Below are 106,250 nucleotides of genomic sequence, written 5' to 3' on the forward strand. Positions count from 1 at the left end.
CAGCTAAAGCCTGGGTCTCACATTACCCGATTGGAGTGCTTATTATCCATACAATCAATTTAAGAGGGATTCATAATGCTTGGCATTTTGATTCTACTTAAAACTTAGTATTGATGGCGCAATGCTTTAGGTTGGGTGGAGGCGTTGTTCACCCCCTTAATTGGGCTGATTCTTAGAGGTTCCCGTTTATGCGAGAGAATAGAGAAGAAAACTTGGTTTCAGAAATGTTCTCAAAGCAAGGCTATACAGTTGTGAAGGAACCAGATGGTAATATTCCTCCTGACATAGTACTGGATGGCACTATTGCTGTAGAAGTCACGAGGTTGAGTAAAATTCTTGAGGTCAATGGGCTAAAGAGATCAATTGATAACGACTCTTCTTCTATAATTGCAAAGCTAAAGAAAGTCATAAATTCATGTGATGATTATAGTAATTACAAATACTCTGTTCATGCGATATTAAAACGCCCATTTGGCGATGTTAAAAATATCGTTAAAAGTATCAAATCTGAACTCCAGTGTATTCAAGACAATGGGTTAGCTAAAGATGGTCATAGAGTAGTTATATCTGAGTCGGTTACAATAAAAATATATGAGCGTAACCTTCAAGGTGGCAAAGGCTTTTTGCTTACGGGTATAAATGATTTAGACGCAGGCTACCAAGATAGCAGCGTAATATCGGATAGTGTGTTTTTTTGTTTAGAGTCAAAAGTTAAGAAAGTTGAACCCTATGTAAATCGTTATTCAGAATGGTGGCTTGTTCTTTCGGATACAATTACTTATGACTCAATATCAGAGTATAAAAAACATCTAGAAACTAATTTATGTAAATCCGTTTTTAGTAAGATTCTTTTTGTTAATAGCCTTACGGGGGCGTTGATTTTAGAAATATAACAATGTAATAAATATGATGCGTTACACTCGGTGGTTTTGGTATGGCGTTCAGTGTACTTTGCCGGTTTAGTGGGGCACAACTTATTGCGGGCGTTAGCTTTTAAGGAGAAATATTTAGCTATGGATTTAGATTTTTTAATTGCACTTTCTGGAGCAGTTGCTGGGGTAACTAGTATTATTAGCAATTTCAGAAAGCCCACAAAGAAAGAGCAGCTTGATGAACTAGAAAAAGAAATAGATGAAAATATTGAGAACTTATCTGAACAAATTCCTAGAAGCGAAGTAGAAGAATTCAAAGAAAAAGTACACAAAGCTAGTCTTAGGAGCAGAGAAAAAGGGTTTGTAGATAAGAATTTCCTGATTTATTTTGCACCAGGAGTTATCGCAATATCACTCTTTGCTTTGTATATCTACCTTATTGCGACGAATGACAGTTCTTATCAAGCTCCAGAGTCATTGATGACTTTGCTTAAACTGATTACTGGTTTTTTGTTTGGGTCATTAGCAGCAAAACAAAACTAACAAGAATTTAAGAGTGATTCACAACGCTCGGCGCTCTCACTTTAAGCAAGTTTAGTGTTTATAGCACAATAGCTTAAGTAAGGTGGTAACGTTGTTCACGCCTTAACTTGGTATTGATGCTTTCGATAAATGGAGGTTTTATGGCACAGAAAACAGATCAACATTTAGTTCCAGCTTGCTATTTAAGGTCGTTTTTAGCTGACATATCAGACTTACAAAAGAATAACCCGAAAATGAAAGCTGGAGTTTTTGTTAACTCAAAAACTCTAGATTCAGGGTGGAAGATGAGAGGTGTAAATCATACTATATTTACGGCGAATAAATATTACAATCTTCCGGAAGACGACGAAAATGAGCCGATAATTGAAAATTTCTTATCTATGGTAGAAAGCTCATATCGTAAGTATCTTACGAAAGTAGAGAATCGAGAGTTGACTAATGATGTAATCTCCTTTCTCTCATATTTTGTGACGCTACAACATATAAGGGTAGATCGTTTCATTCGCTCTATGCAAGGGACTTGGGATGACATTGCTAAATATTGTGATGTCATTACTGGTGAAAATAGCTATAAAAAGTTACTTGCTGATGTAGTTAAAAGACAAATACCAACAATAGACTTGGGTGGCATCGCTCATCCAAACTCTAGAATCGTTTATAATAATACCAAATTTAAGTTTGTTACATCAGACAACCCTGTAATTAGAAAAGATGTAAATAAAAACGATCTAAGTCGTATTTTCCCAAAGGAGCTTATTCGATGTGATGTACCAGAGTCATATGAATCAGTTCTCTTCTTTTTTCCGTTGACGCCAAGTATTGCTTATATTTCGTGTGATTTAATTATTTCTGAAAATTTGGTTGATTTTTCAGAGCGCCATTTGGAAAAGATATTTTATTTGAATTACTATTCAATATTAAATGCTGATGACAAGGTTTACTCATCTATAGCTGAGCCAATGAAAGGGGAAGTTGAACTATCTAAGCACCTTAAGGGGCTAAAGTCCAAATGGCAGTATATTAAAGTTTACACTGAACTATATAGATTAAGGCTAGATGGTGAGTTAATAGAAAGTGATGGGAACATTTTGTGCTTCAAATGCGACCATACTAATGAGTTATCCAAACTTACTAAAGGTGATAAGGTCTCTTTAGTCGAGGTAATCAGTAATGGTAAAAGTATAGTTGGTAAGCGGTATTGCTCGATAATGGAAATCGACAGTGTTTCTGGTTTGGTTTCTTTTAAATCAGACTTCAAGCTACGCATATAACAAGCGTTTAAGGTTTCAAGGTACTATTTCTAATCTGAACGAATCGGTTTAGAGCAGTGCACCTAAAACGTTTATGTCCAAAAACGAGTTGAACTAAGCCGCTCTTCGACTATGACGACTACCAGCGAACTCTGTTTAAAGTCCGTTAATTTTAGCAAACCTTCATAATCACTGGTTCGAATCACTGGCGCGAATCACTGAGTTGATTTTTCATATACGCCAGAAACGAAAAATGTCGCATCCATGCGACATTTCTCTTTTGGCGGCCAAACCAGTTTTGCTATATCCATTCTAGATTTCAATCCATTAGGAGATTATTCAGAATGTAATTATAAGACGCTGTTAATGTTGATTAGTTCCCGTTACGCCGCATTTTTTTTCGATTTATTTTCTAAGTCGAATGACGCTGCGATTAACTTCTTGGTGTAGTCATTTTTCGGGTTGTTGAAAATATCTTCTGCAGACCCTTCTTCCATCACTTCGCCCTTCTGCATCACCAGTACGCGATCCGACAGTGCTTTCACTACCGAGAGATCGTGGCTGATGAACAGGAAGCCGATATTGTGCTTGGCTTGAATGTCTTTCAGCAGGTCAATCACGGTCAGTTGTACTGAGCGATCGAGTGCTGAAGTCGGTTCATCCAGCAAAATGAAAGAGGGCTCTAGAATCAGTGCGCGAGCAATCGCGATACGTTGTCTTTGCCCGCCAGAGAACTCATGTGGATAACGGTTTATTGAATTCGGCTCTAAGCGAACTTCAATCAATGCTTTGCGCGCTCTTTCTAAACGTTCTTGCTTGGATAGATGAGGTTGATGCACCGTTAAGCCTTCGGTGATGATTTCCCCAACTGTCATGCGTGGTGATAAAGAACCATAAGGATCTTGGAACACCATTTGGACATCTTTCTTGAGCTTGTGACGCTCTTTATCATTTAATAAGCTAACGTCTTGGCCTTTGTAAACAATACGTCCGGTACTCGGCAGCAAGCCGATTAATGCACGTCCAAGGGTTGATTTACCTGAACCAGATTCACCAACAATGCCTAGCGTTTCGCCTTGCTTAAGATTCAACGAAATGCCTTTTACGGCTTCGAAGTACTGGCTTTTACTCTTGATAAAGTGTGATTTCACCAAGAACTGAACTCGGATGTCGTCAGCACACAATAGTTCTGGGGCTGTCGCCTCAACAGGAACCTTAGCGCCTTTCGGAATCGAGTTAATGAGCATTCTTGTGTAATCATGTTTAGGACTATCGAACAAAGATTGAGTCATCCCTTCTTCTACGAGCTCACCTTTACACATCACTAGCACGCGGTCTGCAAAGTGTTTTACCACACCTAAGTCATGGGTGATGAACAAAATTGCCATTCCCATCTTGCCTTGGATCTCTTTGATAAGAGCAAGCACTTCAGCTTGAACCGTTACATCTAATGCAGTTGTAGGCTCGTCAGCAATCAGGATATCCGGTTCATTAATCAGCGCCATTGCGATCATGATGCGCTGCAACTGACCGCCTGAAAACTCATGCGGATACTTGTTGTAAGCTTGTTCTGGCATTGGTAAATGCACAAGATTGAAGAGCTCTAGCACACGCTGTTTTGCTTTTGATTTCGATACATTGCGGTGACACATAATGGCTTCTGCCACTTGTGTGCCCACGCGAAGGTATGGGTTGAGAGAGGTCATCGGTTCCTGAAAGATCATGCCGATTCTGTCGCCACGAATCGACTGCATTTCACGCTCTGATTTTTCGAGAACAGACTCGCCTTCAAACTCAATTTGAGACTGCGGATCAATAATGGCGTTGTCTGGAAGTAGACGCATCAGTGCGTTGGAAGAGACAGATTTACCAGAACCTGATTCACCAACAATGGCCAAGGTTTCGCTGGATTTAAGGGTAAAGTTAACCTTTTTCACCGCATCAACGATTCCATCGTTGGTTTTGAAGCTAACGGAGAGGTTATTGACTTTAAGAAGAGCCCGGTCCGACATGATATATCCTTATCAATTTAAGACATTAGGTGAAGATTGAACTTCTGACGTTGTTTTAAGTTGCCCAAAATGGTGATGAGCACGTTGAATTTGTTCTAGTTCGAGCATCCAATGCGAACTGCGCTGAGCGCTGCAAAAAGCGATCAGGTGATTGAGCAAACCTTCGCTCTGCTTTTCCAATAATCCAAAGGTACGTTGAATCAGCTCAGTGTTCTCCAGAGAGATAAATTGCATCAGAGCGTAAGATTGATTCAAGGTATCGAAGGCTTGTTGGTGCTGACCTAATCGGTTGAGTATCTCTGATTGAGCGACGCTCGCGTCTCTTAACCCGGCAAGCAAGCAGGCAAATTGGCAAGGCTTGATATCGCTTTGGTATGCTGCATCTTGGATGTGGTGAGGAAGTGAGGTTAGAACATCACCATATAGGCGCTGTGCTTCAGGCCAGTGACCTTGTTCCATTAACTGTTCAGCTTTTAGGTAGTGCATCCAGCATCGTTCAATTTCCATATCCACATCCTCAATTTATAATATCAGAAAATGTTAATGATATTTATTATCAATTGCAAATTAAAATCATTCACATGTTAAGTTGGTGAATTAAATGACGAGCTATTCCTAAAAATGGCTTAAATTGTGTGTTATTTGTTCAGTTGAACAGCTGTGTAGCGTAAGTCACTAAATTTGTAGGAAATTACATCTACACTGATTTTATCTACACCCAAGTAATGAAGGACTAAGGAGGCGGCGATGGCGATGCAAAGACTCAATACAGAACAGCTGTATCAGGTAGCGGATTTAGATAAGCTACCATGTAAGTCGACCAAAGAACTGGCTCCAATTGACGAAATCGTCGGGCAGGAACGGGCACAAAAAGCCGTTGAGTTCGCGATGTCAATCAAGGAAAAGGGTTACAACATTTATGCGATAGGGCGAAATGGTCTGGGTAAACGCACCATGATCTTGCGCTATCTGAACCGTCACCCTCAAGAAGTGCAGGAGCTTTTTGATTGGTGTTATATCGCGAACTTTGAAGATATTCGTACACCTAAGGTACTGAAATTACCTCGTGGCGTTGGCAGCAGCTTAAAGCAAGATATTGAAAAGCTAATGCGTAAATTGCTGAAAGGTATGCCTCTAGCGTTTGATAACGAGATGTACTTTAGCCGTGCTGATAGGCTTAAAAACCAATTAGCAGCTAAGCAACAAGCCGCGTTAGAAAGCATTAGCCAAGAAGCGAAAGACAAGGGCATTAACCTGACGATCACCACTCAGGGTGATTACCAGTTTGTGGCCATGAATGGGGATGATCTTCATACCGAAGAGAGCTTCGATCTGCTTTCGCCAGAAGAGCAAGACCAGTTCGATAAAACCATTGATGGATTGGAAGTCGGTCTACGAACCATTTCTCGTGAGTTGACGGAACTTGAAGAAACGTACACTGAGAAAATTCAAAAACTGAATGATGATACGGCGCGAGACGTGATCACGCACTTCATCAAGCAATTGAAGAAGGATTACAGCCAATATCCAGACATCAAAAAGTACCTAACGGCACTGCGTAAAGACATTGTCGACAACGCTGACATCTTCTTAGAAGAGAGCACTGAGCAAGCCGAAGTTGCAACCGCTTCTTTGGATAAGAAAATGCCGCGTCGCTACAAGGTTAACGTGATTGTGAGCCAAAAGGAGGAGACTCTGCCGATCGTGGTGGAAGAGAATCCAAATTATCACTCTCTGTTTGGCTATGTAGAAACGGCAACGTTCAAGGGCACTGTCTTTACAGACTTCTCATTGATTCGTGCAGGTAGCTTACACAGAGCTAACGGTGGCGTATTGCTGATGGATGCGGTGAAGGTACTTGAGCAGCCGTACGTTTGGGAAGGCTTGAAACGAGCGCTGCGTTCACGTCAATTGAGCTTCACTTCATTAGAGAAAGAGGTGACCTTAACGGGCGCGGTATCGCTTGATCCAGAGCCGATTCCATTGGACGTCAAGATCATCCTGTTTGGCGACTACCGAACTTACCAACTGCTGCAACACTACGATGCAGAGTTTGGTGAATTGTTCCGTGTGACGGCCGATTTTGAAGATGAGATGAAGCGTACTCCCGATTCTGAAATGCACTACGCGCGCTTTATTTCGAGTATCGTGCACGACAACAACATGCTGCATTGTGACCGTAAAGCGATCGCTCGCATCATTGAGCACAGCTCTCGTCAGGCGGGTGACCAAGGTAAATTGTCTCTGCACTCGGCACACATTGCTAATCTGCTTCGTGAGTCAAACTACGTGGCGAGAGGTTCAAAGTCGAACCTGATTCGAGCAACACACGTCGACCAAGCGTTATCTAACCAACAGATGCGTGTCGGACGACTGCAAGACAGTGTGATGGAAACCTTCACTAACGGCACAACGCTAATCCATGTTGATGGTCAAGCGGTTGGGCAAGTGAATGCGCTGTCTGTACTCAGCACGACGGATCATATGTTTGGTGCGCCGAACCGAATCACGGCAACCACCGCTTACGGTGATGGTGAAGTGATTGATATTGAAAGAAACGTAGACCTAGGTGGCAGCATTCACTCAAAAGGCGTGATGATCTTGTCGGCTTACCTTTCTTCCGTATTTGGCAAGACAGCCAAAGTCCCGCTCACCACTAACATCACCTTCGAACAATCGTATGGTGGCGTCGATGGTGACAGTGCGAGTATGGCTGAGTTCTGTGCGGTGGTGTCAGCGTTTTCTAAGCAGCCAAACCGTCAAGACATCGCGATTACAGGCTCGATGAACCAGTTTGGTGAGTCTCAGCCTATTGGTGGTGTGAACGAGAAAATTGAAGGTTTCTTTGATGTGTGTGAAATCAAAGGGCGTTCAAACGAACAAGGGGTGATCATCCCGCGTTCAAATGTTCACAACCTGATGCTGCGTAGCGATATCGTGAAAGCGGTTGAAAAGGGCGAGTTTAATATCTGGGCGATTGACCATGTAACAGAGGCGATTGAACTGTTCACAGGCAAAGCCGCAGGTGAGGCGAGTGATGAGGGTAGTTATCCAATTGATACTATATTTGGTATCGCCCAAGCTAAACTGAACGCACTGCGCAAATAGTTTGAATATCTAGATACAAACTATTTGCTAAATAGATAGCTAAACAAATAAACAAACAGCCAAAACGCAAAAGCCATCGATTCTAGAGTCGATGGCTTTTTTGTTGGTTGAGGTTTAGTTTGCCAGTGAGCTATTTGTATTTGGTCAGCTTATGGTATTCGGTAAAAGTTGCGTGTTAAATGGTGTTAACCGTTTCGCAAGCAGAGCTTGGTGCCATCGAACTTCAGTTTTGCCAATAAGTGTTTGGCGTTAGCTCTGCCAATATCATCAAATTCGACACCGTATCGAGCGTAGTGCGTCGATTTCTGTAAATTACAGACGATGCCTCGCAATGGCGGAATCAGTGGGCCATTGTAGTTCTCAGGGGTTATCTCAATAGACACGCGATCGGCAATCTGAATCGCACGAGAGGTTGGTGAGGTAACGAAACGACAACCACTTTTCGATAAGTCTCTTATCTCACAGTTTGCTCGCTGGTCGTTGAAGATGATTCTTGAAGCCAGATTCACTTCATAGCGTGTTTCTTTACGCAGCTGAGTCACTTGCATCGTGCTTGGTGTTGAAAGTACAAGAATAGGGAAGGGTTCACCAATCTTATGGTGAATTTGGCTTCTAAAGTGGATAAGCGCGCCTTCACCTCGTAGAGAATACGCACGAGCGGTCATCCAAAAACCTTCTTGAAAGAAAAAGTTCAGATCTTCATTGGATACCTCGGGAACCTCAACCACAATACAGTTATCACTGTGCGTTCCGATAAACCTGGTGGTGGCGAGAAACTTCGTGCCAACGGGAGTCGAGACATTTAATGTCAGCTCACTGCCGTGCTCAATCATGGCCAGTGCATCAGTGCTATTGATAGTGGAAACGGTGCGATTACGAGGGTCTTGAAGTGCCTGATTATGCTCCAAAGGCTTCTTCAGGGGTGCGTTCATTATATGTTCTCCATGCGCCAACATGCGTCTGTTAGATATTGATAACTTGCTAACAAGGGGTTGTTACGTGCTAGATTTAGTAGGTGTACTAACGCAATTTATAGAGTGCTTTTAATTGGTTTGAATTTTATTTATAACCACACGCTATAATAATATTTTCTTTGATTGTAAGTACTTAGTTTTATTTATATGCACTTGCGTTAGTCTATTACAAGGAATTCATACTTCAAACTTTAATTGTTTGTCGTATCCATTATTTGCAGGAGTTGAGAATGCAGGCAGTTAAATGGGATCAAGATGTGAACCAGATCACGGTAGAGTTAGAACCCAACCAGTTCGCGGTCGTTAAGTATAAAAAGGATGGCGATGTACTACATATCACGTCGACACGCATTCCTGATGAACTGCAAGGCAAGGGCTTTGGGAAGGTGATGATGGAGTCGGTATTGCCTGAAATTGAACAAGCGGGCTTCAAAATTGTGCCGGTTTGTAGCTATGTGGTTCACTACATGAATAGGCAGCCACAGTGGTCACACCTTCTATCCGATAAAGCATAACAACGAGTAATATGTCTCAATCAATATCGTCGAATAATCGAGCTCAACCTGAAGCGGGTTCAAGTCAAAATCAGCCAGAGCTTTATCAACAAGAGTTTTATCAAAATGAGCTTTATCAAAAAATAGCGACCTCGCTGGGTTGTCATGAAGGGTTTGATGTCCAAGTGATTCAACGCCTATGGGGTGGATATGGCGAGTTAGTTCGCTTAGTCTTTTCTCAAGAAAGCAGTGCGGAACTCAAGAGTGTGATTGTTAAACATGTCGCGTTGCCAGATAAAGCTGAACACCCAAAGGGTTGGAATACCAAACTCTCTCACCAACGAAAGGTACACTCTTACCAAGTGGAAACAGCTTGGTATCAGTCATTCACCCAACAATGGGACGAGCGCTGCCCTGTACCTGTTGGGCTGCAATGTGAACTAGAAGAGAATGAGTGGCTGATAGTGATGCAAGACTTAGCGGATATTGGCTTCCCGTTGATCTCTCAGTTTGATGTGCTTGCTGCTTCTGACTATCAGGCATCTAGTTACACAAGAGAAGAGCAAAAACAACGTAATGCTTGCCTTAAATGGCTTGCTAACTTTCACGCAAAGCACATCAATATCAATCAAGAGCAGTTGTCATCATTGTGGCAAGTCGGTACTTATTGGCATCTAGATACACGCCCTGATGAACTCAATGCCTTGGCTGATTTACCATTGAAGAACCAAGCCAAGCACATCGACCGTTTATTAAAAGAATGTCCATATCAAACCTTAGTCCATGGCGATGCCAAGCTCGCCAATTTTTGTTTTGATTCTGAAAGCGAGCGCGCGGCTGCGGTCGATTTCCAATATGTGGGTCACGGTTGTGCGATGAAAGACGTCGCCTTGTTCATGAGTAGCGCGGTGAGGCCGCAAGATTGCGCAGAGCTTGAATCAGAAATCCTGGATGCTTACTTCCAGCACTTGAAAGAAGCATTAGCGCACTATCAACCACACCTTTCGTTCGATGATGTTGAAAAAGCATGGCGACCAATGTTTTACGTGGCGTGGGCCGATTTCCAACGCTTCGTAAAAGGCTGGAGCCCGGAGCATTGGAAGATTAACCCGTATACTGAGCAGTTGACCTTACGAGTGCTTACTCAATTAGACGAACAGGAGTCCGTCAATGTTCGATAGAACTGCGAGCTGGAAAACGCCGCAAAACTTTTTATTACTGATTTCGATTGTTGTCCCTATCGCGTTTTCGAGCTGGATGGCACTGCTTAATAACTTCGTGATTGAAAAAGCGAACTTTGATGGTGCGGATATTGGTTTACTGCAAAGTGTTCGTGAAATACCTGGTTTCTTAGCGTTTACCGTAGTGTTTGTGCTGGCCTTCATACGTGAACAACGCTTTATGTTGATATCGCTAGCGATGCTCACTGTAGGCACCGCGATTACGGGTCTGTTCCCTTCACTCACTGGTCTGTTGCTGACTACGATTTTGATGTCGACGGGCTTCCACTATTTTGAAACGCTGAAGCAGTCTTTGTCACTACAATGGTTGAGTAAAGAAGAAGCACCAGAGATGTTAGGTAAGATGATCTCCGTTGGCGCGTTGGCATCTTTAATCACTTATGGCTCTATTTGGGTGATGTTAGAGCAACTCAAACTCGACTTTGCTTGGGTGTATGGCATCACTGGCGGAATTGGTTTTGTTTTAGTTTTGGTGATGACTTTTGGCTTCCCTGAGTTTCAAACCAAGACGCCACAGAATAAGAAGTTGGTACTGCGGAAGCGTTACTGGCTCTACTACGCGCTAACGTTTATGAGCGGTGCGAGAAGACAAATCTTCACCGTGTTTGCAGGCTTTCTGATGGTAGAGAAATTCGGTTACTCGGCAGCTGACATAACGCTATTGTTCTTAATCAACTACCTATTTAACTTCTTGTTCGCAAAACGTATTGGTCGATTTATTGGTGTGGTGGGTGAGCGTAAGGCGCTGATTTTCGAGTATGTCGGTTTGATTGGTGTATTTGTCGGTTATGGCTTAGTGCAAAACGCAGAGTGGGCGGCAGCACTTTACGTGGTCGATCATTTGTTCTTTGCATTGGCACTAGCGATCAAAACTTACTTTCAGAAAATTGCAGATCCGGCTGACATGGCATCAACCGCTGGTGTCTCTTTCACCATCAATCATATTGCAGCGGTCGTTATTCCAGTGGTGTTTGGTGTGATTTGGTTGTCTTCTCCTGCAACGGTTTTCTATATTGGTGCAGTGATGGCCGTGGTTTCTCTAGCGCTATCTTTAAACATTCCGAAGAAACCTGAAGAGGGCAACGAAGTGCGAATGTTTAGCTGGCGCTAATGTTGGTCTCGATATTATGAAATAAGCAAAAAGCTCCAATAGTGATATTGGAGCTTTTTGTTTATGTGGGATATGTATATCTAATCCGCAAAATAGGCTTCACGCGGATCAGTTTCTTACGGTTTTTAATTCGGTACGCAGCTTGAAGATTCCCTTTGGTGCTTTGGTTAGCAGGATGCCGCAAAGTAGAGGAATCATCATTACAAGTGATTGTTCAGATAGAACCTCACCATTGATGTAACAAGAGATCAGTAGTGCAACCACAGGGAAAATTAGGAAGCAGATAGATGCTTGGAAAGGTGTCGAAACCTGACCTAATTTAAAGTAAGCAACAATGCCGCCAACACTCGCCACAAAGCCTAGGTAAACCACAGCAGAGATTGAATTCCAAGTGAAAGATTCAATATTCACGTTTTCACCTATAGCTGAAACAGCGAACAAGAATAGAGCTGCAATTAGGCTCGGTACGGCGTTGTAGGTTAGTACTTCAATGCCTTTGCAGTGCTTTTGAACCAGCACATACATCACTGCGTGAATCGCAACAGCAAGGCCTAAGCAAACCGTGCCAATTAGGTAGTCATCGCCACCCATCTGCATTTCATTACCAAGGATTAGACATAGGCTCACAACAGCAGCGATCAACCCGAATATCTGGTGCTTCGCTAGTCGTAGACCTAAGAATAAGCCAGACATCAACATCACAGCCACAGGCATGTTGGCGAAGATGATCGACGCTAAACCTGAAGAGATGTATTGCTCGCCATAGATCATCAACGTAAACGGAATCGCGAAATACATCAACGCAACAATAAGCAGCCATTGGCGCTTACCTTTAGGGAACAGCAGTGGTTGGTTGAAGACTTTCGCCAATACTGCAAGCAGAGGTGCTGCAAGTAAAAAGCGCAACGCAGTAGCAAAAATAGGTGGGATAGAATGCAATGCTACTTCCATCGCGAACCAAGTGGTTCCCCAAATTAAGCAAACAGAGACAAAAAGCAAAATAGTTAGCGACTTCGAATTCATGGTGACTACTCATTAATAATTATTTTAAATCATAGGCTTGTAGCGCCTTAATGACGTGGCACAGTATAGAAAGGTAGTCGGAGAAAAGTTTTGTCTTTTCATCTCTAATTTGAGTTTTTTGTGGAAATTAAATCTCTAGTATGATTATTTTATAGAAAATAAATTCGCTTTAGATAGTTAAAGTAAAGTCATTGTTCTTTGTGAGGTTTAATTTAACTTAAGGAATGGTCAACTCAACGAGTATGGCTGTTGGGTTATTGCTGTTAGCGTAGCAACAAAAAACGCGCCCTTAATGAGGCGCGTTTTTGAGCAATACGTTTAAGAGGCTGCGTCTACTGCGTAACAGGCTTAACTTGTTTGGGTTGTCTTACCGCAAGGATAAGTTGTGGTAGCAGTGACATCACTATCATGCCGGTCATTAGTGAGTATTGTACTGCAGTGAATGATTCACCCATCAACACCATGCCTGTCACGATGCCCGCAACTGGGTTTGCAATACCGCCGAAGGTGAAATCAACCACCGACATACGTTGTAGCAACCACACATACATGCCGTAACCCAGCGCTGTGTTTAGCCCAATAACCCATACGAGTCCCATAGCATTACGAGTATCGAAATGAGTCACGGCATTAACATAAGGCTGCGGATCGATGAATGCATGAACGCCAGACGCGACAGACAAAATCGTACCGCCCAGAATCAGTTGCCATGTTAATACCTTCCACCAGTGCATGCGGTTACCCAGTGACTTGGTAATGCTGCTGCCGATGACAATACACATTATTGCGGCAAACATTGCGCCTAAACCGATTGGGTTCAGAGCAATTTGGCTTGGGTTAAACAGTATCCACGCTAAGGTGATCAAGCCAATACCCGAAAGGGCTTGAATCAGATGCGGGCGCTGTTTTTTCACTACCCAGTGGAAGATCATCGCGAACACCGGCACGGAGATCATGCCCACGCCAGAGATTGCCGAAGGCAGCGTTAGCGCCATCACGAAGATCAGGCCAAAGAAGGTCGCAATATTGATAAGACCCAATGTGAAAATGATTTGCCACTCGCCTTTTTTAGGCAGTGTTGGTTTTACTGCTAGCAATAACAAACCAGCAGGTAACGCACGCAAAGCACCCAATAATAATGGTGGCCACTCCTGTAGCGTAAATTGCGTCACTGCATAGGTTGTTCCCCAAAAGAACGCGGGGATCATTGCTAATAATATGTTCATTTAAAATATCTTTACGTTAAGATAACTATTGTGTGAACTGTATACTGAGAACTAGTGGTTGTAAAGTATCTTTATGTTAAACTAGTTTGAAGTAATCAGACTAACAACGGAGCGAGATTGCAAATGGATGCTATCGACCGCGTAGTAGAGCAATGGGCAAAGGAAAAGCCCGAACTAGATACTGAGCCTATGGCAATGATGGGTCGGATTATGCGTATTGCCAAGTATATGGAGACGCAAGTTGCCGAACTTCATAAAAAATACGACATGAAGCTGGGTGAGTTTGATGTGCTGGCGACGTTGCGACGTTCTGGGAAGCCTTACCGACTGACGCCATCTGAACTGATTGGATCCATGATGCTGACATCTGGCGCGATGACCAATCGCCTTGATAAGCTAGAAGCCAAAGGGCTGATCAGTCGTGAACACAGCAAAGAAGACAGACGCAGCGTGAGTGTCCAGTTAACTAAAGATGGTCTTATTCTGATTGACCAAATGATGACTGAACATGTCGAAATGCAGAAAAAACTGGTTAAATCATTGTCTGCGAGTCAGAAGAAGAACACCAACCAACTTCTGAAAACATGGTTGAGCGCGTACGAGTAGTTTTTCTGATCTTCCTTTAGATTCAATAAAAAACCGAAGCTTAATCGCTTCGGTTTTTTTGTGCTTGTTTAAGAACTTCAAGTACAGCGAATTGGCGAGTTAAGCTTGCAGCATCTCGTCACTGAACAGTTCTGCACAACCAATGCCGTTGATGGCGCAACTTTCGTCGATGTCTGAGATGTCACCGCTGACCCCAATCGCACCAAGTACCGTTTTATCCTTATCTCGAATCAGTAGGCCCCCTGGCACTGGCACCATGTTTCCGTGTGCGAGTACGTTTACGGCGGAGATAAATGCTGGTCGATTATCAGCATCTTGGGCGAGTTTTCTAGAGGAACAACCCAGTGCGAGTGCTCCCCACGCTTTAGCAATCGCGATGTCTGGTCGCATCATGCTAGAGCCGTCTTGACGTTGCAGAGAAATCAGCTTGCCACCGCTGTCTAAGACGGCGACCGTCAAAGGTTCTGTGTGGATCTTGTTTCCTGCTTTTAAGGTGCCATCAATGATGGTTAACGCTTGTTGTAGAGTCAAACTTCCCATGTTATCTCCTAGTTTTTCAAGGGGCCGTGTACCAAGCTAAGTCAGCCAATCATTACGCTTGTTGTGAATATCATTGACTGATTCAGCTCGGTACAAGAGTCCTAACTGGACTCTTGTAATAGCCCATAGCTGGGTAAAGTTAGGAAGGCAGCGAACTCTTCGGCTGTAGAAAGTTGATAGAAAAGATCAGCTGTCTCTTCAAATCGACCTGCTGCATAGCGCGAGTCTCCGACTTCATGTTTTATCGTGTCTAGCTCTTGGTAAAGCCAAGAGTGGAATAGTGATTTGGTAAAGGTTTGGCCGTCATCAAGCGTGACGCCGTGGTGGATCCATTGCCAAATATTGGCTCTTGAGATCTCTGCGGTGGCGGCATCTTCCATAAGGCCGTAGATAGGTACACAGCCGTAGCCTTGAATCCAAGCTTCGATGTAATACAGCGCAATACGGATATTCTTGCGCACGCCGGCTTCGTCGCGGCTGCCTTCACAAGGTTTTAGCAACGAGTCTGCATTGATCACATGCTCCGGGCTTTGAAAATCCATTTGGTTTACTTTGCCATCTAAGTGCTTATCAAAGATCGACATTGCCAAATCAACCAGTGCAGGGTGCGCGACCCATGTGCCGTCGTGTCCGTTCTGAGATTCTCTTTGCTTATCTTCGATAACCTTGGCGGTTACACGCGCCATTTCTTGCGGATCTTTCGCTGGAATAAAGGCCGACATACCACCCATCGCCAGTGCGCCACGAGCGTGACAAGTACGCACCAACAGTTGGCTATAGGCATTTAGAAACTCTTGATCCATGCCGATCCCGTGGCGGTCAGGCAGGATGCGGTCTTTATGGTTTTTCAGCGTTTTGATGTAGCTGAAGATGTAATCCCAACGGCCACAGTTCATTGCCACGATATGATCACGCATTGCGTACAAGATCTCTTCCATTTGGAATACGGCTGGAAGCGTCTCAATCAAAACCGTCGCACGAATGGTGCCTTTGGGTACGTGGAAATAGTTTTCGGTGAAGCTGAAAATATCGTCCCACCACTGTGCTTCTTCCATGCTCTCAAGCTTGGGAATGTAGTAGTAAACCCCTAAACCTTGTTGTGCTCGTGATTGATAGTTATGGAAAAAGTACAAGGCGAAGTCCATCAAGCAACCGCCGATAGGCTGATTGTTGAATTGGATGGATTGCTCAGGAAGGTGGATCCCTCGTGGGCGTGCGATCAGCAGTGCAGGATCGTCGTTTAATTGGTAACGCTTCTGCTTCTTCTCATCGAAGTAGCTAATGGTGCCAAGGTTGGCGTCTCTTAGGTTGATTTGCCCTTCGACCATATTGGCCCAAGTAGGAGAAGACGCATCTTCAAAGCAGCACATGAAGACTTTCGCGCCTGAGTTTAGCGCGTTGATCACCATCTTTCTTTCGATAGGCCCGGTGATCTCTACGCGGCGATCCAGTAATTCTGGCGGCGGTGTTGCCACTTTCCACTCTTTATTCTGACGAATGGAAATGGTGTCTTTTCTGAAATTGGGTAGCTCACCCTCGTCATATTGAGCTTGTTTTGTGTCGCGGTCACTTAGCAGGGCATGACGGCGATCTCCAAACTTATTGACGAGAGCTTCTAAGAATTTTAATGCATCTTTAGACAAGATCTCTTTGTACTCGGAGTTGTCCATATTCCCGAGTACCTGCATACACTGTACTTCTTCTCTCTCTTTTACGTCATTCATCATTGTTGTCTCCTTTGAACAATACGATGTCACTTTGTATACAAAATGCTCTTTTTAAGGATATTTATATTGTAGAAATTGTAAACAAGCAAACGGTATTTAACATTTATTTATCATTTGGTCTTTTTGTAATTTATTTTTACGTAAAGATATTTTATGTAAAGCAATGAATTGTAAGCTTTTCAGGATGAGTGCGTACTTAATGTGATGGGTTGATGTAACAAAATTGTTTCATTTTGGGGTTGATAAATAGCTAGGATGGTTCATAGTACACAAAAGTTAGTTTAATTGTATACAATCTGAACTGGAGGTTCGAATGGCAATTATGAAAGCGATTGAAGCAGCGGTAGAGGTGCTTAAACGTGAAGGTGTAGACATCGCATTTGGTGTTCCCGGCGCAGCAATTAACCCTATGTATGCGGCTATGAAAAAGCTCGGAGGAATCGACCACGTCTTAGCTCGACATGTAGAGGGTGCCTCACATATGGCTGAAGGCTACACACGTACTAATCAGGATAATATTGGTGTGTGTATTGGTACTTCTGGCCCCGCAGGAACGGACATGATCACAGGTCTTTATTCTGCTTCCGCTGACTCGATCCCTATCCTATGTATCACTGGTCAGGCTCCGCGTGCTCGCCTTCATAAAGAAGACTTTCAAGCGGTCGACATCGAATCGATTGCCAAGCCAGTCACTAAGTGGGCGACTACGGTTCTTGAACCGGCTCAAGTGCCACGCGCGTTCCAAAAAGCCTTTCATTTAATGCGTTCGAGCCGTCCGGGTCCAATCCTGATTGATCTACCGATTGATGTTCAGCTGGCTGAAATTGAGTTTGATATCGATACCTATGAACCGCTAGAACCTTATAAGCCACAAGCGACACGCGCGCAGGTTGAGAAAGCATTAACCATGATGTCTCAATCTGAAAAACCGCTGATTGTATCTGGTGGTGGCGTGATTAACGCTGGCGCGTCTGAATTGTTGCAACAGTTTGCCGAGATCACTGGTGTTCCTGTGATTCCAACCTTAATGGGTTGGGGCTCGATTCCGGATGATCATGAGTTAATGGCGGGTATGGTAGGGCTACAAACTTCTCACCGTTACGGTAACGAAACCATGCTCAACTCTGATTTTGTGTTTGGTGTTGGTAACCGCTGGGCTAACCGTCATACCGGTTCTGTCGATGTTTATACCGAAGGCCGCAAGTTCGTACACGTCGACATTGAACCGACGCAAATTGGCCGCGTGTTCTGCCCAGATTTAGGCATAGTCTCTGATGCCAAGGCAGCGCTAGAGCTAATGGTTGAAGTGGCACAAGAGTGGCGTGACGCTGGCAAACTGCCGAACCGAAATGCATGGGCAAGTGAGTGTCAGGAACGCAAGTCGACCATGCTGCGTAAAACCAATTTCGATGAAGCGCCAATGAAACCGATGCGTGTTTATGAAGAGATGAACAAGGCATTTGGTCGTGACACTTGTTATGTGAGCACCATTGGTTTGTCGCAAATTGCTGCCGCTCAGTTCCTACATGTTTATAAGCCGCGTAATTGGATCAACTGTGGTCAAGCTGGCCCATTGGGTTGGACAACACCAGCCGCATTAGGTGTACGAGCAGCCGATCCAAATCGCGATATTGTCGCTATCTCTGGAGATTACGATTTCCAATTCATGATTGAAGAACTGGCAGTCGGCGCGCAATTCAATCTGCCATACATTCATGTGTTGGTGAACAACTCGTATTTAGGCTTGATTCGCCAAGCGCAACGTCAATTTGATATCGATTACTGTGTACAACTGGCGTTCGATAACCAGAATGCGCCAGAGCTTGAAGGCTACGGTGTTGACCATGTAGCCGTTGTTGAAGGCTTAGGTTGTAAGGCGATTCGAGTTCGTGAACCAGAGCAAATTGCGGCAGCGTTTGAGCAAGCCAAAGAGCTGATGAACAAGCACAAGGTGCCAGTGGTCGTTGAGCTGATTCTTGAGCGAGTAACCAACATTGCGATGGGCGTAGAGATCAATGCCATCAACGAATTTGAGCCACTTGCCGAAAGCCGCGGCGATGCCCCAACAGCGTTAGCGTACAAGTAATCATTAAGTCATGTGTATACGTAGAGCTGAGGTTTAGCTCTACGGAAAGTCTCCAAGAAATCGGAGCCTTACTAAGCAACCGTAGCTCCATCAAATAACCGTTGCTTCACTAAACAGTCATAGTTTCACCAAATAAAGAATAAGGACAGAGTCATGGCAAAATTTGCAGCAAACTTGTCAATGTTATTCACGGAAGTTGATTTTATGGATCGCTTTGAAGCTGCCGCAGAAGCGGGCTTTCAAGGTGTCGAATACCTTTTCCCATATGCCTTTGATGCGGATGAGATTAAACAAAAGCTCGAGGCTAATAACCTAGAGCAAGTGCTATTTAACTTGCCTGCGGGTGATTGGGACGCTGGCGACCGTGGTATCGCGGTCGACCCTGCACGAGTTGAAGAGTTTCAAGCGGGTGTACCTAAAGCCATCGCTTACGCAAAAGCGCTCGGCTGTACTCAAGTGAATTGCTTAGCCGGGATTGTTCCGCAAGGTGTGACCCAGCAAGATGCGCAATCGGCGTTTGTGATTAACCTGCATTACGCGGCAAACGCGCTAGCAGCAGAAGGCATTAGCTTAGTGATAGAGGCGATCAATACCCGTGATATTCCGGGCTTCTTCTTGAACACGACTGAGCAAGCCAAAGCGATCATCAAAGAGGTAGGGAGCGATAACCTTTCTATCCAATACGATATTTATCACATGCAGATTATGGAAGGCGATCTTACGCCGACCATGCAGCAGAACATTGGTCAAATCGCACACGTTCAACTGGCTGACAATCCAGGTCGACACGAACCGGGGACTGGAGAAATCAATTACCCATTCGTGCTCAATTATCTTGATGAGCTTGGTTATCAAGGCTGGGTTGGCTGCGAATACAAGCCAAAAACAACGACGACAGAAGGCCTTGGTTGGCTACACCAGTACCGTTAATTGCGTCTGGTAACCCTCAAACGTTAAGGAGAACAACATGTCTAAAATTGCATTTATCGGAACTGGCATCATGGGTAAACCTATGGCGAGTAACCTTCAAAAAGCAGGTCACGATTTGATTCTGTCGGATCACTTTAATGCAGCACCTGCCGACCTTGTGGCAGCGGGCGCAACGGTCTGTCATTCACCAGCGGAAGCGGCTGAAGCAGCAGATATCATTATCCTAATGGTGCCGAATACACCACAAGTTGAAGATGTCCTGTTTGGTGACAACGGCGTCGAGAAAGGCCTAACGGCGGGTGGCGCAACGGGGAAACTGGTTATCGACATGAGTTCGATCTCGCCAATCGCGACCAAAGCAATCGCAGCGCGAATCAACGAAGGCGGGGCGTCATACCTTGATGCACCGGTATCAGGTGGCGAAGTAGGCGCTATTAATGCAGCGCTGACTATCATGGTTGGTGGTGAGCAAGACGCCTTTGACAAAGCACGTCCGCTATTTGAAATCATGGGTAAGAATATTACGCTGGTGGGCGACAACGGTGCGGGTCAAACCTGTAAGGTGGCGAACCAGATCATTGTTGCTCTGAATATCGAAGCCGTGTCTGAGGCGTTAGTCTTTGCTTCGAAAGCAGGCGCTGATCCAGCGCGAGTACGTCAGGCTTTATTAGGTGGCTTTGCTAACTCTAAGATATTGGAAGTGCACGGTGAGCGTATGGTTGAAGGCACATTCGACCCTGGCTTTAGAATCTCACTTCACCAAAAAGACTTAAATCTTGCGCTAACGGGCGCACAGGAGCTAGGGGTTGCGCTACCGAACACGGCAAATGCACAAGAGCTGTTTGGCGAGTGTGCCGAAATGGGCGGTGAAGGTTGGGACCACTCTGCGCTTATTCAAGCGATTGAGAAACGTTCTGATCACTCGATTCGTTAATCTAGTTAACGGTTTGTCCGTTTAGTGGTTAGTCAATCAACCGATTATCCGTTAATTAATTAGGGCTGCTATCGATTCGTAGCCCAACAGTTTCAAACAGTTTGTTTATAAATCGCGTAGTTTCGTCTCCTTTTATACGCGTTCCTGATACGAGGCAGAGGTTGAAGTTGTTCCTTTCCAACTTGATCTTAGCAGGCACCCTTTGGCCTTGTATCGGGGTTCTTTTTTTCTCCGTCAACTAAGGAGTGGCTGATGGACATTGATGCTAAGCAGTTTCTACAAACCCTTTTCTCAAGTGCTGTTAATCAGGCGCTACCTAAAAATCACATCGAACCTTTTCTTCCTCAAGACATTTTTTATCGCTCTGCTAATCAAGCCGGGCGTACTGTGGTGATAGGAGCAGGAAAAGCAGCCGCGTCGATGGCCGCAGAGCTTGAAGCGGTTTGGCAGGCAAAGAAACAACAAGATCTTGCACTGCGTGATCTTGAAGGCTTAGTCGTGACCCGCTACGAACACACCGCACCTTGCGAACACATTGAGGTGATTGAAGCAGCGCACCCCGTGCCAGATGCGATGGGCTTAGAAGTAAGCCAACGTATGCTGCAATTAGTGAGTGGCTTGAGCGCCGACGACACGGTGATTTGCCTACTGTCGGGGGGCGGTTCCGCTTTGCTAAGTCTGCCCGGGGGCGACATCAGCTTGGCAGAGAAGCAACAAATCAATAAGGCGTTGCTCAAATCAGGCGCCGCCATTGATGAGATGAATTGTGTTCGCAAACATCTATCTTCAATAAAAGGCGGTCGACTCGCCAAAGCGGCCTATCCTGCAAGGGTAGTGTCACTGGCGATTTCTGATGTGCCGGGTGATGATATTAGTGTGATTGCCTCTGGCCCAACCGTACCCGACACCACTACGCGTTTTGATGCGATGGCAATTTTAGAACGTTACCGAATAGAAACACCACGCTCGGCATTTGAATGGTTAAATAATCCAGAGTCAGAAACCGTTAAGCCAGATGACGTCTGCTGGAAGAATGCCGAGCACCATATTATCGCGACTCCGATGTCGGCATTGGAATCCGCTGCTGCAGAAGCTGAAGGCTTGGGTATTCCTGCTTATGTGTTGAGTGATTGTATAGAGGGAGAAGCGCGAGATGTTGCGAAAGTTCACGCTGCGTTGGCTAAGCAAGTGGCCAATCACAAGCACCCATTTGCGACGCCTTGCGTGATACTTTCTGGTGGCGAAACCACAGTAACCGTTAAAGGCAATGGTCGTGGTGGGCGTAACTGTGAGTTCTTATTGAGCTTGTATAATGAGCTTAAAGGCCAAGACAACATATTTGCATTGGCCGCCGATACCGACGGGATTGATGGCGTGGAGGACAATGCGGGTGCGTGGATTACCCCACAAACATGGCAACAAGGTTCGAGCTTGTCGCTTAAAGCGCAAGACTACCTCGATGCCAACAACAGCTACGATTTCTTCAAGCAAGTCGATGTGCTTCTTACCACGGGACCAACGCTGACTAATGTGAATGACTTCCGCGCAATATTGATTCTTTAACTTGAACAGTTCAAAAACACGGTATGGAATGGTCGCTTCTTAACAAATAGAGCGGCCATTTTATTGTTATCAATGCGGTGACCTTGAGTTCTGAGATTATCTTCTGGACTAATGAAGCACGTTGATTACTATGATTTTAGTAACGAGCTGTAAAGGATGCAATATGTCTAGGATCAGACAAAAGAATCAAGATTTAATCATCGAAGTCGCGTGTGAACAATTCGCCACTCATGGTTATGCTGCAACAAAAATGGCCGATATCGCGAAAGCGGCCGACATTCCCAAGCCTAACGTATTCTATTATTTCAGCTCAAAAGATAAGCTCTACAACGCTGTGCTTGAAACCGTCACTCAGCCTTTACTAGAAGCGTCTCGTCCGATTGAAGAGCTCAGCGATCCTGTTGAAGCCTTGTCTCAATATATTCAAACCAAGCTGATCATTTCTCGCGATCATCCACATGCCTCTAAGGTATTTGCCAATGAAGTGATGTCTGGCGCTAAAGTATTGCCGAAAGAGATTGGTGACGAGCTGTATAAGCAATCCCAGATGATTCTTGATAAGTTCTCGACATGGTCGGCGCAGGGCCTAATGGACGATGTTCCCGCTCATCACCTGATGTTTACCATCTGGGCGGCAACTCAAACCTACGCCGATTTTGGCTGGCAGATTTGCAGCGTGATGCAGAAGGACCAACTCGATGATAAAGACTATGCCGATGCCGCTGAGTTCATCACTCAGCTAGTGATTAAAGGCTGTGGTGTGAAAGGGAGCACTTGAAAGCTGGAGAGTCTTGCTGAGAGTTGCTTTAAGCTTGCTCTTCAGGAAATTGAAATGCCTTATCGTAGAATAAGGCATTTTTTACGCTTGTATTTTAGCTGTATGAGGCTTAGCCAACTAACAAGAAGAAGAGAGCTGTTGCGACAATACCTATCAATGCGTAGGGGAATTGAGTGGTTGCGTGTTGCATTGAGGTACACCCGGAACCTTGAGCTGACAATACCGTTGAGTCACTAAAGAAACATGAGTGACTGCCCGCTGCTGATGCCGAAAGCAGAGCCGCAATAGTTAAATGTAGAGGTACGCCAAGTTGTTCGCCTAGAGGCAATACGATTGGCATAGCAACTGCAAAAGTTCCCCAAGAAGATGCGGTAGCAAACACCAATGCACCGGTGATCATAAAGATAATTGCTGGGAAGTAAGACGCCGATAGATAAGGGCTTACTGTCTCGATGACATATTGTGTCACTCCTAGAGAATCATTCACAGACTTCAGCATGAATCCACCAATCACCGTTGCCAATGGCAGCAGCATAACTTTGATTCCGTCGTAGACAGCTTCAAACATATCATTCATTGAGATTAGACGTTGAACACCATAGAAGCAGATAGTAAAGATAATTGCGACAAATACGCCTGCTAATAGATCAATACCGAAGTACCAGCTTGCACCAACTAACACCACCATAGGCAATAGGAAGTTGATTAATCCCATCGTTGGGTTGGTGTGCGCTGTAATATCTGCGCCAAAGTCGATGTCTGTTGCACCGTCAGGACGTACTTGACCTTTCTTCGCTCGTTCCTCAGCCTGCTTCATTGCGCCTAAATCCGGCATCTTTTCTAACGCAACGAGAAGGACGATTATCAGCGTAACCCAGCCATAAGCCATGTATGGAATCGCTTCAATATATGCTTTGATACCCTCACCAGCTTCAGCCACTCCATTCGCTTCAAGCAGTGAGCTAAAGAAAATAGCCCATGTTGATATTGGCACCAGAATACAAATCGGCGCAGCGGTGGAATCGACTAGATAAGATAGTTTTTCACGGGAGATGTTGTATCCGTCAGTAATCTTCTTCATCGATGATGAGATAGCGATCGCGTTCAGATAGTCATCAATAAAGATCATGATGCCGAGGAAAAAGGTCATCAGCATAGATTGTTTACGGCTCTTAACCTTTGTGACCAACATATCTGAAAAGCTTAAAATACTGCCGCCTTTTTCGAGAATTGCGATTAATCCCCCCATCAGTCCGCAAACTAGAACGATCCATGCAATGGTTTCGTTCATCATTACATCCATCGATATGCCGACAATTTGCTCAACGGCTTGCGCAGGATTGAGTAGTAGTACACCAGCGATGGTACCACTAAAAAGCGCCTCTACGGTGCGGTGTGTAGTTAGGGCGAATACCAAAACAAGTGCGGTAGGGAGAAGGCTCATCCATCCATAGGCCTCTCCTTCTTGGTGGTTCAATCCAATTGATGTGAAGAAAATGAAAGTCGCGACAACCAATAGAGATACCATGATGTGTTGACTGTTGATCTTCAGCGGCGCGTCCAACGCCTTAGTTTGCGTAGTCATACGTGTAGTTCCTTTGTTTATGCTGAGTGCAACATCCAGTCGATTTCTAATGGAGTGATGGCGCGTTCAAACTCCGCCAGTTCACTTCGTTTACAAGCTAAATATAGATCGACAAACTCTTTAGAGATGTACGGGGTCAGCTCACTGCGTTCTAGCTGATCGAGAGCTTCAGACATACGCAGAGGTAAGTCTATTGCATCATCACTGAGGGAGTTAGGACATTGGTCTTTGGTATAGTTTTCACTCGCTAATACTGCGGATAGTACTACTGCAGCGAGAATGTAAGGGTTAACGTCAGCTCCCGCAATGCGGTGTTCAATTCGGCGATTGTTGCTGTCGCTGATAGGAACACGCAGTGCGACACCACGATGGTTCTCGCCCCAGTCTGCTTTCGTTGGCACGTAAGCTCCTGGAACAAAGCGGCGGTAAGAGTTAACGTTAGGGCAAATCAAGGCCATGGAATCGGATGTTTGAGCAAGCATCGCGGCCATGGTTTGATAAAAGAGATTACTGGGTTCACCATCTTGTTGGCTGAAGTGGTTATTGTCGTTGGAATCCACCAAGCTAAGGTGGATGTGCATACCGTTACCAGCTTGCTCACTAAATGGCTTAGCCATGAAGGTAGCATCGAAATCATGTTGATTAGCAATTTGACGAATTAGGCGTTTGACGATGATGATTTCATCACACACTCGTAGTACATCTTTAGAGTGGTTGAAGTTAATTTCGAATTGTCCTGGGGCGGATTCAGATAGTGCCCCCGAAGTATTTAACCCTTGTTCTTGAGCGACTTTGTTAAGATCGGCCAAAAAGTCTGCGTAATCATCCAAACCATCTAAGTCATAGACTTCGGTATCTTTTTCTCGTGATTTTTTGTTTGGGTTGATGGCTGTTTGTAGTGCTCCCATCTCACCCCGCTTCCTGTCTATTAAGTAAAACTCTAGCTCTAAGGCAACACATGGATGTTGATCTTTGGTGTGTAACTTTTCGAGAATTTCACTGACGATATTACGAATAAAGAGCGGGTTTGGGGTGTGGGCTGACTCATCCATCATACTCAACATTATTTGGCCCACTTGCTCTTTAGCGGTAGGCATCAATGTATCCGCAATTGGGAAACACATGTTGTCTGGTTCTCCCAATTCTTCACCTAACCCTGCTGTTTCAACCACATTACCTTTGGTATCTAAAGTAATTGTCGAGAGGGGAAGAGCTACTCCTTTATGCAGCTTGTGTAGTGCACTTACTGGGATGCGCTTGCCTCTTGGTGTGGCATTGATGTCGGTAAAAATCAGATCAACAAACTCGATGTTGGGCCATTTTTGTCGAAAATTTTTAACTTCCTGTAGATACGATTCCATTGTGTTCTCCAACTAGCCTCTATTTGGTAAATTAAAAGTAATAAAAAAGAAACAAGTCAATTGTACTAATTAGACTAAAGTCTAGTTTTAAAGGTTATTTCCTTTTAATACATAAGCTTGCGTTGATTACTTTGAAATTTACAATTTTATTGAAAGATGTTTCTGTTAACTATTTTGTAACAGTTGATTGTGTTTTGCTCAATATAATGTCCAAAATTAGTCGTTTTTTTGACCAAAAAGGTTGGTTTGGTCACGCTTTGGTCATAATATCGAACATCGGTGTTGATAATTTTGTACATGATTTGTAGTGTAAGTGTTAAATAAATCGAGCACGGAAGTAACATGTCTAGAACAAGCAAACCCATTATTGGAATTGTTAGTTGCGCTAAAGAATTGGGTGGCTATCAAATACAGGCAGTGAATAATTTTTACCTCACGGCTGTGAAAGACTTTGGTGGGTTGCCACTGATATTGGCTCCGGATATGGCAAGTGAAGACGTTGAGCGTCTTCTTAACATCTGCGACGGTTTTTTATTTCCGGGGAGTCACTCAAATGTGGCACCACATCATTACAACGGCACTCATGAAGAGTCTAAGAAAGATGAAGCTCGAGATGAGCTTTCCTTTACTTTGATTCGTCAAGCGATAGACAAAGACATTCCGTGTTTTGGTGTTTGCCGTGGATTTCAAGAGATGAATGTTGCTCTGGGAGGCTCACTGAACCCAGCAGTTCATGATTCAGGTTTCAACGACCATAGAGAGAGTGAGGTCGAAGACTTTGAGGAAAAGTACGCTCCATCACACGCGGTGTTGGTGCAAAAACAAAGTTTGTTTGAGAAATGGCTGACTGAAAATCATTGGGAAAACACTATCTTTTTTGAGGTTAATACTCTTCATAACCAAGGGGTTGACCAATTAGCTCCCCAACTGACTGTGGAAGCTAAAGCACCGGATGGTTTAGTGGAAGCGTTTAGTCTTCCAGGGCAAAAATTCTTTGTTGGCGTGCAGTGGCACCCAGAATGGAAAGCAAAAACGAATCATTTCTCTCAAATTTTGTTTAAAGAATTTATGATGGCGGCCTCTCTATAAGTTAGGAGCCACCTACATGGACAACCAAGAGATTGGTAAAAATATTGTTCGATTAAGAAAAGAACATGGATTGTCACAACGAGAATTAGCCGAACGAGCAGGTATTACACATAGCGCGATCTCTTCGATTGAGAATGCGAAGGTAAGCCCTTCAGTAAGTTCGTTGCAAAAAATAGTGAATGTTTTTTCTTTATCTCTTTCGGAGTTTTTCACACTTGAACAACCCAAAAGCGATGAAGTGAAGGTTGTCGTTGCACCTGAAGAGTTGGTTGAAATGGGCAGTGAGTCGGTTTCAATGAAATTGGTAACCAACGGCAGCAAAGAACAGGTAATTGGATTTTTGATTGAAGAGTATGCCCCCCACGGCACAACGGGTGCGGCGGAAATTAAACATGAAGGCGAAGAGATCGGCACTATTTTAGAGGGCGAAATCACTCTGGAATACAAAGAGCAATCTTTTGTCCTTAAACAAGGTGAATCGTACATTATTGATACGACGCAGCCGCACAAGTTCACAAATCACACAGACAAGGCTTGTCGAATGATAAGCGCGCATACGCCAACCACATTCTAAGTGGGCCTTGCCTTGTTGTGATAACAAGGAGAGCGTATGAAAACCCAAGAACAATGGATTGAACTGAGAAACAATCTAAACATCGAAAATCGTGCCTTTATTAATGGCGAATATAGCGCAGCTATCAGTGGAGAAACTCTAGATGTTGTTAACCCGGCTACCGACGAGACACTGACCCAGATAGCTCGTTGCCAAGAAGAAGATGTTGAGCTTGCGGTAACATGTGCTCGTCAAGCTTTCCTTTCTGGTGAATGGAGCAACAGCGCTCCGTCATATCGCAAAGCGGTACTCAGCCAATTTGCAACGCTGATTGACCAACATCGTGAAGAACTTGCGTTGCTGGAAACCCTAGATACGGGTAAGCCAATCAGCCATAGCTTTTCAACCGATATCCCTGGTGCTGCAAGTGCACTGCGTTGGTATGCAGAAGCCATCGATAAAGTGTATGGGGAAGTCGCGCCAACGGAACAAGATGTACACGCCTTTGTTTCTCATCAAGCTATCGGTGTTGTTGCAGCGGTAGTTCCATGGAACTTTCCATTATGGTTAGCTTGCTGGAAACTTGGCCCTGCATTAGCAGCAGGTAATAGCGTTATTCTTAAACCCTCTGAAAAATCTTCTCTCACTGCTATTTATATTGGTCAACTCGCCAATCAAGCAGGCTTACCACGTGGCGTTTTTCAAGTCGTTACAGGCTTTGGCCATGAAGCCGGTGATGCTTTAGCGAAACACCATGACGTCGACTGTATTGCATTTACGGGTTCCACTCGTATTGCTGGTCAATTAATGGTTCGTTCTGGTGAAACCAATCTTAAGCGTGTGTTTGCTGAGGCTGGTGGTAAGAATGCCAATATCGTATTTGAAGACTGCGAAGACCTCGATCGTGCAGCCGCAGAAACCGCTGGTGGTTGCTTCTATAACCAAGGCGAAGTCTGTGTCGCTGCAACTCGTTTATTAGTGCACGAAAGCATCAAAGATCGCTTTGTTGATAAAGTCATTTCTGCGGCTCAATCCTTTATGCCGAAAGACCCAATGGACACCTCATCTTCGATGGGAGCGCTCATCGATCAAGGTCACAAATCAAAAGTGCTTGAATATATAGAGCTTGGCCAAGCGGAAGGTGCAGTTCTTCGTTGCGGGGGTGATGTTGAAGGCAAAGGTGCATTTGTTGAGCCGACCATTCTTGATAACGTTGACAATAAAATGCGTGTCGCCCAGGAAGAGATCTTTGGTCCTGTACTTTGTGTTATCTCATTTAAAGATGAAGCTGAAGCCGTCGCAATCGCCAATGACTCAAAATACGGTTTAGGTGCGGCGCTTTGGAGCAATAACATTAACCGCGTACACCGTGTAGCTAAACAGCTTCAGGCAGGTTCTGTTTGGGTGAACAACTACAACGAAGGTGATATGACCGTCCCTTTTGGTGGGTTCAAAATGAGTGGTAACGGCCGTGATAAATCACTGCACGCCATCGAAAAATTCACAGAAACCAAAACCACTTGGATTCGCCTTCACCCTTAGCCTGCTGATGATTAATAAAGGAATATCACTATGAATAAGCATACGGATTCGTTTTACGCCCACTCTATCCCGAACATGCCAGAGTTCCCACAACTGCAAGACAACATTGAGTGTGATGTGTGTGTGGTTGGGGCTGGGTTTTCAGGTTTATCTTCGGCTCTTCATTTAGCCGAGAAAGGTTTTAAGGTAGTGGTACTAGAGAGTGCCAAAGTTGGTTTTGGAGCAACTGGTCGTAATGGTGGACAGATCGTCAATAGCTACAGCCGAGATGTTGATGTAATAGAAAGCCGTTACGACCAACCCCAGGCTAAAGCCCTGTGTGACATGATTTTCGAAGGCGGAGATGTCATTCGTGGCCTAATCGAAAAATACGATATTGAGTGTGACCACAAACGCGGTGGCCTATTTACCGCGCTAAACAAAAAGCAGTTAATAGGTTTAGAGCATCATAAGAAAAACTGGGAGCGATATGGTAATGACCAGCTCACCATGTTGGATGCTAGCCAAGTAGAAGAGGCGGTTGGTACTCAAGCTTACACCGGTGGCTTGCTTGATATGCGAGGTGGGCACATTCATCCGCTTAAACTCGCATTGGGGGAAGCCGCAGCATTTGTTTCTCTTGGTGGCCAAATTTTTGAACAATCAGCGGTAACGTCCATTGAAAAAGGTGCGAATCCTGTTGCAAGAACAGCGAGCGGTAGCGTGAAGAGTAAATACTTGGTGTTAGCTGGCAACGCCTACTTAGGTGGGTTGGCTCCGAATATCAGTAACAAAGCCATCCCATGTGGAACTCAAGTCGTGGCGACAGAGCCGCTTACCGATGAGCAACTAAAACAGGTTTTACCAAGTGACTACTGCGTTGAAGACTGTAATTACTTACTGGACTATTTCCGATTGAGTGCCGACAAACGCTTGTTGTTTGGGGGCGGGGTGGTTTATGGCGCTCGTGACCCTCAAGACATTGAGTCTCTGATTCGTCCTAAGTTAGAAGGTATTTTCCCTCAACTTAAAGGTATCAAGATTGATTACACATGGACTGGTAACTTCTTACTTACCTACTCACGTATGCCGCAGTTCGGCGCATTCGACGACAATATTTATTATTTGCAAGGCTACAGTGGTCATGGAGTTACCTGTACTCACTTGGCTGGCAAGTTATTGGCAGAAGCCTTAACAGGGCATGCCGAACGATTTGATGCCTTCGCACAACTCAAGCACTACGCCTTCCCTGGTGGACGTCACTTCCAAATACCATTCACAGCAGTTGGCGCAGCGTATTACAACCTAAGAGATAAACTGGCTATCTAACCGGACGATAAGGAACATCCAATGAGTAGAGTAGTAAAATTCGCGGCCCTGCAACTGACAAAAAGCTGGGATCTGGAAGATAACCTAAATAAAGCTAAGCAAGCGATTCGTGAAGCTGCGAGTAACGGTGCCAATGTGGTTTTGCCGCAGGAATTGTTCGCTGCTCCTTATTTTTGTAAGAAGCAAGAAGCTAAGTATTTTGAGTTGGCTGAGGAAGTAGACAATTGTCTGTTGATAACAGAGATGAGTGCATTGGCAAAAGAACTCGGGGTCGTGATTCCAGTTAGTTATTTTGAAAAAGCGGGCAATACCTTCTTTAACTCATTAGTGATGATTGATGCCGATGGCACTGTGCTAGATAACTACCGCAAATCACACATCCCGGATGGTCCGGGTTATAGCGAAAAATACTATTTTAGTCCTGGAGATACTGGTTTCAAAGTATGGCAAACCCAGTTTGGTAAGTTCGGCGCTGGTATTTGCTGGGATCAATGGTTTCCCGAGCTTGCTCGTAGCTTAGCGTTACATGGTGCAGAAGCCATTTTTTACCCAACCGCTATTGGCAGCGAACCACAAGATCCAACTTTAGATTCTCGTGATCACTGGCAACGCACTATGCAAGGCCATTCCGCTGCAAACTTGGTTCCTGTGATTGCGTCTAATCGCGTAGGCACAGAATGTGATGATGGCATTGAAACCACATTCTACGGTTCTTCTTTTATTACCGATCATACTGGTGGCAAGTTGGCAGAAGCGCCACGTGATGAGGAAGCTATCATTTACGCGGAGATTGATTTAGCCGCAACGGCTCAAGCGCGTCACTCGTGGGGGCTGTTCCGTGACCGCCGCCCAGATCTATATGGCTCTGTGGGCAAACTAGCAGTTTAAAGGGGCAGACTATGCAGTTATCGACAACACCACTGCAAGATGGGTTCTACTTTCCAGCTGAGTTTCATCCTATTGAAGAAGTTTGGTTGGCTTGGCCAGAAAGACGAGACAATTGGCGTGATAACGCCCTTCCTGCCCAGCAAACATTCGCTAGCATTGCGAATGCAATAGCAGAAGTGACTAAGGTTTGTGTCGCCGTGAGTGCGAAGCAATTTGATAAGGCGAGAACATTGCTTCATTCAGATATTCGGCTTGTTGAAATCCCATTCAATGATGCGTGGATGCGTGATATTGGGCCCACAGTGTTGGTGAATCAAGACGGCGAGCGTCGTGGAATCAACTGGCAGTTTAACGCTTGGGGTGGTGACTATAATGGCCTCTATGAAAACTGGCAGCAGGACGACCTAGTGGCTAGCTCAGTATGTGACATTATCGGAATTGATCACTACAACGCCCCATTCGTTTTAGAGGGGGGCTCAATTCATACTGATGGCGAAGGTACGCTCTATACAACAGAAGAGTGTTTGCTTAGTCCGGGACGCAACCCTGAGTTGAATCAACAACAGATAGAAACACATCTCAAAGAATATCTAGGTATTGAAAAGGTCATTTGGCTGCCTAAAGGACTATTCGATGATGAAACTGACGGACATGTTGATAATTTGATGCATGTAATTGCCCCGGGGAAAGTGGTATTGAGTTGGACAGATGATCCATCAGACCCACAATTCGCATTATCTCGTCAGGCGGAACAAGTGTTAAAAGATCAATCTGATGCTAAAGGTCGAGAGATTGAAATCATCCGTTTACCGTTGCCAGGGCCTTTGCACTATAGCGAAGCAGAAGCAAGCGGAATTGATAAAAGTGATGGAATGACACGTGATGCAGGGGAAAGGTTAAGTGCTTCTTATGCCAACTTTCTTATCGCGAATGGTTATGTGTTTTTGCCATTGCTCGATGATAGAACTGACGAGCAGGCAATAAAAATATTGCGGCAAGCGATGCCTGAACATCAAGTCGTTGGTATACCAACGCGTGAGGTTTTGCTGGGTGGAGGTAACATCCACTGCATTACTCAGCAGATCCCTGCTTAGGAAAACCATTATTAAAACAATGAACTATTGGTTTTCTGCTTGGTAGGGTAACTATCAGTAGACGCCAAGGTAAAGCTGTCAAAAGGAATCCCCATGCAACAAATTACAAATCAATCATTGCTGTCGTTTATGGTGCTAAATCAAGACCAAGGTATTGCTGTAAGTAACCCCGCGACGGGTGAAATACTTGGTTATGCACCAGTGTCGTCTGAACATGACATTTTAGATGGGGTCGAGCGTGCAAGCTTCGCGCAAAAAGAGTGGGCTTTGCTGCCAGCCAAAACCCGTTCTGGTTTACTACAAAAATGGTATCAGTTGTTACTTGATAACAAGGAAGATCTCGGTCGCCTGATGACGTTAGAGCAAGGCAAGCCATGGGCAGAAGCACAAGGTGAGGTGTTGTACGGCGCAAGCTTTATCGAGTGGTTTGCTGAAGAAGCGAAGCGTACCTATGGTGAGACAATTCCAGCGCCAAGTAGCGACAAACGCCTTGTAACTATGAAACAACCTATTGGAGTAGCTTGTGCGATTACTCCGTGGAATTTTCCTATTGCAATGATAACTCGTAAGGCAGGTCCAGCACTTGCGGCTGGCTGTAGTTTTATTGTGAAGCCGTCTGAATCCACACCTTTATCTGCTTTTGCTGTAGCTGAGCTAGCATATCAAGCGGGTATTCCTCGTGATGTACTGCAAGTGGTATTGGGCGCGAATTCTCGTCAAGTTGGCGGTATTTTTACCTCACATCCTCTGATTCGTAAGCTCTCTTTCACGGGCTCTACGCAAGTTGGAAGAGTGCTGATGCAGCAAAGTGCAAACGACATCAAGCGAACGTCAATGGAGCTCGGTGGAAATGCACCATTTATCGTATTTGATGATGCAGATATTGATGCGGCTGTGCTTGGTGCAATGGCGTCTAAGTTTCGTAATGCCGGTCAAACTTGCGTCTGCGCTAACCGTTTTTATGTACATAACAAGGTGTACGATGAGTTTGTTGAAAAATTCGATGCAGCAGTGCAGCAGCTTAAAGTAGGCAATGGTCTAGAAGAGGGTGTAAATGTTGGTCCGGTAATCAGCGAATCAGCAAAACAAGGTATTCAGTCCCTCATTGACGGCGCAATCGAACAGGGCGCGAAACCAGTTACTGAGCCGAAAACTCTTGATGGTCTATTCATGCAACCTGTCGTTCTCAAAAACGTTACGCATGATATGGATATTATCTCGCAAGAGATCTTTGGCCCCGTCGCTCCTGTGATCAAATTTGATGATGACCAACAGCTTATCGAAATGGCTAACGACACTATCTATGGCTTAGCGTCTTACTTCTATAGCCAAAATATCCACCGTGTATGGAAGATAGCAGAAGCACTGGAGTACGGCATGGTAGGAATTAACGAAGGCATGATCTCTACCGAGGTAGCCCCTTTCGGTGGAGTTAAGCAGTCCGGTATCGGGCGTGAAGGGGCAAAACAAGGTATCGATGAATACATGAGCATCAAATATCTCTGCTTTGGCGGCAACTAATCAAAGGACATGACAATGACAAATCAACAACTACATCAAAGAAGAAGCGAAGTTATCGCTCAAGGCATGGGCGCACTGTACCCACTTTATGTCGAAAAAGCAGAGAATGCTCACGTGTGGGATGTGGATGGAAATAAATATATCGACTTTGCTGCTGGTATCGCGGTAACGAATACAGGGCATGCAAATAAGCGTATCAACGAAGCGGTAAAGGCTCAACTGGATAACTTTTCACACACTTGTGCTATGGTGACGCCTTATGCCTCCTTTGTTGAACTGGCAGAAAAGCTCACAGAACTCGCCCCCGGTGACAGTGATAAAAAAGCGATTTTCCTGACAACAGGAGCTGAAGCGGTTGAGAATGCTGTGAAAGTAGCGAGAGCTCATACTGGCCGCAGTGGTGTGATTGCTTTTAAAGGTGGCTTCCACGGCCGTACTAATATGACCATGGGGCTAACTGGTAAAGTCGCGCCTTACAAAGCGGGCTTTGGCCCATTTCCAAATGAAATATTTCATGCACCTTACCCAAATGCTTTTCATGGCGTAAGCACAGAACAAAGCCTGCAAGCGCTCGATGATTTGTTTGCGTGTGATATTGAGCCATCACGCGTGGCGGCGATAATCTTTGAGCCTGTGCAAGGTGAAGGCGGTTTCTATCAAGCCCCCGCGGAGTTTGCTCAAGGCCTGCGTGAGTTGTGTGACAAATACGGCATTATGCTTATCGCGGATGAAATTCAAACGGGCTTTGCGCGCACGGGTAAAATGTTTGCCACTGAATATCTGGGCATTGAACCCGACATGATAACAATGGCAAAAGGTATTGCGGGTGGTTTCCCTATCTCAGCAGTAGTGGGAAAAGCCGGTGTTATGGATTCGGCACTACCAGGTGGCTTAGGTGGTACTTACGCTGGCTCTCCGTTGGGGTGTGTGGCTGGTTTAGAAGTCCTAAAAATTATCGAAGAAGAGCAATTGTGTGCTAAAGCAATGGGCATTGGTGAGGTTGTGAATGCCCGTATGAGCAAGCTACAGGAATCGGTTCCAGCTATTGGTGAAATACGTACCACTGGAGCGATGATGGCTATTGAGTTTACTGATCCAGAGTCAGGCAAGCCATTGCAGGACTTAACTAAAGCGGTGATAGCGAAAGCACAAGAAAATGGTCTTATTCTGCTTTCGTGTGGTGTAAAAGCGAATGTAATTCGTCTGCTTCCACCATTAACTATTGAATCTGAAGTACTCAGCGAAGGCTTAGATAAGCTTGAGAAAATTATTCTGGAAGTTGTTTAGGATTTGAGTTAAGACATTGTATTTTAATATAAAGGTCATTGTAGATATTCTTTTCGTGCTTATAATGTCCCTTCCTGAAATGTATTTACACATTGAGGACGGGGCTGTGAATGAATAAGTAAGGCCGACATCACGTCGGCCTTTTTTCGCTTTTCTAGTTAGAGAGTATTTAATTATTCATCGCCAGTTTACCTAGCTTCATTGCAGCTGCATGGTGGCGGTGCATTAGTTGTTCCATGTCTACGCCAATCACAGCGCCATTGTTCACTCGCCACTTACCTGCAACCATCACTTTATCCGCTTGTTGAGCACCACAAAGTAGTAATGCGGCCAGTGGGTCGTGGCTGCCAGAAAAACGAATATCATCGAGCTTGAACATCGCGATATCGGATTGTTTGCCAACCTCTAGTGTACCAATGTCGGTTCTGCCCATTGCCGCGGCAGAACCGGATGTCGCCCAGCGCAATGCATCAAAGTGTGAAACGTTGGCGGAACCATATTGCAGGCGTTGTAGATACATCGCCATGCGCACTTCGGCAATCATATTAGAGCCGTCGTTTGAGGCCGAACCATCCACACCTAGCCCGACTTTTACGCCTGCTGCTTCAAGGTCGTTGTTCTTACAAATACCGGAAGCCAACATCATATTGGAAGTAGGGCAGTGGCTGATGCCAATGCCTGCTTTGTCCAATCGTTTGATCTCTTCTGGGTTGAAGTGAATACCATGAGCAAGCCAAGTGCGTTCGTTGAGCCAGCCGACATCTTCTAGGTAATCGACAGGGCGTAGACCGAACTTCTCGATACAGAAGTCCTCTTCATCGAGCGTTTCGCATAGGTGAGTGTGCATCATCACGTTCTCACGCTCACTGATCTTGGCGGTCTCTTTCATCAGGTCGGTGGTGACTGAGAACGGCGAACAAGGCGCGAGTGCGATTTGAATCATCGCCCCTTCATCGCGCTGGTGGTAATCGCGGATCAAGCGTTGGCTGTCATCGATAATGGTTTGTTCGGTTTGAATGGTGTGTCGTGGAGGTAGCCCACCTTCATCTTCCCCAAGGCTCATGGAGCCGCGCGTAAATATCGCTCTTACACCTAGTTTCTCTGCGGCCTCAACTTGTAAATCGATGGCGTGCTCTAGCCCGTTTGGCAGCAAGTAATGATGGTCTGACGCTGTGGTACAGCCCGACATCATCAACTCAACCAGAGCTAACTCTGTGGCAAGGCTCATCATCTCCGAATCGAGGTTGGCCCAAACTGGGTAGAGGCTTTGTAGCCAATGGAAGAGTTCTTTATTGAGTGCGCCGGGGTAGGCTCGCGTTAGGGTTTGATAGAAGTGGTGGTGCGCATTGATAAGCCCAGGAGTCACAACATGACGAGAGGCGTCGACGCTGTAATCTACGGGTAAGGTCGGCTCTTTGTGTTTGCCAACCAGTTCAATGATTTTATTACCTTTTATGACGATTCCGCCTTCTGCATCAGCCTGCGAGCCAGTGTAGATTGCGAGAGGATTCTTAATCCAGATGGTTTCCATTCATAGTAGTCCTTAGCCATCTCAGCCTTTTCAGGGAAGAGGGTCTTTATTTGGTATTTGTTGTTGAAAGATAAATTCAAATCAAGGGCGATGAGACATTCACTGTTATCGTTACGCCCGTGATTCTACGGAAATCGGTTTTACGCTCGTTAGCGATTTATCTAGTTCGTTTTTGGCTCAGGGTTATCTGATGCCGTTTGAACGTCAGTTTCTGTTGTTGCTTGTTGAATCTCTAGCTGTTCGTTTGAGTGTAGCTCTTCTTCTGCTTGTTCTTTCATTTCTAGCTCAACTTGCGCTTGGCTTTCGGCTAACGCTTCTTGTTCTTCTGCGCGTGAAGATTTAGGCAATACAAGGTTAAGAACAACCGTCATGATGGTGCCAGTCGTAATGCCAGAGTGAAGGAAATTGGCCAAATCGTGTGGCAAATGTTGAAGCAATCTTGGTTCGAAGGTGACGGCTAAGCCAGACGCTAAACCTACACAGATTACTAAGGCATTTCGCTTGGTGTCTGCGGCCTTGATCAACATGCGGATACCCGCGTAAGCAATCATCCCGAACATCACAAAGCCCACACCACCCAAAACAGGTTTCGGAATCGTGACGGCAATAGCGGCTAATTTCGGGAATAAACCGCCTAAAATCAGCAAACCACCTGTTGCTGCCACTACATAGCGACTTGCCACACCTGTGATACCCACAATACCGACGTTTTGGCTGAATGATGCTAGTGGCATTGCAGTGAGGATGGAAGAAAGTGTGCTACCAAGACCATCGCCTAGCAGTCCACGTTTTAGATCTTTACCGCTGACTTGGGTTTGGCAGTTGTTGCCAAGCGCCATGAAGTCACCGGTTGCTTCAGCGATAACCACGATGTACACCAAGCTCATGCTGATGATGGCACTAGCAGAAAACGTAAAGCCATACTTAAATGGTTCTGGGCCACCGACCCAAGCAGCAGAGCTGATCTGCTCAAGATCGACCATGCCGAGTGACAGCGCCACAATGTAACCACCTGCTAGGCCAATCACGATAGCGGAGGCCGCAACCGCGCCTTTACAGTAAACCGATACGCCAATCACTATCCCCAAAGAGACCAGTGCGAGAAACAGCTTTGGCAGCGTGGCGAATTGTTCTGTGTTGGCAGGAGAGTCTCCGACCCAGTTCATGGCAACCGGTAAAATGGTTAAGCCGATTAAGGTAACCACTACACCACTTACCACGGTTGGGAACAGTTTCCGAACCTTGTCCATATAGAAGCTGGCACCAATCACCACGAATGAGCCGATAAGTGCTGAGCCCATGATAGCGGCGACACCACCTTCGTTACCGATGGAAATAGCCACACCTAAAAAGGCAAAGCTTGAGCCCATTACAACAGGCAGTCGAATACCAACAGGGCCAAAACCGAGACATTGCGCGACAGTCACAATACCAGAAGCCAATAGCGCCGCATTGATCAGTGAAACGATCTCTGTGTTAGGTAGGCCGATAGAAGCACCGACAATAAGCGGGACAGCGACGATGCCACCAATCGAGGCGAGCATGTGTTGTAAAGCAAGTAGAAGGGTTAGCCCATGGGGCGGTCTTTCATTAAGGGTGTACAGAAGTTTCATTTGATATTCCTCTGCCTGCGTTTCCGTTTACAGGCGATTGGCGGTCAAATAATGACTTCTACAAACTGCGTAGGGTCATAAAAAAGTGCACTGAATCGGTAGGGTTTCTGCTCTCTCGTCATCAATGCAATTAGCTTTCTTAAAAATCATGTTGTTGCTTGGCTTGCGAACCAGCCAAGCAACGTTGTGAGCAATCAAGAAATGACTGCTCAGGAGCTTTAGGGTTAACCGATGAACACTAGCTTGGCGATGAAGATAGCCGCTAGGAAGTACATCGAGATAGACACATCTTTGGTTTTACCTGTCGCCAACTTAAGCACTGTGTAGGTAATGAAACCCAATGCGATACCGTTCGCGATAGAGAAGGTCAGTGGCATCATTAGTGCGGTAATCGCGGCTGGAGCACCGTTAGTGAAGTCTTTCCAATCGACGTGCTGCATGCTGCTCATCATCACGAATGCGACGTAAATAAGAGCACCAGACGTTGCGTAAGCTGGGATCATGCCAGCAAGTGGAGATAGGAAAATCGCAGCTAAGAACAACACCCCAACCACAATCGCAGATAGGCCAGTTCGTGCGCCTGCTGCAACGCCCGCTGCACTTTCTACGTAACTGGTTACTGGCGGACAACCCACACACGCACCTGCCACACTTGAGATACTGTCGGCTTTCAGCGCTCTGCTCAGGCCTTCAATTTTTCCCGTTTCAGGGTTAGTTAGGTTTGCACGCTCAGCCACGCCCATCAAAGTACCCGCGGTATCGAACATGTTTACAAAAAGGAAAGCCAAGATAACGCTGATCATTGAAACATCGAGAGCGCCCATAATGTCCATTTTTAGGAACGTAGGCGCTAAGCTTGGTGGAGCCGCGAAGAAGCCGTTGTAATGTACTAAGCCAAGCATCATGCCTACCAGAGTCACACTCAAAATACCGATTAACACCGCACCAAATACTTTACGCTCACTAAGAACCGCGATGATAAGAAACGCGATAGCAGCTAATAGTGCTTCAGGTTTGGTGAAGTCACCTAATGAAACCAAAGTTGCTGGGTTTTCGACGACAATACCTGCTGTCTTTAAGCCAATTAGACCTAAGAACAAACCAACGCCCGCAGTCATGGAGTAACGTAAACTCACAGGGATACTTTCAATGATCCATTGGCGGACTTTGTAGAAACTCATCCCGACAAACAAGATACCTGAGATAAACACCGCACCCAGTGCCACTTCCCAGCTGTAGCCCATTTCGCTTACTACAGTGAACGAGAAGAAGGCATTCAAGCCCATGCCCGGTGCAAGGCCGACAGGCCAGTTCGCAAATAACCCCATTAACAAACAACCGATAGCTGCACCAATACAGGTTGCGACGAATACCGCTCCTGCATCCATACCCGATGCGGCCATAATTTGTGGGTTAACGAAGATGATATAAGCCATGGTTGCGAAGGTGGTGACACCGCCGACCAACTCATTTTTCACACTGCTTCCGTGTGCCTTAATTTTAAAGAGTTTCTCTAAAATTCCGTTATTCGCATCTTGGTTGAGTATTTCTGTTTTACTCTCACTCATGTCAGCAAGTCCTTTTATGTTGTGATCCATTTATTGAATACAGCGAGATTTCAATATTAAGTTTTAAGGTTTTTTCCTAGCCGCTATTTCTTTAGCTATCAGTTGATTAGTCATCAACTCTCTAACTAATAACGTTATTAGTATTTTTATATGAGCGTGTTTAATGAGCGCGCATCATTTTAGATGCACACACTAATCTGCTTAATATTTGTCGGTGAGCCTAGTTAGAAGTTCTAGGTCATGAGACTAACTGCCCCGGTAGGTTGAGAAACTGTAAGGGGAGACGAGAAGAGGAACGTGATAATGCGCTTCTGGATCATCTAAGCCGAAACGAATAACCACATCGTCTAGGAAAGGCACACCATCCAATTCCACACCTTTGCTTTTGTAGTAATCCGCAACGTAAAACACCAATTGATATTTCCCCGGTCGGAAATCATTCCCTGCCAGAATCGGCGCATCGGTTCGGCCATCGGAGTTAGTGATTACCGTCGCCAACTTTTCTGTTGAGTCTTCATTGACCTTATAAAGCTCTACCTTGATCTCTGCACCCGGTAAGCCGTGAGTCGTGTCTAATACGTGTGTTGTTAATCTTCCCATAGTCCTTTAATAGCGCTTTTGGCGCTCCTCTGTTCCGTGGTTTATCTGTCTGTTTCGACCTTGCAAAGAATGCAACTGGTCACTTTGTTATCACTAACTATGTACGAACTGTACACAATTAGTAAAGCGAATTGTTGGGAAAATGTTAACCACTGTGTCGTTTTTTCTGACTTTATAGATCTTGATTATCGTTTTTTGGTGAGTTTTGGTTTTATTAAGTTGTTGTTTTTAATTGGTAATAGTGCGAAAATTTAACTTGAATAACAAAATCTTTACATTGAGATAAATAATTGTATACAATAAATGTACAGGGATAAGGTTGCTCTGTTTATCGAGAATCCATTTGGTTGAATCATTTGGTGACTTACTTAAAGAGCGGCTAAGCCAACCACTTATGTTAGGAGTACTTGGATGAATAAGGATTATTCAAGAAATTTGATCGGTTACGGAGTTAACCCTCCAAACCCTCAATGGCCAGGTAATGCGCGCGTCGCGGTTTCTTTTGTATTGAACTATGAAGAGGGCGGTGAGCGTTGTTTGTTACATGGAGACGACGAGTCTGAAGCCTTTCTCTCAGAGATCCCGTCAGCACAGCCGATCAAAGGCGAACGTCACATGAGCATGGAATCCATCTATGAATATGGTAGCCGTGCGGGTGTGTGGCGTGTTCTTCGCTTGTTCGATGAATATGAAATCCCACTGACCGTATTTGCTGTCGCAATGGCGATTGAGCGTCACCCAGACGTTGCCAAAGCTATGGTCGAAGCGGGCCACGAAATTTGTAGCCACGGTTATCGCTGGATCGACTATCAATACATTGATGAGTCAGAAGAGCGCGACCACATGACTAAAGCGATTGAGATTATCCAACAAGTGACGGGTCAACGACCACAAGGTTGGTATACCGGTCGAACGGGGCCAAATACGCGTCGCTTGGTAGCAGAAGAGGGCGGCTTCCTTTACGACTCCGATGCCTATGATGATGACCTGCCTTATTGGCACACCGAAACCGGTGATCCACAACTGGTGATCCCTTACACACTCGATGTAAACGATATGCGCTTTTCAACAGCGCAAGGCTTCAACTCTGGTGAGCAGTTCTTCCAGTATTTAAAAGACACTTTTGACACCCTTTATATGGAAGGCGAAACCGCACCGAAAATGATGTCGGTAGGACTGCATTGTCGTCTTATTGGTCGTCCCGGTCGTATTGCTGCATTAAGACGTTTCTTAGATTACGTAAAACAGCATGACAGCGTGTGGCTATGTCGTCGAATCGATATCGCCAACCACTGGCACCAACATCACCCATACAACGAACAACAAAATTAGAACGAACAGCAAGGAGGCTTAACGTGACTGAATTTCGATCTTGCCAACCAACAACCATGAACCGCGATACCTTTGTCGCGCACTTTGCTGATGTGTACGAACACAGCCCATGGGTTGCTGAAGCGGTTTATGACCAAGGTTTGAATGCCGAAGATGATCATATCGAGAATCTTCATCTAAAAATGGCATCAACCTTGTTAAATGCCGACCAAGGCAAACAGTTGGCTTTGATCAATGCTCACCCAGATTTAGCGGGCAGAGCAGCAGTAAACGGCGAACTCACCGAGTCGTCGACCAAAGAACAAGCGGGGGCGGGCATCGACCAGTGCAGCGCCGAAGAATTTGAAAAATTCACTTCTTACAACAACAGCTACAAAAGTCGCTTCAATTTCCCTTTTATCATGGCGGTGAAGGGAGCCAATCGTTACCAAATTCTTGAGTCGTTCGAGATGCGATTAGGAAATGATAGTGAAACTGAGTTTGCTACGGCGATTCAAGAGATCAACAAGATCGCGATGTTTCGTCTCTGGGATATGTAAGTTAACGGAGTTAACAGCTATCTCAGCCCAGTCTTAGTGCGTTAAAGGTTTGATTTGTAAAAACATAAGCCACTAAGTTCTCATTTTATTATTACTTGATTAATTTCATAGGATTACACGGACATGACCCATAAATTTGAACAGTACATAAACCTTGCAGACGAAAAACTCGGCGCAGAAGCTATCTTCGCAACCGACGATTTTTTCGCAGATAAAAGCCGTCTACTCAGCCACGCAGCGCCAGAGTGGAAAGACGACTTATACGACGATAACGGCAAGTGGATGGACGGTTGGGAAAGCAGACGTAAACGTGGTGAAGGTTACGACTACTGTGTCGTTCGCCTTGGCCTAGCTGGCACCATTGCTGGCGTTGATATTGATACCTCATTCTTCACAGGTAACTTCCCACCTTCGGCATCAATTGACGCGTGTTATTCACCACAAGGTGAGCCAACAGACGCAACAGAGTGGCAAGAAATTCTGCCTTCAATGGCACTACAAGGTGATCATCATCATCTTGAAGCGATCGAAAGTGACCAAGTATTTACGCACCTACGTTTGAACATCTACCCAGATGGCGGTGTTGCACGTTTACGTGTTTATGGCCGACCAAGTGTAGATTGGGACGCAATTGATTCTCAGCAACAAGTCGACCTAGCATCGGTTGAACACGGTGGCCGAGCACTCGCATGTAGTGACGAACACTACGGAAACAAAGCCAACATCTTAGGTCCTGGCCGCGGTGAAAACATGGGTGATGGCTGGGAAACAGCGCGTCGTCGTACACCGGGTAACGACTGGGTTATCGTGGCACTAGGTCACCCAGGTAACATCGAACGCATCGTCGTTGATACGGCCCACTTCAAAGGTAACTACCCTGACAGCTGTTCAATTCAAGCCGCTTACGTGAAAGGTGGTACCGACGACCAAGTAGAAACACAAAGCCTATTCTGGCGTGAACTGTTGCCAGCACAAAAGCTGCAAGCGCACGAAATTCACGAATTCATTTCTGAGGTAAACGACCTTGGTGCGATTACCCACGTACGTGCAAACATATTCCCAGATGGTGGTATCAGCCGTTTGCGTCTGTTTGGTACGAAAGCGAAATAGGTAAGGAAATCAGATATGAGTAATGGAATACGTCGTTTATCCATCGAACCGTTAACCAAGCAGGCTTTTGCAGAGTTTGGCGATGTTATCGAGTCCGATAATAGTGATTTCTTCATGATCAACAGTGGATCAACACGTCGCTACCACAAGCTAGCGACAACGGATGTGCAAGACCAAGACGGAGAAGCCATCATCAGCATCTTCCAAGCCACACCGTTGAGCTACCCACTGACCATCAAAATGTTAGAGCGTCATCCACTTGGCTCTCAGGCATTCATTCCATTACTTGGTCAACCCTATTTAATTGTTGTTGCGCCAAAAGGTGACGATCCAACATTAGCCAATAGCCGAGCTTTCTTGAGCAACGGCCGTCAAGGAGTGAACTATCACAAAGGGGTGTGGCATCACCCAGTTCTCGCCCTCACCGATCAAGACCAGTTCTTGATCGTCGATAGAGGCGGCGAAGGGCATAACTGTGACGAAGTTTATTTCGACAGCGACCGAGTGGCATTGCATTTGGACGACTTGCCAACGGACGACAATAAGGAAGAGCAACGCTTAGCTAAAGCGTTGTGATACAGGAGTTTATTATGGATCCGCATATTACAGAATGGTTGAATTTAGCAATACGCTGGGCTCACATGATTGTTGGTGTTGCGTGGATAGGCGCATCATTTTACTTTGTTTGGTTAGAGAACAACCTTAACCGAGTAAACCCAAAAACGGGCCTTTCAGGCGACTTATGGGCAATTCACGGCGGTGGTATTTATCACCTAGAGAAGTACAAACTTGCGCCACCAGAGATGCCAGAGCATCTGCACTGGTTCAAATGGGAAGCTTACTTCACGTGGATCACCGGTGTGTGTCTACTGGGTGTGGTTTACTACCTAAACGCTGAGATTTACCTGATTGCACCGGGCTCAGGCCTTGATTCAACAACGGCAATCGCGATTGGTATTGGTTCATTCGTTGCCGGTTGGTTTATCTACGACTTACTGTGTGACTCACCATTAGGTAAAACACCCGTACTGCTTGGCGTTGTGCTGTTTGTATTGCTCGTTGCTGCGACCTATGGTCTAACCCAAGTGTTCAGTGGTCGTGGTGCTTACATCCACGTTGGTGCGATCATTGGTACCATCATGGTGGGTAACGTATTCCGCGTTATCATGCCTGCACAGCGTAACTTGGTGAAAGCGATTGAAGAGAATCGCGAACCGGATCCGGCACTGCCAGCGAAAGGTCTACTGCGTTCTCGTCACAACAATTACATGACACTGCCAGTGCTGTTCATCATGATCAGTAACCACTTCCCAAGCACTTATGGCTCGGAATACAACTGGCTGATTCTTGCAGGTCTAGCGATTTTCAGTATCTTGGTGCGCCACTACTTCAACACACGTCATGGTAGCCAAAAGTTTGCATGGACTGTACCTGTAGCGGCATTGGGTATGATCACGCTTGCGTTTGTTACCTCACCTTACGCGAAAAAGCAGATGACTCCGGTTGTGCAAGCACCTGTGGTTCAAGAAGTGCAAGTAAGCGCGACGGAATCGGCGACAGAAGAGGCTGTTTCGAACAGCACAGCTTCAACTACGGCTAGTTCTCAAGTTGCACCAGCGGATCACGCAATGCAAACTGCTAGCGCAGGCGTCAGCTTTGAAACTATCAACAAAGTCATTCAAGAGCGCTGTTCTGTGTGTCACTCATCAACTCCTAGCCATGCTGCTTTTGCTGCTGCACCTGGTGGTGTGATGTTTGATACTCCAGAAGAGATCAAAGCCAACGTACCAAGGATTGTTGCTCAAACCGTAACAACCAAGGTGATGCCGCTCGGTAACATGACTCAAATGACCGACGAAGAACGCGCACTCATCGGCACTTGGGTAGAGCAAGGCGCTACGCTTCAATAATGATGTGAATCCTTTGCCTAAGAGCATGAGTCTTAGGTGAGGCTTGGGGAGAGTTTGGTTTCGGGCACGCACCAAACTCATCCCACCCTGTTTCCCCGGTTCCTATAACCGGGGCTTTTTGTTGTTTTTGGACAAAGGCATATTAGAAACTTTATTAGTATGCATCCTTAATAGTTTTATGAACCCACCGACGTGAGTTCGATATTTGCGTTACATGACATATTTAGTTGCATATAAATTGTTGTTGGTCATGAAATTTAGGCTGTATGTTTGGTATGTGTATGTTCTGAAAGGAAAGCTTGTTGAAATTCAAAGCTTTTGATTGCGAATATTCAAAAAGAACTAGTTAGATACCCAAGTATAAATTTCATAAAAAATAAGGAAATATAGTAATGAAATCAGTTTTTTCGTTCGACTCAATGTTAACTCCTAAGTTAGTTACTGGCCTATATTGGTTGTTGTTGCTAATCGCTGTAGTTTCAGGACTAGCAACCATGTTTGGAGGATATGGAGGCGTAACATTTGAGAAGTTTATTCTTGGTGCGTTTACGATATTAGGCGGCGCTATAGGTGCGAGAATTTGGTGTGAATTGATGATAGTTATCTTCAAAATTAATGAAAACCTGCAGTCTCTAAAGGACTTAAAAGGCGAGACTGAAGCCTAGTATTCAGATGCGTGACAGCTAACACTTCGATGTTAGCTGTTCTAACATGCCGAAGCTGCAATTCACTATGTTGCGCCTGTTGGTGAGAAAGAAGACTCTGTGAATCATTGCATGTCGATAGTAAGTACTTACGTTTAAACTGATTCATTGCGTGCGCAGTCCTGTATAAGGTTCTTGATATGAATCTCTACCCATGGCATTTTTAGTCCAAATTGACTTTACTTAGGACAAAAAATGGAAGACTTGATAGTCGCGTATTTTAGGGCATTGAGCTCATTCTTTAGGTATCTGTTTCAGTCGATCTTGATTGAGTTCATTGGTTACGGAGCTGGCTGGATAGTCTGTAAAGTATTCACACTAGGGCGCTTTCCCCCATTGATTCCAACCGACAAAGAGCGAACCAGAATCTCTTATATCGGAGCTATTAGTATCGTGTTGCTTCTGTTAGCAATTGGTGTCTTCAATAGTTTGTGATTCGGAGTGAAGATATATGAAATTTTACCCTGCGGAACAATACCAAGCGGCTTGCAACGAGCTGTTTGTCCGATACGAACGTGACATCAAAAAGCTAATCCTTAATGCGAGAGTTGAGCACGTAGGCGCATCTTCTATTCCATCTGCAGTATCTAAAGGCGACTTGGATATATTCGTCGGTATTGAATCGAGTGAACTTGAGTACGCCATTGAACAACTCACAACACTCGGCTTCAATGAGAAACTCGATACCTTAAGAACGCCGGAACTGTGCATGTTGGAGTCTACATCAGGACATGACGTGGCCTTGCAAGTAGTTGCCAATGGTTCTGAGTTCGAATGTTTTCTAAGGTTTCGTGACAAGCTACGTGCGGATCCGGAATTAGTGGAGCAATACAACACCCTCAAAATGTCTTGTGAAGATTGGTCGCAAGAAGAGTACCGTGAAAAGAAGTCGGCTTTTATCGAGCATGTGTTGGCTTTGAAATAACAACAAGTTTCGATTGGATATTATTCATCCAAATCCTAACTTTTTGTGCTGTTTTTACTTTCCTCTTACACTCTTTTCAAATATCGAACCTAGTATCAAATTTCTCTTTGTTATACAGGCAAGTATCTCATTATGAAGAACTTCTTTGATAGCGAACTCATGCTCTCTAGCTCTTTGAATTTCGTTTTGCTATCGCTTGGGCTAACGCTCCTTTTTCATCTTCCGATTTGGTGTGGGTTCAACTTGAGCCGACGAAAATGGAAGCTCATGGATTATTTATGGCCGTTCTTGGCGGGTATCGGGATGCTGGGTGCGGTGTCTGAGATTCGTGCGAAAGTAGCGGGTGATTGGGTTGAAACAGAACAAACCAGAGCGGTGGCGATTTTAGAGTCGGTTCAGCAGTTTTCTTTGGATAAATTAAGAAGTGATACCTGCACCGGCCAGCCATCTTTAGATAGTCACGCTCAGCACCACGAAGCGTGTTTGTGGTATTTGAATACGGCAATCACGTTCAAAGATGTCGATTTTACCCTGTTACCCAACGCATCGGATTTTACGGTTCCTGCGCCGAGCGTGTCGCTGGTTGAAAGCGATGCCGTGTGGGTGGATGGTATGCTGAGTCAGTATGAGAAGCAGAAAAACCAATACATAAAAACCAGAGAAGCGCAGGTGAAGCAGCCACTAGAAAGCCTCTTCTGGTATGTAAGTCCTTACTTAGTCTGTTTCGCTATTGCTCTGCGCCTTACTAAAGTGACGGCAGAGCTTAAACTGGATAAGTGCGCAAATAATTAGTTCGACATAGACAGCGCGAACGACAGCAAAATAGGCAAGGTAACCACGCTTAGGAAGTTGCCAAACAACACCATGGACGCGACCTTGGGCGGCTCGACATTGAATCTTTCTGCGAACAAGTAGTTCATCACGGCGGGTGGCAGCATGGTGAACAGCACCATCATTTGTAGGTGCAGCGTTGGCAACGGAATAAAGAAGTAGATGATGGCAAAGGCGATGGCTCCTGTGAACAGTGATTGAGCCGTACACAACAAGCCTACTTTGAATCCGCTTAGCTTCAAGTTCACCATTTGCGAACCTAGCGATAACAGCATGATAGGTACGGCTGCTTGGCCGAGTAGCGATGTGGCTTCGTAGATTGGATTCCACACTGCAATGCCAGATAGGTTGAGCGTCATTGCTAATGCAGCGGCCAAAAATATCGGCATCTTGAGGATCTGTTTGATCGGGTTACCTTCGCTTAGGAGCGCCAAACCAACACTGATATGGACACACGCCGATACCACAAACAGCAGTACTGCAGGGGCTAATGCACTCTCACCAAAGGTATACGTGAATAGGGGAATCGCGAGGTTGCCACTGTTGCGGAACATGTGTGGCGGAGCCCAAGCTTTGAAGTTGAGCTTAAAGATCTTACAGATTGGTATCATCAATAAAGCGGGCACCAACACCGCGACCAAAGAGGCGGTGATGAGTGGCAGTTGTTCGGTGTCGAGAGGCATGGTGGTCAACGAGGCAAACACTAGCGCAGGAATACACACATCCATGTTGATGCGATTGATCGGTTTGAAATCGGGCTTGAGCCAACGACCTACCGCAAAGCCAGCACTGGCTAAAGCAAAAACGGGAAACAGAATGCTGACGACCTGTTCGAACATAGAATTCCTTTCTAGATGTAGTGCTTCCATTTAGCTGAGAAACGAATGTTTTAGAGAGACGCTAAAGTGAAGTATGAAGTCGAAATGTATAAACATTAACCTATCAATATAATGACTTGGCGTCACCGAAGATCGTTGTCTGTGAGCGGTTAATTTATATTTATTTGAATGAAGCACAAAAAAGACCAGTGGCATCAGCAACTGGTCTTTAAAGGCTAGATAAATCTGGACGGATTATATAATTAACGACGGCTTGTCGCTGTCTAGCGATTGTTACTCGGTTTTAAGCCTAACTAACGAGTTTCTTGTAATCTTTGAAGTTCACATCGTAGGCCTTTTCGCCGTAGATGTAAGTCTCGCTAACGGTTCTGTCGTCACCCAAGCTCATCAATACAAACAACTTCTCTTCAAGCTTGGTGGTTTGTTCCATTCTAAATCGCATCAGTTGTGTTGCGTGCAAGTCGAGCACCACGAAATCCGCTTCTTTGCCGACTTCCAAGTTACCAATCTTGTCTTCTAAATGCAGCGAACGTGCGCCGCCTAGTGTTGCCAAGAACAGCGACTTAGCTGGGTGCAGTTTCTTATGCTGTAACTGCATGATCTTGTACGCTTCACTCATTGTTTGCAGGATTGAGAAGCTGGTGCCTGCGCCTACATCAGTACCGACACCGACACGAATGCCGTGCTCTTCCATCTCTGGTAATCGGAACAAACCCGAGCCTAAGAAAAGGTTAGAAGTTGGGCAGAAGGCGATGGCAGATTCAGTATCCGCTAGGCGCTTACATTCGCAGTCAGACAAGTGAATACCATGGGCAAATACCGAACGTTTGTGAAGTAGTCCGTAATGGTCATAGACATCTAGGTAACTGTCGCGCTCTGGGAACAGCGATTTCACCCACTCGATCTCTTTCTCGTTTTCAGAAAGGTGAGTGTGCATGTACACGTCTGGATATTCTTCTAGCAGTTTACCGACAGTGGCAAGTTGCTCTGGAGTACTGGTTGGCGCAAAACGAGGCGTCACAGCATAAAGTAGTCGGCTGCGGTTGTGCCATTTCTCAATCAGTTCCTTGGAGTCAGCATAGCCAGATTCCGGTGTGTCGGTGAGGTAATCAGGCGCGTTGCGATCCATCAATACCTTACCGGCGATCATTCGTAGGTTACGCTTCTCGGCTTCTTCAAAGAATACGTTGACGGACTCTTTGTGTACCGTGCCAAACACCAGTGCTGTGGTGGTGCCATTGCTTGCCAATTCGTCTAAGAATAGTTTTGCCACTTTGTGTGCGTAGACTGGGTTTTTAAAGCGCTTTTCTTCTGGGAAGGTGTAGTTCTCTAACCAATCTAGTAGCTGCTCACCGTAAGACGCGATCATCCCTGTTTGAGGGTAGTGGATGTGCGTATCAATAAAGCCAGAGGTGATCAGCTTGTCTTTGTATTCTTTTACTTCGAGTGTTTTAGGTTGGCGAGCTAATACCTCGTCGGCATGGCCTAAGTCGACGACATGGCCGTTCTCAACCACTAAAACACCGTCTTCAAAATAGTCGTAAGACTCATCGATACCGACGTCTTTTGGGTCGGCGACGCTGTGTAAAATGCTGGCGCGATAAGCTTTGCGTTGCGTTGTCATGTTTACTTCCTTTTAATGACTTCAGCGACGTTATGGCCGCTAAAGCTTTGCGACTTTTATTAGGCGATCTTCTCTTCCAATGGTGGTTCGCCTACGTCGCTTGGTTGACTGTGTTGATCGGTCAAATCCTGATTTCGATATTGTTTGGTTGGGCGCTTTTGTTCAAGTGCTTGGCCTTGATAGTGTGCGATCAGTTCACCAGCAACCGACACCGCAATTTCGGCAGGGTGTTTGCCATTCACCGCACTAATGCCAATCGGGCAAAGCATAGTTTCAATTTGTTCTTGGCTATAGCCGCGTTGCTCTAAGCGGAAGTCGAACTTCTTGCGCTTAGTAAGCGAGCCAATCATGCCGAAGTAACGGCTGTCTTCACGGTCGATAATCGCTTTGGTTAAATCGAAATCGAGCTGGTGGTTGTGCGTCATCACTAGGTAGTAGCTGTTCGGTGGCATGTGTTTCACTTCACCGACTGGATCGTCTGAGACAAGCTTTTTCACACCGTGTGGTAGCGCTTCAGGAAATACTTCTTCACGCTCATCAATCCAGGTCACACGGAAGGGTAGGGTTGCGACAATGTGCAGCAGCGCTTTGGCAACATGACCTGCGCCAAACAGTACAAGATGGTTCTGCTGAGTGCCAATCGGCTCAAAGCTTAGCGTTGCCATTCCGCCACAACATTGGCCTAAACGAGCACCTAGATTGAAGCGTTCTACTTTGAGTGATTTTTCACTGGCAATCAGCATTTCGCGCGCCATTTTAGTGGCCACATGTTCAAGGTGACCACCACCAATCGTAGCGATGATTCGGTCACGAGTGACAAGCATCTTGGTACCCGCATCACGCGGCACTGAGCCTCTGTCTTCAAGCACTGTCACCATCACACATGGCTCGTAGTTCTCTTCCAGTTTTGCCAGTTCGTGAATCCAATTATCCTTAAACATATGTCCTCCTAAATCCCTTTTTATGCTTCCCAAGCTAAACGATCGATATGAGCCCTAAGCCGTTTCTGATTGAGCATCGACCGAAGTCGGAGCCGTTTCAGAGACTTCCTGAATCGCCATCAGAATGCGCTCTGGCGTTGCTGGTGTGTTGAGCTTAGGAATCGCTCCATCAACGGCCACGTAGCTAATCGCATCTTTCAATGCACTCCATACCGACATACCCAACATGAAAGGTGGCTCACCCACGGCTTTCGAGTTGAATACTGTGTCTTCTGGGTTGCTGCGGTTTTCCAAAAGGTGCGTTCTGAAATCAATTGGCATATCAGCAATCGCCGGGATCTTGTAACTCGCAGGACCATTGGTCATCAAGCGGCCTTGCTGGTTCCACACCAACTCTTCCGTTGTTAACCAACCGACACCTTGTACAAAGCCACCTTCGACTTGGCCGATATCAATCGCCGGGTTCAATGAAGCGCCTACGTCATGCAGAATATCGACACGCAGAATCTTGTTCTCGCCAGTCAGGGTATCGATGATGACTTCTGAACAAGAAGCACCATAGGCGTAGTAGTAGAACGGACGACCACGCGCCTTCTCGTGATCGTAATAGATCTTCGGAGTGCGATAGAAGCCAGTGCTTGATAGCGAGATTTGGTTGAACCAAGCCAGTTCAACAAATGAGTTGAAGGTCATGATCTCATCGCGGATCTGCACCATGCCGTTTTTAAACACCACTTCTTCAGGCCACACTTTGAAGTGCGAAGAAGCGAAGTCGATCAGGCGCTGCTTAATGGTTATTGCGGCGTTTTGCGCGGCCTTACCGTTGAGGTCGGCGCCCGATGAGGCTGCGGTTGGTGATGTGTTCGGAACTTTGTCTGTGTTTGTAGCGGTGATCTGGATACGTTCGACATCGACTTGGAACTCCTGTGCAACGATTTGCGCCACTTTGATGTTCAAGCCTTGCCCCATTTCCGTACCACCGTGATTCAAATGAATACTGCCATCGGTGTAGATATGGATGAGCGCACCTGCTTGGTTCAAGAAAGTCGCAGTAAACGAGATGCCGAATTTCACTGGTGTGATCGCAAGGCCTTTCTTCAAGATAGGGCTTTGCTTGTTGAACTCAGCGATTTCTTTACGACGTGCGTGATAGTCACTGCTGCGTTCAAGCTGTTCGGTTATCTCAGGTAAAAAGTTGTCTTCAACGGTTTGGTAGTAATGGGTCACGTTACGGCCTTCTTCGCCGTAGTAGTTCGCCTTACGTACTTCCAAAGGATCTTTTTTCAGGTAACGCGCAATCTCGTCCATGATGTGTTCAATCGTCATCATGCCTTGCGGGCCACCAAAGCCACGGTAAGCGGTGTTCGATGCGGTATTGGTTTTGCATCGATGACCGACCACAGTTGCATCGCCTAGATAATAAGCGTTGTCTGAGTGGAACATCGCGCGGTCGACAATAGAACTTGATAAGTCTGGTGAGTAACCACAGTTACCTGTAACGGTAATGTCGGCACCTTGAATCACACCGTTGTCGTCAAAACCGACTGTATATTGATTGTAGAACGGGTGGCGTTTACCGGTTTGCTGCATGTCTTCATTACGCAGCAGACGCATTTTGGTCGGTCGGCCTGTAAGGTGGGCAATCACCGCAGCCATACAGGCTGGAGAGGCTGCTTGAGTCTCTTTACCACCGAAACCACCACCCATACGACGCATATCAATCACGACTTTGTGCATCGGCACGCCAATCACTTCCGCAACCAGCTTTTGAACTTCGGTCGGGTTCTGTGTAGAGGTGTAGACGATCATGCCGCCGTCTTCGGTTGGCATTACACTACTGATTTGCGTTTCTAGGTAGAAGTGTTCTTGGCCACCGATCTCTAGGTCACCAGAGATCACGTGTTTCGCTTTTTTCAGTGCTGCTTTTGAGTCACCACGCTGTTGAGTGTGGCTTTCTGTTACGAAGTGCTCTTTTGCCAGCGCTTCTTTCACATCAAGAATGGCTGGTAGCTCTTCGTATTCAATAACGGCTGCGTGCGCGGCTTTGCGTGCGGTTTCTAGATCGTTAGCTGCCACAGCAATCACCGGTTGGCCGTAGTATTCTACTTTGCCATCGGCAAGCAGTGGGTCGCCCGGTAGGATTGCACCAATGTCCAATTCACCTGGTACGTCTTTGGCTTGAATGGCAATCGCCACGCCTTCAAATTCGTAACACGGTGATAAATCTATATTGGTAATGTTCGCGTGTGCTTGAGTGCTCAGGCGTGCGTAGACGTGCAGCTGATTTGGGAACTCTAGGCGGTCGTCAATGTATACCGCTTCGCCCGTGACTTGCTTGGCTGCACTGTCGTGTTTTACGCTTTTACCTACGCCAGTTTTTAGGTCTTGTTTTGCAATGGTAACCATCTCTTCGTGGGTCATCGCATTGCTCTTGTGAACAGAGGAATTTGATTTAGACATAAGACGTTACCCTTGTTTCGATTTGGTTGTTTTTGTTCTGCTGTTCAATGAAGTAACGACGCAACATATTGGCTGCCGACAATGAACGGTATTCTTGGCTGGCACGGAAATCAGATAGCGGCTCAAAGTCGTTATACAGTTCCTGCATCGCTAACTTAATATTAGCGTCTGTCCATGGTTTGCCTAATAACGTATTTTCACAACGCGCCGCGCGCTTAGGTGTTGCAGCCATACCGCCGAAAGCGATACGAGCGTAAGAAACCTTGCCGTCTTCGATTTGAATATCAAACGCACCACACACCGCAGAGATGTCGTCGTCTAAACGTTTAGACAGTTTGTAAGCTCGGAAGCTGTCGTTAGTTGGCTTAGGAATGATGATCTGTTCGATGAACTCACTCTCTTTTTGCGCCGTCACTTTGTAGCTGATGAAGTAATCTTCAATTGGCATAGTGCGTGACTCGTCTCCGCAGCGAAGTTTGATTTTCGCGTCGAGAGCAATCAGCAGAGGAGGGGTATCACCGATAGGCGAGGCATTCGCCACATTACCGCCAATGGTGCCTTGGTTACGCACTTGCAGTGACGCAAAGCGGTGTAGCAGTTCACCAAAATCTGGGTAGTGTTTTTTCAGTAGTGCGTAAGAATCGCTGATAGGAAGGTTGGCACCAATGATTAAATCGGTGTCGGTCTCTTCGCATACCTTCATGTCTTCAACAAGGTTTACGCTGATCAGTGTTTCAATCTCGCGATGGAATTGTGTGACTTCCAACGCTAAATCCGTGCCGCCAGCAACCAGCTTAGCGTTCGGATGTGCTTGAAAAAGCTTGGCCAGCTCATCAGTGCTTTTCGGGGAAAAAGCGGTGAGGTGACCAAGGCGTAAGTTGGCCTCGGTGCCTTGAATATCTTCTAGCTTCTTGATGGTGTTCCGTTCAAGTTCAGCAAACTGGTCGATCAAAGGTTGGTCTGTTGAAAGCGACATCGCAGCATCAACAATTGGTCGGTAACCCGTACAGCGACATAGGTTACCCGCCAGTGATTCCATGACGTCTTCTTTGCTCGCATCGGGTTTGTTCTTGCCTAGCGCAAACATCGACATGATGAAGCCCGGTGTGCAGTAACCACATTGGGAACCGTGAAAATCCACCACCGCTTTCTGTACTGGGTGCAAAGAGAGATCTCGGTTTTGTAGATCTTCTACTGTGATCAGTTGCTTGCCATGCAGCGCTGAAACGAACGTCAGGCAAGAGTTCACCGAGCGGTATTGCAGCTGTCCATCAACCACTTCACCCAGAACTACCGTACATGCACCACAGTCACCCGACCCACAACCTTCTTTTGTACCGGTTTTATTAACCTTGGTACGAAGGTAGTTGAGCACTGTCATATTTGGCGACAGATTATTTTCACGTCTTATTTCCTGATTGAGCAAAAAAGTAATCAAGAGACCTCCTTGTAAATCGACATATTTCCATGTGTATTCTTTTTGACTTCTAGGTCAATAATTATCCATCCTGACCCTGTGGTCAACTATTTATTTACAAAAATGCAACAAATAGTCTTAGTTGTGGATTGTATACAATTTTATTTTAACCGTAGTTGTCTGTTTTATAAGGGGTTGAGTTGAAGGTGAACAGTTTTTTGGTATTAATGAATTGATAGCTATGTATACAAGATAATGACAGGGTTTGTGGCACTGTTGGAAGTGATTCTATAGTGGCTAAGATCGTTGTTGAGGCTAGAATAGGCAGTGTTTTAGATGGATGTGAGCCGATCGTCATCTTTATTTTTAGGGGAGAGGGCATAAAAAAGAGAAGTAAACGCAGAGGCTTACTTCTCTCCAATTTTGTTGACGAAAAGCTGTTAATAAAAAGCTGTTAATAAAAAGCTGTTAACAAAAAGTTGTTAACGGATGGTTATTAAGCGCTTGTTGAATCTTCTATGACTTGCTCTTAAGCAGATCTGAGAACACGACATGCAGATCACTAGAAGCTGTGCTGCTGTCTAGGTTGAGCTTTGAACGGATGTGGCTTAGGTGTTCCTGCATCAATTCTACTGCTTGTTGTTCGTTACCTGACTCAATTGCATCCAGTAAGCCTGAGTGTTCGTCTAGCGAACAGTTCGAGTGATTGCCCGTTTCGTACTGAGCGATCAGCAGTGAGGTTTGCGATACCAAACTGCGTTGGAAAGCCAGCAGTGGCGCATTCTCAGCCATTTCAGCCAGCTTGATATGAAACTCGCCAGACAAGCGTAAGCCGGAGCCGTAGTCACCTTGGTCAAAGGCGCAGTTCTCTTTTACAACGAGCTTTCGGCATTCTTCGATTTGCGCTTTGGTTGCGTTTTTCACCGCCAGCTCAGTGATAGCAATTTCCATTACTTCACGTGCTTTAAATATCTGCTTGGCTTCATCAACCGTTGGGGCAGCAATCATTGCACCCCGGTTTGGACGGATCACCACAACTTGTTCTAAAGAGAGACGCAGTAAGGCACGACGGATAATGGTGCGGCTAACGCTAAAGATTTCTGCTAAGGCTTCTTCGCTTAATTTGGTGGCTGGTGGCAGCCTTTGTTCTAGTATCGCGTCGAAGATATGGCAGTAAACAACATCGTCTTGAGTCTGGCCTGTTACTTTCGTTTTTACACCTTTGGAGACAGAGTTTTTGAGAGCTGTCATAGAGATAAGGGCCCTTGTTTAGTCGAGTTGGGTTAATCGAGAATAATTCATGAGAGTTACTCTATATTGTATACATTTATCTATACAATGCCACCGGATGAAAGTGCGATGCACGCTTATTTGTTAATGACTTATAACATTTTGTTTGCAGGGAACTGTGTGCAATCTTTAGCTTTAAGCCATTTTTAATCCAACTAAACTCGATTATCACCGCAGCTGTAGGCAACGATCTGGCTGATTTCGCTCAGGCTACGACCTGACTGTTGTTGCCATTCGTTGAAGGCTTTACCCGCTGCCAGTTGTGTTCGCTTGGTGTTACGACCGCTATCCACCACATCGGTGCTGCGTAGGTGTGCTTCAACATCTGATGATAAGATGAACGTGTCTTTACCCATTTGGCGCAGAGTGTAGGCACCAGTATTACCACCTAATCGCTTGCCGTGTTTTTTCAGGTAATCCCACAGCTCGGTGATACGTTCTGATGGCCAGTCGGCAACCATTTGTGAGAATGAATCGGCTTCACGCTTGGCATTGTGGATCATGGTGGCATTGGCAGGGATGGTCATCACCTTAGTAAGGTGACGAATAATGCGCGGATCTTGAGCTTTCTGTTCCCACATCTCATTCGGCAGCATCAGCATCTTTTCGATGTCGAATTCAAAGAACACCTCTTCAAACTGCGGCCATTTCTTTCTCACCACATTCCATGAAATACCACACTGGAATACCTTTTCAGTAAAGGCGGCTAGCCAACGGTCGTCGGTGATCTGCGATAGCTCGGCTTGGGAAAGGGGCGCGCGAACAATCTTTTCGAGCTCGGCAGCTCCACCTTTACGGTGAGCCGCACGTTGATAAATAGAGTCGAATTTTTCTTGGGTCATTGGAGGTTCCAAATTACATCTGTGTATCTTGAGTGTGTAGCTAATGCTTAATGATATGGGGTCAAATTTGGCAATTAAAACAAGTCTGTTAACTAAAACCAGTCTGACAATTAGAACAAGTTAGCAGATCTTCAATTCCATCTGATATAAGGGCCATGTTTTACCATTGAACTCTTTCACGCTCGGCTCTTTGTCGACCACCTGAAAGCCGGCTTTGTCGTAGCAACGTTTTGCTCCGATATTCTGTTGAAAGGCCGCCAAGCTGATGGTGGTGACATCAGGGATTTGTTTCGCAGCGTCTAATGCACTTTCTATCATGGATTGCCCAAACCCTTTGCCTCGTTGGTTTGGGTGAATGGCCACTCGGCAGAATCGAAGTTCACTGTCTGACATACGTTGAAACTCCATAAACCCGATCAGTTCTGAGTTATTGCCGTTCGAATTCAGTTCAGAGAGAGCACTAGACTCAGAGAAGGTATATAGCTCAACTTGAGGCTCTTGAGAGCGTTCGATGATGGAGGCGGCTTCTAACGGCCAACCAAAGGTTCGTCCGCCCCACAGTACATAGTCTTCGAGTGATGTGAACCAAGTGACGATCTCATTGGCATCGGAGGCTTTAAAGCGGTTTATTTCCATATCCTTGTCTCTTCCTTATCGCGTGTCTCTTTTTCTAAACCGCTAAACTTCCGTGCCCAACTGCTCAAGAAAGCCACGCATGTAATCGGTGCGCTTGTTGGCTTCTAACTTGGCTGATTCTGTATTCATGGTTTCTGCTAGCTTAAACAGCTTCACGTAGAAGTGGTCGACGCTGTAATGCTTGTCATCCAAGTCACGATGTTCAGCGAACGGGTCTTCGTGGTTATAGAGTTCGGCATCGAAGCTTTGACCAACGTATAGGCAACGAGCAATACCAATTGCACCGAGAGAATCTAGGCGATCAGCATCTTGGACGATTTGAGCTTCCAAGGTTTCTGGTGTGATGTTAGCGCTGTAACTATGCGTGACAATCGCATGATGGATCTCATCAAGATAGGACTCGGGATACTCGATAGATTTGAGGAAAGAGATCGCCTTGTCTGCTGCCATTTGCGAGCTTTTGGCTCTGTCTGGGTGATTCTTGGGAAAGGTGAAACAATCATGAAGGTAAGCAGCAGGCAGAACGACCTCAAGCTTAGCTTTTTCTTGAGTACATAAAGCCTTAGCAGTTTTGACTACTCGCTTGATGTGGCTGATATCATGCGCCGCATCTTGTATCATTTCTTGTTGTGCAAAATCAAGCAGTTGGCTTTCAAGTTTTTCAATCACGCGTCTCTTTCTCCATTTTTAGACGTTATCAATGTTGCTTATCGATCAGTGTCGTTTCATATCGACTTTAACAGTTTCTAGCGTGATTTTTTATCTTTTATAAAAGGAATACCCACAAAAAAACCGACTCTGTGAGTCGGCTTAATATTGGTCTTTATTTGTTGTATTGGCTTTTAAGCTGCGGCTTGTTGCAGCTGCGCCAATACATGATGCAGCGATGGGCTGATCGTGTGGCCAAGCGCTTTTACTTCTTCGCAAGGCTCAACCAAATCTGGAATTTGGAAGCTGATCATGTTGGCTGCCATTGATGCGCGAATACCGTTGTTTGAATCTTCAAACGCTAAGCAAGTTTCAGGTGCAACCCCTAGGCGTTCTGCCGCCAATAAGTAGATCTCTGGGTGAGGTTTGCCATGAGTCACTTCGCAGCCTGTGCTTAGTGAGGTGAAGTACGAATCTAGGCCAGCCAGCTCGAGCTTCTTCTTTGCGATATCAAGCTGAGTGGAGGTCGCTACCGCGATTGGAATGTCATTCGATTTTAGCCATTCAAGAAGCTCAATCACGCCGTCTTTTACAGGGATCGCTTGGTTCTTAACAATCGCACTGTAACGAGTTCGCCATTCGTTGTTTAACGCAGGATAATCTAAGCCTTCACCGTAACCATTTCTAAAGATCTGTTCGATGGTTTTTGCGTTACAGCCAATAATGCCTAGGTAAACATCTTGCAAAAACGGAACACCTTGCGCGTGACATGCTTCTTCAAAAACCTGCATACAAAGTCGCTCGGTGTCGAGCAGTAGTCCATCCATATCAAAAATAGCAGCTTGAAAATTCATATCCGTGGTTCTTTATCTATTGTCGTCGTGAGAATGAGTATTTTGACATAGTGTCTAAGGATAGGCGAGTCAGCGTTGAGTTAGAATCGGAAGTATTGGGTGTGCAATATGCTTCTGAATGACTTGAAATCTCATTAATTCAAGCTGAAATAATATCGTTCAGTTATGAGCCTAATCTTTTATAGGTCATCGAGATCTAACAGATACAATTATGACTGTTATACATAACAAATCGAGGTCGGGTGTTTGTTTTACTATTACATTTCATAAACTTACAGGCTTGTTAGCGTGACCATAATCTTATAAAAAACAATTTGCGGTAGCCTTTAATGATAGTGTGACCAAGCAATAAGTAAATGGCTGAGCTTAGAGACAAAATATCATTAGTCCATATTTTTAGCAGGGTTGCTTATGTTGTATTTTGAGTTTCTATTTTTATTAGTCGTACTTTATATCGGGTCTCGGTATGGTGGTATTGGCTTAGGTGTTGTTTCTGGTATTGGTTTGGTTATCGAGGTGTTTGTCTTCAAGATGCCACCAACCTCTCCACCTGTCACTGTCATGTTGATCATCCTCGCTGTTGTGACTTGTGCTTCGATTTTAGAAGCGGCGGGAGGCTTGAAATACATGCTGCAAGTTGCGGAAAGGGTACTGAGAAAGAACCCGAAACGCGTCACCTTGATAGCACCGTTCGTGACTTACTCGATGACTTTCTTATTGGGTACTGGCCACGCGGTTTACTCAATCATGCCAATCATCGGCGATGTGGCATTGAAGAACGGTATTCGTCCTGAGCGTCCAATGGCAGCTGCGTCGGTGGCATCTCAGTTGGCGATTACGGCATCACCAATCTCTGCTGCTGTAGTGTATTACCTCGCACAACTTTCTGATATTCAACACTCTATTACTCTGCTTTCTATTTTGATGGTGACGGTTCCTGCAACATTGTTTGGTACGTTCTTGCTTTCTTTGTATAGCTTAAAACGCGGTAAAGAATTGAGCGACGATCCTGAATACCAAGCACGCCTAAAAGATCCTGAGTGGAAAAAGCGCATTGAAAGCACTACCGCGACCTCTTTGGATGAAGTTCTGCCAACTTCGGCTCGTAATGCGGTTTTGATTTTCCTATTGTCGATTGTGGTGATTGTTATCGTGGCGATGGTGCCTGAGATCAGAACCATCGTTGACGGCGACAAGCCAATCAAGATGTCGGTGATCATCCAAATGATGATGCTCTGCTTCGGCGGTATCATTTTGCTGGCGACTAAAACTGACCCGCGAGATGTGCCAAACGGTGTGGTATTCAAATCGGGTATGGTGGCGGCGATTGCGATCTTCGGTATCGCTTGGATGTCGGATACCTACTTCCAATACGCAATGCCTCAGTTCAAGTCTGGCATCGTGGAAATGGTGACCAACTACCCATGGACGTTCGCACTAGCGCTATTCATCGTATCGGTTGTGGTGAACTCTCAAGCCGCTACTGCGCGTATGATGCTACCTGTTGGCCTTGGCTTAGGACTAGACCCAGCCTTGTTGATCGGCTTAATGCCAGCAGTTTACGGCTACTTCTTCATCCCGAACTACCCATCAGATATCGCAACGGTTAACTTCGATGTGTCTGGCACTACCAAGATTGGTAAGTGGTACTTCAACCACTCATTCATGTCGGTTGGTTTGATCGGTGTAGTCGGCGCATGTTGCTTAGGCTACGCACTGGCACAGATTTTTATCGCTTAATTGTCGCTTAATCGACTAGCGAGATAAGAAACGAGAAACAGCGCCTATTGAGGCGCTGTTTTTGTTTCTGACGCTTGAAAAGGTATGTGAATTAAGTAAAAGGCAATTTAGATCAAAATATTAGCTAATATTATTAGTTGCAAGTGGGGTAGTGGTGATATAACGCTATTTTTGTGAGACGAAGAGGCACTAATGATTACTAACTTTGAGCAATTAGAGCAAGATATGGCATCCACTCCATCGTTTGATGGTCAGTTAGCTAAACTGGTCCACCTCAAGAACAGCAATGGAATGAGTGTATCCTTCATGGATATTGGAGCTACTTGGCTGAGTTGTTCTATGCCAGTGAATGAAGTAGCTCGAGAGGTGTTACTTCGCTCACCCAATATGGCTGAACATATGGAGCAGAGCTCTTATTTTGGTGCGATTGTTGGACGTTTTGCAAACCGTATCGCTAAAGGCCAATTCGAACTTGAAGGGAAGCGCTACCAACTCGGGGTTAATAATGGTGAAAACTCATTACATGGTGGAGTAGAGGGCTTTGATAAAAAGCGTTGGAGCATTGTTGAACAAAGTGCACAAAAGGTAGTGTTTACTCTTCATATCAAAGATGGTGATCAAGGGTATCCGGGTAATCTTGGTGTCAAAGTTACCTATTCTCTAACGGATGACAACCAAGTATCTATTTCTTATGAAGCCAATACTGATAAGACTTGCCCCGTTAACTTAACCAATCATGCTTACTTTAATTTGGCTGGTGAGGCTTCTGGTTCGAAAAGCTTGGATCATGTATTGCAGTTGAGTTCAGGCCATTATTTACCAACAGATCAAGGCTTAATACCAACGGGAGAAATAAAGGCGGTTGAGGATACGAGTTTTGATTTTTCAAACGCAAAGCTCATTGGGCGGGATTTTCTGAATGAGTCGGACCAGAAAATGGCTGGTGGTTATGATCATGCTTTTGTGCTTCAGCCTGAAGTGACCGATGGAGAGTCGGTTGCAGCGGTTCTGGTTGCACCTGCAAAAGAAGTCGTGATGAAGGTAAAAACGACGAAGCCTGCTATTCAGTTTTATTCGGGTAACTTTCTAGCAGGGACGCCTGGTAAGAGTAAAAATTATGAGTTGTACGATGGTCTTTGCTTAGAAACCCAATATTTTCCAGATGGTCCTAATAAGCCAGAATGGGGACCTAACCGCGGGCTCCTGAAGTCTGGAGAGCTTTATCAACATCAGACGGTTTATCAGTTTAAGTTTTAGGCCCTAACTATTGGTGGGCTATGTGCCCACCTTATCCGATGGTGTTGAGGATGTACGAATAATCAATTCTCCTTCCACTTTTCGTCTACTGGATAACAAAGGCTGAGCCTCAATTTGCGCCATTAAGGACTCAATCGCTAGCTTGCCCATATCTGAGTAAGGTAATTCAACGGATGTTAACGCAGGAAAACTTTCCGATGCGATTTGTTGGTTATCGTAGCCAACGATCGCGACATCTTGAGGGATCTTAAGCCCTAGTTCAGCCAGTGCTTGATAGCACCCCATCGCCATGTAATCACTGCCACAAAAGATAGCTTCTGGTGGTTGAGCTAACTTAAACAAAGCTAATGTCTGCTGATGTGCTTCTTTTAATGACCAGTTGGCCTCTGCTAAGTAATTGCTGTTCGGGACAATATCGGCATCAATTAGTGCCTGACGGTAGCCTTCACTGCGTTGTTGGCTCGCAAGCATCCAGTTTTCGCCTGTGAGCATAGCAATACGACAATAGCCTTGTTGGATAAGGTGAGAGACCGCTTTGTAAGCACCGATCATATCGGCAGGTAAAATGCTTGGTGCATCGCTATTGCTTTCGTTTGTGCAGTTTAGGAGCACGGTTGGCAGAGGCGTATTGACCCGTTGTTGTTCAAGTTCACGAGTCATGCTCGATGCGTACACCAAGCCTGCATAATCTCCGCTGTTGATTTCCACTTCAATTTTGCTCGCTAGCACTTCATCGTGGCTGTAATTGAAGATCACTAAAATAAAGTCGTTCGCCCAAGCCTCTTCACGCGCTGAGTTTATAGCATCAATAAAAGGGTCATAACTCGATAACCCGTTGACAACCAGTGCTATTTTATTAGGTCGACCCAGCGCATGAGCGACTTTCTTATTTTTGTAGCCAAGTGATTCGGCGGTATCGAGCACTTTACTTTTTGTGGTGTCTGCAATTTTTACAGACGTTGAACCATTAAGTACCAGTGATACCGTTGATTGAGACACACCTGCCGCTGCAGCAATGTCACTCATAGTGATTTTTTTAGCCATCGTAAATTTCAACTCAACTTAGTTAGCTAAAGATATTAGCTAATTATCAGCTTTCGATCACCTGTTAAAGATGGGGATCACAAAAAGTTGTCCGAGCAGTCTGATAGTTGTGATTGCTCACTCGTTTTTAATCTTAGATAGTAGCGATAAAAATGCAGCTCATTATATTAGCTAATATTATTAGTTAATAATTTAGTTTCAAGGTGAGTAAGATGAAAAGATGGTCTGAAGACAAAGCGTGGCAATGGCAACAACAACATGGATGGTTACGTGGATTTAATTACTTACCAAGGACGGCTGTAAACTGGAACGAAATGTGGCAAGCAGACTCATTTTCACCAGAAATAATGGAACAAGAGTTGGCTTGGGCGAGAGAGGTTGGCTACAACACGCTGCGTACCAATTTGCCTTTCATTGTGTGGCAAGTCGACCGCCAAGGACTGCATGAGCGCATTGATCATTTCTTAGATATTTGTGAACGAAACCAGATTAAGGTAATGATGACCCCAATGGATGATTGTGGATTCTCCGGTGACCATCCGTATCTAGGTCAACAAAAAGCCCCCGTCCCTGACCTGCATAATAGCCAAGCTGCGGCCAGCCCAGGTCGTAATGTTGTTATGGATAAGTCACAGTGGGGTGACGTTGAAACTTACATCCGTGACATTATCTCGACTTATAAAAACGACCCGCGTATTGCGATTTGGGATCTGTACAACGAGCCTACCAACCGTATGATTTTTACCACCAATGGTGAGCTAGCTTACGATGAAGAAATGGAGACGTTTAGCCACGAGTTGATGGAAAAAGCGTTTGAGTGGGCGCGCGATGTGAACCCGACTCAGCCCCTAACGGTGGGTGCATGGCATTGCCCTAGTATTCTCGACCGTAGTTTGCCTATTTTTGAGCATCCAACCGATCGCCGAGCGATGGAGCTATCGGACATTATCACTTTCCATGCTTATCTTCCGTTGGATTTGTTCCATGAAGCGCTGAAAGTTGTGCAAGCGCACAATCGCCCGATGATGTGTACCGAGTGGTTAGCACGTCATGCACAATCTTCCTTACATGAACAGCTGCCAATTTTTAAAGATAAGAATATTGGCTGCTATCAATGGGGATTAGTGAAAGGTAAAACACAAACGCACCTTCCTTGGCCTGAAATTAAACGCAATGACGTTAACTATGCCAGTCAGTGGTTCCACGATCTGCTTGATGAGCAAGGACAGCCATATGATGCAAGCGAAGTACAGTTGATTCAAACACTCGCAGAGGTGGAATAACTGTCATTTAGCCGGCCTAGAGAAAAAGGTCGGCTTCTAAACTAGAATTAAATCAATCGAGACGTGAACAATGACTACTATAAAAAATAGATTGAACAATAGAGAGCTGATTTCTTATTTCGGTTATGGCGTGGGCCAATGCTTTAGTTTTGGCTTGGTTGGCTCGTTCATCTTGTACTTCTACACCGATATTCTCGGTATTTCGCCGATTGCTGCGAGTACCATATTTCTTATTGCACGAGTGTGGGATGCTGTTAATGATCCGTTGATTGCTGGCTATATGGATACGTTAGAATCTCGCTTCGGTAAGTTCCGTCCCTACATGTTGTTTACTCCGTTTTTGATTGTATTGGTGACCATCGCTACCTTCTATAATATCGATGCGGACATGTCGACTAAAGTGATGTATGCGGGTATCACTTATATTCTGTGGGGTACCCTTTACACCATCTCTGACGTGCCATTTTGGTCAATGTCGTCGGTGATGACTGATGAGCCTCAAGAGCGTGCCAAAGCAGCAACGTGTGCCATGTTAGGTGTTAATGCTGGTATTGGCGCAACGCTAGTTATTTTTCCTAAATTAAGCGCATTTTTTGCTGATGGTCGTGCTGATCAAGGTTACTTACCTGCTGTTATCGTATTGATGGTGGCAGGTCTGCTGTTTATGCTGAACGGTTTCTACAATACCAAAGAGCGTATTTCGACGGCGAGCTGTGAAAAAGTAACACTGAAAGATACTTTTCAAGCGGTACGTAAAAACAAGCCATTATTCTTCATCTTGGCTGCATTCTTTATGAATGTGTTCTTCAATCTAGTTAATGGTTTATACATTTTCTTTTTCACCTACAACATGGGCGATGCAGGTTTAGTTTCATTGATTGGTACTATCACTTTAGTCAGTGCTATCGCGTGTTTAGCGACGCCAATCCTAACTAAACGTTTCAAGAAGAGAGATATCTTTATTGCGCTATGTGTGTTGGAAATTATCGCACGTGTTGGTTTTTATCTAACAGGTTATGACAACACAACGGTGGTGATGATGTGGCTGGCAGTAGTAACGGGGCTCTTTATGATGACTAACCCGCTTATTTCAGCGATGATTGCAGATACCGTTGAATACTCTTACTACCATAGTGGTAAGCGTACAGCAGCGATAACTTTCTCTGGCCAAACATTTACAGGTAAATTCTCCGTTGCGGTAGCAGGTGGTTTAACAGGTCTGATCCTGACAACTATTGGTTATGTTCCAAATGCGGACCAAACAGAAACAGCATTGAATGGCATGTTCTTTTGTATTGCTTTACTGCCGGCTTTAGGGGCTTTGGTACGTATATTTATTATGTCTCGTTATACCTTTACTGAAGACCAGCATGCAATTTTACGCGAAAAACTTGAGCGTGGTGAGTTTGCTGAAGGGGTTGTTGATAAGTCAGGAATTACGCACAAAGCGACGTCTTAGTTGTTGAGGTTATTACCACTCATTGCATCCTAGAAAACAGCGCCTAAATTGGCGCTGTTTTGTTTTAACAGGTTTCGTTTATTAGCTTTCAGGAGAGCTATTAACGTGGCTCAAAAGCCAGCGACTGAATTGCTTCTTCAATCGTTAGGAAGTGGATCTTCATCAGGCACACTTCAGCTTTTTGAAACTCGTGGTTTCGAATCAGCTTGGTCACGCTTTCTACTGAATATTGCTCAGGCCGTTTCGCTAGAGACAGTTGATTTGATATCGATTGAAGTGCGTAGCTGTTACCCTCTGAATCAATGAGGTAATCATCTTCACCCAGGATCATGTCTGAGCATTCTGCCTGAAAATCGTTCTCGGATGCGACGTAAATAAGCTCATCATCACCGTCGAGTTTTACCAAAGATGGCCAACTGATCATTACTGCCCTTTCTATGTGCTGCTTACTGCTTTTAATAGTGGTGACGACAAGCAATTATATAAAAGTTATCGTCATCTGCTTTATACACTAATCGATTCTTGTCATCGATTCGTCTTGACCAAAAGCTAGACAGGTTGCCGACTAGTGGCTCCGGCTTTCCAATCCCTTCAAAGGGCGTTCTTTTGGCGGCTTCAATCAACTTATTTAGTTTCTTGAGCGTTTTCTTGTCTTGGGTTTGCCAGTATAGGTAATCTTCCCAAGCATTATCTGTAAATACAATCTTTCGATCATTCGTCATTATTCAATTCTCGAACGGTTGTATTTCCGGCTTCGAGTTGAGCAATAGATTCAGCCAATCTTTCAGCGTTTTTAGGCGAGCTCATAAGGTACAAGGTTTCTTGCATTGAATTAAAATGATCAAGAGACATGACCACTGCATCTTCTGAATCTCGTCTGGTTATTACCGTAACATCAGAATCGTCTACCACTCTATCGAGCACAGACTTAAGGCTATTTCTGGCCTCAGTAAAAGAAACAATATTCATCACTTATTTACCCTGTTGTTTTTGGATATGTTTAATCTTTCTATATACACAGAATAGTTAATCATTCATGAATTAACTATTCTACATGTTCCGCTTGTTGTACATGTTATATCAGAGCTTACACATGGTCAACTTATGGTACATGTCATTCATTGTAAATATGCAGAGAGTTACTGACTCAAAATGCTATTTACTCAAAGATCGGCCTAATGGTGCGAAGTAACCTTGCAGGGCTTGGTATATCTGTTCTCGGTGCGCCATATCAGGATACACGGGGTACATATCAGGCTTGGTTGTGCCATCCACTAGATAAGCGTTCTTGATATCGGAACACGATTCAATCACGGATTCAAAAGCGCGCGCCATCATCTCTGTGGGTAGTGAGAAGTAACGGGCAGACATCGCTTTGTCGGCAATCACACTGCGAGCCACATAATCGTGTTTGTCCAAGTTATTGTCGCTAAGCAGTGTGGCATCAAACAGAGACATCAAACTTTCGTTTAATGGATGAGGTCGCACCGTTCTATCGTGCAACCAACAGTCGCTGGCGAACAGGATCTGCTTGCGAGGGCCAGAGGTATCGCCGATTTCAAACGCTTTCTCAGCGATATAGTGGTCAAATGCATGCCAAAACTCGTGAGCGAGCGCGCCAGCTCCGGCATTCTTCGCGAGGGCTAATTCTCGTTGGTTCGGGGCATAGTGTGCTTGTACGCCTTTTCTGCCGCCACTGCCGAACGCTAAGCCTAATGTGCCGCGAAGGCCAATCGCCTCTGGTGGCAAAGCCAAGATGTAAGCCAAGTCGGCTAGCGAATCGAATATCAGATTTGCGGCCAACTCTTTTTCTTCTTTCGTCACCCAAGCACCCACACGAATGCTGCCCATACCGAAGGTTTGTTTGATGTCCATGAATGACACCTGATCGCCATGTCGGTAGTCTGGGCCTTCGCGCGTTTTGTATTTAAAGTGAGTTAACTTCAAAAGGGTCCTTGGAAACAGACGTAAGAATGAATAGTGTGCTCAGTGAGATGCGCCTGTGTGAGATGCATCTCTTGGAATTAAAGGACGTTAGCACTTTTGATAGCAAATTGCCGAACAAAATTAGTTTAGATTGAGTTCGAAAGCTTCCCATGAAGTTGGGTTACCTTCACGAGTGAGTGGAAAGAGTGGCTGTTGTGGTTTTGCATAGCTTAATCGGTGCAGTCTTTGAGTTACGTGGTAGCTATCAAGCCCTGATACCGTGACCAAATCCAACGCTTCTAAATCAAGGTAGCCATCCGGCATCACGGCGCGTTTGGGTGCGTGAATCGTTATAACTTCACCGATCAACATTTGCGTTTGATTGCTTTCGATTGTTATCTGTTCTTTGAACGCTAACCCTATCTTTAAACTGCTCTCCAAGACGAAGGGAGCGGGGAATGTGTCGTCATAATAGGCCGTTAAGCCGACCGCGTTGAATTCTGAGACTGGTTTAGGGTAGCGAGCCGAGGTTTGATGGGCCTTTTTAACAAAGTCAGCACCAATGCTGTTAACGGTGAAGTACTTAGTTTCTAGGATGTTTTCTAGCGTATGACGTCGGCTTTTATCTGGGCGAACAATAAAACCAAGCAGCGCGGGATCAGACCCTAGGTGAATGACAGAGCTCACTATCGCAAGGTTTTCAAGCCCCTGTTTATCACAAGTACCAATTAGGTTGGCGCTTTTAAATCCAGATAGGGAGTTAACCAAACGAATGCGGTGGCGCGGGTCCATTGTTTGGATATCTTGTTTAGAAAGGGTCATGTCCTTCATATCTTCTCTTCTTCTCATTTATTGTTATCTTCGAGCATGCTCACTAACGGACTTATATGTACGAAGAATCCGCTTTTATCGATCAAAGAGCGCTTATTGGCCGTGGGCAGTTTGTCTCTTTTATCTCTGCTACAGCACAATGAACGAGATCCTTTGCATAGATTTACGTACGTTGACGTCCCTTTACATCACAGGAGCTAAAGTAATGATGTCGTCTTTATGAGTGTTAACAAATGAAAACAGTCCGCAATATCATTTGGGCAATGATTGCCACAATGTCAGCCTTTTGGTTTGCGATGGAACCGCAATTATTCGCTTCAAGCGATGTCTTTGAATGGCGCTCAGCCATGATTCAGTACTCAGGTATTTTGTCTCTGGTGTTAATGTCCATCACAATGATCTTGGCGATGCGTTTGCCTATGGTTGAGAATTGGCTGAAAGGTATGGATAAAGCATATCGAGTCCATAAATGGCTCGGTATCGGTGGTGTTGCACTGGGTGTGACACACTGGTTGTGGTACCAAATACCTAAGTCATTGGTGGTGTCTGGTGTGTTAGATAAGCCTGTTCGACACGATGGTTCAGGGCCGCAAGCTGTTTTGACTGGATGGGAGTTATGGGTCAATGAATTACGCGGTATTGCTCAGAGTATTGGCGAGTGGGGCTTCTACTTGTTGCTCATTTTACTGGTGGCGTCACTATGGGCGGCAGTGAAGTACAAACCGTTTAAATTGTCGCACCGTCTGATGTCGGTTGCGTACCTGTTTATCGCTTTCCACTCAGTAATCCTGCTTAAACGAGCGTATTGGGGAGAACCTATTTATTATCTAACTGTGGCATTTGCTTTGGCTGGGTCTATCGCAGCGATTTACAGTTTGTTGGGCTTGGTTGGGCGTCGTAATCGTCACTCAGCGACGATTATCTCGACTCGCTATTTTCCACAAGCTGAAGTGATGGAGCTGGTGTTAAAACCGGAGGCATCTTGGCAAGGTCACAAAGCTGGGCAGTTTGCGTACTTGCGTTTCGGTAATGAAGACCCGCATCCGTTTACCATTGTTTCTGGCAGTGATGATCCAGAGCTGCGCTTTTTGATCAAAGAGCTGGGTGATTTTACTAATGGCCTATATGAACGAGTGAAAGCGGGCGATGCGGTTACGGTTGAAGGACCCTATGGTCGACTTTATTTTGACCTAAGCAAGCCACAAATTTGGATTGCTGGTGGTGTCGGGATAGCGTCGTTTTTTGCAACACTTGAAGCGCTCAAAACAGAACGAGATCATCCTCGTATTCAACTGTTTTATTGTACTCGCGGTGTTGATAAGCAATTAATCGATGAGTTGTGGCACCTAGCACACGCGGTTGGTGTGAAGTTGACCGTGATAGATACCTTGCACTCACCGCGGCTAAACGCCGGAAGAATTGTCAATCAATGTGGCGACCTCAACGAGTACGAGATGTATTTCTGCGGGCCGGAGTTGTTCTCTACATCACTGAAAAAAGAATTAGACACCTATCAATTTGATATTGAAAAGCACTACCACGAAGAGCTGTTTGTGATGCGTTAAAGCCAACTATTGGAGCTGTGATTGTTAAATTAGTCAATCGGCACAGTGTAAAAAGGCGTAAAGTCACTCAATTTGTTATTGCAGCGGTTTGCTATTGAGCGATACCATATAGGGCTGTTTCTTTGGTAAAGATGTAATTATGTCAGATGAAAAACTCGCACTCGAATGGATGCGCCAACAAGCTCATAAAGTTGACCCATACGTTATCGATCCATCGTTTGATGAATGCGTTGAGTTGCTTGATCCTGCCTTCAAGAAAGGCAAGAGTGTTGCTCAACTCAAGTATCTGTTATCAGAAGCAGATCGCCGAGCGGGCGCGGCAGAACGTAAGCATGCGGCTTTAAAATACGCCAAAGAGAAAAGCCCAAATGCTGGTCAAATCTTGCGACTGCAAAGCAAGCTTCAACAAGTTCAGTTGGCTCTCAAGCTTGCCACTGGCGATAACAATATGACCATATCTCAGTTCTGTTCAGAGTATGACGTGACTAAGCGTGACGGCAATACGGCATGGAATGAAAAGTTGGTGGAGCAGGGGAAGAGAAAGTAGCGATCTCTATTTCTATTTTTTGATTTAGTCGTTTTTCTATTGAACTTTAAATCATGCTCGCAGAGCCGTTAACTCGGTATCTTGAACCCCAATCATTGATATGCATTGCCGTGGTTTGAGCGCGGCGTATTGTCTCAACGATGCCCTCATTATTTTGGTGACGCACTCATGAACCTCTCCCAGATTGACCTGAATCTTCTTTTCGTTCTTAAGCATTTACTCGAAGAAAAACACGTCTCTAATACCGCAATGTCTCTGAACATGAGCCAGTCTTCGGTAAGTCGTACGCTACAAAAAATGCGTACCTTCTTTGATGATGAGCTGCTGGTACGTAAGAAGTATGGCTATGAGCTGACCCCAAAAGCAGAGTCGATTAAAGACGATATCAACACCGTTATTACTAACCTGGAAAAGTTGGTTCATAAGCAGTCGTTTGACCCAAGCAAGGTTGATAGTACTGTGAAATTTTATGGCTTACTGCCTCAAATTAATACCTTAATGCCCAAGGTGATCGCTAAGATCCGCAAAGAAGCGCCGAACATGATCGTGAGTTTAGATTCTGCGCCCAAGCGTCATTTCGAAGCCTTGGTCGCAGGTGATGTGCACTTTGCCTTATCTTCGCATCAGCCGCCTTCTGCTGAGCAAAATATCTATCGTATGACAGTGGCGAAACAACACTGCAAGAGAACTCAGACTCGGGCAATTCATATCAAAGCCAAGTGCATCTAGCGGGCCCTCTTATTGATGGCTTGTTGAGTGCTTCTTTCTCTGGTTTATATCAAGAGCGTAAGGAAGATGAGATTCTTTACGGATACGGAGGCAAAACATTAGAGAGTTACCGTGGCGCACTACACTTGACGCCTACGGATGACGATACTTTCTCGTTTGATTACACCTATCACGATCAAGAACGAGTGACGACGGATGGAAAATCGAAAACCACAGATTCTGAGCGTGTGAACAATCGTCAATCATTGGGCCTATCTCACTCAGGCAACTACAACTGGGGCTCGGGCACTTCATACATCAACAATGAAACGGTTGAGAATGAAGGCGGAGAAATGGAAGTGGAAAACCTGACTCTGAACTCACAATGGTCTATGCCTGTGCTTGAGGCGCACTACCTAACTATCGGCTTCAACTATACACGTCAGGAGCTGACAGATTCTGCAGAAGATCATGTCTTCAAAAATAACCAATGGTCACTGTTTGCGGAAGATGAATGGTACATCACCGATTCTTTTGCTCTAACAACTGGCCTCAGATTTGATCAAAATGACGTGTTCGAGTCTCATCTGAGCCCTCGCGTTTATGGTGTGTGGAGTGTCGACTCATATTGGACAGTGAAAGGCGGTGTTTCAACGGGTTATCGAGCACCAGGCTTAACTGAGATGGAAGCGGGTTGGGCGCAAGAAAGTTGTGGTGGCGACTGCTCGGTTTACGGTAATCCTGATCTAAAAGCCGAGACGTCAGTGAACAGTGAAATGGGCGTGTACTTTGTTGGCGATGCCGATTTAAGCTCGAACATCACCGTATTCTACAGTGACTTTAAAGACAAGATCGACAAGAAAGAGCTGAGCACTAACTGTGGCCGACGTGGTTGTGATTCTACCTACGTGAACATTGAAGACGCGATTACTTACGGTGCTGAATACACGATAAACAAAGGCATTACTGAGGCGATTTCTGTCGGTTCGACGTATACCTATACACATACTGAGAAGCAGTCTGGTGAAGATGAGGGTAAGCCACTAACACAAGTTCCTGAGCATTTAGTTACCGTAAATGCAGATTGGCAAGTACGTGATGATGTCCAATCTTGGATGCGAGTGACATACCGTGGCAAAGAGTCAGAACCGACAACGAGTAGTTCAAGAACACAATACGAAGCGCCATCAATTACTTATGTTGACTTAGGTGCCAACTGGTATGTGCAAAAGAACCTTAAGGTGATGGCTGGTATCTACAACCTATTTGATGAACAAACCGATTACGAAGAGTTTGGCTACGTTGAAGATGGTCGTCGTTACTGGTTAGCAGCAGAAGCGTCATTCTAGATAAGAGGTTCATAATGAAAAAGATAACAAAATTACTGATGCTTTCATTTGTTGGATTATCGGCTGCTAATGCTAATGCTAATGCTAATGCTAATGCTAATGCGGTATACACAGTAGAAAAGGACATCTTGTTTAAGACGGTAGAAGCACGAGAGATCAAGCTTGATCTCTACCTTCCCAAAACAGAAGCAAAGGTTGATGGAAAATATCCGTTGCTCGTTTGGGTACATGGCGGTGCGTGGAAGCGTGGCACTAAAGACGATATTCCGACTAAAAACCCGTTGTTGCTTAATTCTGTTTTGGATGAAGGTTATGCGTTGGCTGCGGTCGATTATCGTTTAAGTGGCGAAGCAACTTTCCCAAAACCAGTCGCGGATATTAATGATGCTATTAACTATCTTCATGACCATGCTAACAAGTACAATCTTGCCGCCGATAACGTGGTTATGATGGGGCGTTCAGCTGGTGGTCATTTAGCGGGATTGGTCGGCGCAAGTAATACGCACGGTGACATTAGCTTTTACTCAGAACCTAAGTATCGAGTGGCTGGAGTTGTAAGCTTTTTTGGCCCGACGGACCTGCTGGAACTAGGTAATAAAGGGAACAGACCAACCAGTAAAAAGTCGTCGGTGTCACGCTTTTTAGGTGATATCCCGAGTGAAGTACCAGAGCTAGCGGCACAAGCTTCAACGACCAGTTATATAAACAGTGATGCTCCGCCTTACATTCAGTTCCATGGAACACTGGATAAGCGAGTGCCTTTAGCGCAAAGCCAGATCCTCAAACATGCTTTGGACAAGTACGGCATTGAGAATCAGCTGTTTATCGAGGAGGGTGTTGGTCATAGTGCTCCAATTTTTGATACCGATAAGTATGTACCGCATGTGATTGCGTTTTTAAAGCGACATTATCCAATTAAATAATCTCTACTTTTGTGACGTTACAACGCGCTAGAAAGCATTCATTGAGCCATTTAAAGCCAAGTTGATCACTAAGGTTCAACTTGGCTTTTTTATTGGAAGCTTTCATAAGTATCTGGATTCATTTCTAACTTCCCTTTTATGATTCGATCGTCATTTATTAGATCGAACAAAACCGTGTTCACCTTCGATAATTGAGTTGTTTATCAGTTAAAGGTGGTGGTTATTGTATGTTTCATCACGATTTGTTCATAACTGACTCTAGCTTATCGACGACCTTGATAAAGGCTTCAATGTGCGCGATACACTATTTTTCGCCCATTAATCAATTTCACTTGTGACAAAGTTATCAGAATTATGCATTTTCGGTAACGTTCCCGAAATTATCGATCTATCATCCACTCAGATACAAAAGTGAAGTAATCAACACGACTGATTTCTAATTCTTCTTCGATATAGAGCTTATACATCAAAAGTATAAGCCGAAATGTGCTTACGAATTGTTTTGGGAACGTTTGCAAATAATCCAAAACAATTAACGTGAGAACATCAGAATGAAACGACACATTTTAGCGGTTGCTGTAACAATGGGGCTAATGACTACATCGGTATTAGCAAGTGAAGACGTTGCAGCATTAGAGCAACGTATTAATGAATTAGAACAAAGGGTTGCACAAACAGAGCAGGTCTCTACCGAGGCCAATGAAAAGGCTTCTTCGTTTGAGTTTCACGGCTATGCTCGCTCTGGGTTATTGATCAACGACGACCTAAACGGCGCGACAGGTACTGGTCCTTACATGACAGCGGCGGGTGCCATTGGAGCTCCAATTGGACGTCTTGGTGTTGAAGATGATCATTACGTTGAAGCGAACTTGATTCATAAGCGATTTGCAGACGATGGCTCTAGTGCTTTGTTTCGCATCATGTTGGCCGACAGTACTGAGACAAATAACGAGTGGACTGCCAGCGAAAGCCAGTTGAATGTGCGACAAGTGTATTCAGAACTGAACCGTCTGACCATGTTCTCTGAATCTGAAGCGTTTTCTGAAGCAACGTTTTGGGCGGGTAAACGATTCGATCGCGACAACTTTGATATTCACTTTTTCGATTCGGATATTGTCTTCTTATCAGGTACTGGTGCGGGCGTTTATGACGTTCAGATGAGCGACAACTGGAAAGCGAATTTCTCTATTTATGGCCGAGATTTTGGTGAGATTGATAGCTCGTCAACAGATGTAGAAAACTACATTGCAACCATGAATAACCGTATTGGCCAATGGCAAGTGATGTTGAGCGGTATGACCTCAGCAGACAACGATAGCCGCCTAAATGGCGCAGCTGAAAGCGGTGTACACGCAATGTTTGCGTACCATGGAGACAACTTCTTTGGTCTGAGCGAAGGCTTCTCTAAAACGGGTATGTTAGTGGGTAGTGGCCTAGGTGCAGAGCTAAAAGGCATCGGTTCAAATGGTGATCTACTGGATGACGCGAAAGCCGTTCGCCTGTTTAGCTACGGTGTCACTCGCATTGGCGACAACTGGCGCTTAGCACCTGCATTAATGGCAGAGCATAGCCAAGACCGTTTGAAGAAGAATGACGAGTTCACATGGGCTTCTTTAAACGTTCGATTAGCTCAAGAGTTCACAGAGAACTTTGAGATGGTTTACGAAGGTTCATTGCAATACATGGATTTAGACAACTCGACAGAGCAAGCGAGCGGCGGTTTCTACAAAGCGACAGTTGCACCAACACTGAAGCTTTCAACTAGCACTGGTTTCTTTGATAGGCCTGAACTGCGTTTCGCTGTGAGCTATGTGGATTGGAGTGAAGACCTGAATGGTTACTCGATTAGCACTGAAGCAGATGCTGCAACGATGGGAGAGGGCGGCGAGGTTCTGTTTGCACTGCAGATGGAAACTTGGTTCTAATTGCTTGATATATCGTTTAGATAGAGAGTGTTACTCATGATGTGATAGTCGCATCACCAAATGCCAACCTTATCGTTTCAACTCGAAGGTTGGCATTTTTTATCTTGGGATAACCTGATCTCTGAAATAAATCGCTAGCAAGACTCTCGGTCAATAGTGGTGAAGGTCAACACCATCTTGCTCATTTCAAAGCCTTTTTTCTCAATACGGTCGAGTAGCAGCTTGGCTCCATTTTCTCCCGCTTTATCAAACGCATAGTTAAACGTAGACAGCGTTGGTGTGCATACTGAAGCAAGTTCATCATCACCCACGCCGAGTACCAAGACATCCTTTCCTGGAACGAGGCCCGCTTCTTGAATTGCTCTGATCGCACCGATTGCGATACGGTCAGTGGCGCAGAATAGGCCGTCGAGCTTGGTGTGCTCCTTGAGATACTGCTTCGCCAGTTGGTAACCTGATTCTATGGTGAAGTCGCCACGGGCGTGAAATTGCAGTGTGAGGTCGTTAAATTGAAGCGATTGAGCGAAGCCTTCCGATCTCATCTTATCAACCGCAATATCATCACCTTGCACACCGATGAATCCCATATGCTTACAAGCTTTCGCTATGAGGCGATTACCCGCTTCAAACCCTACGCGAGTGTCGTCGTGCACAATGCTTGGGATGTTAAACATTGACCCGTCTTGACCAACCAATACCACGGGTACGGCAGAGCTTTGAATCGCTTTGACTAATTGGTTGTCGAGGTGGGTCGCGTACAGGATGATGCCTTCAACACGCTTCTGGTTAAATATCTGAATATATTCAAGTTCTTTATGGTGTGTTTGGTGTGTGCTCGCTAATAATACATGCTTGCCCGCTTGCTCTAAGACGGCGGTTAAACCATCGACACCCTGAGAGGTGGCATGGGAAGAAACCCTAGGAACAATCACGCCAACCAGGTTGGTTTTTTGGGACTTTAAGTCTTTAGCGACTTGGTTTGGGAGATAGCCACACTCTTCAACCGCTTTACGCACCTTCACCTTGGTCGCGTCTTTTACGCCATACTCATCATTGATTACTCTTGAAACCGTCGACTTGGAAACTCCAGCGAGACGAGCGACATCATGAAGACTAGCCATTATTCATTATCCAATTGTAATTTTAGTTTTGGGATTGTTTGCAAACAGAGCATCAAATTTACCTGTTATTAGGGGATTTTAACCCTGTCTTCTTATCCTAGGGAGATAATTTGAAGATCATTCTCACACTATTGAGCAGTTATCTTTGATCATTTGTTATTTCTAGGCAAAAATTTGTTTTGCAAACGTTCCCGAAAATTCAAAAGCTCAAATGATAATCCAATGGGGTATGTAATGAATTATCCAAAAATAGCAAAAGAGCTGCTTTCTCTATTAGGTGGTAAAAGTAATATCACCGCACTCGCACACTGCGCGACTCGTCTGCGTCTTGCGGTTGCAGACCAAGATAAAATTGATGAACAGGCGATTGATAACCTAGAAGGGGTTAAGGGCCAGTTTAAAGTGGCAGGTCAATATCAGATCATCTTTGGCTCAGGCATCGTAAACCAAGTTTATGCTGAGTTGGCTAAGCTGACTGAAATGACGGAAATGTCGACCAACGATGTGGCGTCTGCAGGTGCTGACAACCAAAATATCCTGCAACGCGCGGTGAAAGGCCTGTCTGATATTTTTGTACCAATCATTCCGGCGATTGTTGCTGGTGGTTTGTTGATGGGTATCTACAACCTATTGACGGCTCAAGGCTTATTCATTGATGGCAAATCTTTAATCGACGCTAATCCGGGTTTGACCGACTTAGCAAACATGATCAATACATTTGCTAATGCTCCTTTTGTGTACTTACCTATTTTATTAGCATTTTCAGCGAGTAAGAAGTTTGGTGGTAACCCATACCTTGGCGCGGCTTTAGGTATGTTGATGGTTCACCCAGACTTGCTTAACGGCTGGGGCTTCGGTGGCGCATCAGTGTCGGGCAGCATTCCGGTTTGGAACATTTTAGGTTTCGAAATCGAGAAAGTAGGCTATCAAGGTTCAGTACTACCCGTTCTTGTTTCTGCGTTTATTCTAGCGAAAGTTGAGCTTGGGCTGCGTAAAGTTATTCCTTCGGTTCTGGATAACTTGCTAACGCCGCTATTGGCGATTTTCATAACTGGTTTGTTAACATTCACGATTGTTGGTCCATTTACTCGTGATATCGGCTTCCTGCTTGGTGACGGCCTAAATTGGTTATACAACAGTGCTGGCTTCATTGGCGGTGCGGTGTTTGGTTTGATTTATGCGCCGTTTGTTATTACTGGTATGCACCATAGCTTTATCGCGATTGAAACTCAGTTGCTTGCGGATATTGCAACAACTGGTGGTACGTTTATCTTCCCTATCGCGGCGATGTCTAACGTGTCACAAGGTGCAGCGGCACTGGCGGTTGGTTTCATGAGTAAAGATAAGAAAATGAAAGGTATCGCGATTCCTTCTGGTGTGACCGGTTTGCTTGGTATTACTGAGCCTGCAATGTTCGGTGTGAACTTGAAGCTTCGCTACCCATTCATTGCTGCGGTTTGTGCAGCTGCGGTTTCAAGCGCGTTTATCACTATGTTCAATGTGAAAGCACAAGCATTGGGGGCGGCGGGTATTCCTGGCATCATCTCAATATCGCCGGAAAAAATTGGCTACTACGTGGTAGGTATGATTATCGCGTTCGTGACTGCCTTTGCTCTGACCGTTGTTTTAGGTTTACGTGAGAGCAGCAAGCAAAACATTAAAACAACAGCTTAACGTTTATCCCTAGAAGTGAAGCCCCCCTTTTCACTTCATTTCCTAAGCTTTGGGGTGCTAGCTAGGTGATTTGGCTTAGCTAGCCTTTTTATATTTTTACATGACAGCGTGAAGTTTCACCTTGCTTTCGGTTGCTACTGCTTTCGGTTGTCATGATTTTCAGTTTTAAGGTAAGAAAGATGAATCAAGTTTGGGTAACTGGAGACGCCGTCGTCGACCTCATTCCGGAGTCTGACTCGACATTATTGAAATGTCCGGGCGGAGCTCCTGCTAATGCCGCGGTAGCGATTTCTCGCCTTTTAGGCAAAAGCGCATTTTTCGGCCGAGTGGGTAACGATCCGTTTGGCACTTTTATGGAAGTGACTCTGCAAAAGGAAGGTGTGAATACCGAGCGTTTGGTGAAGGACCCTGAACAACGCACGTCAACCGTGGTGGTCGATCTTGATGACCAAGGCGAGCGTAGCTTTACGTTTATGGTTAAGCCAAGTGCCGACCAGTTTATGTCTGTTGAAGACATTCCCGAATTTAAGAAAAACGAGTGGCTACACGTCTGCTCGATCTCTTTGGCTAATGAACCAAGCCGAAGCAGTACCTTCGAAGCGATCCGACGTATGAAAGCCGCGGGCGGTTACATCAGCTTCGATCCAAACCTTCGTGATGAAGTGTGGCAAAACCCATCTGAAATTAAGTCTGTGGTCATGAAAGCGGTTGAATTGGCTGATGTGGTTAAATTCTCAGAAGAAGAACTGGATTTCTTAACCGATTCAACTTCGATGGAACAAGGTTTGGCTAACATTGCAGATCTTAACAACACGCTTGTTCTGGTTACGCAGGGCGCGAAAGGCGTTTGGCGAGTATTTGAAAACCAAGGTGTGTTGATTTCAGGTCGCTCAGTGACGCCAGTGGATACCACGGGTGCAGGCGATGCTTTTGTTGGCGGTTTGCTTGCAAAGCTTTCTCAAGATAATGAGTGGAACAATCAACAAGTCGTCGATTCTGCAATTCAGTGGGCGAATGGGTGTGGTGCACTGGCGACCACGCAAAAAGGCGCAATGACCGCACTTCCAACGCAAGAAGCTCTTACTCAGTTTATTCAAAAAGACTCTTCAAATACGAATGCCGTAGAGGAGAGTGTATGAGTTTGAACTCGAACTGGACAGTAGAGCAAAGATATCGCCGTATAGAAGATATTTCTCTAGAGAGTATTGATGCGATGGTAGAGCTTCGCAAACAAGACTCTGGCTATCCAAGCTACCATATTGCGCCTAAGTTTGGTCTGCTTAATGATCCGAATGGTCTGTGTTTCTTTAATGGTGAACACCACCTTTTTTACCAATGGACGCCAGTTGGCCCCGTCCATGGTATGAAGTACTGGTACCACCTTTCTACCAAAGACTTCGTTCATTTCGAAGACCACGGTATTGGCTTGCACCCAGACCAAGATTACGACTCTCACGGTGTTTACTCTGGTGGTGCATTGGTTGAAAACGACAATGCATTGTTGTTTTTTACAGGTAACAAGCGCGATGGAAATTGGTTGCGAGTGCCAACTCAATGTTTTGCCAAGATGTCTGCTGACGGCAAAATAGAAAAGCACGGCGTGGTTATCGAAAACGATCACTACACCGAACATTTCCGAGACCCAAAAGTGTGGAAACAGGGCGGCGATTATCTGATGGTTGTGGGTGCTCAAACGCCTCAAAATACTGGCTCTATGGCGCTATATTGCAGCCGAGACCTGATGAATTGGCAGCACAAAGGTCCAATTCAAACTCGTTACAACAACCTTGGCTATATGTGGGAATGCCCAGATTTCTTTGAAATAGAGAATCAGTCGGTGATGCTGTTTTCTCCACAAGGTGTGTCTAGCGAAAATCCATACGATTTCAAAAATATCTACTCGGTGGCTTATATCGTCGGTGACCGCCTAAATCTCGATTCGGTAGAACTGGAAAACCACCAAGATATTGCGCAGCCAGATTATGGCTTCGATTTCTATGCACCACAGACTTATTTAGATGATACAGGCCGCCGTATTCTGATTGCTTGGATTGGTCTACCTGAGATTAATACACCATCTAATGAGTATCAGTGGGCGGGCATGTTGTCGTTACCACGCGAACTTCAAATCCAAGATGGCTATCTTGTTCAGTCTGCTTTACCTGAATTGAAAGCGCTACAGGGTGAAGCTGTGGTGGTTGAAAATGCTCTTGAATTGGATACAACCAGCTTCATGGTTGAGCTCGAAACTGATACTGACGAGTTTGAGTTTACACTTGCTAACGTTGCGGGTGATAACATCGTGTTCAGTGCTACAGAAAAGGAGTTCATGCTTGATCGCAGTAAGATGTCTCAGCTCTACGCGGAAGAGTTTGGCTCAGTGAGAAAAGCACCGAGGTTGAGCACCAAGCAAACCATCGAGGTTTATGTTGATAAGTCAGTGATCGAAATCTTTATCAATGGCGGTAAGCACACAATGACCAGCCGTTTCTTCATTGATGACTTGAGTTCATTGTCGATGACTGGTGACGTGAACACCGTTTATCACTCGATGAACCCAATTAAAGGGTTGGACAACTAACCTCCGCTTATCTCCATCAAGAAAGCCGCTGATCAACAGCGGCTTTTGTTTGGTCTGCGACATCACTATTGTGCTAACTCTTTGACCTTGTCCATTCCCCGTAGCCCTGAATCTCAAGTCCATTTAGAACAAACAACCAACGCTAAGGTCGAATGTTATTGAAACTGACCTTCTGCGTTCCGTCATCTTTATTCAATAGCTCCACCACATCGCCTTGATAGTAATACGGTTCCATTGGCATCTCGCTGTTGGTCGGCCTTGCGTAATGCAATACTGCTGGCTTCGCGTCAACTTGCTGAGCGAACAAATAGCCAATCAGCGCATGTTCAAACTGGTGATAACCGTTGCCCCAATGGAAAGCTTTGGTGCGTTTTGGGTCAAGCCCGACACCGCCGTATTTGTGGTCGACCCATACATCATGAAAGGTCGGTAACGTGTATTGCAGGACGTCTTTCATCGAACCATCGGCAAGTGAAACCGTCATTGCTGCTTGATCAAGTTCCGCCCACTCCCATGATGAAGCCCACTCACTGTGCGGTCTGCTTTGCCAGCCAGTTATCTCTTGTCCTTTCCAGGCTTTCTGAAGTTCCTCGCCATAATATTGGGAGACACTCACGAACTCTTTCTGATATTGCGCCTGATCCAAAGTGTATTTCATACCGTCTAAACCAAACTCTGACCATTCAGAGTTATTCAATGTTTGGCCTGTAAGGTAAGTCATCCAATACGCTTTGATGGTGTGTCCAAAATCATTGTGATTAGCATTCGGCATCATCGCTGCTTTATCGTGAATTGCACCGTAGAAGCGTTGTTCATCTTCAGAATGGTATTGGTCAATCATGGCTTGCGTGAGCCAGTTTAAGTCATCAAGCCATTTTGATTTGATGGGCTCTTTGAGCAGAGGAGCGACTAACAACAGGTAGCCGTTTATTTGATCAAGTTGCGCAACCAGTTCACGTCGTTTTGCACTGCCATCTTCACCGTCGGCGAGTACCCAAGCAAGACCGCTGTTGTCGCTAAGTCGATATTTATCAAAGATAAAAGCTTGTTGGGCGATGAGTGCTTCTTCTACCTTTTTGTCTTGGGTCAGGTAGTAGTACATGGCAAGGCCAACTAATGCATACGCTTGATCTTGAGAAGTACGCTGCTGCCAATTCTGGCCTACTTTTCCCTCTTTTGTGTAGCCGATAAAGCCGCCGTTTTGCTTATCTTCTAGCTGATCAATGATGTAGTAGGCTCCTTGCTTGGCAAGCGCTAAAGCCTGCTTATCGCCACTAAGGTGGTAGAGCACGCCATAGGCATAAGTTTGACGTGACTTCATCCGCGTAAACTCTTTGCCAAAGTGTGGCGTGATCCAGCCTTTGTTTAGTTCATGGCACACATCAGAAACATCGAGCAAGGTACCGTCATCACAGCGGAAAGTAGGGAAGTTTCCTACCGGTTCTCCTTGAGCGCTAGGCATTAACCAATAAGGTGCAAGCCCTTCAGTCGCATGGTTGAGCCACTCTTCTCCAGAAGGAAGATGGGCGTTGGCAGATACGGCGAAGCTAGTAATACTGAGTAATGCGATCGTTGCTCGTAACATGATGTTTATCTTAACTATTTGAATTTATTTGAATATAAACAATCACATCTGCACATTGTGATTAGGCGATCACAATCGACCAAATTAATAAGGTTTAGATAAAAGCTCACAGACTAGTGAGCTTTGGAAGGGTGTCTTGTATTTTATACTGGCTTGCCCGCCTCATCTTCTTCAACCACATCGGTTTCTAAGCTTGCCTCTGCCAGCCATTTTTGTATTGATGGACTGTTAAGCACACGTTGTTGATACTGCGATGCCTTTTCGGAAAGTTGTATTCCATAGGTTTCTACGCGCAATGCGACGGGTGCAAACATCGCATCGGCAATCGACCATTCACCAAATAACCATCCCTCTGGGTATTGTTCCATTTGTGCAGACCATATTGCATCAATACGAGCGATGTCTTTCAGTGCGTCTTCACTCAGTGTGAGCTTTCGTTGTGCGCGGCAGTTCATCGGCATTTCATTTCTGACGGCAAAGAACCCAGAGTGCATCTCGGCGGAAATTGCTCGGGCATGGGCGCGTTCTTTCACTGAGCTAGGCCACGCTGCACCGTCCAAATAGGCATCGTTAACGTATTCGAGAATCGCCAATGAATCCCACACCGCAACATTACCATCAACTAGGGTTGGAACCTTGGCCGTTGGCGTCACTTTCGCCAGAGTGTCGTAAAAATCAGAGGTGAACAGCTTGAGCTTGATGACTTCTGCATTCAGGTTGTAGTTGTCGAATATTAGCCATGCGCGCAGTGACCAAGTTGAGTAGTTCTGGTTTCCAATATAAAGCTGCATCGTTGCTTCCTTGCGTTTGGTGGGCATGCATTTGAGATTAGGGGATTGTATTGCGGCGCACTAACGGATAATTTTGATGCAATACATTAACAAAAACGATGGGTGGTGATTTCAATATGGATATTGATGCTTTGCGAGGCTTTCTCGCGTTTGTAGAAACCAGTAGTTTCACTCGTGCAGCGAAACAGATAAATCGCACCCAATCGGCATTCAGTGCTCAGATGCGTAAGTTGGAAGAAGAACTCAACGTCACTCTTTTCCAGAAAGAAGGACGTAATTTAATACTGACTGAAGCTGGCTTAGCGCTGCGATCTCATGCCGAACAGTTGGTCGCCCTTCACAATACCGCACTTAAGCAAGTAAAGCGTTACGAAGACAAACAACCTCTGCGACTCGGCTGCCCTGAAGACTACAATGACACCATTCTGCCGAAAGTGATTCGCCTGTTGCAGAAAGCAGAACCCACCTGTTCAATCCAAATATTCAGCCTGCCCAGCATTACGCTGAGAGAGTGGTTGGATGACGGCAGGCTTGATGCGGCGATTGTCACCCGAGCGCCCGATAGTGAAGAGGGTTACTGGCTCACTCATGATATCGGAGTATGGATAAGCAGCCCTGATTATGTGTTCGATGAGTCTAAACCAGTGCCATTAGCCTTGTTTCAGACCGATTGTAAGTACCACGCCGCGGCAGTGAATGGCTTAACCAAGCAGGGCACGCCTTATCAGTTATTAGCGTGTAGCAATACTGCTTCAGCGCAGCGAGCGATCGTTAAAGCTGGATTAGCCATTGGCGCGATGGGTAAGCTGAGCGTGACTTCAGATTTGAGAATCCTCGATGATATGCCACCGTTGCCTTCGGTCGATATTGTGCTGATCCTAGCGACCAAGCATCACCCGGTATTGGATAAAGAAGTGCTCAATCAACTTGTGGAGTTGGATTCTGATTAGGCTTCTTCTTCGATGGCCTGACATGGCGAGCCAAAATACGGCTACGTTCTTGTTTTACCTCAGTCAGTTTTCGCCACGACCATAAACGCACCCGGGCTTCTCTGGCACTAGTGTCGAGATCGACGACTGGGTTCAGGTAAGGGGAATCTGGTTTGAGCTCATGCATCATCATTTCCATAGGCGTCATCTTCCAAGGCTCAAACAAAAGTGGAGTGGGTATGTCTGAAAGTTCTGGCACCCATTTACGAATGAAGTCTCCATCTGAATCGTGCTCTTGCGCTTGCTTAGTCGGATTGTAAATTCGGATAGTGTTGATTCCTGTAACCCCAGCTTGCATCTGAAACTGTGGGTAGTGAATACCAGGTTCAAAATCGAGAAACAGCTGCGCTAAGTGAGTGACGCCATCACGCCAGTCCATATTCATATGATGAGTGAGAAAGCTCACCAGCATTGAGCGCATACGGAAATTAATATAGCCCGTATGATGCAGGCAGCGCATACAGGCGTCGACCAATGGCACGCCTGTTAATCCCGCCTTCCATACCTCCAAACGTGTTGGATCTTTTACCGTCTCATTCTGCAATAACGTCTCGTAGGCGTGGTTGATGCAGCGAAATTCCATCTCGCATTCCGATTCAAACTTCTGCATGAAATGACAGTGCCAATGAAGCCTTGAAGAAAGGGCAATTAGGCTGCGACGAAACCCTGCAACGTGCCAGTGTCCCAACAGATGTTGATAAACTTCACGCAGCGATATGTTGCCCCAAGCCAAATACGGAGATAGGCGAGTACAGGCATGGCGTGACGCTTCTGGGCTTGAGATACTGCGGTAGTAATCGCGACCGCGGCGTTCAAAGAAGTCGTTTAATGTTGCCCATGCCAGTGCACTTCCGCCCGTTTGTATGCCGTTAACTTTGGCTAACCATGCTTGTGGAGGTTCCATAGCGAGTTCAAGCTCTTCAGCATCTAGGGTATGCAGTGATTCTGTAGTGAACAGACTTTCTTCGATGGGAGCACGCATCACACTATTCCAATGCTTGTCCCAACCGACTCTATCTTTCGACCCTCTCACGACAGCGCCTTGTGCGAACTCTTGCCATGGGATGTTGTGCTTTGTAAACCAAGCAGAGAGTTGTATGTCGCGCTCAAAGGTGCAATTTAATCCTATTTCTTGATGAGAGAAGACGTTTTTTATGTGGTAACGAGATTGGATCGCTTCGAAGCAGTCCATTGCACTGCCATGAAGTACTGAGATCCGATGCCCATACTCTTTCAGCGACTGGTTCATGCATTGCAGCGACTGCCAAACAAACCGCCAATGTCGCTCAGAATAGTGGGCATTGTTTAGCAGCATTGGTTCGAAAATGTAGAGCAATATCGTTGGGTGTTGATCTGATAAAGCGTGTTTTAAAGGTGCGTGGTCGGTGAGTCTTAAATCGCGCTTTAGCCACACTACGTTGATTGTTTGCATCTGAGCCCTCTTTCGTTTTGGAGCATTACGAGTCAGAGAGCAAAATGTCTCACTAGAAGTGAACTTTATTTTCGATAATGAAAGGGCTGGCTATGAGCGCCTTTCATTATTAGAGAATGCCTAAGCTTTTTAGTTTTCGATAAATCGTATTACGGCTGATACCAAGTATGCGTGAAGTTTTGCTGATGTTGCCTTGGTTGGCTTGATAGGTTTGCAGCAAGGTTTCTTCCACGGTACTTTTTAAATCGTTATTCGCTGTCCTTTTGATGGCATTAGAAGTCACCGATTGATTGTGATTATCATGTGTTAACGACGTGAGGTGTTGAGCAAGGTGGCACGGTACGTGCTCAAGTGTGAGTTGTGGTTCATCACTTGCTAGCAGAGCGGCGACTTTAAGTAGGTTATCTAACTCGCGAATATTTCCCGGCCAAGAATAGGCGCACAATAAACTCATTAGGTGCGGGCAAATAGACTGCTCAGCTTCGGCGTATTTACGATGAATATGCTCGATTAAAGCATGCTGATCTTGTCGCTGTTGCAAGCTTGGCAAGGTAAAGGCTAAGCCATTGAGTCTGTAATACAGGTCTTGCCTAAACTCACCGGTTACGACTAACTGCTCGAGGTTTTTGTGAGTTGCGGCGATGATCTGGCAATCGACTTGATAGCTTTGATTGGAACCAACTGGCACCACGGATTTGTCTTGCAGAACATGCAGTAATCGACATTGAGCCTCTAATGGCATGTCGGCGATCTCATCTAGAAACAGAATTCCCTTATCCGCTTGGCGGATCTTGCCTTGGAATCCTTTGTGGCTCGCGCCTGTAAAAGCCCCCGGTGCGTAACCAAACAGTTCAGATTCGATAAGATCTTTAGGCAGCGCGCCACAATTGACTGCTACCAAGGGCGATGATTTACGTTGGCTTTGCTTATGTAACGCCTTAACAAACTCGCCTTTGCCAACTCCTGTTTCTCCTAAGATCAACAAACTGATCCCTTTATCGATTACCTTGTTGGCTTGCTGCCAAGCGTGTTCGATTTGTTGCTCGCCATGGTGCAAATCACACGATGCTGAAATGGAGCGCGTGCGTTTGGTGGTTGGTTGTTTGAGGTGTTGTTTCTCAAATACAAAAGGCGTGTCTAATGAGGTTCTGTTGAAGAGGGTATCGATACTCTCACCGACGATCGAGGTTTGATCCAATAGTTGAGAGGCGACCTGATTGTGTGCCACCACCTCCCCAGCTTCATTGGCTATTACAATCCCTTGCCAACCACTGTGTAATAACGATTTCTCACATGCGAGGTCGATGCGAGTGGTGCCTTGTGGGATGTGGCTCAGTAGCTGGTTTTCAACAAGCTGAACCATATTTTGAACCAGTAGCTGCACCGAACTGTCGTGCTGTTGCTGCTCACTGGTAATGTCCAATACGCCAACCATGTTCCCTTGGTGATCAAACACAGGGCTTGCTGAACAGCTGATAAATCGATGCTGGTGGATGAAGTGCTGCTCACCAATGATGGTCACGGGTTTAGCTTCAACAATCGCGGTGCCAATCGCGTTGGTGCCCTTAAGTTGTTCCTGCCAACACGCTCCTGAGCTGAGTGCAATTGATGTCAGCTTCTCCTTAAACCGCTCCTGTCCCCAACTCGCCAGAATCACCCCTTCAATGTCGGTCAAGATCAAACGACTGTCGGTACGAGCAAACATCTGATTAAACAAAGGCTGCGCATTGCGTTCGACGATGTGGATCAAGTCAGCCGATTGATGACGTCGCTGCTTAAGAATCGATTGTGGTAGGCGAATGTCTTCAGGAAGTCGTCTCTGTTTTAGACCCGCTTCTGTGCTGCGGTGCCAAGAGGACGAAAGCCAATCTGAGGTGTTTGCTTGTTGAAGGTGCATGACTGTTCCATGTCGTAACAGTGAGGGTGTACCAATTTGGAACAGTTGAACACTGGAGTGGTTTCCATACGTCCGTTCAATGCCAACTCACTTTGGGTTGTAAACGTTTGGTAATCATAGTTTTACAATTTATTAACAACAAGTTTTGAAGTTCTGGCGTGTGATTTGCGTTGTTACTGTTGTGAAGAAAACACGAAGTATCAGTGTTTTAAACAGAAAGCATAAACATGGGCGTCTCGCCATGAGTTCTTTTCTCAAGGGGAGCCGCCACAAAAATAAGACAGCTCTAGCTCAATAACGAATATCAAATCGAAGAAGGATCTAACTATGATTTACGCACAGCCGGGTAGTGACAACGCAGTGGTGAACTTTAAAGCTCAATACGATAACTTTATCGGTGGCGAGTGGGTGAAGCCTGTCAGCGGCGAGTATTTTGATAACACTTCCCCAGTGAATGGTCAGGTGTATTGCCAAGTGGCACGTTCAACAGAGGCAGACATTAGCTTGGCACTCGATGCGGCGCATGCGGCTCGTGCTAGTTGGGCTGCGACCAGTGTGACAGAACGTTCCAATATCCTACTTAAAATTTCCGATCGCATTGAAGCGCACCTAGAAGAAATCGCGGTGGCGGAGACGTGGGAAAACGGCAAGCCTGTGCGTGAAACTCTAGCGGCAGACATTCCGTTAGTTGTTGACCACTTCCGTTACTTTGCAGGCTGTATTCGGGCGCAAGAAGGCAGCGCAGCCGAGCTAGATTCAAACACCGCGAGCTACCACTTCCCAGAACCCATCGGTGTGGTGGGGCAGATCATTCCTTGGAACTTCCCGATTTTAATGGCGGCTTGGAAATTGGCGCCAGCACTGGCTGCGGGTTGCTGTGTTGTGATGAAGCCTGCCGAGCAAACACCAACATCTATTTTGGTTATGATGGAGAAGATCGCCGACCTTCTACCAGCAGGTGTGGTCAACATCGTGAATGGTTTTGGTAGCGAAGCAGGTCAAGCGTTAGCAACTAGTGATCGTATTGCTAAGTTAGCATTTACTGGTTCAACTGAGGTTGGTCATCATATTCTAAAATGTGCGGCTGAAAGCTTGATTCCATCAACCGTAGAACTGGGTGGTAAGTCTCCAAACATCTACTTCCCAGACATCTTTGATCATGAAGATGAATACCTAAACAAGTGTGTTGAAGGTATGCTGCTGGCGTTCTTTAACCAAGGTGAGGTGTGTACTTGTCCTTCTCGTGTGCTGATTCATGAATCGGTATATGACAAGTTCATTGCGAAAGTGGTCGAGCGTGCTCAAACCATCAAACAAGGTAACCCGCTAGATACAGACACTCAGGTTGGCGCACAAGCCTCTCAAGAGCAGTTCGATAAGATTCTTAGCTATCTAGAGATTGGTCGCCAAGAGGGAGCGAAAGTCCTGACTGGTGGTGAGATTGCGCAGCAGCCAGACGGCCTGGGTAATGGTTACTACATTCAACCAACCATGCTCGAAGGCAACAATAAGATGCGTGTCTTCCAAGAAGAGATCTTTGGCCCAGTTATCGCGGTGACTACTTTTAAAGATGAGGCTGAAGCGCTAGAGATTGCCAACGATACCGAATATGGTTTGGGTGCTGGTGTATGGACGCGTGATGCCAACCTTGCTTACCGCATGGGTCGCAACATTGAAGCGGGGCGTATTTGGGTGAACTGTTATCATGCTTACCCAGCACACGCGGCCTTTGGTGGATACAAGAAATCAGGCATCGGTCGTGAGACACATAAGATGATGCTCGATCACTACCAAAACACCAAAAACCTACTGATCAGCTACGATACTAATCCGCTAGGCTTCTTCTAAAATAGATATGCTTTGGAACGCTCGATCAAGCATTCACTAGAAACGAGTTGGCTAAAACAATCTAAGTAAAGTGAAAAGCAAAACGCCAAGTTCTTATGAGCTTGGCGTTTTTAGTGTGTGCGAGATGTACTAGGTAAGTTGAACGTGCTCGGACTTATTCTTCGGCGATAAAGCTGTTAGCGATTTGTGCTTCTTGTTTAATCATAAGTTGGTGCGCTGTCAGCATATGTTGCTGCATGATTTGTTTCGCTTTTACTGCATCACTTTTGCTCAGCGCTTGTACAAGGTCGCGTTGGCTTTGTACACCGGTACGCCACAGTTTGTGGTTCCCTGGTTCGTAAAGCTTGTGATAAATCGTCAGCTCAGTAAGCATTTGCGCGGTAAAACGTACCATAAACTTTAATAGCTCATTATCTGAATAGCTCGCCAGTAAGCTGTGGAACTCTAGCGATGCGATGTGGTGTTCGCGCTCTTGATAGATATCTTCCGGTGGTGTTTGATACTTGTCGATTTGGTCACTCAGTGCCTGCAGTTGCGACTCGCTTAGTCTCCCCGCCAGGGAAGCCGCGATCTCCGGCTCAAGCGATAAACGCATTTGGTACAAATCTGATATCGAAGTGTTCTTAAAAAACAGGTAGTTACTTAAGAGTGATTGCGCTTTGTTTTCGGTCATCTCACTCACGAACACACCGCCATTCGGGCCGGTTTTGGTCGACAAAATGCCTTGCGCTTCCAAGATTCGCATACTTTCACGAACCGTTCCTTTTGAAGCGTCAAACTTTTCCATGACCTCAAGCTCGTTAGGTAAACGATCCCCAGGCTGAAGTGCTTGTTCAACGATCCAGTTCTTGATCGATTCTGCTAATTCTTGTGTTCTACGTCTCTTCGCGCTTTTTACCACATTATCCTCGCTGGGGTGTTATCCTTACCTATTGAATTCTGACGGAATTCCTCTGAATGTCACCTGTTTTCTTGCCCTAAAAACCCCGGAAAAGTCGGAGTGTGAGTTATGAAACACTCCGATTATTGATCGAATCTTAGTCACAAAATATTTATTTATCATGATAAATAGCTTTTATTTGATATTTATCATGATAAATTGCCTAGGTGTACATGATCAGAATGGAATGATTTTAGATGGGTAAATTCGAAGAAACCGCCAGCTTAACGTGGGAATGGCTAGAGTCTATTGCTCAATGCAGCCAAACATCCGATCCCGATAAAGAAGGGGTTACGCGTTTATGTGCGTCTAAAGAGCATGAAGAGGTAAACCGAAAGCTGCATAAGTGGATGATGATGTCTGGTATGGAGGTTCGAATGGACAATGCGGCTAACTTAATTGGCCGTTACCCAAGTGCTAATCCAGATGCTAAAACACTGATCTTTGGATCACACCAAGATACGGTGCCTAATGGGGGCAAATATGATGGGATCTTGGGGGTAATACTGCCAATCGCATTGGTTAATTACTTTCACAACAACCAGTTAGAGTTCCCGTTTCATATTGATGTGATTGCTTTTAGTGACGAAGAGGGCACGCGCTTTCAATCGACACTCTTAGGTTCAAAAGCGATTTCAGGCATCTTCGATCCCGCGATGTTGACAGCTGAAGACGCAAACGGCGTAAGCATGCGAGATGCTTTGGTGTCTTTTGGTTGCAATCCAGACCTCATTAGTGAAGACGCTTATGAAAAAGACAACGTTCTTGGCTTTGTTGAACTGCACATTGAGCAAGGCCCACAGTTAGAGCAAGCCAACCTACCTGTAGGGGTTGTGACGGCAATGACTGGGATTGAGCGCCATACCTTGTCGATCATTGGCAAAGCGAGCCATGCGGGCACAGTACCAATGAACCTACGCCAAGATGCGTTGGTAGGTGCAGCTCAAGTGATCCTCATGTTTGATCAGCTTTGTAAGCGAGAAGAAGACCTAGTCGGTGTTGTAGGCAAAATTGCTAACTATCCGAATGGCGTCAACGTTATCCCTCAACAAACAGACATTACTATTGAGCTTCGTTCACCAAATGACGCTTCTCGTGTTAAAGCGCGAGAAGAGATGTTGGCAGATATCGATAGCCTGATGAATCAATACAACTTGGCTTACCGTCATGAACAGACTTATGAGCAATCAGCCGTGACTTGTGCTGATTCCTTATCGTCAGTTTTAAGTAACGCGGTAAGTTTGTCGGGTATTACGCCGAAACACTTATACAGCGGTGCAGGTCATGACGGCTTAGCTGTGAGTAAGCTTACCGATATTGCGATGCTGTTTATGCGTTGTACTGATGGCATTAGCCACCACCCAGACGAAGCCATTCTTCAACAAGATTTGGTTGCTGCAGTCGAAGTGTTAAACCACTTCTGTCTATTGATGAAAGCAGAGCAAGAATAAACGATTCGAGATTTTAGTAGCAGTCTTTAACGGTATCTGAACAAAGTTCTGGTTATTGCCTGCTACAAATACCACAGAGCGCAGCTCTCGGGCGCTCCCTATACTAAGGAGAGATTTGGTTATGGATATGACAGAGAAAATGGAAACAGCAGAGAAGAGGGCGTGGTATAAAAACGTACCAGACCCGATGGTTCTTATCTTTTTTATACTGGTAGCCACTTACCTTCTTACTTTTATCGTGCCGGCTGGTGAGTTTGAGCGCGTTGTCGTTGATGGCAGAACAACGGTTGTTGCTGATTCATTTACTTATATTGAAGGTGTTCCATCGGTACATTTCTTCGATATCTTCGTCTCTATTCCTAAAGGGTTGATTAGCGCAGCACCTTACTTGTTTATTGTGTTTATTGCGGGCGGTCTATTCCATATTTTGCAACGCACAGGCGCATTAGAAAATGCCATTGGTGTGGCTGTAAACAAAGCTGGAATTAAAAACCGTAACCTAATCATTACGATAGGCACGTTCATCTATGGTTTCTTTGGTGTAGCGGTTGGCTTTGAAAATAACATCGCCCTAGTGCCAGTTGCGGTCCTGATCTCTGCTGCGGTTGGATACTCGAGCCTAGTTGGCACAGTGATGGCAGTAGGTGGTATCGGCGTGGGTTTTGCTCTGTCACCGATTAACCCGTACACGGTTGGTGTTGCACAAGGTATCGCGGAGCTGCCAATCTTCTCTGGTGCTTGGTTACGTACTGTTATGGTGCTTTCCTCTTTGGCACTACTGTCTTACTACATTTGTTCTCGTGTTACTAAAATGGAGTTCAAAGAGCCTGAAACAGCTGGTGGCCTGAGCAAAGACATCTCTGAATACCAACTCAATAAGAAAGACAAAATGACCTTGGGCGTTTTTCTTATTGGCTTAGGTATCATGCTTTATGGAGTGTTCGCTAACGGTTGGTACATCAACGAGATCGCGGGTCTTTTCTTATTGATGGCGATTGCGATTGGTATCGTGAACGGCTTGGGTGCAAACGCTATTGTGAAGCAGATGATGGAAGGTGCGTCGGGCGTTACCTCTGGAGCATTGGTAATCGGTGTTGCTGCCTCTATTCAAGTGATCCTTAACCAAGCGTCAATTATCGATACCATCGTTAATGCACTGAGTTCATTGATTCAAGATATGCCAATCGCGTTAGCTGCCATTGTGGCGAGTGTGGTTCAAGGCATCATCAACTTATTCATTCCTGGTGGTTCTGGTCAGGCGATGGTGACCATGCCGATCATGATTCCGGTTGCTGACTTAGCAGGTATGAGTCGCCAGCTGATGGTTACTGCATTCCAAGTAGGTGATGGCCTAACAAACCTTATTGTACCAACCTCTGGCGGCACGCTAGCGATGCTTGCGCTGGGTCGAGTCTCTTACGAGCAGTGGTTGAAGGCGATTGTGCCATTTATGTTGGTGGTTTATGCCCTATGTTGGGTGGCGCTGTTCATTGGACAAATGATTGGTTACTAGTTTTTTTGGTGTTGAACATCTATGACAATTTCACTTATTCACGTTAACCCAAATACCGGTTTGTCGGCTTCTATCTCTGCGACAGGAGGTGTGTCTGTCGGAGGCTATGTAAACCATAGCTGGCGAGGTGTCGGGGCGTGTGCAACTCAAGGGTTATTTACTAACCCTTGGTATGCAGACAAAGCGCGTGAGTTATTTATTCTTGGTAAGACGGCTGATCAGGTTGTCGAGTCTTTAAAAGCGGGCGATGCCGAATATTCAAAGCGCCAATGTATGGTGATGGATAAAAATGGCGACAGCGCTTTCATTCATGGGGATGACAACATCCCTTATGTTGGCGCGATTGCTTATCCTACGATTGCCGTTGCTGGGAACATGCTAGAAAGTGACAAGGTTTTACAGGCCTTTTCAGACAGCTTTATCGCTCAAACGACGCAGAATCCGAGCTCAATCTTAGAAGATGACTCGCCTGTTTATAGAGATAACTATGAAGCAGAGCTACCAGAAATATTGATAACAGCCTTGGAAGCAGCGTTGCAAGCGGGAGGAGATAAACGAGGAACTTTTTCCGCATCACTCCGGGTAGAAAGTCTGACTAAAGCGCCGATTGATATTCGTGTTGATTGGGCTGATGGGTGCTTAATTAGTGAATTACGAAAAGTGCTGGGGCGTGTCCGCGAGGCAGGCTTTCAAGATTTTCTAAACAATCTACCAAACCATTAATGATGAAGGTTTCATCGAAATAAAAGCCAAGTGAGATTCAAATCACTTGGCTTTTTTGTTTTGCAATCTTTGAGACGACTGTGCGTTAGTGCTTCGAAAAGAAAATTTCTGGCTTATGAGTTGGACCTGAATTGCCTTCGAGTTGAGTCAGCTGCAAACCTTGTTTGCCGACCAAAGAAGCGACCATCTGACGGTTGAACGGGTAGTTTTCAGTGTTGTTGATGAATTCTTCCACATCGACCCATTTAGCTTCTGCAATTTCATCAGTGTCTTGAATCGCAATTTCTTGAGTTTGAGCGATAAGGTGACAAATAAAGTAGAGGTTTGATTTACCGAATTGATACGGGTGTCTTGTCGTCATGCCAACCACAGAAACGAACGTTGCCTCGATACCGGTTTCTTCCAAGGTTTCACGAACCACGGATTCTTCAATGCCTTCACCCAACTCAATATGACCGCCCGGTAATTTGTAGCCCGTCATGCCGTGTTCTTTAATCATCAGCACTTGGTTGTGTTCGTTAGTGATTAACGCGCCAGCACCCAAGGTGTGGGTCGGAATGAAAGGCACAAACTCTACAATCTCGGATTTGTGGATCAGCGTAATCTCGTCTTCTAAGCAGTTGTGAAACACAAAGCCAAGCTCAGTCGCCACCGGAATAAGGTGCGAGAGTGAAATAGGTAAGCTAATCCAAATGATGCCTTTGTTATTCTGCTTTGAAAATTCGGTGATCTCGCTGAGTTCGGCATTGAATGAGTCAACATCGTGAGGGGCTGTTGCTGGGTCAATGATGATGCCGTTAAATTTGTCGAGCGTAAATTCCACGGGTGATCCTTTATTATTTTGATTTATTGGGCGTCGAGCATGGTCTGAGCTGATCGTATCTAAAGAGCTTATAACACCTTGAGAGCAAGGGCAGCAGTGAATCAAAAGTAGGCAATGCAGTTTATGTCGAACGGGTCGGGATAAGTGGAGGGTGTTGCTAGAAACAAAAACTGCGCTTGGAAGCCAAAGCGCAGTTTTAAAATGAGGTTTATTGCAGTTCGATTTTAACGAATATAGTTCGCGTTAATACTCACGTACCAGTGTTGAAGCTTGCCATCAGATTTCTTGATCCACAAATCGTTGGTGTAGCTATCAATCTTGCCGTTAACCGTAAGGTTGAATGTGTTCTCGTCGAATTCGCCAAGCTTCACGAACTGGTCCGTGGTAATCAGGAATGGGTCCATGTCGTCTACACCAACCACATCTGAAATCACATAGTAGTGGTAAGTCAGCGGCTTGCTCGCATCATTCGGGTTGCTGCGATACGCAACAAGCTTGAATGGTTCCGTTAATGGAACGTCGAGCGTTTGCTTGTCCATGGTCGCTGGAATTGGAATAAACAGCCAAGCGGTAAACAGACCGCTCAATAAAACCATCAGGAAGAAAAGAGTCTTAATTGCTTTCATAGCAACCTTCAAAATATGGGGGATGTTAATGGGGCTATGGTAACTAGGGAGAGTAAAGATGCAAGCTCTGTTATTACCCTATCTTATCTCAGCTTAATCTAGCGCAAAGAAAGCGGTTCGGTTAACTCGAAATGTAAACACGAGTGCTTAACTCTTGATTATGGCTTAAGAGAATTCGTTATTTGAACCAATCTTGGTTTTTAACCAGTCTCTCGAAACAAGGCGAAGAACTGTCGCGAAATGACCTATATAGATAAAATTCAGTACGATAAGAATAGCGCATGAATATTTTTTGAGCGTTTTCTTATGCATTTAAATCCACGGTTAAGTGGCGAATACCATTCTTATGTCGATCACTCATTTCGTATCGATTGTTCACTTGGCTCCAATCCATTTGGCGCACCAGAAATTCCTGAACATGTGATCAAAGATATTATCTACGGTATTGATAAGTACTATTGCCACAGGGAGCTTTCGGAGCTGACTTATCTGACTCGCCAGTTTATTGGGATTGAAGATTGTCGTATTACGTACACCACGGGCTCTCTTGGGGCGCTAGAACTTATCTTCAATAAACTTATCGATCACAACAATCGCACCATGATAGGCATTGGCCCTCAGTTTGTTGAAGCAGTATCAGAGTTCACTTTGGTGGGCGGGAAGTACCAGTCCATCAACATGTTTGATTATCAAAACGAGTCGGATCTGTTCGGTGTGTTGGCATCAAAAATAAGCAGTCAAAATCCTGCCTTGGTGTATATCGATAATCCCAACAACCCAACGGGTCGAATCTACGACAGAGCTTATCTGGTCGAGATAGCGAGAGTATGTGAGCGTTCTGGCGCTATTTTGATTGTCGACGAGGCATATGGTGAATACCTGACCCCTGAGCAGTCTATGCTCGATCAGACCTTAGTCTTGGACAACTTAATAGTTTTACGAACCTTTTCTAAAGGTTTAGGGCTCGCTGGGATTCGACTCGGTTACTTAGCCAGCAGTGAAAACCTGACTTCTGCAATCGAAGCTGCGGTGAGTGTGTTTACGCCGACTTACCCCTCAATAAAAATCGCATCGGCGACCTTACCCAATGCAAAACACTTCTTAGAAATGAACCGCAGCAAAACTGAATACTTTAAGCAGCAAATGATCGGCTTGTTGTCTGAGAACAATATTGAGGTGGTTGGCACGTCAATATCGACGCCCATTATGTTGTTGAAAAAGAGAGGAACTCACCTTTCAAAGCTATTTGAGAGTATCGGTATTAAGACATGTTCGGGTGTCGATTTTGCTATTACGTGCGACGCGATGACTGAAGAGTATGTTCGATTACGAATTGTTGGCAATGATATAGATTTAGAAGCGTTAAAGCAGCGTATTAAGCAGTTATAAAAGCAACCGTTATAAAATCAGTAGGCATAAAAAAGGTTCATCGCGGATTAGCGGAAACTAAAAACAAAAACGGTAGTAAGTGACCCGCACCTTGCGTTTACAAAGTGCGGGCTAAATTCATCTGGCTACTTGTTTAAGTAAGCAGCGTGGAACTCAATGTGTTCATCAATAAAGCTAGAGATGAAGTAGTAGCTGTGGTCGTAACCAGGCTGCATACGTAGATCTAAATCGGCATTGGTTACCTTAGCGGCTTCGACTAATTGCTCAGGTTTAAGCTGTTCAATCAGGAAGTTATCGGCTTCACCTTGGTCGACCAACATTGGCAGTTTAGTGCCTTTGGTTTTTAGAAGCTCAGAGGCATCGTAGTGTTTCCACTCTTCAATATCCAAGCCTAGGTATTGGTTGAAGGCTTTTTGTCCCCAAGGGCATTGCATTGGGTTGGTGATTGGGCTGAATGCAGAGATAGAACGGTAGCTATCTTCGTTTTTAATGCCAATCGTTAGGGCACCATGTCCGCCCATGCTGTGACCAGAAATCGATTTTACGGATGTAACAGGGAAGAACGACTCAATTAATGCAGGGAGCTCTGTTACCACGTAATCGTACATGTGGTAATGGCTGTCCCATGGCGCTTGAGTGGCATTCACATAGAAGCCTGCACCTTGGCCGAGATCGTAATTTTCATCGTCGGCAACACCTTCACCACGTGGGCTAGTGTCTGGTGCAACAATCGCGATGCCTTGCTCAGCCGCGGCTTTGAAAGCGCCGGCTTTTTGCATGAAGTTTTCATCGGTACAGGTTAAGCCTGACAACCAATACAAAACAGGAACTGGGTTTTCTTTGCTTGCGTTAGGTGGCAAGAAAATCGCAAAACGCATGTTGCAGTCAAGCGTTGCAGAAAAGTGGGTGTATTGTTTGTGCCAACCACCAGCAACCTTTGCTTGGCTAATGTTTTCGATTGTCATCTATTGTGCTCCGTTAGGTTGATGGTTTGGGAGTAAATTTGTCTATATTACATAAAGTTTCACCACCCACCGGGCAGGAGGTGGTGAAGACAGTTTGTTGCTATTCATTTGTAGCTGTGGCCTCGATGCTCGAAAGAATCGAGGCCAAGATGTGTTACTTATCCATGTGTAGAACAGTACGGATAGATTCACCTTTGTGCATTAGGTCGAATGCTTCGTTTACGTCTTGCAGACCCATTGTATGAGTGATGAACTCTTGAAGGCCAAACTCACCCGCCATGTAACGGTTTACGATTTCTGGAAGCTCAGAGCGGCCTTTAACACCACCGAAAGCAGAGCCACGCCATACACGACCAGTCACTAGTTGGAATGGACGAGTTGCGATCTCTTGGCCAGCACCTGCAACACCAATGATGACTGATTCGCCCCAACCTTTGTGACAGCACTCAAGCGCTTGACGCATCACGTTTACGTTACCGATACACTCGAAAGAGTACTCAACACCGCCGTCTGTCATCTCAACGATAACATCTTGGATTGGCTTGTCGAACTTAGTTGGGTTGATGCAGTCAGTCGCGCCAAGCTGTTTTGCTAGCTCGAATTTGCTCTCGTTGATGTCAACACCGATGATGCGGTTAGCACCAGCCATGCGAGCACCAATGATTGCAGAAAGACCGATACCGCCTAGGCCGAATACAGCAACGTTGTCGCCTTTTTCAACTTTAGCTGTGTTAAGTACCGCGCCCATGCCTGTTGTTACACCACAACCCAGAAGACAAACTTCTTCAAGTGGTGCTTCTTTGCTTACTTTCGCTAGAGAGATTTCTGGAAGTACAGTGTACTCAGAGAAAGTAGAGCAACCCATGTAATGGAAAATTGTTTCGCCATTGATAGAGAAGCGGCTTGTACCGTCTGGCATTAGGCCTTTACCTTGCGTTTCACGAACGGCTTGGCATAGGTTAGTTTTACCAGATTTACAGAACTTACATTCGCCACATTCAGCTGTGTAAAGTGGGATAACGTGGTCGCCAATCTCAACACTTGTAACGTCTTCGCCGATCATCTCAACGATACCGCCACCTTCGTGACCAAGAATTGAAGGGAAGATACCTTCTGGATCGTCACCTGATAATGTGAATGCGTCAGTGTGACAAACACCAGTAGCAACGATGCGAACTAGAACCTCACCAGCTTTAGGAAGTTGTACATCAACTTCTTCCATTTTTAGTGGCTCGCCAGCTGCCCATGCAACCATTGCTTTTGATTTGATATGCGTTTGACCAGGTTTAATTTCGATTGTCATTGGATGTTTCCTATATGTCAGTACAGCGGATAACTGTGCAATTAAATTCAACCCGTTAAGCGTAGTTGAGCTTAATTGTTTCCGCTCTCTCGTTTTGTTGGAGCTAGTATAGGTGTGAGTGCATGTTTTGATAATCCCCTTAAATAGAAAATGATTATTACTTATTTGTAATAATAAGTATGGAGAGATGATCTGTTTTCCCTGTGATTACTTTATTCGGATCGAGCCGGTTTTTGATGGAGGGCTACTTATTCAAATAGTCGGAATGCATAGTTGTCATTGATGTTTGAGGGGTTGTCTTATGGCGGCTTATATATTAATAACTGATTCGTACGATAGAGTCATCAATACTCATGATCATTACTAACTAATTGAATTTTAAGGATTGAAGCAATGTCGCATAAGCACTCTGTATGCGACGTTTTGTAAGATATCAGAAACAATAGTGTCATTTTTCTCACCTAATCTCCTCGCCAAATTTTGAGTTCTAACTTTTTGGGAAGAGAAAATGAAAAAGAGTACATTGACCGTACTGTCAGGCTTGATAGCAACAGCTTTGGTCGGTTGCAATTCAAGTTCGCCAAGTGATGACAGCGGCAATATGGATAGCGCAGTGCAAGTGGCGTTCATGCCTGATATCCATTTCCATGATGTTTACGGTGATTTTCAGGATGGCTCGTTCGCAGGGTTGCCGAATGCAATCAGTGGTAAGAATGCAACGATCAGAACGATGGAGTCTCAGATGAACTCTACCCGTCTATTCAACGAAAACTATTTCGCGATGATCGCAGCGCTTGATGATGTGGTTGAGCGCGGAGTGAAGTACGTAGCACTGCCGGGGGACTTCAGTGACGACGGTCAGCCAGTACATATGCGTGGATTAGTGAGCATTTTTGACCACTATCGTGACACGTACGGCCTTGAGTTTTTTGCAGCGCCTGGCAACCACGATCCAGTGAGGCCATTTACTATACCTGCGGGTAAGTCGGACTTTTTGGGAGAAGGGGGTAAGAACCAACGTATTTATAGTCGGGGTAAGGAAGAGTGTGTTGGCTATGAAGATGAGTGGACAACCATTCCCGGTGACGGCGATAACCTAGCAACCATCTGTACTGAAGAAGTGCGTGAGTGGGGCTATGAAGAGATCATGAGTATCCTTGGTACTCACGGCTTCTACCCTCAGCAAGATTATCTCTACTTTGAAACCCCTTATAGCAGTGCGCAAGCTCGTACCAACTACAGCTATGAATTAGCGAAAGAAGAAGCAGCTTTTGATAAGCGCATGTACGAGATCTGTTATGAAGGAACAGGTGGTAGTTATAAAGAGAATGGCTACTCAAGTTGTTCTGAAGTGCCGGATACCAGTTACTTAGTCGAGCCAGTCAAAGGCTTGTGGCTGTTGGCCATTGACGCGAATGTTTATCGCCCTAAAGAAAATTCGTCTGATAGCTCTGTAGACGGAAACACGTTTGATGGATCAAGCAGCGCTGGCTACAACATGATGCTGACTCACAAAGAACATGTGATCGATTGGATCTCTGATGTAGTAAAAGCAGCCAAAGAGCAGAATAAGACGCTTGTTTCCTTCTCGCACTTCCCAATGACAGATTTCTACAACGGTGCCTCTGAAGAGATTGAAGATCTGTTTGGTGAAGGAAGCCATCAACTGGCTCGTGAACCAGATGACAATACTAGTCGTACACTTGCTGCAACAGGATTGAATATCCACGTTGGCGGTCATATGCACTTTAACGATACTGGTAAGAAAAGCTTCAATATCGATGGTGTTCAGCACACGCTCTTTAATATCCAAGCGCCATCGTTAGCGGGTTACATCCCAGCTTACAAGCTGCTGAACATTCGCCCTGATAACCAAATCGAAGTTGAAACTGTGGTTATCGATCAAGTTGAACGTTACAACGAACTATTTAGTCACTACGAAGAAGAGCATGAGTACTTAACAGCAAACGCAAGTAATGAGGAAGAAGAAGCTAAGATATGGGATATCAATATTCTTGATTCAAAGAGTTACTATGAACTCACCGACTGGCATATCCGTGAATTAACGCGCTTGCGTTTCCTTCCTAGTGATTGGCCAATCGAAATGCGTGAAATGATCATGCACATGAACGGTGAAGAGATGATGATCATGTCTCAACTAGAAACGCAGTTCACGGTTTGTCAATTAGCTGACAAGTTGGGTTATCCAGTTGAAGGCTGCACTGCAAATGGTGTCGTTGATGAGGAACAGTTCCAGAAAGATTGGCAGGCAGCCAAAGTAGAAGCTGAGGTTTTGGCAACTACTGAGGGGTTAAGCTTAGCTGACTTTGCAGAGTGGAGTGGTGAGCTACTAGCAACCGATTTCTACCGACTACGTAATGCAGACGAACTGGCGTTCCGTGATATCGGTGAAACACAACTACGCCAATACGAACTGCTAAGCCGCGAGCTTGCCGAGTTTGATGGCACAGTGGATTCAGAGCTAGGTGATCTTGGCCAATATACAGTGGGAGAGGTATTCCGCTCTCGTTTCGGTAGCTTGTTCGTGATTCTTGAAAAATTCGCAACAGGCCAAGCAAGTGACCACTTCTTGATTTATATCGACCAGCAAACCCTGACCGATCTTAAAGGTGAAGTGAAGCGCGATATCCTAAGAGGCTCAACGTCTGCAAATTAAGCGCTTTTGCCGATTAGATGATTAGATGATTAGATTGATGAAGGGTCTGCTAGCCACGAATTAGTGGGCTCTCTTTTTGTCTAAGCGTAGGTTTAATCGAGAATTACACCTAAGAATTTTTAAGGTGCATCATAATAATTACTTGCTGAAAATCGCATGAATCGGAAATAAAACTACAATATTCTGAGCGCCGTATTTTATTGTTGTGGACTTAAACATGCTTTTATCTCTCTCGCCTCCTGTGATGCTGTCACTTGCCATTGTATTTGAAGTTGTCGCGACTTCTCTATTGCCTAAAACGCAGCAATTTACTTCTTTGCCCGCGACTGCCGCAGTGCTAGTCGGTTATGGCTTTGCTTTCTATCTGTTGTCTCTCACGGTTCAAACTATGTCTTTAGGTGTGGCATATGCGGTTTGGTGTGGGGCAGGGATAGTGCTAGTCGCAGCGCTGTCTTGGCTGGTCTACGGGCAAAAACTCGATATCTTTGCGATCATCGGTATCGCTTTGATTTTGGTGGGCGTCGTGATTATTAACTTGTTTTCGACGTCGGTGAGTCATTAGGGGCTAACTCGCTTTTGCCCCATTGTAATCTAGACCTTTTACTCATTTACAACCTGTTCATGAGCTTTCCCCTACGAAAGGTTATCTGAAGCAATGTGTTGTCCAAGTTATATGCAAAGGCTATTTACCCCGTCATATCTGTTGGTATTGTTGAAGGTTAAAAAGAAAGAAGGCATTATTGGCCCATAAAATACGGACAGTCGACGTATAGAAAGCGTTATGAGCTTCCAAGAATAGAAGGAAAATATGGCAGTTTTAGAAATTCTGACTGCACCAGATCCAAGGCTTAAGGTCAAAGCGGAAAAGGTGCAAGATCTCTCCACGGTACAAACATTAATAGACGACATGTTGGAAACGTTATATGCGACTGACAATGGTATTGGTTTGGCTTCAACTCAAGTTGGTCGTAAAGAGGCCGTTGTTATTATTGACCTTTCCGAAAGTCGAGATGAACCATTAGTTTTGGTTAATCCTGAAGTGGTTAGCGGCTCGGATAAAACATTGGGCCAAGAAGGTTGTTTATCAGTTCCTGACTATTATGCCGACGTAGAGCGTTTTACTTCAGTTGTTGTGTCTGCTTTAGATCGCGAAGGTAAACCAATGACCATCGAAAGTGATGAGTTTCTAGCTATCGTAATGCAGCACGAAATAGATCATTTGTCGGGTAACTTGTTTATTGACTATCTTTCACCACTTAAGCGTCAAATGGCTATGAAAAAGGTTAAAAAGTACGTTAAAGCGCACTCTTAACTTCCGTCTATCAATATAGGTTATTACATCCTGTTGGCTGCGTGAGTAGCCAATGCTTTTCGAACAACAAAGTTATCTGCTTCGCTTTGTCATTTCGGTCATTAAACATTGCTTACGACAAACACATATAGAAGGTCTCTTATTGTGGTCTATCCGCAGCCAACCACTATTGGCTAGGCCATTAGACATTTATTGGTTGATAATTACGGTATGACAGAATCGCTTGGTGATCACGCGAGTTAGCCATCGTGACTAACTCAGAGCTGCCCCGAAGTTTGTTACGCTTCCAAACACGTCACAGATAATTAGCTAGTTTTGATTTACAAAAAATAATGTGTGGCAATGACCCCATTTCCTTCATTGACTCGCGAAAGGCTCTCCTATTAAGTCACTCGATTTAGATGAATGACAAACAACGTTTTGCTCATCTCTTAGAAACCAAGAAATCCATTTTCGCTTCGAGTTTAAAACGAAGCCCTCCTCAAAGCTAATTCCATTGATAATCAACCCGTCGATATTTTCATCATACGCTTTAGTGGTGAAACGCCATTCTTCACTATTTATTCGCTTTCCTTGAAGAAGAGCGTCATTGAGGCGTTGGCTCATAACGACGATGGCTAGACCTTCAGTTTCACTGATACCAAAATCTGGCTCAGAGATACGACCGACAGCAACTGGTACCTTTAAAGTGCACTCCTTTCCATCTTGAAGAGTAAATGAGTAGATTGCATCTCCTATTCGACCGTTAAGCCAAAGGAGTTGTCCTTGAGTCATGTTGTCGACAGACAGAGTTCCAAAACCACCTGTGGGAGATATAGTTTCGGCCCAGCTAGATGTTGAAACAAAGACCGATAAAAACAGATGTAGAATGGCTACTTTTTTCATGCTGAAGCCTCCACGTCGAAGTTAGTATTGGTCGATTGAGCTAACAAAGATATTAACCAAAACGGTCCTACTATCGGTATGAAAAAGACCAGTACCCAATAACTTGATTTGTTGATATCGTGCAGTCTACGAACAATTACTGAAAGCATAGGGATGAAACTTACAACGCTATAAATCGTGTCGAACCATGTTGTCATATTCATAGCAATATCTGCCGCAATGCATCCCATCGCTACTAATGTGTGTACTAAAAGAAACATCCAACATTCTTTACGGGACGAACAACCAGAAAAGTCTAAACTTCGCTTCCAAGCTAAAAAATAGTATTTCATAAATGCCACCTCAATATTTGACTGATGGTGATATTTTGCCTCGGAACAAGTGGTGTGTACGTCTCAAAACAGGTTTTAGGTCGTTCTTAAACCTGTTTTGGTCTATATTGCGTTTTCAATTGTATTTCATAGAGTTATCCTTGATATTCACTGAAAGTGAGAACTCATTTATCCATCTAGGACTTGCTATGCTTGCGATACCCGTCCCGTTCGTTGTTTCCATGTTACTTGGACTACTAGCGATATCACTTTATGCCAAGCTTTCCCAGCAGGGTAAAGTCGCTAGCATGTTTTTAGGATTATGTGCTATGACGACCGCAATGGTTGGTTTACGCTGGACATTTGGATTTAGCATTTTCAGCATCGCGCAACCTATTCTGGCCTCCATAATTCCTGTTGCTGCGTGGTATGCGTTTGCACATGCCAATCGTGATTTAGGCACCTTGCCTATTAAGCATTTTGTTGCGCCATTATTCGTCGTAATTAGCGCTGTATCTCAACCTTGGTTGGCACTTCCATTAGATGTACTACTTACTTTAATTTACGCTTGCTATGGAGTGGCACTAATTCGCTTTTCGTCAAGAGAAACAGCACTGATTAATGTCTCGTTAGGGAATTGGGAAGGAGTAAAGAAAGCGGAGAATATTGCGGGATGGATGCTGATATTTTCAGCGTGTGTAGACACGCTCATGTCGTTAGATTTTACTTTTAATCAAGGTGGATTTTCACTGTACATCATTACTGCGGCACATTTGACTCTTCTACCCGTGTTATCGATAGCTGTAGTTGTCGTGGGTATTAATACGCCTGTTTCAGATGAGTTAAAATCTAAACAAATCAGTCACAATGACGAGACAAGCAGTTCCCAGGTAATGACCAGTGAGAGGGCTCACGAGATCACTTCTCTGTTAGACTCCAAAATCCGACAAGACAGACTTTACTTAGACCCTGAGCTAACCCTTTCAAAACTGACACGAAAGTTAGGCATACCAGCAAAACAAATTTCAATTGCAGTTAATCAGGTACACGAAAAGAATATTTCTAAGATCATAAATGGGTATCGCATAGAACATGCCAAGCACTCCTTGGATTTGTCACAAGATACTATTACGCAAATATTCATGAATTCTGGTTTTCAGACCAAGTCTAACTTTAATCGTGAGTTTTCAAGAGTCGTGGGAATGACCCCAAGTGAATACCGTAAAAGTAAAGCTCAACAGTCTAAGTAAGATTCACTATTAATATTGAATATCTAAGAGCCAACTTTGCCGTACATGAAGTAATTCATAATTTGCTAAATTAGCAGGTTCGCTAACTTGGAAATGCCCCATTGTGTGTTCACTTCGATGAGTGAACTACATCGGCAATCTATTTTT

At 45.1% G+C, this 106,250-nt stretch carries 93 protein-coding genes and 2 pseudogenes; 54 read left to right on the forward strand and 41 right to left on the reverse strand.

Annotated features, from left to right (window positions below; translation table 11 throughout):
- Positions 1-188: 188 nt before the first annotated feature.
- From A6D97_RS16090 to A6D97_RS16100, 3 genes are all read left to right on the forward strand, one after another.
- Positions 189-893: a hypothetical protein gene (locus tag A6D97_RS16090; RefSeq protein ID WP_065584801.1), complete on the forward strand. Its 705-nt coding sequence runs from the start codon at positions 189-191 to the stop codon at positions 891-893.
- A gap of 51 nt (positions 894-944) precedes the next feature.
- A complete protein-coding gene (locus A6D97_RS16095; protein ID WP_139074322.1) occupies positions 945-1,415 on the forward strand; it encodes a hypothetical protein in 471 nt (156 codons plus the stop codon).
- A gap of 140 nt (positions 1,416-1,555) precedes the next feature.
- Complete coding sequence (locus A6D97_RS16100) at positions 1,556-2,686, forward strand: DUF4238 domain-containing protein (RefSeq protein WP_065584803.1); 1,131 nt, start codon at positions 1,556-1,558, stop codon at positions 2,684-2,686.
- Positions 2,687-3,048: 362 nt separating this feature from the next.
- Here the strand turns inward: A6D97_RS16100 and A6D97_RS16105 are convergent, their stop codons facing one another.
- Together A6D97_RS16105 and A6D97_RS16110 are read right to left on the reverse strand one after the other, a co-directional pair.
- The gene (locus A6D97_RS16105) at positions 3,049-4,677 is read right to left on the reverse strand and encodes an ABC transporter ATP-binding protein (protein WP_065584804.1); all 1,629 of its coding nucleotides are present in this window, start codon (positions 4,675-4,677) and stop codon (positions 3,049-3,051) included.
- A 12-nt stretch (positions 4,678-4,689) separates the two neighbouring features.
- The gene (locus A6D97_RS16110; RefSeq protein WP_017068585.1) at positions 4,690-5,184 is read right to left on the reverse strand and encodes a hypothetical protein; all 495 of its coding nucleotides are present in this window, start codon (positions 5,182-5,184) and stop codon (positions 4,690-4,692) included.
- A gap of 240 nt (positions 5,185-5,424) precedes the next feature.
- Here A6D97_RS16110 and A6D97_RS16115 point away from each other — a divergent pair, with 240 nt between their 5' ends.
- Positions 5,425-7,785 carry an ATP-binding protein gene (locus tag A6D97_RS16115; RefSeq protein WP_017061577.1) on the forward strand — a complete coding sequence of 787 codons (2,361 nt, stop codon included), beginning with the start codon at positions 5,425-5,427 and terminating at the stop codon, positions 7,783-7,785.
- 185 nt (positions 7,786-7,970) lie between these two features.
- On the opposite strand, the gene A6D97_RS16120 is transcribed toward A6D97_RS16115, so the two are convergent.
- Positions 7,971-8,717: a flagellar brake protein gene (locus tag A6D97_RS16120; protein WP_017067648.1), complete on the reverse strand. Its 747-nt coding sequence runs from the start codon at positions 8,715-8,717 to the stop codon at positions 7,971-7,973.
- Between the two features lie 272 nt (positions 8,718-8,989).
- Here A6D97_RS16120 and A6D97_RS16125 point away from each other — a divergent pair, with 272 nt between their 5' ends.
- The 3 genes from A6D97_RS16125 to A6D97_RS16135 are packed head-to-tail and all read left to right on the forward strand — an operon-like array spanning position 8,990 to position 11,605.
- Positions 8,990-9,274, forward strand: coding sequence for a GNAT family N-acetyltransferase (locus A6D97_RS16125; RefSeq protein WP_065584805.1), 285 nt, complete (start codon positions 8,990-8,992; stop codon positions 9,272-9,274).
- An 11-nt stretch (positions 9,275-9,285) separates the two neighbouring features.
- Positions 9,286-10,434 (forward strand): phosphotransferase, encoded by a 1,149-nt coding sequence (locus A6D97_RS16130; protein WP_065584806.1) that lies wholly within the window; start codon positions 9,286-9,288, stop codon positions 10,432-10,434.
- On the forward strand, positions 10,424-11,605 hold the full coding sequence (locus A6D97_RS16135) for an MFS transporter (RefSeq protein WP_065584807.1): 1,182 nt from the start codon (positions 10,424-10,426) through the stop codon (positions 11,603-11,605). The genes A6D97_RS16130 and A6D97_RS16135 overlap by 11 nt, the downstream gene beginning before the upstream one ends.
- Positions 11,606-11,713: 108 nt before the next feature.
- On the opposite strand, the gene A6D97_RS16140 is transcribed toward A6D97_RS16135, so the two are convergent.
- Positions 11,714-12,628, reverse strand: a complete 915-nt coding sequence (locus A6D97_RS16140) for a DMT family transporter (RefSeq protein WP_065584808.1) — start codon at positions 12,626-12,628, stop codon at positions 11,714-11,716.
- Positions 12,629-12,960: 332 nt separating this feature from the next.
- Entirely contained in the window at positions 12,961-13,854 is an 894-nt protein-coding gene (locus A6D97_RS16145; protein WP_017065021.1) for a DMT family transporter, read from the reverse strand.
- A 123-nt stretch (positions 13,855-13,977) separates the two neighbouring features.
- Here A6D97_RS16145 and A6D97_RS16150 point away from each other — a divergent pair, with 123 nt between their 5' ends.
- Positions 13,978-14,460, forward strand: coding sequence for a MarR family transcriptional regulator (locus tag A6D97_RS16150; protein ID WP_017061583.1), 483 nt, complete (start codon positions 13,978-13,980; stop codon positions 14,458-14,460).
- Positions 14,461-14,559: 99 nt separating this feature from the next.
- Here the strand turns inward: A6D97_RS16150 and A6D97_RS16155 are convergent, their stop codons facing one another.
- Both A6D97_RS16155 and aceB read right to left on the reverse strand, forming a co-directional pair.
- On the reverse strand, positions 14,560-15,000 hold the full coding sequence (locus A6D97_RS16155) for a heme-binding protein (RefSeq protein ID WP_008220964.1): 441 nt from the start codon (positions 14,998-15,000) through the stop codon (positions 14,560-14,562).
- A gap of 101 nt (positions 15,001-15,101) precedes the next feature.
- Entirely contained in the window at positions 15,102-16,727 is a 1,626-nt protein-coding gene (gene aceB, locus A6D97_RS16160; protein ID WP_065584809.1) for a malate synthase A, read from the reverse strand.
- A 313-nt stretch (positions 16,728-17,040) separates the two neighbouring features.
- Here aceB and gcl point away from each other — a divergent pair, with 313 nt between their 5' ends.
- From gcl to A6D97_RS16185, 5 genes are all read left to right on the forward strand, one after another.
- Positions 17,041-18,813 (forward strand): glyoxylate carboligase, encoded by a 1,773-nt coding sequence (gene gcl / locus A6D97_RS16165; RefSeq protein ID WP_065584810.1) that lies wholly within the window; start codon positions 17,041-17,043, stop codon positions 18,811-18,813.
- Positions 18,814-18,966: 153 nt separating this feature from the next.
- Entirely contained in the window at positions 18,967-19,743 is a 777-nt protein-coding gene (gene hyi, locus A6D97_RS16170) for a hydroxypyruvate isomerase (RefSeq protein WP_065584811.1), read from the forward strand.
- A gap of 37 nt (positions 19,744-19,780) precedes the next feature.
- Entirely contained in the window at positions 19,781-20,677 is an 897-nt protein-coding gene (locus tag A6D97_RS16175; RefSeq protein WP_017111423.1) for a 2-hydroxy-3-oxopropionate reductase, read from the forward strand.
- A 252-nt stretch (positions 20,678-20,929) separates the two neighbouring features.
- Entirely contained in the window at positions 20,930-22,240 is a 1,311-nt protein-coding gene (locus tag A6D97_RS16180; RefSeq protein WP_065584812.1) for a glycerate kinase, read from the forward strand.
- Between the two features lie 163 nt (positions 22,241-22,403).
- Complete coding sequence (locus A6D97_RS16185) at positions 22,404-23,018, forward strand: TetR/AcrR family transcriptional regulator (protein ID WP_065584813.1); 615 nt, start codon at positions 22,404-22,406, stop codon at positions 23,016-23,018.
- A gap of 109 nt (positions 23,019-23,127) precedes the next feature.
- Here A6D97_RS16185 and A6D97_RS16190 read toward each other — a convergent pair whose 3' ends face one another.
- Positions 23,128-24,603 (reverse strand): Na+/H+ antiporter NhaC family protein, encoded by a 1,476-nt coding sequence (locus A6D97_RS16190; protein ID WP_017067343.1) that lies wholly within the window; start codon positions 24,601-24,603, stop codon positions 23,128-23,130.
- Positions 24,604-24,620: 17 nt separating this feature from the next.
- The gene (locus A6D97_RS16195) at positions 24,621-25,964 is read right to left on the reverse strand and encodes a glutamine synthetase family protein (RefSeq protein WP_017065013.1); all 1,344 of its coding nucleotides are present in this window, start codon (positions 25,962-25,964) and stop codon (positions 24,621-24,623) included.
- A 342-nt stretch (positions 25,965-26,306) separates the two neighbouring features.
- On the opposite strand from A6D97_RS16195, the gene A6D97_RS16200 reads away from it, so the two are divergent.
- The 8 genes from A6D97_RS16200 to gabT all read left to right on the forward strand — a co-directional run bounded on the left by A6D97_RS16200 (position 26,307) and on the right by gabT (position 35,246).
- Positions 26,307-27,053 (forward strand): gamma-glutamyl-gamma-aminobutyrate hydrolase family protein, encoded by a 747-nt coding sequence (locus A6D97_RS16200; RefSeq protein WP_017065012.1) that lies wholly within the window; start codon positions 26,307-26,309, stop codon positions 27,051-27,053.
- A gap of 16 nt (positions 27,054-27,069) precedes the next feature.
- On the forward strand, positions 27,070-27,627 hold the full coding sequence (gene puuR / locus A6D97_RS16205) for an HTH-type transcriptional regulator PuuR (protein WP_017065011.1): 558 nt from the start codon (positions 27,070-27,072) through the stop codon (positions 27,625-27,627).
- Between the two features lie 36 nt (positions 27,628-27,663).
- The gene (locus tag A6D97_RS16210; RefSeq protein WP_017065010.1) at positions 27,664-29,148 is read left to right on the forward strand and encodes an aldehyde dehydrogenase; all 1,485 of its coding nucleotides are present in this window, start codon (positions 27,664-27,666) and stop codon (positions 29,146-29,148) included.
- A gap of 30 nt (positions 29,149-29,178) precedes the next feature.
- Entirely contained in the window at positions 29,179-30,456 is a 1,278-nt protein-coding gene (locus A6D97_RS16215; protein WP_017065009.1) for an FAD-binding oxidoreductase, read from the forward strand.
- 21 nt (positions 30,457-30,477) lie between these two features.
- Positions 30,478-31,344, forward strand: a complete 867-nt coding sequence (aguB, locus tag A6D97_RS16220) for an N-carbamoylputrescine amidase (RefSeq protein ID WP_017067340.1) — start codon at positions 30,478-30,480, stop codon at positions 31,342-31,344.
- 11 nt (positions 31,345-31,355) lie between these two features.
- A complete protein-coding gene (gene aguA, locus A6D97_RS16225; RefSeq protein WP_017065007.1) occupies positions 31,356-32,438 on the forward strand; it encodes an agmatine deiminase in 1,083 nt (360 codons plus the stop codon).
- 93 nt (positions 32,439-32,531) lie between these two features.
- Positions 32,532-33,959 (forward strand): NAD-dependent succinate-semialdehyde dehydrogenase, encoded by a 1,428-nt coding sequence (locus A6D97_RS16230; protein ID WP_017065006.1) that lies wholly within the window; start codon positions 32,532-32,534, stop codon positions 33,957-33,959.
- A 15-nt stretch (positions 33,960-33,974) separates the two neighbouring features.
- Positions 33,975-35,246, forward strand: coding sequence for a 4-aminobutyrate--2-oxoglutarate transaminase (gabT, locus tag A6D97_RS16235; RefSeq protein ID WP_017065005.1), 1,272 nt, complete (start codon positions 33,975-33,977; stop codon positions 35,244-35,246).
- Between the two features lie 169 nt (positions 35,247-35,415).
- On the opposite strand, the gene A6D97_RS16240 is transcribed toward gabT, so the two are convergent.
- The 4 genes from A6D97_RS16240 to uraH all read right to left on the reverse strand — a co-directional run bounded on the left by A6D97_RS16240 (position 35,416) and on the right by uraH (position 40,558).
- Complete coding sequence (locus A6D97_RS16240; RefSeq protein ID WP_065584814.1) at positions 35,416-36,777, reverse strand: 8-oxoguanine deaminase; 1,362 nt, start codon at positions 36,775-36,777, stop codon at positions 35,416-35,418.
- A gap of 161 nt (positions 36,778-36,938) precedes the next feature.
- Entirely contained in the window at positions 36,939-38,390 is a 1,452-nt protein-coding gene (locus A6D97_RS16245) for a nucleobase:cation symporter-2 family protein (protein ID WP_065584815.1), read from the reverse strand.
- Between the two features lie 224 nt (positions 38,391-38,614).
- Entirely contained in the window at positions 38,615-39,958 is a 1,344-nt protein-coding gene (locus tag A6D97_RS16250; protein ID WP_017067788.1) for an NCS2 family permease, read from the reverse strand.
- 246 nt (positions 39,959-40,204) lie between these two features.
- Positions 40,205-40,558, reverse strand: coding sequence for a hydroxyisourate hydrolase (gene uraH / locus A6D97_RS16255; RefSeq protein WP_004732855.1), 354 nt, complete (start codon positions 40,556-40,558; stop codon positions 40,205-40,207).
- A 411-nt stretch (positions 40,559-40,969) separates the two neighbouring features.
- On the opposite strand from uraH, the gene puuE reads away from it, so the two are divergent.
- From puuE to A6D97_RS16300, 10 genes and pseudogenes are all read left to right on the forward strand, one after another.
- Complete coding sequence (gene puuE / locus A6D97_RS16260; protein WP_065584816.1) at positions 40,970-41,890, forward strand: allantoinase PuuE; 921 nt, start codon at positions 40,970-40,972, stop codon at positions 41,888-41,890.
- Positions 41,891-41,913: 23 nt separating this feature from the next.
- Positions 41,914-42,429: a 2-oxo-4-hydroxy-4-carboxy-5-ureidoimidazoline decarboxylase gene (gene uraD, locus A6D97_RS16265; RefSeq protein WP_017061596.1), complete on the forward strand. Its 516-nt coding sequence runs from the start codon at positions 41,914-41,916 to the stop codon at positions 42,427-42,429.
- A 123-nt stretch (positions 42,430-42,552) separates the two neighbouring features.
- A complete protein-coding gene (alc, locus tag A6D97_RS16270) occupies positions 42,553-43,539 on the forward strand; it encodes an allantoicase (protein ID WP_065584817.1) in 987 nt (328 codons plus the stop codon).
- 15 nt (positions 43,540-43,554) lie between these two features.
- The gene (locus A6D97_RS16275) at positions 43,555-44,115 is read left to right on the forward strand and encodes an ureidoglycolate lyase (RefSeq protein ID WP_004732859.1); all 561 of its coding nucleotides are present in this window, start codon (positions 43,555-43,557) and stop codon (positions 44,113-44,115) included.
- A 14-nt stretch (positions 44,116-44,129) separates the two neighbouring features.
- A complete protein-coding gene (locus A6D97_RS16280) occupies positions 44,130-45,449 on the forward strand; it encodes a urate hydroxylase PuuD (protein WP_065584818.1) in 1,320 nt (439 codons plus the stop codon).
- Between the two features lie 392 nt (positions 45,450-45,841).
- On the forward strand, positions 45,842-46,114 hold the full coding sequence (locus tag A6D97_RS16285; RefSeq protein WP_017064999.1) for a DUF4282 domain-containing protein: 273 nt from the start codon (positions 45,842-45,844) through the stop codon (positions 46,112-46,114).
- Positions 46,115-46,162: 48 nt separating this feature from the next.
- A pseudogene (locus tag A6D97_RS22365) lies at positions 46,163-46,252 on the forward strand (AraC family transcriptional regulator); the annotation flags it as partial.
- A 96-nt stretch (positions 46,253-46,348) separates the two neighbouring features.
- Positions 46,349-46,588, forward strand: coding sequence for a hypothetical protein (locus A6D97_RS16290; RefSeq protein WP_017064998.1), 240 nt, complete (start codon positions 46,349-46,351; stop codon positions 46,586-46,588).
- Positions 46,589-46,604: 16 nt separating this feature from the next.
- Complete coding sequence (locus A6D97_RS16295; protein WP_017064997.1) at positions 46,605-47,078, forward strand: GrpB family protein; 474 nt, start codon at positions 46,605-46,607, stop codon at positions 47,076-47,078.
- 267 nt (positions 47,079-47,345) lie between these two features.
- Positions 47,346-47,870, forward strand: a complete 525-nt coding sequence (locus A6D97_RS16300) for a hypothetical protein (protein ID WP_050632517.1) — start codon at positions 47,346-47,348, stop codon at positions 47,868-47,870.
- On the opposite strand, the gene A6D97_RS16305 is transcribed toward A6D97_RS16300, so the two are convergent.
- The 10 genes from A6D97_RS16305 to A6D97_RS16350 all read right to left on the reverse strand — a co-directional run bounded on the left by A6D97_RS16305 (position 47,867) and on the right by A6D97_RS16350 (position 59,460).
- Positions 47,867-48,748, reverse strand: a complete 882-nt coding sequence (locus tag A6D97_RS16305) for an AEC family transporter (protein ID WP_065584819.1) — start codon at positions 48,746-48,748, stop codon at positions 47,867-47,869. The genes A6D97_RS16300 and A6D97_RS16305 overlap by 4 nt on opposite strands.
- A 289-nt stretch (positions 48,749-49,037) precedes the next feature.
- On the reverse strand, positions 49,038-50,372 hold the full coding sequence (gene guaD / locus A6D97_RS16310) for a guanine deaminase (RefSeq protein ID WP_017061605.1): 1,335 nt from the start codon (positions 50,370-50,372) through the stop codon (positions 49,038-49,040).
- Positions 50,373-50,431: 59 nt separating this feature from the next.
- Positions 50,432-51,313: a xanthine dehydrogenase accessory protein XdhC gene (gene xdhC / locus A6D97_RS16315; protein WP_017061606.1), complete on the reverse strand. Its 882-nt coding sequence runs from the start codon at positions 51,311-51,313 to the stop codon at positions 50,432-50,434.
- Positions 51,314-51,367: 54 nt separating this feature from the next.
- On the reverse strand, positions 51,368-53,773 hold the full coding sequence (gene xdhB / locus A6D97_RS16320; RefSeq protein ID WP_065584820.1) for a xanthine dehydrogenase molybdopterin binding subunit: 2,406 nt from the start codon (positions 53,771-53,773) through the stop codon (positions 51,368-51,370).
- Positions 53,766-55,211, reverse strand: coding sequence for a xanthine dehydrogenase small subunit (gene xdhA, locus A6D97_RS16325; RefSeq protein ID WP_065584821.1), 1,446 nt, complete (start codon positions 55,209-55,211; stop codon positions 53,766-53,768). The genes xdhB and xdhA overlap by 8 nt, the downstream gene beginning before the upstream one ends.
- Positions 55,212-55,706: 495 nt before the next feature.
- Complete coding sequence (locus A6D97_RS16330; RefSeq protein ID WP_017086635.1) at positions 55,707-56,441, reverse strand: GntR family transcriptional regulator; 735 nt, start codon at positions 56,439-56,441, stop codon at positions 55,707-55,709.
- A gap of 194 nt (positions 56,442-56,635) precedes the next feature.
- Positions 56,636-57,322 carry a DNA-3-methyladenine glycosylase I gene (locus A6D97_RS16335; protein WP_065584822.1) on the reverse strand — a complete coding sequence of 229 codons (687 nt, stop codon included), beginning with the start codon at positions 57,320-57,322 and terminating at the stop codon, positions 56,636-56,638.
- Positions 57,323-57,442: 120 nt separating this feature from the next.
- Positions 57,443-57,958 carry a GNAT family N-acetyltransferase gene (locus tag A6D97_RS16340; protein WP_065584823.1) on the reverse strand — a complete coding sequence of 172 codons (516 nt, stop codon included), beginning with the start codon at positions 57,956-57,958 and terminating at the stop codon, positions 57,443-57,445.
- Between the two features lie 42 nt (positions 57,959-58,000).
- Positions 58,001-58,627 (reverse strand): HD domain-containing protein, encoded by a 627-nt coding sequence (locus A6D97_RS16345; RefSeq protein ID WP_065584824.1) that lies wholly within the window; start codon positions 58,625-58,627, stop codon positions 58,001-58,003.
- A 173-nt stretch (positions 58,628-58,800) separates the two neighbouring features.
- Positions 58,801-59,460 carry an HAD family phosphatase gene (locus A6D97_RS16350; RefSeq protein ID WP_010432777.1) on the reverse strand — a complete coding sequence of 220 codons (660 nt, stop codon included), beginning with the start codon at positions 59,458-59,460 and terminating at the stop codon, positions 58,801-58,803.
- Between the two features lie 411 nt (positions 59,461-59,871).
- Between A6D97_RS16350 and A6D97_RS16355 the strand changes: the two genes are divergently transcribed.
- Entirely contained in the window at positions 59,872-61,200 is a 1,329-nt protein-coding gene (locus A6D97_RS16355; protein WP_016766967.1) for an anaerobic C4-dicarboxylate transporter, read from the forward strand.
- 192 nt (positions 61,201-61,392) lie between these two features.
- Complete coding sequence (gene galM, locus A6D97_RS16360; protein WP_065584825.1) at positions 61,393-62,457, forward strand: galactose-1-epimerase; 1,065 nt, start codon at positions 61,393-61,395, stop codon at positions 62,455-62,457.
- 18 nt (positions 62,458-62,475) lie between these two features.
- Here the strand turns inward: galM and A6D97_RS16365 are convergent, their stop codons facing one another.
- Positions 62,476-63,501 (reverse strand): LacI family DNA-binding transcriptional regulator, encoded by a 1,026-nt coding sequence (locus A6D97_RS16365; RefSeq protein ID WP_017064985.1) that lies wholly within the window; start codon positions 63,499-63,501, stop codon positions 62,476-62,478.
- 212 nt (positions 63,502-63,713) lie between these two features.
- Here A6D97_RS16365 and A6D97_RS16370 point away from each other — a divergent pair, with 212 nt between their 5' ends.
- A complete protein-coding gene (locus tag A6D97_RS16370; RefSeq protein WP_017064984.1) occupies positions 63,714-64,784 on the forward strand; it encodes a cellulase family glycosylhydrolase in 1,071 nt (356 codons plus the stop codon).
- 70 nt (positions 64,785-64,854) lie between these two features.
- The gene (locus A6D97_RS16375; protein ID WP_065584826.1) at positions 64,855-66,243 is read left to right on the forward strand and encodes an MFS transporter; all 1,389 of its coding nucleotides are present in this window, start codon (positions 64,855-64,857) and stop codon (positions 66,241-66,243) included.
- A 100-nt stretch (positions 66,244-66,343) separates the two neighbouring features.
- On the opposite strand, the gene A6D97_RS16380 is transcribed toward A6D97_RS16375, so the two are convergent.
- From A6D97_RS16380 to A6D97_RS16400, 5 genes are all read right to left on the reverse strand, one after another.
- Positions 66,344-66,667, reverse strand: a complete 324-nt coding sequence (locus tag A6D97_RS16380) for a DUF4144 domain-containing protein (protein ID WP_017067464.1) — start codon at positions 66,665-66,667, stop codon at positions 66,344-66,346.
- Between the two features lie 31 nt (positions 66,668-66,698).
- Positions 66,699-66,965, reverse strand: coding sequence for a Txe/YoeB family addiction module toxin (locus tag A6D97_RS16385; RefSeq protein WP_017061615.1), 267 nt, complete (start codon positions 66,963-66,965; stop codon positions 66,699-66,701).
- A complete protein-coding gene (locus tag A6D97_RS16390; protein ID WP_017061616.1) occupies positions 66,955-67,212 on the reverse strand; it encodes a type II toxin-antitoxin system prevent-host-death family antitoxin in 258 nt (85 codons plus the stop codon). The genes A6D97_RS16385 and A6D97_RS16390 overlap by 11 nt, the downstream gene beginning before the upstream one ends.
- Positions 67,213-67,398: 186 nt before the next feature.
- Entirely contained in the window at positions 67,399-68,190 is a 792-nt protein-coding gene (locus tag A6D97_RS16395) for a CLCA_X family protein (protein ID WP_017061617.1), read from the reverse strand.
- Between the two features lie 120 nt (positions 68,191-68,310).
- A complete protein-coding gene (locus A6D97_RS16400; RefSeq protein ID WP_017061618.1) occupies positions 68,311-69,000 on the reverse strand; it encodes a flavin reductase in 690 nt (229 codons plus the stop codon).
- A gap of 233 nt (positions 69,001-69,233) precedes the next feature.
- Between A6D97_RS16400 and A6D97_RS16405 the strand changes: the two genes are divergently transcribed.
- The 6 genes and pseudogenes from A6D97_RS16405 (at position 69,234) to A6D97_RS16430 (ending at position 76,017) form a co-directional block, all read left to right on the forward strand.
- Positions 69,234-70,565, forward strand: a complete 1,332-nt coding sequence (locus A6D97_RS16405; RefSeq protein WP_017064979.1) for a ferric reductase-like transmembrane domain-containing protein — start codon at positions 69,234-69,236, stop codon at positions 70,563-70,565.
- Between the two features lie 139 nt (positions 70,566-70,704).
- Positions 70,705-71,112 carry a hypothetical protein gene (locus tag A6D97_RS16410; protein ID WP_017061620.1) on the forward strand — a complete coding sequence of 136 codons (408 nt, stop codon included), beginning with the start codon at positions 70,705-70,707 and terminating at the stop codon, positions 71,110-71,112.
- A 168-nt stretch (positions 71,113-71,280) separates the two neighbouring features.
- Positions 71,281-71,787, forward strand: a pseudogene (locus A6D97_RS16415) (LysR family transcriptional regulator); the annotation flags it as partial.
- A 44-nt stretch (positions 71,788-71,831) separates the two neighbouring features.
- Positions 71,832-73,169 (forward strand): TonB-dependent receptor, encoded by a 1,338-nt coding sequence (locus tag A6D97_RS16420; protein ID WP_346393667.1) that lies wholly within the window; start codon positions 71,832-71,834, stop codon positions 73,167-73,169.
- A 14-nt stretch (positions 73,170-73,183) separates the two neighbouring features.
- Positions 73,184-74,092 (forward strand): alpha/beta hydrolase, encoded by a 909-nt coding sequence (locus A6D97_RS16425; protein WP_065584827.1) that lies wholly within the window; start codon positions 73,184-73,186, stop codon positions 74,090-74,092.
- A gap of 551 nt (positions 74,093-74,643) precedes the next feature.
- Complete coding sequence (locus A6D97_RS16430) at positions 74,644-76,017, forward strand: carbohydrate porin (protein ID WP_065584828.1); 1,374 nt, start codon at positions 74,644-74,646, stop codon at positions 76,015-76,017.
- A 134-nt stretch (positions 76,018-76,151) separates the two neighbouring features.
- On the opposite strand, the gene A6D97_RS16435 is transcribed toward A6D97_RS16430, so the two are convergent.
- Complete coding sequence (locus A6D97_RS16435; RefSeq protein ID WP_017067468.1) at positions 76,152-77,138, reverse strand: LacI family DNA-binding transcriptional regulator; 987 nt, start codon at positions 77,136-77,138, stop codon at positions 76,152-76,154.
- A 234-nt stretch (positions 77,139-77,372) separates the two neighbouring features.
- On the opposite strand from A6D97_RS16435, the gene A6D97_RS16440 reads away from it, so the two are divergent.
- The 3 genes from A6D97_RS16440 (at position 77,373) to A6D97_RS16450 (ending at position 81,393) form a co-directional block, all read left to right on the forward strand.
- A complete protein-coding gene (locus A6D97_RS16440) occupies positions 77,373-78,812 on the forward strand; it encodes a sucrose-specific PTS transporter subunit IIBC (RefSeq protein WP_065584829.1) in 1,440 nt (479 codons plus the stop codon).
- Positions 78,813-78,991: 179 nt separating this feature from the next.
- Positions 78,992-79,951 carry an aminoimidazole riboside kinase gene (locus A6D97_RS16445; RefSeq protein WP_065584830.1) on the forward strand — a complete coding sequence of 320 codons (960 nt, stop codon included), beginning with the start codon at positions 78,992-78,994 and terminating at the stop codon, positions 79,949-79,951.
- Positions 79,948-81,393, forward strand: coding sequence for a sucrose-6-phosphate hydrolase (locus A6D97_RS16450; RefSeq protein ID WP_017069759.1), 1,446 nt, complete (start codon positions 79,948-79,950; stop codon positions 81,391-81,393). The genes A6D97_RS16445 and A6D97_RS16450 overlap by 4 nt, the downstream gene beginning before the upstream one ends.
- A 142-nt stretch (positions 81,394-81,535) precedes the next feature.
- Here A6D97_RS16450 and A6D97_RS16455 read toward each other — a convergent pair whose 3' ends face one another.
- Together A6D97_RS16455 and A6D97_RS16460 are read right to left on the reverse strand one after the other, a co-directional pair.
- Positions 81,536-82,978, reverse strand: a complete 1,443-nt coding sequence (locus tag A6D97_RS16455; RefSeq protein ID WP_065584831.1) for an N-acylglucosamine 2-epimerase — start codon at positions 82,976-82,978, stop codon at positions 81,536-81,538.
- A 143-nt stretch (positions 82,979-83,121) separates the two neighbouring features.
- Positions 83,122-83,769 carry a glutathione S-transferase family protein gene (locus tag A6D97_RS16460; protein WP_017069761.1) on the reverse strand — a complete coding sequence of 216 codons (648 nt, stop codon included), beginning with the start codon at positions 83,767-83,769 and terminating at the stop codon, positions 83,122-83,124.
- A 98-nt stretch (positions 83,770-83,867) separates the two neighbouring features.
- Between A6D97_RS16460 and A6D97_RS16465 the strand changes: the two genes are divergently transcribed.
- Positions 83,868-84,719, forward strand: coding sequence for a LysR family transcriptional regulator (locus A6D97_RS16465; protein WP_065584832.1), 852 nt, complete (start codon positions 83,868-83,870; stop codon positions 84,717-84,719).
- Here the strand turns inward: A6D97_RS16465 and A6D97_RS16470 are convergent.
- Both A6D97_RS16470 and A6D97_RS16475 read right to left on the reverse strand, forming a co-directional pair.
- Positions 84,688-86,190: a deoxyribodipyrimidine photo-lyase gene (locus A6D97_RS16470; protein ID WP_065584833.1), complete on the reverse strand. Its 1,503-nt coding sequence runs from the start codon at positions 86,188-86,190 to the stop codon at positions 84,688-84,690. The genes A6D97_RS16465 and A6D97_RS16470 overlap by 32 nt on opposite strands.
- A gap of 109 nt (positions 86,191-86,299) precedes the next feature.
- Complete coding sequence (locus A6D97_RS16475; protein ID WP_065584834.1) at positions 86,300-88,087, reverse strand: sigma-54-dependent Fis family transcriptional regulator; 1,788 nt, start codon at positions 88,085-88,087, stop codon at positions 86,300-86,302.
- Between the two features lie 327 nt (positions 88,088-88,414).
- On the opposite strand from A6D97_RS16475, the gene A6D97_RS16480 reads away from it, so the two are divergent.
- Positions 88,415-89,935: an aldehyde dehydrogenase family protein gene (locus A6D97_RS16480; RefSeq protein ID WP_065584835.1), complete on the forward strand. Its 1,521-nt coding sequence runs from the start codon at positions 88,415-88,417 to the stop codon at positions 89,933-89,935.
- Between the two features lie 154 nt (positions 89,936-90,089).
- Here the strand turns inward: A6D97_RS16480 and A6D97_RS16485 are convergent, their stop codons facing one another.
- A complete protein-coding gene (locus tag A6D97_RS16485; RefSeq protein ID WP_065584836.1) occupies positions 90,090-90,836 on the reverse strand; it encodes an FCD domain-containing protein in 747 nt (248 codons plus the stop codon).
- Positions 90,837-91,072: 236 nt separating this feature from the next.
- Between A6D97_RS16485 and A6D97_RS16490 the strand changes: the two genes are divergently transcribed.
- The 3 genes from A6D97_RS16490 (at position 91,073) to A6D97_RS16500 (ending at position 94,562) form a co-directional block, all read left to right on the forward strand.
- Positions 91,073-92,326 carry an allantoate amidohydrolase gene (locus A6D97_RS16490; RefSeq protein WP_065584837.1) on the forward strand — a complete coding sequence of 418 codons (1,254 nt, stop codon included), beginning with the start codon at positions 91,073-91,075 and terminating at the stop codon, positions 92,324-92,326.
- A gap of 121 nt (positions 92,327-92,447) precedes the next feature.
- Complete coding sequence (locus tag A6D97_RS16495) at positions 92,448-93,839, forward strand: Na+/H+ antiporter NhaC family protein (RefSeq protein WP_065584838.1); 1,392 nt, start codon at positions 92,448-92,450, stop codon at positions 93,837-93,839.
- A 21-nt stretch (positions 93,840-93,860) separates the two neighbouring features.
- Entirely contained in the window at positions 93,861-94,562 is a 702-nt protein-coding gene (locus A6D97_RS16500) for a DUF1028 domain-containing protein (protein ID WP_065584839.1), read from the forward strand.
- Positions 94,563-94,647: 85 nt separating this feature from the next.
- On the opposite strand, the gene A6D97_RS16505 is transcribed toward A6D97_RS16500, so the two are convergent.
- Together A6D97_RS16505 and A6D97_RS16510 are read right to left on the reverse strand one after the other, a co-directional pair.
- Positions 94,648-95,385, reverse strand: a complete 738-nt coding sequence (locus A6D97_RS16505; RefSeq protein WP_065584840.1) for an NUDIX domain-containing protein — start codon at positions 95,383-95,385, stop codon at positions 94,648-94,650.
- A gap of 224 nt (positions 95,386-95,609) precedes the next feature.
- Positions 95,610-96,011 (reverse strand): hypothetical protein, encoded by a 402-nt coding sequence (locus A6D97_RS16510; protein WP_017061631.1) that lies wholly within the window; start codon positions 96,009-96,011, stop codon positions 95,610-95,612.
- Between the two features lie 306 nt (positions 96,012-96,317).
- Here A6D97_RS16510 and A6D97_RS16515 point away from each other — a divergent pair, with 306 nt between their 5' ends.
- Positions 96,318-97,400 carry a pyridoxal phosphate-dependent aminotransferase gene (locus A6D97_RS16515; RefSeq protein ID WP_017061632.1) on the forward strand — a complete coding sequence of 361 codons (1,083 nt, stop codon included), beginning with the start codon at positions 96,318-96,320 and terminating at the stop codon, positions 97,398-97,400.
- Between the two features lie 125 nt (positions 97,401-97,525).
- Here the strand turns inward: A6D97_RS16515 and fghA are convergent, their stop codons facing one another.
- Both fghA and A6D97_RS16525 read right to left on the reverse strand, forming a co-directional pair.
- Positions 97,526-98,365 carry an S-formylglutathione hydrolase gene (fghA, locus tag A6D97_RS16520; protein ID WP_017061633.1) on the reverse strand — a complete coding sequence of 280 codons (840 nt, stop codon included), beginning with the start codon at positions 98,363-98,365 and terminating at the stop codon, positions 97,526-97,528.
- A gap of 154 nt (positions 98,366-98,519) precedes the next feature.
- Positions 98,520-99,668: an S-(hydroxymethyl)glutathione dehydrogenase/class III alcohol dehydrogenase gene (locus A6D97_RS16525; RefSeq protein WP_065584841.1), complete on the reverse strand. Its 1,149-nt coding sequence runs from the start codon at positions 99,666-99,668 to the stop codon at positions 98,520-98,522.
- Positions 99,669-100,176: 508 nt separating this feature from the next.
- Between A6D97_RS16525 and A6D97_RS16530 the strand changes: the two genes are divergently transcribed.
- The 3 genes from A6D97_RS16530 to def all read left to right on the forward strand — a co-directional run bounded on the left by A6D97_RS16530 (position 100,177) and on the right by def (position 103,657).
- The gene (locus A6D97_RS16530) at positions 100,177-102,345 is read left to right on the forward strand and encodes a metallophosphoesterase (RefSeq protein WP_065584842.1); all 2,169 of its coding nucleotides are present in this window, start codon (positions 100,177-100,179) and stop codon (positions 102,343-102,345) included.
- 217 nt (positions 102,346-102,562) lie between these two features.
- Positions 102,563-102,907 (forward strand): multidrug efflux SMR transporter, encoded by a 345-nt coding sequence (locus A6D97_RS16535; RefSeq protein ID WP_065584843.1) that lies wholly within the window; start codon positions 102,563-102,565, stop codon positions 102,905-102,907.
- 246 nt (positions 102,908-103,153) lie between these two features.
- Complete coding sequence (gene def / locus A6D97_RS16540; RefSeq protein WP_016785410.1) at positions 103,154-103,657, forward strand: peptide deformylase; 504 nt, start codon at positions 103,154-103,156, stop codon at positions 103,655-103,657.
- Positions 103,658-104,014: 357 nt separating this feature from the next.
- On the opposite strand, the gene A6D97_RS16545 is transcribed toward def, so the two are convergent.
- Together A6D97_RS16545 and A6D97_RS16550 are read right to left on the reverse strand one after the other, a co-directional pair.
- Positions 104,015-104,542 carry a hypothetical protein gene (locus A6D97_RS16545; RefSeq protein ID WP_065584844.1) on the reverse strand — a complete coding sequence of 176 codons (528 nt, stop codon included), beginning with the start codon at positions 104,540-104,542 and terminating at the stop codon, positions 104,015-104,017.
- Positions 104,539-104,874 (reverse strand): DUF805 domain-containing protein, encoded by a 336-nt coding sequence (locus tag A6D97_RS16550; RefSeq protein ID WP_065584845.1) that lies wholly within the window; start codon positions 104,872-104,874, stop codon positions 104,539-104,541. Before A6D97_RS16550 ends, A6D97_RS16545 begins: the two co-directional genes overlap by 4 nt.
- Positions 104,875-105,062: 188 nt before the next feature.
- Between A6D97_RS16550 and A6D97_RS16555 the strand changes: the two genes are divergently transcribed.
- Complete coding sequence (locus tag A6D97_RS16555) at positions 105,063-106,103, forward strand: AraC family transcriptional regulator (protein WP_065584846.1); 1,041 nt, start codon at positions 105,063-105,065, stop codon at positions 106,101-106,103.
- Positions 106,104-106,250: the final 147 nt, after the last annotated feature.

Origin of the sequence: Vibrio sp. ZF57, assembly GCF_001691235.1 — a bacterium.
Classification (GTDB): domain Bacteria; phylum Pseudomonadota; class Gammaproteobacteria; order Enterobacterales; family Vibrionaceae; genus Vibrio; species Vibrio crassostreae_C.

Excerpts from the sequence above, each read along its gene's own strand:
- guaD (WP_017061605.1), bottom strand. The coding sequence starts at position 50,372 with ATGACAACGCAACGCAAAGCTTATCGCGCCAGCATTTTACACAGCGTC.
- A6D97_RS16350 (WP_010432777.1), bottom strand. The coding sequence starts at position 59,460 with ATGAATTTTCAAGCTGCTATTTTTGATATGGATGGACTACTGCTCGAC.
- A6D97_RS16125 (WP_065584805.1), top strand. The coding sequence starts at position 8,990 with ATGCAGGCAGTTAAATGGGATCAAGATGTGAACCAGATCACGGTAGAG.
- A6D97_RS16470 (WP_065584833.1), bottom strand. The coding sequence starts at position 86,190 with ATGCAAACAATCAACGTAGTGTGGCTAAAGCGCGATTTAAGACTCACC.
- gcl (WP_065584810.1), top strand. The coding sequence starts at position 17,041 with ATGGCAATTATGAAAGCGATTGAAGCAGCGGTAGAGGTGCTTAAACGT.
- A6D97_RS16140 (WP_065584808.1), bottom strand. The coding sequence starts at position 12,628 with ATGAATTCGAAGTCGCTAACTATTTTGCTTTTTGTCTCTGTTTGCTTA.
- A6D97_RS16440 (WP_065584829.1), top strand. The coding sequence starts at position 77,373 with ATGAATTATCCAAAAATAGCAAAAGAGCTGCTTTCTCTATTAGGTGGT.
- A6D97_RS16410 (WP_017061620.1), top strand. The coding sequence starts at position 70,705 with ATGTCAGATGAAAAACTCGCACTCGAATGGATGCGCCAACAAGCTCAT.
- A6D97_RS16245 (WP_065584815.1), bottom strand. The coding sequence starts at position 38,390 with ATGAAACTTCTGTACACCCTTAATGAAAGACCGCCCCATGGGCTAACC.
- A6D97_RS16215 (WP_017065009.1), top strand. The coding sequence starts at position 29,179 with ATGAATAAGCATACGGATTCGTTTTACGCCCACTCTATCCCGAACATG.
- A6D97_RS16340 (WP_065584823.1), bottom strand. The coding sequence starts at position 57,958 with ATGGAAATAAACCGCTTTAAAGCCTCCGATGCCAATGAGATCGTCACT.
- puuR (WP_017065011.1), top strand. The coding sequence starts at position 27,070 with ATGGACAACCAAGAGATTGGTAAAAATATTGTTCGATTAAGAAAAGAA.
- A6D97_RS16135 (WP_065584807.1), top strand. The coding sequence starts at position 10,424 with ATGTTCGATAGAACTGCGAGCTGGAAAACGCCGCAAAACTTTTTATTA.
- A6D97_RS16100 (WP_065584803.1), top strand. The coding sequence starts at position 1,556 with ATGGCACAGAAAACAGATCAACATTTAGTTCCAGCTTGCTATTTAAGG.
- xdhB (WP_065584820.1), bottom strand. The coding sequence starts at position 53,773 with ATGTCTAAATCAAATTCCTCTGTTCACAAGAGCAATGCGATGACCCAC.
- A6D97_RS16435 (WP_017067468.1), bottom strand. The coding sequence starts at position 77,138 with ATGGCTAGTCTTCATGATGTCGCTCGTCTCGCTGGAGTTTCCAAGTCG.
- gabT (WP_017065005.1), top strand. The coding sequence starts at position 33,975 with ATGACAAATCAACAACTACATCAAAGAAGAAGCGAAGTTATCGCTCAA.
- A6D97_RS16190 (WP_017067343.1), bottom strand. The coding sequence starts at position 24,603 with ATGACTACGCAAACTAAGGCGTTGGACGCGCCGCTGAAGATCAACAGT.
- A6D97_RS16510 (WP_017061631.1), bottom strand. The coding sequence starts at position 96,011 with ATGAAAGCAATTAAGACTCTTTTCTTCCTGATGGTTTTATTGAGCGGT.
- A6D97_RS16405 (WP_017064979.1), top strand. The coding sequence starts at position 69,234 with ATGAAAACAGTCCGCAATATCATTTGGGCAATGATTGCCACAATGTCA.
- A6D97_RS16155 (WP_008220964.1), bottom strand. The coding sequence starts at position 15,000 with ATGGGAAGTTTGACTCTACAACAAGCGTTAACCATCATTGATGGCACC.
- A6D97_RS16145 (WP_017065021.1), bottom strand. The coding sequence starts at position 13,854 with ATGAACATATTATTAGCAATGATCCCCGCGTTCTTTTGGGGAACAACC.
- A6D97_RS16545 (WP_065584844.1), bottom strand. The coding sequence starts at position 104,542 with ATGAAAAAAGTAGCCATTCTACATCTGTTTTTATCGGTCTTTGTTTCA.
- A6D97_RS16425 (WP_065584827.1), top strand. The coding sequence starts at position 73,184 with ATGAAAAAGATAACAAAATTACTGATGCTTTCATTTGTTGGATTATCG.
- A6D97_RS16385 (WP_017061615.1), bottom strand. The coding sequence starts at position 66,965 with ATGACGAATGATCGAAAGATTGTATTTACAGATAATGCTTGGGAAGAT.
- A6D97_RS16555 (WP_065584846.1), top strand. The coding sequence starts at position 105,063 with ATGCTTGCGATACCCGTCCCGTTCGTTGTTTCCATGTTACTTGGACTA.
- A6D97_RS16370 (WP_017064984.1), top strand. The coding sequence starts at position 63,714 with ATGAAAAGATGGTCTGAAGACAAAGCGTGGCAATGGCAACAACAACAT.
- A6D97_RS16480 (WP_065584835.1), top strand. The coding sequence starts at position 88,415 with ATGATTTACGCACAGCCGGGTAGTGACAACGCAGTGGTGAACTTTAAA.
- A6D97_RS16185 (WP_065584813.1), top strand. The coding sequence starts at position 22,404 with ATGTCTAGGATCAGACAAAAGAATCAAGATTTAATCATCGAAGTCGCG.
- A6D97_RS16195 (WP_017065013.1), bottom strand. The coding sequence starts at position 25,964 with ATGGAATCGTATCTACAGGAAGTTAAAAATTTTCGACAAAAATGGCCC.
- galM (WP_065584825.1), top strand. The coding sequence starts at position 61,393 with ATGATTACTAACTTTGAGCAATTAGAGCAAGATATGGCATCCACTCCA.
- A6D97_RS16290 (WP_017064998.1), top strand. The coding sequence starts at position 46,349 with ATGGAAGACTTGATAGTCGCGTATTTTAGGGCATTGAGCTCATTCTTT.
- aceB (WP_065584809.1), bottom strand. The coding sequence starts at position 16,727 with ATGATGAATGACGTAAAAGAGAGAGAAGAAGTACAGTGTATGCAGGTA.
- A6D97_RS16390 (WP_017061616.1), bottom strand. The coding sequence starts at position 67,212 with ATGAATATTGTTTCTTTTACTGAGGCCAGAAATAGCCTTAAGTCTGTG.
- puuE (WP_065584816.1), top strand. The coding sequence starts at position 40,970 with ATGAATAAGGATTATTCAAGAAATTTGATCGGTTACGGAGTTAACCCT.
- A6D97_RS16400 (WP_017061618.1), bottom strand. The coding sequence starts at position 69,000 with ATGAAGGACATGACCCTTTCTAAACAAGATATCCAAACAATGGACCCG.
- A6D97_RS16455 (WP_065584831.1), bottom strand. The coding sequence starts at position 82,978 with ATGTTACGAGCAACGATCGCATTACTCAGTATTACTAGCTTCGCCGTA.
- alc (WP_065584817.1), top strand. The coding sequence starts at position 42,553 with ATGACCCATAAATTTGAACAGTACATAAACCTTGCAGACGAAAAACTC.
- A6D97_RS16120 (WP_017067648.1), bottom strand. The coding sequence starts at position 8,717 with ATGAACGCACCCCTGAAGAAGCCTTTGGAGCATAATCAGGCACTTCAA.
- A6D97_RS16380 (WP_017067464.1), bottom strand. The coding sequence starts at position 66,667 with ATGATCAGTTGGCCATCTTTGGTAAAACTCGACGGTGATGATGAGCTT.
- def (WP_016785410.1), top strand. The coding sequence starts at position 103,154 with ATGGCAGTTTTAGAAATTCTGACTGCACCAGATCCAAGGCTTAAGGTC.
- A6D97_RS16300 (WP_050632517.1), top strand. The coding sequence starts at position 47,346 with ATGGATTATTTATGGCCGTTCTTGGCGGGTATCGGGATGCTGGGTGCG.
- A6D97_RS16375 (WP_065584826.1), top strand. The coding sequence starts at position 64,855 with ATGACTACTATAAAAAATAGATTGAACAATAGAGAGCTGATTTCTTAT.
- A6D97_RS16525 (WP_065584841.1), bottom strand. The coding sequence starts at position 99,668 with ATGACAATCGAAATTAAACCTGGTCAAACGCATATCAAATCAAAAGCA.
- A6D97_RS16445 (WP_065584830.1), top strand. The coding sequence starts at position 78,992 with ATGAATCAAGTTTGGGTAACTGGAGACGCCGTCGTCGACCTCATTCCG.
- A6D97_RS16230 (WP_017065006.1), top strand. The coding sequence starts at position 32,532 with ATGCAACAAATTACAAATCAATCATTGCTGTCGTTTATGGTGCTAAAT.
- A6D97_RS16150 (WP_017061583.1), top strand. The coding sequence starts at position 13,978 with ATGGATGCTATCGACCGCGTAGTAGAGCAATGGGCAAAGGAAAAGCCC.
- A6D97_RS16450 (WP_017069759.1), top strand. The coding sequence starts at position 79,948 with ATGAGTTTGAACTCGAACTGGACAGTAGAGCAAAGATATCGCCGTATA.
- A6D97_RS16330 (WP_017086635.1), bottom strand. The coding sequence starts at position 56,441 with ATGACAGCTCTCAAAAACTCTGTCTCCAAAGGTGTAAAAACGAAAGTA.
- A6D97_RS16130 (WP_065584806.1), top strand. The coding sequence starts at position 9,286 with ATGTCTCAATCAATATCGTCGAATAATCGAGCTCAACCTGAAGCGGGT.
- A6D97_RS16090 (WP_065584801.1), top strand. The coding sequence starts at position 189 with ATGCGAGAGAATAGAGAAGAAAACTTGGTTTCAGAAATGTTCTCAAAG.
- A6D97_RS16115 (WP_017061577.1), top strand. The coding sequence starts at position 5,425 with ATGGCGATGCAAAGACTCAATACAGAACAGCTGTATCAGGTAGCGGAT.
- fghA (WP_017061633.1), bottom strand. The coding sequence starts at position 98,365 with ATGACAATCGAAAACATTAGCCAAGCAAAGGTTGCTGGTGGTTGGCAC.
- A6D97_RS16550 (WP_065584845.1), bottom strand. The coding sequence starts at position 104,874 with ATGAAATACTATTTTTTAGCTTGGAAGCGAAGTTTAGACTTTTCTGGT.
- A6D97_RS16200 (WP_017065012.1), top strand. The coding sequence starts at position 26,307 with ATGTCTAGAACAAGCAAACCCATTATTGGAATTGTTAGTTGCGCTAAA.
- A6D97_RS16475 (WP_065584834.1), bottom strand. The coding sequence starts at position 88,087 with ATGCACCTTCAACAAGCAAACACCTCAGATTGGCTTTCGTCCTCTTGG.
- uraH (WP_004732855.1), bottom strand. The coding sequence starts at position 40,558 with ATGGGAAGATTAACAACACACGTATTAGACACGACTCACGGCTTACCG.
- aguA (WP_017065007.1), top strand. The coding sequence starts at position 31,356 with ATGCAGTTATCGACAACACCACTGCAAGATGGGTTCTACTTTCCAGCT.
- A6D97_RS16295 (WP_017064997.1), top strand. The coding sequence starts at position 46,605 with ATGAAATTTTACCCTGCGGAACAATACCAAGCGGCTTGCAACGAGCTG.
- A6D97_RS16240 (WP_065584814.1), bottom strand. The coding sequence starts at position 36,777 with ATGGAAACCATCTGGATTAAGAATCCTCTCGCAATCTACACTGGCTCG.
- A6D97_RS16105 (WP_065584804.1), bottom strand. The coding sequence starts at position 4,677 with ATGTCGGACCGGGCTCTTCTTAAAGTCAATAACCTCTCCGTTAGCTTC.
- A6D97_RS16335 (WP_065584822.1), bottom strand. The coding sequence starts at position 57,322 with ATGACCCAAGAAAAATTCGACTCTATTTATCAACGTGCGGCTCACCGT.
- A6D97_RS16460 (WP_017069761.1), bottom strand. The coding sequence starts at position 83,769 with ATGCAGCTTTATATTGGAAACCAGAACTACTCAACTTGGTCACTGCGC.
- aguB (WP_017067340.1), top strand. The coding sequence starts at position 30,478 with ATGAGTAGAGTAGTAAAATTCGCGGCCCTGCAACTGACAAAAAGCTGG.
- A6D97_RS16175 (WP_017111423.1), top strand. The coding sequence starts at position 19,781 with ATGTCTAAAATTGCATTTATCGGAACTGGCATCATGGGTAAACCTATG.
- A6D97_RS16465 (WP_065584832.1), top strand. The coding sequence starts at position 83,868 with ATGGGTGGTGATTTCAATATGGATATTGATGCTTTGCGAGGCTTTCTC.
- A6D97_RS16530 (WP_065584842.1), top strand. The coding sequence starts at position 100,177 with ATGAAAAAGAGTACATTGACCGTACTGTCAGGCTTGATAGCAACAGCT.
- A6D97_RS16430 (WP_065584828.1), top strand. The coding sequence starts at position 74,644 with ATGAAACGACACATTTTAGCGGTTGCTGTAACAATGGGGCTAATGACT.
- xdhC (WP_017061606.1), bottom strand. The coding sequence starts at position 51,313 with ATGTTTAAGGATAATTGGATTCACGAACTGGCAAAACTGGAAGAGAAC.
- A6D97_RS16495 (WP_065584838.1), top strand. The coding sequence starts at position 92,448 with ATGGATATGACAGAGAAAATGGAAACAGCAGAGAAGAGGGCGTGGTAT.
- A6D97_RS16305 (WP_065584819.1), bottom strand. The coding sequence starts at position 48,748 with ATGTTCGAACAGGTCGTCAGCATTCTGTTTCCCGTTTTTGCTTTAGCC.
- A6D97_RS16490 (WP_065584837.1), top strand. The coding sequence starts at position 91,073 with ATGGGTAAATTCGAAGAAACCGCCAGCTTAACGTGGGAATGGCTAGAG.
- A6D97_RS16210 (WP_017065010.1), top strand. The coding sequence starts at position 27,664 with ATGAAAACCCAAGAACAATGGATTGAACTGAGAAACAATCTAAACATC.
- A6D97_RS16515 (WP_017061632.1), top strand. The coding sequence starts at position 96,318 with ATGCATTTAAATCCACGGTTAAGTGGCGAATACCATTCTTATGTCGAT.
- A6D97_RS16180 (WP_065584812.1), top strand. The coding sequence starts at position 20,930 with ATGGACATTGATGCTAAGCAGTTTCTACAAACCCTTTTCTCAAGTGCT.
- A6D97_RS16250 (WP_017067788.1), bottom strand. The coding sequence starts at position 39,958 with ATGAGTGAGAGTAAAACAGAAATACTCAACCAAGATGCGAATAACGGA.
- A6D97_RS16500 (WP_065584839.1), top strand. The coding sequence starts at position 93,861 with ATGACAATTTCACTTATTCACGTTAACCCAAATACCGGTTTGTCGGCT.
- A6D97_RS16535 (WP_065584843.1), top strand. The coding sequence starts at position 102,563 with ATGCTTTTATCTCTCTCGCCTCCTGTGATGCTGTCACTTGCCATTGTA.
- A6D97_RS16355 (WP_016766967.1), top strand. The coding sequence starts at position 59,872 with ATGTTGTATTTTGAGTTTCTATTTTTATTAGTCGTACTTTATATCGGG.
- hyi (WP_065584811.1), top strand. The coding sequence starts at position 18,967 with ATGGCAAAATTTGCAGCAAACTTGTCAATGTTATTCACGGAAGTTGAT.
- A6D97_RS16280 (WP_065584818.1), top strand. The coding sequence starts at position 44,130 with ATGGATCCGCATATTACAGAATGGTTGAATTTAGCAATACGCTGGGCT.
- A6D97_RS16365 (WP_017064985.1), bottom strand. The coding sequence starts at position 63,501 with ATGGCTAAAAAAATCACTATGAGTGACATTGCTGCAGCGGCAGGTGTG.
- A6D97_RS16110 (WP_017068585.1), bottom strand. The coding sequence starts at position 5,184 with ATGGAAATTGAACGATGCTGGATGCACTACCTAAAAGCTGAACAGTTA.
- A6D97_RS16285 (WP_017064999.1), top strand. The coding sequence starts at position 45,842 with ATGAAATCAGTTTTTTCGTTCGACTCAATGTTAACTCCTAAGTTAGTT.
- A6D97_RS16275 (WP_004732859.1), top strand. The coding sequence starts at position 43,555 with ATGAGTAATGGAATACGTCGTTTATCCATCGAACCGTTAACCAAGCAG.